This window comes from Duganella aceris, from assembly GCF_011090165.1.
In the GTDB taxonomy this organism is placed as follows: Bacteria; Pseudomonadota; Gammaproteobacteria; order Burkholderiales; family Burkholderiaceae_D; genus Rugamonas; species Rugamonas aceris.
Genome location: NZ_JAADJT010000010.1, coordinates 170,647 through 284,729, shown reverse-complemented (window position 1 = coordinate 284,729; position 114,083 = coordinate 170,647). Strand labels below are relative to the sequence as shown.

At 65.0% G+C, this 114,083-nt stretch carries 103 protein-coding genes and 2 tRNA genes (2 of these 105 only partly in view); 60 read left to right on the top strand and 45 right to left on the bottom strand.

Features of this window, described 5'->3' with window-relative positions:
* Positions 1–392 carry the 3' portion of a 16S rRNA (adenine(1518)-N(6)/adenine(1519)-N(6))-dimethyltransferase RsmA gene (rsmA, locus tag GW587_RS22260; RefSeq protein WP_166106789.1) on the top strand. Its footprint begins 376 nt before the window's first position, so 392 of the gene's 768 nt are visible here — the last part of the coding sequence; its start codon lies off the left edge, out of view; it ends in the stop codon at positions 390–392.
* Positions 393–647: 255 nt separating this feature from the next.
* On the opposite strand, the gene GW587_RS22255 is transcribed toward rsmA, so the two are convergent.
* Together GW587_RS22255 and GW587_RS22250 are read right to left on the bottom strand one after the other, a co-directional pair.
* Positions 648–1,271, bottom strand: coding sequence for a hypothetical protein (locus GW587_RS22255; RefSeq protein WP_166106788.1), 624 nt, complete (start codon positions 1,269–1,271; stop codon positions 648–650).
* Positions 1,272–1,329: 58 nt separating this feature from the next.
* Positions 1,330–1,941, bottom strand: coding sequence for a hypothetical protein (locus GW587_RS22250; RefSeq protein WP_166106787.1), 612 nt, complete (start codon positions 1,939–1,941; stop codon positions 1,330–1,332).
* A gap of 205 nt (positions 1,942–2,146) precedes the next feature.
* Between GW587_RS22250 and GW587_RS22245 the strand changes: the two genes are divergently transcribed.
* Complete coding sequence (locus GW587_RS22245; RefSeq protein ID WP_166106786.1) at positions 2,147–2,854, top strand: HAD family hydrolase; 708 nt, start codon at positions 2,147–2,149, stop codon at positions 2,852–2,854.
* A 77-nt stretch (positions 2,855–2,931) separates the two neighbouring features.
* Complete coding sequence (gene hrcA, locus GW587_RS22240) at positions 2,932–3,957, top strand: heat-inducible transcriptional repressor HrcA (RefSeq protein ID WP_166106785.1); 1,026 nt, start codon at positions 2,932–2,934, stop codon at positions 3,955–3,957.
* 70 nt (positions 3,958–4,027) lie between these two features.
* Here hrcA and fur read toward each other — a convergent pair whose 3' ends face one another.
* Positions 4,028–4,456 (bottom strand): ferric iron uptake transcriptional regulator, encoded by a 429-nt coding sequence (fur, locus tag GW587_RS22235; protein ID WP_008452832.1) that lies wholly within the window; start codon positions 4,454–4,456, stop codon positions 4,028–4,030.
* Positions 4,457–4,691: 235 nt separating this feature from the next.
* Between fur and GW587_RS22230 the strand changes: the two genes are divergently transcribed.
* From GW587_RS22230 to GW587_RS22210, 5 genes are read left to right on the top strand one after another with little or no spacing between them, the layout of a single operon-like run.
* Positions 4,692–5,330: an outer membrane protein assembly factor BamE gene (locus tag GW587_RS22230; RefSeq protein ID WP_166106784.1), complete on the top strand. Its 639-nt coding sequence runs from the start codon at positions 4,692–4,694 to the stop codon at positions 5,328–5,330.
* A 13-nt stretch (positions 5,331–5,343) separates the two neighbouring features.
* On the top strand, positions 5,344–6,147 hold the full coding sequence (dapB, locus tag GW587_RS22225; protein WP_166106783.1) for a 4-hydroxy-tetrahydrodipicolinate reductase: 804 nt from the start codon (positions 5,344–5,346) through the stop codon (positions 6,145–6,147).
* The gene (locus GW587_RS22220; RefSeq protein WP_166106782.1) at positions 6,147–6,818 is read left to right on the top strand and encodes a MotA/TolQ/ExbB proton channel family protein; all 672 of its coding nucleotides are present in this window, start codon (positions 6,147–6,149) and stop codon (positions 6,816–6,818) included. Before dapB ends, GW587_RS22220 begins: the two co-directional genes overlap by 1 nt.
* Before the next feature lie 19 nt (positions 6,819–6,837).
* The gene (locus tag GW587_RS22215) at positions 6,838–7,263 is read left to right on the top strand and encodes an ExbD/TolR family protein (protein ID WP_166106781.1); all 426 of its coding nucleotides are present in this window, start codon (positions 6,838–6,840) and stop codon (positions 7,261–7,263) included.
* Between the two features lies 1 nt (position 7,264).
* Entirely contained in the window at positions 7,265–7,591 is a 327-nt protein-coding gene (locus GW587_RS22210; protein WP_166106780.1) for a barstar family protein, read from the top strand.
* On the opposite strand, the gene map is transcribed toward GW587_RS22210, so the two are convergent.
* Genes map through GW587_RS31465 form a run of 3 tightly spaced genes read right to left on the bottom strand, consistent with a single transcriptional unit; the run spans position 7,578 to position 9,820 of the window.
* Positions 7,578–8,426 (bottom strand): type I methionyl aminopeptidase, encoded by an 849-nt coding sequence (gene map, locus GW587_RS22205; protein WP_166106779.1) that lies wholly within the window; start codon positions 8,424–8,426, stop codon positions 7,578–7,580. The two genes, GW587_RS22210 and map, sit on opposite strands and share 14 nt — an antisense overlap.
* Positions 8,427–8,471: 45 nt before the next feature.
* Positions 8,472–8,837 (bottom strand): VOC family protein, encoded by a 366-nt coding sequence (locus tag GW587_RS22200; RefSeq protein ID WP_166106778.1) that lies wholly within the window; start codon positions 8,835–8,837, stop codon positions 8,472–8,474.
* A 44-nt stretch (positions 8,838–8,881) separates the two neighbouring features.
* Positions 8,882–9,820, bottom strand: a complete 939-nt coding sequence (locus GW587_RS31465) for a DUF6597 domain-containing transcriptional factor (protein ID WP_229259589.1) — start codon at positions 9,818–9,820, stop codon at positions 8,882–8,884.
* Between the two features lie 262 nt (positions 9,821–10,082).
* Here GW587_RS31465 and GW587_RS22185 point away from each other — a divergent pair, with 262 nt between their 5' ends.
* From GW587_RS22185 to GW587_RS31785, 13 genes are all read left to right on the top strand, one after another.
* Positions 10,083–10,580, top strand: a complete 498-nt coding sequence (locus GW587_RS22185) for a hypothetical protein (RefSeq protein ID WP_166106777.1) — start codon at positions 10,083–10,085, stop codon at positions 10,578–10,580.
* 107 nt (positions 10,581–10,687) lie between these two features.
* Positions 10,688–13,318, top strand: coding sequence for a leucine--tRNA ligase (gene leuS, locus GW587_RS22180; protein WP_166106776.1), 2,631 nt, complete (start codon positions 10,688–10,690; stop codon positions 13,316–13,318).
* Positions 13,319–13,330: 12 nt separating this feature from the next.
* Positions 13,331–13,921, top strand: coding sequence for an LPS-assembly lipoprotein LptE (locus GW587_RS22175; RefSeq protein WP_166106775.1), 591 nt, complete (start codon positions 13,331–13,333; stop codon positions 13,919–13,921).
* A gap of 9 nt (positions 13,922–13,930) precedes the next feature.
* Positions 13,931–14,947, top strand: a complete 1,017-nt coding sequence (gene holA, locus GW587_RS22170) for a DNA polymerase III subunit delta (protein WP_166106774.1) — start codon at positions 13,931–13,933, stop codon at positions 14,945–14,947.
* Between the two features lie 11 nt (positions 14,948–14,958).
* Positions 14,959–16,230 carry a glutamate-5-semialdehyde dehydrogenase gene (locus GW587_RS22165; protein ID WP_166106773.1) on the top strand — a complete coding sequence of 424 codons (1,272 nt, stop codon included), beginning with the start codon at positions 14,959–14,961 and terminating at the stop codon, positions 16,228–16,230.
* A gap of 8 nt (positions 16,231–16,238) precedes the next feature.
* A complete protein-coding gene (locus GW587_RS22160; protein ID WP_166106772.1) occupies positions 16,239–16,655 on the top strand; it encodes a CopD family protein in 417 nt (138 codons plus the stop codon).
* A gap of 10 nt (positions 16,656–16,665) precedes the next feature.
* Positions 16,666–17,268, top strand: a complete 603-nt coding sequence (locus GW587_RS22155) for a 2-hydroxychromene-2-carboxylate isomerase (RefSeq protein ID WP_166106771.1) — start codon at positions 16,666–16,668, stop codon at positions 17,266–17,268.
* A gap of 46 nt (positions 17,269–17,314) precedes the next feature.
* Positions 17,315–18,517: a THUMP domain-containing class I SAM-dependent RNA methyltransferase gene (locus tag GW587_RS22150; protein WP_371875636.1), complete on the top strand. Its 1,203-nt coding sequence runs from the start codon at positions 17,315–17,317 to the stop codon at positions 18,515–18,517.
* A 117-nt stretch (positions 18,518–18,634) separates the two neighbouring features.
* The gene (locus tag GW587_RS22145) at positions 18,635–19,915 is read left to right on the top strand and encodes a multidrug effflux MFS transporter (RefSeq protein WP_166106770.1); all 1,281 of its coding nucleotides are present in this window, start codon (positions 18,635–18,637) and stop codon (positions 19,913–19,915) included.
* 266 nt (positions 19,916–20,181) lie between these two features.
* A complete protein-coding gene (locus GW587_RS22140; RefSeq protein ID WP_166106834.1) occupies positions 20,182–22,272 on the top strand; it encodes an HDOD domain-containing protein in 2,091 nt (696 codons plus the stop codon).
* Between the two features lie 4 nt (positions 22,273–22,276).
* On the top strand, positions 22,277–24,559 hold the full coding sequence (locus GW587_RS22135) for a putative bifunctional diguanylate cyclase/phosphodiesterase (protein ID WP_166106769.1): 2,283 nt from the start codon (positions 22,277–22,279) through the stop codon (positions 24,557–24,559).
* Between the two features lie 7 nt (positions 24,560–24,566).
* Complete coding sequence (locus GW587_RS22130; RefSeq protein ID WP_166106768.1) at positions 24,567–26,162, top strand: SEL1-like repeat protein; 1,596 nt, start codon at positions 24,567–24,569, stop codon at positions 26,160–26,162.
* 81 nt (positions 26,163–26,243) lie between these two features.
* A complete protein-coding gene (locus GW587_RS31785) occupies positions 26,244–27,704 on the top strand; it encodes a flagellin N-terminal helical domain-containing protein (RefSeq protein ID WP_166106767.1) in 1,461 nt (486 codons plus the stop codon).
* A gap of 77 nt (positions 27,705–27,781) precedes the next feature.
* Here the strand turns inward: GW587_RS31785 and GW587_RS22120 are convergent, their stop codons facing one another.
* Entirely contained in the window at positions 27,782–28,330 is a 549-nt protein-coding gene (locus GW587_RS22120) for a DUF4865 family protein (RefSeq protein ID WP_166106766.1), read from the bottom strand.
* A complete protein-coding gene (locus tag GW587_RS22115) occupies positions 28,327–28,728 on the bottom strand; it encodes a tautomerase family protein (RefSeq protein ID WP_166106765.1) in 402 nt (133 codons plus the stop codon). The genes GW587_RS22120 and GW587_RS22115 overlap by 4 nt, the downstream gene beginning before the upstream one ends.
* A gap of 103 nt (positions 28,729–28,831) precedes the next feature.
* Between GW587_RS22115 and GW587_RS22110 the strand changes: the two genes are divergently transcribed.
* The gene (locus tag GW587_RS22110) at positions 28,832–29,734 is read left to right on the top strand and encodes a LysR substrate-binding domain-containing protein (protein ID WP_166106833.1); all 903 of its coding nucleotides are present in this window, start codon (positions 28,832–28,834) and stop codon (positions 29,732–29,734) included.
* Here GW587_RS22110 and GW587_RS22105 read toward each other — a convergent pair whose 3' ends face one another.
* Positions 29,735–31,318 (bottom strand): tetratricopeptide repeat protein, encoded by a 1,584-nt coding sequence (locus GW587_RS22105; RefSeq protein WP_166106764.1) that lies wholly within the window; start codon positions 31,316–31,318, stop codon positions 29,735–29,737.
* On the bottom strand, positions 31,318–32,574 hold the full coding sequence (locus GW587_RS22100; protein ID WP_166106763.1) for a M28 family peptidase: 1,257 nt from the start codon (positions 32,572–32,574) through the stop codon (positions 31,318–31,320). Before GW587_RS22100 ends, GW587_RS22105 begins: the two co-directional genes overlap by 1 nt.
* Before the next feature lie 131 nt (positions 32,575–32,705).
* Between GW587_RS22100 and GW587_RS22095 the strand changes: the two genes are divergently transcribed.
* Positions 32,706–32,781, top strand: a tRNA-Arg gene (locus tag GW587_RS22095).
* A 20-nt stretch (positions 32,782–32,801) separates the two neighbouring features.
* Here the strand turns inward: GW587_RS22095 and GW587_RS22090 are convergent.
* Entirely contained in the window at positions 32,802–34,460 is a 1,659-nt protein-coding gene (locus GW587_RS22090) for a methyl-accepting chemotaxis protein (protein WP_166106762.1), read from the bottom strand.
* Between the two features lie 225 nt (positions 34,461–34,685).
* On the opposite strand from GW587_RS22090, the gene GW587_RS22085 reads away from it, so the two are divergent.
* The 4 genes from GW587_RS22085 (at position 34,686) to GW587_RS22070 (ending at position 38,039) form a co-directional block, all read left to right on the top strand.
* On the top strand, positions 34,686–36,137 hold the full coding sequence (locus tag GW587_RS22085) for a sulfatase-like hydrolase/transferase (RefSeq protein ID WP_166106761.1): 1,452 nt from the start codon (positions 34,686–34,688) through the stop codon (positions 36,135–36,137).
* Between the two features lie 49 nt (positions 36,138–36,186).
* Positions 36,187–36,260: transfer RNA gene (locus GW587_RS22080), tRNA-Gly, on the top strand.
* Positions 36,261–36,483: 223 nt separating this feature from the next.
* Positions 36,484–37,551 (top strand): helix-turn-helix domain-containing protein, encoded by a 1,068-nt coding sequence (locus GW587_RS22075; RefSeq protein ID WP_166106760.1) that lies wholly within the window; start codon positions 36,484–36,486, stop codon positions 37,549–37,551.
* A complete protein-coding gene (locus tag GW587_RS22070) occupies positions 37,548–38,039 on the top strand; it encodes a PIN domain-containing protein (RefSeq protein ID WP_166106759.1) in 492 nt (163 codons plus the stop codon). The genes GW587_RS22075 and GW587_RS22070 overlap by 4 nt, the downstream gene beginning before the upstream one ends.
* 24 nt (positions 38,040–38,063) lie before the next feature.
* Here the strand turns inward: GW587_RS22070 and GW587_RS22065 are convergent, their stop codons facing one another.
* Together GW587_RS22065 and GW587_RS22060 are read right to left on the bottom strand one after the other, a co-directional pair.
* The gene (locus GW587_RS22065; protein WP_166106758.1) at positions 38,064–38,348 is read right to left on the bottom strand and encodes a bacteriophage CI repressor; all 285 of its coding nucleotides are present in this window, start codon (positions 38,346–38,348) and stop codon (positions 38,064–38,066) included.
* 178 nt (positions 38,349–38,526) lie between these two features.
* Positions 38,527–39,333 carry an SDR family NAD(P)-dependent oxidoreductase gene (locus tag GW587_RS22060; protein ID WP_166106757.1) on the bottom strand — a complete coding sequence of 269 codons (807 nt, stop codon included), beginning with the start codon at positions 39,331–39,333 and terminating at the stop codon, positions 38,527–38,529.
* Between the two features lie 113 nt (positions 39,334–39,446).
* Here GW587_RS22060 and GW587_RS22055 point away from each other — a divergent pair, with 113 nt between their 5' ends.
* On the top strand, positions 39,447–39,968 hold the full coding sequence (locus GW587_RS22055) for a MarR family winged helix-turn-helix transcriptional regulator (protein WP_166106756.1): 522 nt from the start codon (positions 39,447–39,449) through the stop codon (positions 39,966–39,968).
* 20 nt (positions 39,969–39,988) lie between these two features.
* Here the strand turns inward: GW587_RS22055 and GW587_RS22050 are convergent, their stop codons facing one another.
* Positions 39,989–40,702: an SOS response-associated peptidase gene (locus GW587_RS22050; protein WP_166106755.1), complete on the bottom strand. Its 714-nt coding sequence runs from the start codon at positions 40,700–40,702 to the stop codon at positions 39,989–39,991.
* A 7-nt stretch (positions 40,703–40,709) separates the two neighbouring features.
* Positions 40,710–41,159 (bottom strand): MarR family winged helix-turn-helix transcriptional regulator, encoded by a 450-nt coding sequence (locus GW587_RS22045; RefSeq protein WP_166106754.1) that lies wholly within the window; start codon positions 41,157–41,159, stop codon positions 40,710–40,712.
* A gap of 145 nt (positions 41,160–41,304) precedes the next feature.
* Between GW587_RS22045 and GW587_RS22040 the strand changes: the two genes are divergently transcribed.
* Positions 41,305–41,706: a GFA family protein gene (locus tag GW587_RS22040; protein ID WP_166106753.1), complete on the top strand. Its 402-nt coding sequence runs from the start codon at positions 41,305–41,307 to the stop codon at positions 41,704–41,706.
* A complete protein-coding gene (locus GW587_RS22035) occupies positions 41,703–42,707 on the top strand; it encodes an alpha/beta fold hydrolase (RefSeq protein WP_166106752.1) in 1,005 nt (334 codons plus the stop codon). Before GW587_RS22040 ends, GW587_RS22035 begins: the two co-directional genes overlap by 4 nt.
* Positions 42,708–42,797: 90 nt before the next feature.
* On the opposite strand, the gene GW587_RS22030 is transcribed toward GW587_RS22035, so the two are convergent.
* Complete coding sequence (locus GW587_RS22030) at positions 42,798–43,691, bottom strand: hypothetical protein (RefSeq protein WP_166106751.1); 894 nt, start codon at positions 43,689–43,691, stop codon at positions 42,798–42,800.
* 142 nt (positions 43,692–43,833) lie between these two features.
* Between GW587_RS22030 and GW587_RS22025 the strand changes: the two genes are divergently transcribed.
* Positions 43,834–44,979 carry an MFS transporter gene (locus GW587_RS22025; protein WP_166106750.1) on the top strand — a complete coding sequence of 382 codons (1,146 nt, stop codon included), beginning with the start codon at positions 43,834–43,836 and terminating at the stop codon, positions 44,977–44,979.
* Here the strand turns inward: GW587_RS22025 and GW587_RS22020 are convergent.
* Entirely contained in the window at positions 44,976–46,550 is a 1,575-nt protein-coding gene (locus GW587_RS22020; protein ID WP_166106749.1) for a tryptophan halogenase family protein, read from the bottom strand. The two genes, GW587_RS22025 and GW587_RS22020, sit on opposite strands and share 4 nt — an antisense overlap.
* Before the next feature lie 280 nt (positions 46,551–46,830).
* On the opposite strand from GW587_RS22020, the gene GW587_RS22015 reads away from it, so the two are divergent.
* Positions 46,831–49,224, top strand: a complete 2,394-nt coding sequence (locus GW587_RS22015; protein ID WP_229259587.1) for a TonB-dependent receptor — start codon at positions 46,831–46,833, stop codon at positions 49,222–49,224.
* Between the two features lie 112 nt (positions 49,225–49,336).
* Positions 49,337–50,275, top strand: a complete 939-nt coding sequence (locus tag GW587_RS22010; RefSeq protein ID WP_166106747.1) for an alpha/beta hydrolase — start codon at positions 49,337–49,339, stop codon at positions 50,273–50,275.
* A gap of 54 nt (positions 50,276–50,329) precedes the next feature.
* Here the strand turns inward: GW587_RS22010 and GW587_RS22005 are convergent, their stop codons facing one another.
* Positions 50,330–51,736, bottom strand: a complete 1,407-nt coding sequence (locus GW587_RS22005) for an MFS transporter (RefSeq protein ID WP_371875635.1) — start codon at positions 51,734–51,736, stop codon at positions 50,330–50,332.
* 72 nt (positions 51,737–51,808) lie between these two features.
* Entirely contained in the window at positions 51,809–53,149 is a 1,341-nt protein-coding gene (locus GW587_RS22000) for a GH1 family beta-glucosidase (RefSeq protein ID WP_166106746.1), read from the bottom strand.
* Between the two features lie 241 nt (positions 53,150–53,390).
* Between GW587_RS22000 and trmB the strand changes: the two genes are divergently transcribed.
* Positions 53,391–54,071: a tRNA (guanosine(46)-N7)-methyltransferase TrmB gene (gene trmB / locus GW587_RS21995; RefSeq protein ID WP_166106831.1), complete on the top strand. Its 681-nt coding sequence runs from the start codon at positions 53,391–53,393 to the stop codon at positions 54,069–54,071.
* Here trmB and GW587_RS21990 read toward each other — a convergent pair whose 3' ends face one another.
* The 4 genes from GW587_RS21990 to GW587_RS21975 are packed head-to-tail and all read right to left on the bottom strand — an operon-like array spanning position 54,072 to position 58,027.
* Entirely contained in the window at positions 54,072–54,794 is a 723-nt protein-coding gene (locus GW587_RS21990) for a transporter substrate-binding domain-containing protein (protein ID WP_166106745.1), read from the bottom strand.
* Positions 54,794–55,303: a hypothetical protein gene (locus GW587_RS21985; protein ID WP_166106744.1), complete on the bottom strand. Its 510-nt coding sequence runs from the start codon at positions 55,301–55,303 to the stop codon at positions 54,794–54,796. Before GW587_RS21985 ends, GW587_RS21990 begins: the two co-directional genes overlap by 1 nt.
* Positions 55,304–55,333: 30 nt before the next feature.
* The gene (locus GW587_RS21980; RefSeq protein WP_166106743.1) at positions 55,334–57,118 is read right to left on the bottom strand and encodes an amidohydrolase; all 1,785 of its coding nucleotides are present in this window, start codon (positions 57,116–57,118) and stop codon (positions 55,334–55,336) included.
* Between the two features lie 12 nt (positions 57,119–57,130).
* Positions 57,131–58,027: a DMT family transporter gene (locus GW587_RS21975; protein ID WP_166106742.1), complete on the bottom strand. Its 897-nt coding sequence runs from the start codon at positions 58,025–58,027 to the stop codon at positions 57,131–57,133.
* Positions 58,028–58,130: 103 nt separating this feature from the next.
* Here GW587_RS21975 and GW587_RS21970 point away from each other — a divergent pair, with 103 nt between their 5' ends.
* A complete protein-coding gene (locus tag GW587_RS21970; RefSeq protein WP_166106741.1) occupies positions 58,131–59,054 on the top strand; it encodes a helix-turn-helix domain-containing protein in 924 nt (307 codons plus the stop codon).
* Here GW587_RS21970 and GW587_RS21965 read toward each other — a convergent pair.
* The 6 genes from GW587_RS21965 to GW587_RS21940 form a co-directional block, all read right to left on the bottom strand.
* Positions 59,051–59,551 carry a DUF1993 family protein gene (locus tag GW587_RS21965; protein ID WP_166106740.1) on the bottom strand — a complete coding sequence of 167 codons (501 nt, stop codon included), beginning with the start codon at positions 59,549–59,551 and terminating at the stop codon, positions 59,051–59,053. The two genes, GW587_RS21970 and GW587_RS21965, sit on opposite strands and share 4 nt — an antisense overlap.
* 3 nt (positions 59,552–59,554) lie before the next feature.
* The gene (recQ, locus tag GW587_RS21960; RefSeq protein ID WP_166106739.1) at positions 59,555–61,378 is read right to left on the bottom strand and encodes a DNA helicase RecQ; all 1,824 of its coding nucleotides are present in this window, start codon (positions 61,376–61,378) and stop codon (positions 59,555–59,557) included.
* Positions 61,379–61,402: 24 nt separating this feature from the next.
* Positions 61,403–62,242, bottom strand: coding sequence for an undecaprenyl-diphosphate phosphatase (locus GW587_RS21955; protein ID WP_166106738.1), 840 nt, complete (start codon positions 62,240–62,242; stop codon positions 61,403–61,405).
* A gap of 215 nt (positions 62,243–62,457) precedes the next feature.
* Positions 62,458–64,848: a TonB-dependent receptor gene (locus tag GW587_RS21950; protein ID WP_166106737.1), complete on the bottom strand. Its 2,391-nt coding sequence runs from the start codon at positions 64,846–64,848 to the stop codon at positions 62,458–62,460.
* A 125-nt stretch (positions 64,849–64,973) separates the two neighbouring features.
* On the bottom strand, positions 64,974–67,166 hold the full coding sequence (locus GW587_RS21945; RefSeq protein WP_166106736.1) for a glycoside hydrolase family 88 protein: 2,193 nt from the start codon (positions 67,164–67,166) through the stop codon (positions 64,974–64,976).
* A 19-nt stretch (positions 67,167–67,185) separates the two neighbouring features.
* Positions 67,186–68,007: an NAD-dependent epimerase/dehydratase family protein gene (locus GW587_RS21940; RefSeq protein ID WP_166106735.1), complete on the bottom strand. Its 822-nt coding sequence runs from the start codon at positions 68,005–68,007 to the stop codon at positions 67,186–67,188.
* 86 nt (positions 68,008–68,093) lie between these two features.
* On the opposite strand from GW587_RS21940, the gene GW587_RS21935 reads away from it, so the two are divergent.
* The 6 genes from GW587_RS21935 (at position 68,094) to gudD (ending at position 77,069) form a co-directional block, all read left to right on the top strand.
* A complete protein-coding gene (locus tag GW587_RS21935) occupies positions 68,094–69,092 on the top strand; it encodes a LacI family DNA-binding transcriptional regulator (RefSeq protein ID WP_166106734.1) in 999 nt (332 codons plus the stop codon).
* Positions 69,093–69,307: 215 nt separating this feature from the next.
* Positions 69,308–71,200 (top strand): hypothetical protein, encoded by a 1,893-nt coding sequence (locus GW587_RS21930; protein WP_166106733.1) that lies wholly within the window; start codon positions 69,308–69,310, stop codon positions 71,198–71,200.
* 10 nt (positions 71,201–71,210) lie between these two features.
* Positions 71,211–71,591 carry a 5-carboxymethyl-2-hydroxymuconate Delta-isomerase gene (locus GW587_RS21925; protein WP_166106732.1) on the top strand — a complete coding sequence of 127 codons (381 nt, stop codon included), beginning with the start codon at positions 71,211–71,213 and terminating at the stop codon, positions 71,589–71,591.
* A 24-nt stretch (positions 71,592–71,615) separates the two neighbouring features.
* The gene (locus GW587_RS21920; RefSeq protein ID WP_166106731.1) at positions 71,616–73,517 is read left to right on the top strand and encodes a glycoside hydrolase family 2 protein; all 1,902 of its coding nucleotides are present in this window, start codon (positions 71,616–71,618) and stop codon (positions 73,515–73,517) included.
* Between the two features lie 2 nt (positions 73,518–73,519).
* The gene (locus GW587_RS21915) at positions 73,520–75,724 is read left to right on the top strand and encodes a glycoside hydrolase family 3 N-terminal domain-containing protein (RefSeq protein WP_166106730.1); all 2,205 of its coding nucleotides are present in this window, start codon (positions 73,520–73,522) and stop codon (positions 75,722–75,724) included.
* A 7-nt stretch (positions 75,725–75,731) separates the two neighbouring features.
* Positions 75,732–77,069: a glucarate dehydratase gene (gudD, locus tag GW587_RS21910; protein ID WP_166106729.1), complete on the top strand. Its 1,338-nt coding sequence runs from the start codon at positions 75,732–75,734 to the stop codon at positions 77,067–77,069.
* 4 nt (positions 77,070–77,073) lie between these two features.
* Here gudD and GW587_RS21905 read toward each other — a convergent pair whose 3' ends face one another.
* Positions 77,074–77,976 carry a LysR substrate-binding domain-containing protein gene (locus GW587_RS21905; protein WP_166106728.1) on the bottom strand — a complete coding sequence of 301 codons (903 nt, stop codon included), beginning with the start codon at positions 77,974–77,976 and terminating at the stop codon, positions 77,074–77,076.
* Between the two features lie 122 nt (positions 77,977–78,098).
* On the opposite strand from GW587_RS21905, the gene GW587_RS31685 reads away from it, so the two are divergent.
* Entirely contained in the window at positions 78,099–78,233 is a 135-nt protein-coding gene (locus tag GW587_RS31685; RefSeq protein WP_267878125.1) for a hypothetical protein, read from the top strand.
* A gap of 16 nt (positions 78,234–78,249) precedes the next feature.
* On the opposite strand, the gene GW587_RS21900 is transcribed toward GW587_RS31685, so the two are convergent.
* From GW587_RS21900 to GW587_RS21880, 5 genes are read right to left on the bottom strand one after another with little or no spacing between them, the layout of a single operon-like run.
* Complete coding sequence (locus GW587_RS21900) at positions 78,250–78,528, bottom strand: YkgJ family cysteine cluster protein (protein WP_166106727.1); 279 nt, start codon at positions 78,526–78,528, stop codon at positions 78,250–78,252.
* A 12-nt stretch (positions 78,529–78,540) separates the two neighbouring features.
* The gene (locus GW587_RS21895; protein WP_166106726.1) at positions 78,541–79,305 is read right to left on the bottom strand and encodes an alpha/beta fold hydrolase; all 765 of its coding nucleotides are present in this window, start codon (positions 79,303–79,305) and stop codon (positions 78,541–78,543) included.
* Positions 79,302–80,318: a M14 family zinc carboxypeptidase gene (locus GW587_RS21890; protein ID WP_166106725.1), complete on the bottom strand. Its 1,017-nt coding sequence runs from the start codon at positions 80,316–80,318 to the stop codon at positions 79,302–79,304. The genes GW587_RS21895 and GW587_RS21890 overlap by 4 nt, the downstream gene beginning before the upstream one ends.
* Positions 80,319–80,359: 41 nt before the next feature.
* Complete coding sequence (locus tag GW587_RS21885; protein ID WP_166106724.1) at positions 80,360–80,965, bottom strand: hypothetical protein; 606 nt, start codon at positions 80,963–80,965, stop codon at positions 80,360–80,362.
* 42 nt (positions 80,966–81,007) lie between these two features.
* The gene (locus GW587_RS21880; protein ID WP_166106723.1) at positions 81,008–81,907 is read right to left on the bottom strand and encodes a LysR family transcriptional regulator; all 900 of its coding nucleotides are present in this window, start codon (positions 81,905–81,907) and stop codon (positions 81,008–81,010) included.
* A gap of 102 nt (positions 81,908–82,009) precedes the next feature.
* Between GW587_RS21880 and GW587_RS21875 the strand changes: the two genes are divergently transcribed.
* Together GW587_RS21875 and GW587_RS21870 are read left to right on the top strand one after the other, a co-directional pair.
* Positions 82,010–83,032 (top strand): aldo/keto reductase, encoded by a 1,023-nt coding sequence (locus tag GW587_RS21875; RefSeq protein ID WP_207393597.1) that lies wholly within the window; start codon positions 82,010–82,012, stop codon positions 83,030–83,032.
* A gap of 3 nt (positions 83,033–83,035) precedes the next feature.
* Positions 83,036–83,458: an SRPBCC family protein gene (locus GW587_RS21870; RefSeq protein WP_166106722.1), complete on the top strand. Its 423-nt coding sequence runs from the start codon at positions 83,036–83,038 to the stop codon at positions 83,456–83,458.
* Between the two features lie 7 nt (positions 83,459–83,465).
* Here GW587_RS21870 and GW587_RS21865 read toward each other — a convergent pair whose 3' ends face one another.
* Positions 83,466–84,383, bottom strand: coding sequence for a LysR family transcriptional regulator (locus GW587_RS21865; protein ID WP_166106721.1), 918 nt, complete (start codon positions 84,381–84,383; stop codon positions 83,466–83,468).
* 95 nt (positions 84,384–84,478) lie between these two features.
* Here GW587_RS21865 and GW587_RS21860 point away from each other — a divergent pair, with 95 nt between their 5' ends.
* Complete coding sequence (locus GW587_RS21860) at positions 84,479–84,910, top strand: ester cyclase (RefSeq protein WP_166106720.1); 432 nt, start codon at positions 84,479–84,481, stop codon at positions 84,908–84,910.
* 74 nt (positions 84,911–84,984) lie between these two features.
* On the opposite strand, the gene GW587_RS21855 is transcribed toward GW587_RS21860, so the two are convergent.
* Entirely contained in the window at positions 84,985–86,955 is a 1,971-nt protein-coding gene (locus GW587_RS21855; protein WP_166106719.1) for a glycoside hydrolase family 97 protein, read from the bottom strand.
* A gap of 221 nt (positions 86,956–87,176) precedes the next feature.
* On the opposite strand from GW587_RS21855, the gene GW587_RS21850 reads away from it, so the two are divergent.
* The 3 genes from GW587_RS21850 to GW587_RS21840 all read left to right on the top strand — a co-directional run bounded on the left by GW587_RS21850 (position 87,177) and on the right by GW587_RS21840 (position 91,116).
* A complete protein-coding gene (locus GW587_RS21850) occupies positions 87,177–87,632 on the top strand; it encodes an Ohr family peroxiredoxin (protein WP_166106718.1) in 456 nt (151 codons plus the stop codon).
* Positions 87,633–87,691: 59 nt separating this feature from the next.
* Positions 87,692–88,147 carry an Ohr family peroxiredoxin gene (locus tag GW587_RS21845; RefSeq protein WP_166106717.1) on the top strand — a complete coding sequence of 152 codons (456 nt, stop codon included), beginning with the start codon at positions 87,692–87,694 and terminating at the stop codon, positions 88,145–88,147.
* 89 nt (positions 88,148–88,236) lie between these two features.
* A complete protein-coding gene (locus GW587_RS21840; RefSeq protein ID WP_166106716.1) occupies positions 88,237–91,116 on the top strand; it encodes an ATP-binding protein in 2,880 nt (959 codons plus the stop codon).
* A 6-nt stretch (positions 91,117–91,122) separates the two neighbouring features.
* On the opposite strand, the gene GW587_RS21835 is transcribed toward GW587_RS21840, so the two are convergent.
* From GW587_RS21835 to GW587_RS21820, 4 genes are all read right to left on the bottom strand, one after another.
* Positions 91,123–92,043 carry an alpha/beta hydrolase gene (locus GW587_RS21835; RefSeq protein WP_166106715.1) on the bottom strand — a complete coding sequence of 307 codons (921 nt, stop codon included), beginning with the start codon at positions 92,041–92,043 and terminating at the stop codon, positions 91,123–91,125.
* Between the two features lie 110 nt (positions 92,044–92,153).
* The gene (locus GW587_RS21830) at positions 92,154–94,826 is read right to left on the bottom strand and encodes a right-handed parallel beta-helix repeat-containing protein (protein ID WP_166106714.1); all 2,673 of its coding nucleotides are present in this window, start codon (positions 94,824–94,826) and stop codon (positions 92,154–92,156) included.
* A 209-nt stretch (positions 94,827–95,035) separates the two neighbouring features.
* Positions 95,036–97,594, bottom strand: a complete 2,559-nt coding sequence (locus GW587_RS21825; RefSeq protein ID WP_166106713.1) for a glycosyl hydrolase 115 family protein — start codon at positions 97,592–97,594, stop codon at positions 95,036–95,038.
* Positions 97,595–97,617: 23 nt separating this feature from the next.
* The gene (locus GW587_RS21820) at positions 97,618–98,994 is read right to left on the bottom strand and encodes an enolase C-terminal domain-like protein (protein ID WP_166106712.1); all 1,377 of its coding nucleotides are present in this window, start codon (positions 98,992–98,994) and stop codon (positions 97,618–97,620) included.
* A 392-nt stretch (positions 98,995–99,386) separates the two neighbouring features.
* On the opposite strand from GW587_RS21820, the gene GW587_RS21815 reads away from it, so the two are divergent.
* From GW587_RS21815 to GW587_RS21775, 9 genes are all read left to right on the top strand, one after another.
* Positions 99,387–102,467, top strand: coding sequence for a TonB-dependent receptor (locus tag GW587_RS21815; RefSeq protein ID WP_166106711.1), 3,081 nt, complete (start codon positions 99,387–99,389; stop codon positions 102,465–102,467).
* Between the two features lie 144 nt (positions 102,468–102,611).
* The gene (locus GW587_RS21810; protein ID WP_166106710.1) at positions 102,612–103,349 is read left to right on the top strand and encodes a GntR family transcriptional regulator; all 738 of its coding nucleotides are present in this window, start codon (positions 102,612–102,614) and stop codon (positions 103,347–103,349) included.
* Positions 103,349–104,068, top strand: coding sequence for a GntR family transcriptional regulator (locus GW587_RS21805; RefSeq protein ID WP_229259586.1), 720 nt, complete (start codon positions 103,349–103,351; stop codon positions 104,066–104,068). The genes GW587_RS21810 and GW587_RS21805 overlap by 1 nt, the downstream gene beginning before the upstream one ends.
* An 80-nt stretch (positions 104,069–104,148) precedes the next feature.
* Positions 104,149–104,793: a TetR/AcrR family transcriptional regulator gene (locus GW587_RS21800; RefSeq protein ID WP_166106709.1), complete on the top strand. Its 645-nt coding sequence runs from the start codon at positions 104,149–104,151 to the stop codon at positions 104,791–104,793.
* Between the two features lie 172 nt (positions 104,794–104,965).
* Positions 104,966–105,619, top strand: a complete 654-nt coding sequence (locus GW587_RS21795) for a protein-L-isoaspartate O-methyltransferase family protein (protein ID WP_166106708.1) — start codon at positions 104,966–104,968, stop codon at positions 105,617–105,619.
* Positions 105,620–105,629: 10 nt separating this feature from the next.
* Positions 105,630–105,953, top strand: coding sequence for a rhodanese-like domain-containing protein (locus GW587_RS21790; RefSeq protein ID WP_166106707.1), 324 nt, complete (start codon positions 105,630–105,632; stop codon positions 105,951–105,953).
* Positions 105,954–106,030: 77 nt separating this feature from the next.
* Positions 106,031–107,386, top strand: coding sequence for a TolC family outer membrane protein (locus tag GW587_RS21785; protein WP_166106706.1), 1,356 nt, complete (start codon positions 106,031–106,033; stop codon positions 107,384–107,386).
* A gap of 210 nt (positions 107,387–107,596) precedes the next feature.
* Complete coding sequence (locus tag GW587_RS21780; RefSeq protein ID WP_166106705.1) at positions 107,597–108,331, top strand: SDR family oxidoreductase; 735 nt, start codon at positions 107,597–107,599, stop codon at positions 108,329–108,331.
* Positions 108,332–108,353: 22 nt separating this feature from the next.
* Positions 108,354–109,250, top strand: coding sequence for an SDR family oxidoreductase (locus GW587_RS21775; RefSeq protein WP_166106704.1), 897 nt, complete (start codon positions 108,354–108,356; stop codon positions 109,248–109,250).
* 3 nt (positions 109,251–109,253) lie between these two features.
* On the opposite strand, the gene gloA is transcribed toward GW587_RS21775, so the two are convergent.
* From gloA to GW587_RS21755, 4 genes are read right to left on the bottom strand one after another with little or no spacing between them, the layout of a single operon-like run.
* On the bottom strand, positions 109,254–109,661 hold the full coding sequence (gene gloA / locus GW587_RS21770) for a lactoylglutathione lyase (RefSeq protein WP_166106703.1): 408 nt from the start codon (positions 109,659–109,661) through the stop codon (positions 109,254–109,256).
* Positions 109,662–109,720: 59 nt separating this feature from the next.
* Positions 109,721–110,152, bottom strand: coding sequence for an OsmC family protein (locus tag GW587_RS21765; RefSeq protein ID WP_166106702.1), 432 nt, complete (start codon positions 110,150–110,152; stop codon positions 109,721–109,723).
* Between the two features lie 27 nt (positions 110,153–110,179).
* Positions 110,180–111,511, bottom strand: coding sequence for a PQQ-dependent sugar dehydrogenase (locus GW587_RS21760; protein WP_166106701.1), 1,332 nt, complete (start codon positions 111,509–111,511; stop codon positions 110,180–110,182).
* A 4-nt stretch (positions 111,512–111,515) separates the two neighbouring features.
* Positions 111,516–111,767 (bottom strand): hypothetical protein, encoded by a 252-nt coding sequence (locus tag GW587_RS21755; RefSeq protein ID WP_166106700.1) that lies wholly within the window; start codon positions 111,765–111,767, stop codon positions 111,516–111,518.
* Positions 111,768–111,895: 128 nt separating this feature from the next.
* Here GW587_RS21755 and GW587_RS21750 point away from each other — a divergent pair, with 128 nt between their 5' ends.
* The 3 genes from GW587_RS21750 to recN form a co-directional block, all read left to right on the top strand.
* Positions 111,896–112,945: a DUF3667 domain-containing protein gene (locus GW587_RS21750; RefSeq protein ID WP_166106699.1), complete on the top strand. Its 1,050-nt coding sequence runs from the start codon at positions 111,896–111,898 to the stop codon at positions 112,943–112,945.
* Positions 112,946–113,085: 140 nt separating this feature from the next.
* Complete coding sequence (locus GW587_RS21745; protein WP_166106698.1) at positions 113,086–113,994, top strand: NAD kinase; 909 nt, start codon at positions 113,086–113,088, stop codon at positions 113,992–113,994.
* A gap of 15 nt (positions 113,995–114,009) precedes the next feature.
* Positions 114,010–114,083 carry the 5' portion of a DNA repair protein RecN gene (recN, locus tag GW587_RS21740; protein WP_166106697.1) on the top strand. It continues 1,579 nt past the right edge of the window, so only the first 74 of its 1,653 coding nucleotides appear in the window; it begins with the start codon at positions 114,010–114,012; its stop codon lies off the right edge, out of view.

The following is a 114,083-nucleotide window of genomic DNA, read 5'->3' as shown; positions in this document are numbered from 1 at the left end:
TGCAGGACCAGCATTTCATGCTGCAGAAGGAAGTGGTCGAGCGGATGGTGGCGCCGCCGGGCAGCAAGACTTACGGCCGGCTGTCGGTGATGCTGCAATGGCGCTACGACATGACGCTGCTGTTCGTGGTGCCGCCGGAAGCGTTCGACCCGCCGCCGAAGGTGGAGTCGGCGATCGTGCGCATGATCCCGGTGGCCCAGCCGCTGGCGTGCGACGGCCCGACGCTGGAGGCGGTGGTGTTGAAGGCGTTCTCGCAGCGGCGCAAGGTGATCCGCAACTGCCTGGCCGGGATGTTCACCGAGGCGCAGATCGTCGCCGCCGGCATCGACCCGACCGACCGTCCCGAGATGGTCGGCCTGGCCCAGTACGTCGCGCTGGCCAACCTGCTCTAAAACAGCGGTGTCAGTGCCGACATTCGGACACGAGTTCAGCCGTAGCGTGCGCTACGGCTGAACTCGTGTCCGAATGTCGGCACTGACACCGGTTTTTTTTTAGGCAAAAAAAAGCCCGCTGGTGAAAGCGGGCTAAATCCAATTCTCTTGCAAGAAGTGGAGGAGACAAGTGCAGTATGCTGCGTCGCGGCATATAACGCTACTTTATTTTTCAAATATCAATTATTACGATATCGAATATCTCCCCGGCGCCGCTTACGGTGTCGGGACGCAGGTCAGGATCAGGTTGCTGACCGCCGCCTCGTGCATCACGCCGGTGCCGTTGGCGACGGTGCAGGTCAGGCCGTTCGCCACGTCCGGCTTGACCACGGTCACGCCGTAGGACTGGCCGTCCGCCACTTGCGTGCCGAACACGAAGTCGCCGGCGCCGAGGGTGCCGCTGGCGCTGCTGATCGTCACCGCGCCGCCGGTACTGCCGTTGAGCAGGGTCACGGTGCGCGCGGTACCGTCGGCCGCCGCCGTCAGGCCGGTGAACAGGCCGCCCAGCGTGTAGGTGTTCTGGTTGCACACCACCTGCGCCTGGATGGTGACGGTGTGGCCGGCCGAACCGCTGCCGCCGCCGATCTGGCAATTCATGTGCGCCGGATCGGTCTTGACGGTGATGTTGTAGGTGGTGCCGTAGTCGATCTGCTGCGGGAAGGTGAAGCTGGTGGCGCCGGCCGGCACGCTGACGGTGTCGTTGCCGTTGGCCAGCACCAGGCCGGAATTCCTCAGGTTGTCGACCGTGCCCTGCAGCGTGAACTGCGCCTTGCCGCCGCAAGCGGCCAGCGTGGCCGCCAGGATCAGCGCCACACCGGCGCCTGCATACGATAATTTCATGTATTTCTCCAAAAATTGAGCGCCGCGCCCTCCCGCTGGAGGCGCGCGGCGCCGGCGATTAGTTGTTTTTGCAGTTCACTACCAGGCCCAGCGCGTCCGAACCGGGCATCACGCCCGGATTGTTCTTGGGATCGATGGTGCAGGTCTGGCCTTGCGGCTGCACCAGCACCGTGGCGCCGAACTGCGAGCCGTCGGCCACCTTGGACGGGAAGGTGAACGAGACGTCGGCGTTGGCGACGGCCGGCGGCAGCACGGCGACGGTGTCGGAACCGTTGGCCAGCGCCAGGCCGGTGCCGCGCAGGCCGGTGATGTTGCCGCCCAGCGTCCACGGATTGGCGGTGCAGGTGATGGTGATGCGGTAGGAGGTGTAGACGTTGGCGGTGCCGCTGTTTTCGGTGGCTTCGCACTTGGCGCCGATCGGCTGGCTGGCGATGGTGATGTTGAATTTCTCGTCGACCGCCACCAGCTTGGTGAACACGAAGGCGGTGGTGCCGGCCGTGATCGGCAGCTTTTCGCCGTTCGACTCGTTCTGCAGCACCAGGCCGGACTTGCCCACGCCGTTGCCGGTGATGACGCCCTGCAGCGCCAGGTCGCCGCCGCCGCCGCCGCAGGCGCTCAGAATGACGGCACACAGCAGGGCGAGGCCCGAACGCAGATACAAACTTTTCATAAAAATCTCTCTCCAAATCGAATAGGGCCGGCGGCACGCACGGGTGCAGCATCTTACACGGTGTGGGCCGTATTTTAGTGCATTTAGTAACGCGGGGCCGCCAATGGATGTAACAGCTTGTGTCGCCGGGGCGGATACAGCGCGCGTCGCCGGCCGGGGCGATCGGTGCGACAATACGCCGACGCCCACTCTGAGACCGACCGCCATGACGCCACGCCGCCCGCTTGCCCTGCTGTTCGACCTCGACGACACCCTGTGGCCGATCGGCCCGGTGATCGCGGCGGCGGAGCTCAGCTGGCACGCCTGGCTGGCCGAACGCGCCCCGCGGGTGGCGGCCGCGTTCAGCATCGCCGAATTGCGCGCGCGCCGCCTGGCGCTGCTGGAACACCGGCCGGAGCTGGTGGCCGATCTGTACCAGCTGCGCCGCGTCGCGCTGCAGCACGTGTTCGCCGAGACCGGCGAGGATCCGGCCGCGATCGATGGCGCGATGGCGCATTTCAATGTGCTGCGCAACGCCGTCACGCCGTATCCCGACGTGCTGCCGGTGCTGCCGCTGCTGCAGGGGATGTTGCGGCTGGGCGTGATCACCAACGGCAACGCCGACCTGGAGGTGATCGGCCTGCACCACCATTTCGAGTATGCGCTGGCCTCGGCCCGGTTCGGCCGCGCCAAGCCGGACCCGGCGATCTTCCTGGCCGCCTGCGACGCGATGGGGGTGGCGCCGCGGGACGCGGTGTACGTCGGCGACGACCTGCGGCTGGACGTGCAGGGCGCCCAGGGCGCCGGCCTGCGCGCGGTGTGGATGAACCGCGCCGGCGGCGACGCCCACCTGGCGGCGGGGGTGACGCCGGACGCGATCTGCAGCGGTTTCGACCAGCTTCTGGCCTGGGTAAGGGAACAGATGCGGCATTGACGCCACGCGGCGGCCCCCGTCCGGCGCGGAGCGTGCATAATAAGCGGACCTTCACACCGGCCATCATAAAGACAGCAATGCAACTCGACACTCGCGCCCAAACCCTGCTCAAAGCCCTGGTGGAACGCTATATCGCGGACGGCCAGCCGGTAGGCTCGCGCGCGCTCTCCAAGATTTCCGGCCTCGACCTGTCGCCCGCCACCATCCGCAACATCATGGCCGACCTGGAGGAGCTGGGCTACGTCGCCAGCCCGCACACCTCGGCCGGACGGGTGCCGACGCCGCGCGGCTACCGCATCTTCGTCGACACCTTGCTGACGGTGCAGCACCTCGACGAGCACTCGGTCGAATCGCGCATGCGGCTGCAGGCGCCGCAGCCGCAGAAGATGATCGCCAACGCGGCGCAGATGCTGTCGTCGCTGTCGCAGTTCGCCGGCGTGGTGCTCAGTCCGCGGCGCGAATCGGTGTTCCAGCAGATCGAATTCCTGCGGCTGGGCGAAAAACGCATTTTGCTGGTGATCGTCGGCCCGACCGGCGACGTGCAAAACCGGCTGCTGCTGACCGACGTCGACTACAGCCCGACCCAGCTGATCCAGTCGGCCAACTACATCAACCAGAACTACGGCGGGCTGGCGTTCGACGAGGTGCACACGCGGTTGCAGAACGAAGTGCGGCAGTTGCGCGACGACATGGGCCGGCTGATGCAGGCGGCGGTGGAGGCGGGCAGCGAGGCGATGGCGGACAATTCGGAGGACATGGTGATCTCCGGCGAGCGCAACCTGCTGTCGGTCAGCGATTTGTCGTCCAACATGACGTCGCTGCGGCAGATGTTCGACATGTTCGAGCAGAAGACCGGGCTGATGCAGTTGCTCGACGTGTCGAGCAAGGCCAGCGGGGTGCAGATCTACATCGGCGGCGAATCGAGCCTGGTGCCGATGGACGAGATGAGCGTGGTCACCGCGCCGTACATGGCCAACGGCAAGATCGTCGGCACGCTGGGGGTGATCGGCCCGACGCGGATGGCGTATGAGCGGGTGATACCGATCGTCGATATCACCGCCAAACTGTTATCGAACGCGCTGAGCCATGGGGGTCAAGTCTGACATTCGTACACGGGCTCTTCCGTAGCGAACGTTACGGTAGAGCCCGTGTACGAATGTCAGACTTGACCCCCTACGGACGGTGCGGGCAGGCGGTCTTGGTGCAGTTGCCGTAGATCGCCAGCGCGTGCTCGGCGATCTTGAAGCCGCGCTCCTTGGCCACCAGCTGCTGGCGGCTCTCGATCTCCTCGTCGAAGAACTCTTCCACCCGGCCGCAATCCAGACACACCAGGTGGTCGTGGTGCGACCCCTCGTTCAGCTCGAAGATGGCCTTGCCGGTCTCGAAATGGTTGCGGTTCAGCAGGCCGGCCTGCTCGAACTGGGTCAGCACCCGGTAGACGGTGGCCAGGCCCACATCCATATTGTCGGCCAGCAGGATCTTGTAAACATCCTCGGCGGTCAGGTGGCGCACTTCGCTATTCTGGAAGATGTCCAGGATTTTGAGGCGTGGCAGCGTGGCTTTCAGGCCGCTGGCCTTCAGATCGGTCGGATTGTTACCCATGTTGGAGACTCTTTGTGTGGTTGGCGATAGCTAGCCCACAGTTTAACGCACTCCGGCAGGCGCCGCACCTCCTATTCGCCGCGCCCGGCCGCGTCCGGCTTTGCAATGTTTTACATTTGTGCTTTGTAAAACAAGGACATAAGCGCGGTTTTACGGGATAATGCCCTGCTTCGCACCGCGTGCTTTATGATATAGCGTTTTTCGGCATTTCCGCTCGACCAGATTGAGGACACTTATGCGCTTCACCCAGGCTTTATCGCAGTCTTTGCTGCACCGTCACACCTCCGCAGCGGCCGTCGCGTGCATCGCGCTGGCGCTGGGCGGCTGTGCCTCCAATACCACGCTGGGCGAGAAATCGAACCAGGTGAAGGAAACCGGTGTCACGCTGGACGCCAGCAAAGGCGCGCAAACCACCACCATCACCCCGCTGCAGAAGTTCATGTGGTTCTTCTCGCCGTATCGCCCGGACATCCAGCAAGGTAACTTCGTTTCCGAGGAAATGTTGTCCCAATTGAAAGTCGGCATGACGCGCGAGCAGGTGCGCTTCATCTTCGGCACCGCGCTGCTGGCCGATCCGTTCCACGGCAACCGCTGGGACTACGCGTTCCGCATGGCCAAGGGCAACGGCGAAATCACCACCAGCCGCGTGATCGTGTTCTTCGACGCCGACGGCAAAGTGGCGCGCTGGGAAGGCGGCAACCTGCCGACCGAAAAAGAATACATCGCCCGCATCGCCGGTCCGGCGCCCAAGCTGAAGAAAAACCCGGACGCGCCCGACGCCAAGCCGGTGGGCAACACCGCGCCGCTGCCGGCCGGTAACGACAACGCCGCCGCGTCCCCGGTGGGCGTCTCGGTGGGCACGGAAAAGAAATAACAAGGAACCACGCATGACCGAACTGAACATCGCCATCGCCGGCGCCGGCGGCCGCATGGGCCGCATCCTGATCGAAGCGGTGCGGGACGCCGCCGACGCGCGCCTGTCCGGCGCCCTCGACCGCGCCGGCAACGAGGCGGCCGACGCCGCCGCCTTCCTCGGCCAGCCGTCCGGCGTGGCGGTGGAGTCGGACCTGGCCACGGGCCTGGCCGGCGCGCACTACCTGATCGACTTCACCCGTCCGGAAGCGACGCTGCAACATCTCGCGTATTGCGCCGAACACGGCATCAAGCTGGTGATCGGCACCACCGGTTTCGACGACGCCGGCAAGGCCGCCATCGTCGCGGCGGCCGAGCGGACCGCGATCGTGTTCTCGCCCAACTTCAGCGTCGGCGTCAACGTCACGATGAAGCTGCTGGAGCAGGCGGCCAAGGCGCTGGCCACCGGCTACGACATCGAAGTGATCGAGGCGCACCACCGCTTCAAGGTCGACGCGCCGTCCGGCACCGCGCTGAAAATGGGCGAAGTGATCGCCGACGCGCTGGGCCGCGACCTGCAGCAATGCGGCGTGTTCGCGCGCGAAGGCGTGACCGGCGAGCGCGATCCGTCGTCGATCGGCTTCGCCACCATCCGCGGCGGCGACATCGTCGGCGACCACACCGTGCTGTTCGCCGGCATCGGCGAGCGCATCGAGATCAGCCACAAATCCAGCAGCCGCGTCACCTACGCCAACGGCGCGCTGCGCGCCTGCCGCTTCCTGGCCGACAAGCCGACCGGCCTGTTCGACATGTACGACGTCCTGGGACTGAACACCTGATGAACCCCATCGCCGCCGACAGCCAGTTCACCCTGTCCCGCTTCTGGGCGCAGGGCGACGGCATCAGCCACGCGGTGGCGTTCGTGCTGCTGGCGATGTCGCTGGTGAGCTGGTTCTTCATCCTGGCCAAGGCCTATGCCGCGTTCCGCATCCGCCGCAGCGCGCCGGCGGTGCAGGCGTTCTGGGAGGCGCCGACGATGCAGGACGGCGTCGCCGCGCTGTCGCTGGCCGACCCGGAACAGATCTATACGCCGCTGGCGCATTCCGGTGCGGCGCAGCTGAAAGCGGCCGAGCGGCCGTCGCTGGGCGGCGAAATGAACCACGCGGCGCAAGTGACGCGGGTGCTGCGGGTGGCGATCCAGGCGTCGACCAACCGCCTCGAAGGCGGCCTGACCCTGCTGGCGTCGATCGGCGCCACCGCGCCCTTCGTCGGCCTGCTGGGCACCGTCTGGGGCATCTACCACGCGCTGGCGAACGTGTCGTCGCACGGCACGGTGCAGATCGACAAAGTGGCCGGCCCGGTGGGCGAGGCGCTGATCATGACCGCCGTCGGGCTGGTGGTGGCGATACCGGCGGTGCTGGCGTATAACGGTTTCAACCGCGTCAACCGGCTCACGCTGGCCGAGCTGGACGCCTTCGCGCACGACCTGCACGCGTATTTAACCAAATAAGTCACTGCCGGGAGCAAGCATGAGCTTTGGCGCATTCAACCACCACCGCAATCCGGGTCCGATGGCCGACATCAACGTCACGCCGATGGTGGACGTGATGCTGGTGCTGCTGGTGATCTTCATCCTCAGCGCGCCGATGTTCACCAGCGCGGTCCAGCTGGAGCTGCCGAAGGCGCAGGCGCAAAGCGCGCCGGCCCAGCCGGCGGCCACGGTCACGCTGTCGATCGACGGCAAGGGCAAGATCTTCTGGAACAACGATCCGGTCGAGCAGAGCGCGCTGGAGGCGCGGCTGATCGACGCGGCCAAGCTGGAGCCGCAGCCGGAACTGCAACTGCGCGCCGACAAGGACACCCGCTACGAAGTGGTGGCGCAGGTGATGGCGGCGGCGCAGGCGAATGGATTAAGCAAATTGGGCTTCGTCACCGACCCCAAGGAGAAAAAATAATATGGCCACCGCAGAACTGAACGGCGCCGCGATCACCGACTTCACCAGCTTTCACGCCGCCTGCAAGGCCGCGCTGGGCTTTCCCGATACTTACGCCAACACGATGGACGCCTGGGTCGATTGCCTCAGCTATCTGCGCGACGAAGACGGCATGAGCAAATTCCGCCTGAAGCCGAACGAGGTGCTGGAGATCGTCATCCAGGACGCGGCGGCGATGCGGGCCGCCGCGCCGGATATCCTGGAAGAGGTGACGTACTGCGTGGCCGGCATCAACGAACGCTATGACGACTACGGCGAGAAGCCGGCCCTGAAGCTTACGCTGCGCTAGGCGCGGCCGGGGCTTCGGCGCCGGCCGGCACCGCGTTCGGGATCTGCGCCTTGGCGCCGGTCTCGCCGGGCGCCAGCGTCAGCACCTCGAAGCCGGTGTCGGTCACCAGCACCATGTGCTCCCATTGCGCCGACAGCGATTTGTCGCGCGTCTCGACGGTCCAGCCGTCGCTCAATTCCCTGGTCGCCGCCTTGCCGGCGTTGATCATCGGCTCGATCGTGAACAGCATGCCCGGCTTGAGCACGATGCCCTGGCCCGGACGGCCGTAGTGCGTCACCTGCGGCTCCTCGTGGTAGACCATGCCGATGCCGTGGCCGCAGTAGTCCAGCACCACGCTGTAGCCGGCCTTCTCGGCCACGGTCTGGATCGCGAAGCCGACATCGCCCAGCGTCGCGCGCGGCTTGACGGCGCGGATGCCGGCCCACATCGCCGCGTAGGTGGTCTCGACCAGCTTGCGCGCCGACTTCGACGGCTCGCCGACGTAGTACATGCGGCTGGTGTCGCCGTGCCAGCCGTCCTTGATGACGGCGACGTCGATGTTGATGATGTCGCCGTTCTTGAGGATCAGCTGTTCCGACGGGATGCCGTGGCAGACCACGTGGTTGACCGAGCTGCACACCGTGGCCGGGAAGCCGCCGTAGCCGACGTTGGCCGGTATCGCCTGCTGCACGTTGACGATGTAGTCGTTGCACAGCTGGTCGAGGTAGGCGGTGCTGACGCCGGGCTTGATGTGCGGGCCGATCATGGTCAGCACGTCGGCCGCCAGCTGGGCGGCGACGCGCGCCAGGACGATTTGCTCGGGCGATTTGATCGGATTGGCGTTACGGCGGGACATGGCGCTACCTCTTTATTTTGCAGAGGCAGTAGTGTGCCACATTCGTTAGCGCACCGCTGTCAAATCGAAGTGCGGGTTGTCGATCAGGCAAAGCAGGTTGCCGAACGGGTCGGCCAGTTCCACCGTCCGGATGCCGTCGCCGACGTCCTGGATGGCGCCCTGCGGCGTCGCGCCCAGCGCGGTGATGCGGGCCACTTCGGCGTCGATGCCGTCGACGCCCCAGTAGACCATGCTGCCGGCGGTGCCCGGCGTGCCGTCCGGGATCAGTCCCAGCTCGAAGCCGCCGATGTTGAAGCCGACGTAGAACGGCTGGTCGAAATACGGCGCGGTGTCGAACACCTGTGCGTACCACGCCTTGGCGGCGGCCAGGTCGGCCACCGGATATGCCACTGTACGTAATCCCTTGATCATGCTCTTCTCCGCAAAGATGTTGAAAACATCATCTTGGCACATCGTCAGCCGGGGCGATTGGAAAAATGGAATCGCTCGGGCGTGCTGGCGGCGAATTCCTGGAAGTCGTGGATCAGGTGGGATTGGTCGAAGTAGCCGCAGTCGAGCGCCAGTTGCGCCCAGTCCGGGGTGCCGGCCGCCCGCGCCGGGGCGGTCTTCAGCGCGGCCGTGGCGCGGCGGAAGCGGCAGATGCGCGCGTACAGCTTGGGCGACAGCCCGACCTGGTCGCGGAACTGCGCGGCGAGGTGCTGGCGCGAGACGCCCAACGTCGCCGCCAGGTCTTCGATGCGCAAGCCGCCGTTGCTGGCGTCCAGCGCCCGCAGCGCGCGCTGGACCAGCACACCGCCCGGCGGCGCGGCGGCGGTTCGGCCGACAGCGCCCGCCATGATCCCCGCGCTCGCCGCGCCGCCCGCCGCGCCCGTCGCGCCCGCCGAGCCTGCCGGGCGCGCTGCGGCCCGCGCCAGGCCGGGCGCAAAGCCCGTCGCGTCCGCGCGGCCCGTGGCCACTGCGACGCCGGCCGCGCCCAGCCGCCGCAGTAGCGCGCGCTCGATCAGCGCCAGGCGCGCGCGCTCGGGCAGCTCATCGGTCCACAGCGCGTCGGTCAGCTGGTCGGCGTCGCTGCGGCCCCACAGCAGGTCGATGTCGGCGCGCTGGTCGGTCAGCGCGTGCAGCGGCGCGGCTAGGAAAACGCGCGCCGCGCCGGGCTTGAAGCGCACCGCCAAGGTCAGCACCGGCCGCTCGCTGGCGACCAGGATCGCGCGGCTCATCATGCCGACCGCGAAACCGGGCTGGCCGCCGTCCTGCCACAGGATGTCGACGCAATTGTCCGGCAGGACCCGGTGCGTATGCACGTCCCCGGGCGCGACGGCCGGCGCGCGCGCCGCCCACAGGCAGTCGACGTGCGCCGCCAGCGCCGGATGGGGAGGATATTCGCGATAGTGCATACGCCAAGTATGCCACGCCGCCCGGCCGGCGGCGCCGCGCGCCCCAAGCAGCAGCGAGGCCTGCCCCTGCCGCAGCTACCCGCGCCGCCGCGCCGATGCCGCGCCCCGCCCGCCGTGGCGCCCGCGCCCCATCGGCGCCGCCACCACGGCGCTGCCGCCGCTGCCGCTCCTGCCGCTCCTGCCGCGTGCGGCGAACCGTGCGGAGCGGGCGGCGCGGCTCGGGTATGCTGGCCCAGGAGATCAATCTGGCGACGGAGGCGACATGAAACGCATCACCCAAGCGCTAGGCGTGGCCCTGCTGGCGCTGTGCGCCCAGGCGCAGGCGGCGGCGCTGAAGCAGGTCTACGTGGACGACGGCGGCAAGGTCCATCTGGTCACCTCGGCCGGCAAGGAACTGCTGGTCGAGCAGCCGGCGCGCGCCGCCAACGCCAAGCTGGCGCCGGACGGCGAGACGGCCGCCTGGCTGGTCATGGGCGCCGCCCCGGCCCAGGGAGAGTCCGAGCCCGGCGCCAGCGAGGTGCGCCTGTACCGCGACGGCAAGTCGCGCGCGATCAAGTGCGAGCCCTTCATCCGCGACTTCTGGTTCTGGAAAAAAGGCAGCCGCATCGTCATCGACTGCGGCGGCAGCCACTTCGCCGGCCGCGAAGTCCTGTACGACGCCAAGTCGCTGAAACTGCTGGACAGCTTCAACCAGGACGACGTGCCGGTCGAAAAACGCCCCGACTGGTCCTCGTCCAGCGACCGCTACAAGCCGGACTAGCGGCGGCGGGCGGCGAAACTTCGGCCCGCGCCGGGGCCGACGCGCTCAGCGGGGGCATGAACCGGTATAATGTCCGGTTCATATTCACTTTTGGCTGCTCACCAATCATGCAAGATAAATATAGTCCCGCCGACGTAGAAAAAGCCGCGCAATCCCACTGGAAGGCCATCGACGCCTACAAAGCCGTCGAACACGACCCGCGTTTCCCGAAAGGGAAGTACTACGCCTGCTCGATGCTGCCTTACCCATCGGGCAAGCTGCACATGGGCCACGTCCGCAACTATACGATCAACGACGTGATGTACCGCTACCTGCGCATGAACGGCTACAACGTGCTGATGCCGATGGGCTGGGACGCGTTCGGCATGCCGGCCGAAAACGCGGCGATGGCCAACAACGTGCCGCCGGCGCAATGGACCTATTCCAACATCGCCCACATGCGCGAGCAGATGGAGTCGATGGGCCTGGCGATCGACTGGTCGCGCGAAATGACCGCGTGCAAACCGGAATACTACAAGTGGAACCAGTGGATGTTCCTGAAGATGCTGGAAAAAGGCATCATCTACAAAAAGACCGGCACCGTGAACTGGGATCCGGTCGACCAGACCGTGCTGGCCAACGAGCAGGTGGTCGACGGCCGCGGCTGGCGTTCCGGCGCGCTGATCGAAAAGCGCGAGATCCCGATGTACTACGCCCGCATCACCGACTACGCCGACGAGCTGCTGGCCTATGTCGACGACAAGCTGCCGGGCTGGCCGGAGCGCGTGCGCACCATGCAGACCAACTGGATCGGCAAATCGACCGGCGTGCGCTTCGCCTTCCCGCACCAGATCAAGGACGCCGACGGCCAGCTGATCCAGGACGGCAAGATGTACGTCTTCACCACCCGTCCGGACACCATCATGGGCGTGACCTTCGCCGCCGTCGCGGCCGAGCACCCGCTGGCGATCCACGCCGCGCGCACCAATCCGGCGCTGGCCGCGTTCAACGCCGAGTGCAAGCTGGGCTCCGTGATCGAAGCCGACATGGCGACGATGGAGAAGAAGGGCATGCCGACCGGCCTGTTCGTCACCCATCCGCTGACCGGCGAGCAGGTCGAGGTCTGGGTCGGCAACTACGTGCTGATCACCTACGGCGACGGCGCCGTGATGGGCGTGCCGGCGCACGACGAGCGCGATTTCGCCTTCGCCAAGAAATATGACCTGCCGATCAAGCAGGTGATCACGGCCGAGGGCAAGGAGTTCTCGACCGACGGCTGGCAGGAATGGTACGGCGACAAGGACATCTCGATCGTCACCAACTCCGGCAAGTACGACGGCCTGCGCTACGCCGAAGCGGTCGACGCGGTGGCCGCCGACATGGAAGCCAAGGGCCTGGGCGAGAAGAAAATCACCTTCCGCCTGCGCGACTGGGGCATCTCGCGCCAGCGCTACTGGGGCACGCCGATCCCGATGATCCACTGCGGCGATTGCGGCGTGGTGCCGGTGCCGGAAAAAGACCTGCCGGTGGTGCTGCCGGAAGACTGCGTGCCCGATGGCACCGGCAACCCGCTGAACAAATACGAAGCCTTCCTCAAGTGCGACTGCCCGCAGTGCGGCAAGCCGGCGCGCCGCGAGACCGACACCATGGACACCTTCGTCGATTCGTCGTGGTACTACATGCGCTATACCTCGCCGGGCGCCGACAAGGCCATGGTCGATGAGCGCAACGACTACTGGATGCCGATGGACCAGTACATCGGCGGCATCGAACACGCGGTCATGCACCTGCTGTACGCGCGCTTCTGGACCAAGATCATGCGCGACTTCGGCCTGGTCAAGTTCGACGAGCCGTTCACCAACCTGCTGACTCAGGGCATGGTGCTGAACGAGACCTACTACCGCGAAGACGCGGCCGGCAAGAAGACCTGGTTCAACCCGGCCGACGTCGACCTGACGCTGGACGACAAGGGCCGTCCGCAGGGCGCGGTCTCCAAGGCCGACGGCCAGGCCGTCAACATCGGCGGCACCGAGAAGATGTCGAAGTCGAAGAACAACGGCATCGACCCGGCCGCGCAGATCGGCGAATACGGCGCCGACACCGCGCGCCTGTTCACCATGTTCGCCTCGCCGCCGGAGCAGACGCTGGAATGGTCGGGCAGCGGCGTCGAAGGCGCCAACCGCTTCCTGCGCCGCGTGTGGGCGTTCGGCTACGCGCAGCGCGAAGCCATCGCCGCCGCCGGTTCGCCGCTGACGGCCGCCGCCAGCAGCGACGCCGGCAAGACCCTGCGCCGCGAACTGCACAAGGTGCTGCAGCAGGCCGACTACGACATCAAGCGCATCCAGTACAACACCGTGGTATCGGCCTGCATGAAGATGCTCAACACGCTGGAATCGGCCAAGGACGCGGATGCCGCATCGCTGTCGGAAGGCTACGCCATCTTCCTGCGCCTGCTGAACCCCGTCGCGCCGCACATCACCCACGTGCTGTGGGAAGAACTGGGCTACGCAAAGGCGCACGGCGACATCCTCAACGCGCCGTGGCCGCAAGTCGACCCTGCGGCGCTGGAGCAGTCCGAGATCGAGATGATGATCCAGGTGAACGGCAAGCTGCGCGGCAGCGTGGTGGTGGCCAAGGGCGCCGACAAGGCGAGCATCGAAGCGGCGGCCTTGGCCAACGAAGCGGTGCAGAAGTTCATCGAGGGCACGCCGAAGAAGATCATCGTCGTGCCGGGCAAGTTGATCAACATCGTGGTTTAACGGGTTCATACAATGGCGACTAGTTCTTTGTTCCGGCGCGGCCGGATCCATGCAGCGGTGCTGGCGGTCGCGCTGACGGTGTCGGCGTGCGGCTTCCACCTGCGCGGCGACAGCGGCCACTACACGCTGCCGTTCCCGGCGATGTACATCGGGCTGCCGGAGTCGTCGCCATTGGCGATCGATTTGAAGCGCAACATCCGCGCCAACGGCGGCACGGTGGTGGTCAACACCGCGCGCGAGGCCGACGGCATCGTCGAGGTGCTGTCCAATCCCGAAAAGACCAAGACCAAGACTATCCTGTCGCTGAACAGCAATGGCCGCGTGCGTCAGTATCTGCTGACGTACAACATCGTGTTCCGCGTGTTGGACAAGCAGGGCGGCGAGCTGCTGGGGCCAACCCAGATCACCTTGACCCGGCCGATCGACTTCAACGAAACCCAGTTGCTGGCCAAGGAGCAGGAAGAGGCACTGCTGTACAAGGACATGCAGACCGACCTGGTACAGCAGATGATGCGCCGCATCGCCGCCGTGAAGACGGCGGGCGTATCGCTGCCGCCGCCGCCCGCGACCACGCCGGCCGCGCCGGCGGTGCCGATACTGTAAGGGCGGACGATGCAATTGCGCCTGGAAGCGCTGGACGGCCATTTAAGCAAATCGTTGTCGCAGCTGTACGTGATCACCAGCGACGAGCATTTGCTGGCGCTGGAGGCCGCCGACAAGATCCGCAAGGCGGCGCGCGCGCAGGGCTATTCCGAGCGTGACGTGCTGACCGTGGAGCGCAGCTTCAAGTGGGGCGAGCTGCTGGCGTCCAACCAGGCGCTGTCGCTGTTCGGCGACAAGAAGCTGATCGAGCTGCGCATCCCGACCGGCAAGCCGGGCAAGGACGGCGGCGCGGCGCTGCAACATTATGTGAAGGATCTGAGTCCGGACAACCTGACGCTGATCACGCTGCCGAAGCTGGACTGGCAGACGCAGAAGGCGGCCTGGGTCGCCAGTCTGCAGCAAGCCGCGGTGTATATCGACATCGCGCAGATCGAACGGGCGCAGTTGCCCAACTGGATAGGCCAGCGTCTTGCCGCACAAGGGCAGAGCGCGGACCGGCAGAGCATCGATTTCATCGCCGATCGCGTTGAAGGCAATCTGCTTGCGGCCCATCAGGAGATACAGAAACTCGCCCTGCTGCACGAGCCGGGCAAGCTGACCTACGAGCAGGTGCACGACGCGGTGCTGAATGTGGCGCGCTACGATGTGTTCAAGCTCAGCGAGGCGATGCTGTCGGGCGATCCGGCGCGGCTGGTGCGCATGCTGGAAGGCTTGAAGGGCGAGGGCGAGGCGCTGCCGCTGGTGCTGTGGGCGGTGTCGGAGGAAATCCGCACGCTGCTCAAGCTGAAGGCGGGCATGGCGCAGGGCCGGCCGCTCGGTGCGCTGCTCAAGGAGCATCGCATCTGGGGACCGAAGGAACGCATGATGGATCCTGCGCTGCGGCGCATTTCGCTTCCGACGCTGGAAGCGGCGATGCGGGACGCGGCGCAGGTCGACAAAATGATCAAGGGATTGCGCGCGAAAGCGCATTCCGGCGACGCGTGGGACGCGATGCTGCAGCTGGCGTTGAAGGTCGCACGCGGTTAAGAAAGCTATCGATGGACATCAAGCACTACATGCAGCAACTGGGCCAACAGGCGCGCAGCGCATCGCGCGCCATGGCCCGCGCCGACAGCGCGACGCGCAACCGCGCGCTGACCCTGATCGCCGACGCGATCGAGCGCGACGCCGCACAACTGCGCGCCGCCAACCAGCTGGACATGGACGCCGCCGCCGCCAACGGCCTGGCGCCGGCGATGCTGGACCGCCTGGCCCTGTCCGACAAGGCCATCGCCACGATGGTGGAGGGCCTGCGCCAGATCGTCGCGCTGCCCGATCCGATCGGCGAAATCTCCGGTCTGAAATTCCGCCCGTCGGGCATCCAGGTCGGCCAGATGCGCGTGCCGCTGGGCGTGATCGGCATCATCTACGAATCGCGTCCCAACGTCACGGTGGACGCGGCCGGCCTGTGCATCAAGAGCGGCAACGCCACCATCCTGCGCGGCGGTTCGGAAGCGATCCACTGCAACCGCGCGCTGGCCAGGCTGGTGAAGGAAGGCTTGGCCGGCGCCGGCCTGCCCGAGGACGGCGTGCAGGTGGTCGACACCACCGACCGCGCCGCCGTCGGCGCGCTGATCACCATGCCGCAATACGTCGACGTGATCGTCCCGCGCGGCGGCAAGGGCCTGATCGCGCGCCTGATGGAAGAGGCGACGGTGCCGATGATCAAACACCTGGACGGCATCTGCCACGTCTACATCGACGCCAAGGCGGACCTGAAGAAGGCGGTGGATATCGGCTTCAACGCCAAGTGCCACCGCTACGGCACCTGCAACACCATGGAAACGCTGCTGGTGGCGCGCGCGATCGCGCCGGCGGTGCTGCCGCAGCTGGCCAAGCTGTACGCGACCAAGCAGGTCGAACTGCGCGCCGACCCGGAAGCGCTGGCGATCCTGACCGCCGCCGGCTACCCGCACCTGGCCGCCGCCACCGAGGAAGACTGGTCGACCGAATACCTGGCCGCGATCCTGGCGGTGAAGATCGTCGCCGGCACCGACGAAGCGATCGAGCACATCAACCACTACTCGTCGAAGCACACCGAGTCCATCATCACCGAAGACCACACCGACGCCATGCGCTTCCTGCGCGAAGTCGATTCCGCCTCGGTGATGATCAACGCCTCGACCCGCTTCGCCGACGGTTTCGAATACGGCCTGGGCGCGGAGATTGGCATCTCCAACGACAAGCTGCACGCGCGCGGCCCGGTCGGGCTGGAAGGCTTGACCTCCCTGAAGTACGTGGTGTTCGGCCACGGTGAAGTAAGACAATAAGGATCACTATGCTCTGGATTAAAGCGCTGCACATTTTCTTCGTCATGGCCTGGATGGCCGGCGTGTTCTACCTGCCGCGCATCTTCGTCAACCTGGCGATGGAAAACAACGACGTCGCCACCCAGCGCCTGCTGACCATGGCGCGCAAGCTGTATCGCTTTTCCTTGTGGCTGTCGGTGTTCGCGGTGGTGTTCGGGGCGATCCTGGTCTACATGCAGTACGGCGCGCACATGCCGGGTTGGCTGCACGCGAAGATTTTCCTGGTGGTGCTGGTGATCGGCTATCACCACGCTTGCGGCTCGATACTCAAGAAGTTCGAAAAAGGCGTCAACCAGCGCAGCCACAAGTGGTTCCGCGTGTTTAACGAGGTACCGGTATTCATGCTGCTGGCGATCCTGGTGCTGGTGGTCGTCAAACCCTTCTGATTGGAATGTCATGAGCAAAGTTTGCCAGTATTTTTTCGCCTCGCATTCGCCGTGGACCTATCTGGGCCATGAGCGCTTCATCGAGATCGCGCGCGCCAACGGCGCCCAGATCGAGGTGCGGCCTTTCGACCTGGGCAAGGTGTTCGGCGTCTCCGGCGGCCTGCCGCTGGCCAAGCGCGCGCCGCAGCGCCAGGCGTATCGCCTGACGGAGCTGACGCGCTGGTCGGAGTTCCTCGGCATCCCCATGAATCCGCAGCCGAAGTTCTTCCCGGTCTCCGGCGAGCTGGCGAACAAGATGGTGGTGGCGGCGCGCCTGACGCATGGCGTCGACGCGGCGCTGCAACTGGCCGGCGCCATCATGCGCGGGCTGTGGGCCGAAGACCGGAATATCGGCGATGAAGACACCCTGGCGCTGATCGCCGGCGGCTGCGAGCTCGATGGCCGCGCGCTGATCAAGTCGGCGGAGACGGCCAGCGTGCAGGCCGAGTACGACCGCAATACGGAAGATGCGACGGCGGCCAGCGTGTTCGGCTCGCCGTGGTATGTGCTGGACGGCGAAAGCTTCTGGGGCCAGGACCGCCTGGACTTCCTGGAAAGAGCATTACAGAAGTAACGAGATGGTAAAGATTTGAGTTTTTTAACGGACAAAAGGTACACCTATGGCTTCCTATTTTTGCCCATGCCCGCGCGGCATGGAAGCGGCGCTGGCCGAGGAACTGGGCGAAATCGCCCAACTGAGCACCACCATGAAGGTGCACAACCAGGTCCCCGGCGGCGTGCACTGCTCCGGCGACCTGATTGATTCCTACCGCATCAATCTGCACTCGCGCATCGCGTCGCGGGTGCTGATGCGCATGGCCGTCACCGGCTACCAGAACGAGAACGACATCTACGACCTGGTGCTGGCGCAGGAATGGGAAAACTGGTTCACCTACGACCACACCATCCGCGTCGACGTCACCGCCGTCAAGTCCCCGCTGAAAAGCCTGGAGTTCACCACGCTGAAGATCAAGGATGCGATCTGCGACCGCTTCCGCGACCAGTTCGACAAGCGTCCGTCGGTCGACACCAAGGAACCGGACATGCGCATCGTCGGCTTCCTCGACGCGCGCCAGTTCATCATCTACCTGGACACCTCGGGCGAGGCGCTGTTCAAGCGCGGCTGGCGCGAAGAGACCGGCGACGCGCCGCTGCGCGAGAACCTGGCCGCCGGCCTGCTGCGCGTGGCCGGCTGGAAGCCGGGCATGCCGCTGTTCGATCCGATGTGCGGCTCCGGCACCATCCTGTGCGAAGCGGCGCAGATGGTGCAGGGCATTCCGCCCGGCGCGCGCCGCCGCTTCGCGTTCGAAGCCTTCAACGATTTCGATCCGGCGCCATGGAACGAGATGAAGAATTCGATCAAGGCCAATCCGCTGCCGGCGTCGCCGACCATCTTCGGTTCCGACATCTCGGGCGACATGGTGGCCATGACCCGTCACAACCTGAAGTGCGCCGGCATCATGTTCGAGGTGCCGCTGAAGCAGATCGAGGCGCAGGAAGTGAAGGCGCCGACCGAGCAGCCGGGCATCCTGCTGACCAACCCGCCGTACGGCGAACGGATCGGCGTGCGCGGCGATTCGACGATGCCGGAAGACGAACTGGCGAGCAGCTTCTACTCGGCGCTGAGCACCACGCTGAAGCAGCGCTTCGCCGGCTGGACGGTGTTCCTGTTCACCGCCGACCTGGGCCTGCCGAAGCTGCTGCGCCTGAAGGAATCGCGCAAGACGCCGTTCTTCAACGGCGCGCTGGAATGCCGTTTGTTCCGTTTCGATATGGTGGCGGGCTTCAACCGCCGCGAAGCCGCCAAGCCTAAAGAAGTCTAAGCAGTACGCGCCGCATAACCCCGCAGGGCCAGGCGGGGTCGGACCCCGTACGGGGTCCGACCCCAGCAGCGGCGCAGCGGTTGGGGGTGGAAGCGCGCTCTCGAAGGAAAACGTTTGATGTTCCCCACGCCTCCCGCCGATCTGCCCCCGGATCCCGTCGCCGAGATTCCGCCGCCGCCGCCGTCGCACATGAAGGTGCTGAGCGCCGCCGCGCTGGCGACCATGCTGGCCGCGCTGTCGATGCTCGGCCCGTTCTCGATCGACGCCTACCTGCCGGCCTTCCCCAACATCCAGGCCTCGCTGCACGCGACGCCGCTGGAAGTCCAGCAAAGCCTGACTTTTTACATGCTGGCCTTCGCCGGCATGGTGCTGTGGCACGGCGCGCTGTCGGACGCCTTCGGCCGCCGCAATGTGATCCTGGTCTCGCTGGTGATGTTCGCCATCGGCACGCTGGGCTGCGCCGCCGCGCACACGGTGCACTACCTGTGGGTGTTCCGCATCATGCAGGGGGTGTCGGCCGGCGCCGGCGTGGTGGTGGGCCGTGCCATCATCCGCGACCTGTACGAGGACGCCGCCGCCGCGCGCCTGCTGTCGCTGGTGACGATGATCTTCTCGATCGCGCCCGCCATCGCGCCGATCCTGGGCGGCTGGATCGTCACGCTGTTCGACTGGCGCGCCATCTTCCTGTCGCTGCTGGCCTACAGCGTGCTGCTGTTCCTGTACTGCTACCGCCGCCTGCCGGAGACGCTGCCGCCGCACAAACGCCAGCCGTTCAATCCGCGCTACCTGGCGCGCAACTACGGCGAGATCATGCGCTCGCCGCTGTTCCATCTGAAATCCGGGGTGGTGGCGCTGAACTTCGCCGGCCTGTTCGTCTACATCACGGCGGCGCCGGTGTTCCTGCCGCAGCACCTGGGCCTGGGCCCGTCGCAGTTCGGCTGGCTGTTCGTGCCGACCGTGGGCGGGATCTTCCTCGGCGCGCTGGCCGCCAACCGCATCGCCGGAAAAATGACATTTTCGCGACAGATCGGCATCGGTTTTTGTTTCCTGCTGTCGGCGTCGATATTTAACGTTCTCTACCACGCCTTCCTGCCGCCGTCCTTGCCCTGGTCGGTGCTGGCGATGCCGTTCTACACCTTCGGCATGTCGCTGGTCGCGCCCGGCGCCACCTTGCTGGCCATGGACTTGTTCCCGCACATTCGCGGCACCGTGGCCTCATGCCAGTCGTTCGCCGTCACCCTGCTCGGCGCGCTGGTGGCGGGGGTGATTTCACCCTTCCTATCACACTCGGTGCTGTGGCTAGCCGCGGGACAGTTGGCGTTTAGTGCCTCTGCTCTCGTTTTGTGGTTGACGTCGCGCTATTACCGGAGCATGCTTCTACGCCATCCAGGCCGGTAATTATTAACGGCAAGAAATTTGATTGGTTTAGAGAGAAATCTTCTGTGCTGTTAAGTTCTTATCAGACTTTATGATAAGATAATTTTTTAAGGCAATCGACTTTTGGCCCAAAACCCGCCGGAAGCCGCATGAAACCTAACTGTGGTGGTACTTCGCCGTTGAAAGCCACCCCCTAATCGACATCCCTAGCGGCAATGCTTGATACGATGCAACAACAATCTGACCATGATATTCGCAATCGCTTGCTGATTGCCCGTCTGCCGGCGATGCCGCAGATACTGATCAAGTTGATTGAACACTTGCAGGCCGACGACGCCGGCATGCCGGAGCTCGCCGCGCTGATCGCCAAGGACGCGGCGATGACCAGCAAAATCCTCACCGTCGCCAACAGCTCGGCCTATCACCGCAACCAGCGCACGGTCGGCCTGGAGCAGTCGCTGGTGTCGCTCGGCACCGACATGATCAAGACGCTGGTCATCAGCGAATCCGTGTTCCAGACCTTCAACAGCTTCCCGCATTCGAGCAGCACCGACCTGCGCGGCTTCTGGAAAGGCTCGCTGACCACCGCCGTCATCGCGCGCGACATCGCCAAGCAGATGGAATACCCGCACGTCGAGGAGGCCTACCTGGCCGGCCTGCTGCACAACGTCGGCCGGCTGGCGCTGCTGGCCACCGCGCCCAAGGAATACTCGTTCAACTTCATGGCGCGCGACGACGAGGACCTGTGCGCGGTCGAGCAGCGCACGCTGCAAATCACCCACACCGAAGCGGGCGCCTGGCTGATCGAGCGCTGGCACCTGGATTCCTTCCTGGCCGACAGCGTGCTGTATCACCACGAGCCGATCGCGCGGCTGGAATCGGCGCATCCGCTGATCCGCATCGTGCGCCTGGCGCACCTGCTGTGCTGCCACGAGGACCAGCAACAGGCGATCGCGGACGCCGGCCACCTGGTCGGCCTCGACGCCGACACGCTGGAACTGATCGTCAAGAACGCCGCGCGCCAGGTGGAGAAATCGGCCGCCTATCTGGGCATCGAGCTGGCCGGCGTCGACGACGTGCCGGTGCCGTCGGCCTACGCGCCGCCGCCGCCGGTCGACCCGGTGCAGCAGCGCCTGTCCGAGGAAGTGCGCAACATGGTGCTGGTGTCGGAGATGGGCCAGACCTTCGCCCGCCAGCAGGGCGAGACCGGGCTGCTGGAAGCGATGACGCGCTCGGCGCGCATCCTGTTCGACTTCGAAACCGCCGTGGTGCTGATGGAGAATCCGACCGGCCACGCGCTGCACGGCACGCCGACCGGCGAGCATCAGCAGCGCCTGGCCGAATTCGCGATCCCGCTGACCAAGGGCGGCGTGGTGGCGGCATCGGCGCTGGAGCGCAAGCTGGCCTACATCGGCCGCGACAGCCCGTTGAACGTGGCGGAGGAGCAGCTGTTCCGCATCATCGGCACCGAGAGCATGGTGTGCCTGCCGCTGGTGGCCAACCAGCGCTGCCTGGGGGTGTTGATCGGCGGCGCGCCGGCGTGGCAGATGCCCAGCTTCCAGAAGCGCGAGCGCTTCCTGCAGTCGTTCGGCACCCAGGCCGCCGCCGCGCTGGAGACGGCGATCAGCGAACGCGGTCACGCCAAGCGCCAGATCGCCCACGTCGCCGAGGAATACCGCGAAGCCTCGCGGCGCGTGGTGCACGAGGTGAACAACCCGCTGTCGATCATCAAGAACTATCTGTCGGTCCTGGACGGCAAGCTGGCCAAGCGCGAGCCGGTGGTCGGCGAGATGTCGATCCTGAACGAGGAGATCGACCGCGTCGGCCAACTGATCAACGGCCTGGCCGACCTGCAGCCGACCGAGAGCTCGCGCGTGACCAACGTCGGCCGCGTGGTCGACGACGTGCTGCGGCTGTTCCGCGCCACCGACTTCGTGCCGGCCTCGGTGCAGATCGTGGTGCGGATGCAGGAGGAGCCGGCCGAGATCGACGGCGACGCCGACCTGCTGAAGCAGATCCTGGTCAACCTGATCAAGAACGCGGTCGAGGCGCTGGCCGACGGCGGCAAGATCGAGATCGCCAATCGCGGCCACGTCAACCGCGAGCGCAAGCTATACCTGGAGCTGGTGGTCAGCGACAGCGGACCCGGACTGTCGGCCGAGGTGCTGGCCAATCTGTTCTCGCCGGTCCGCAGCGGCAAGGAAGGCCCGAACCATGGACTCGGCCTGTCCATCGTCCACGGCCTGGTCAAGAAAATGCAGGGCCTGATCACCTGCCGTTCCGGAAAAACGGGTACCACTTTTGAAATTCTGCTGCCCGCCCGTGGCAGCACCAGCCAAGTCGCCGGCGTATCCACGCGGGCGATGGATTCAGTTTAAGGCCATGATGAACCTGAACCTTGCCGGCCTGACGGCCGCCCTCGATCCAAGTTCCGACGACCACGCCCCCGTCGTCCTATCCACTGATAACTGCCCCCGCATCCTGCTCGTGGACGACGAACCGCGTTTGCTGTCGTCGCTCTACGAACTGCTGCGCGACCGCGATTACCACCTGGTGACGGCGACCTGCGGCAGTGAGGCGTTGGCCCAGCTGACCAAGCTCAAATTCGACCTGATCCTGCTCGATCTGCGCCTGCCCGACATGAGCGGCCACGAGATCATGGACTTCATCAACGCCAGGGAAATCGACGGCGACGTGATCGTGATGAGCGGCGACGTCGGCATCGAGGCGGCGATCGGCGCGCTGAAACGCGGCGCCTACGACTACCTGCGCAAGCCGTACAGCCGCGAAGAGCTGCTGAAGACGGTGGAGAACGCGCTGCAAAAGCGCCGCCTGGCCATCGACAACGAACGCATCGCCTCCAAGCTGGAAAACTCCGAGAAGATGTACCGCTATCTGGTGGACAGCTCGCCGGACATCATCTACACGCTGAACCACGAGGGCAAGTTCACCTTCGTCAACGACCGCGTCCAGCAGCTGCTCGGCTTCAGCCGCGAAGAGCTGATCGGCCGCCACTACTCGGTGCTGGTGCACGACGAGGACCAGGAGCGCGCGCGCTACGCCTTCAACGAGCGCCGGGTCGACGAACGCGCCTCGCGCAACGTCGAGCTGCGCCTGAAGTGCAACACCGGCGGCGGTGTCGAACGCACCTTCAACAATACGCTGATGACGATTTCGCTCAACGCGATCGGCATGCACGTCCCCGACCACGAAGTGAAGAAGCACGAGTTCTTCGGCACCTACGGCGTGGCGCGCGACATCACCGACCGCAAGCGCGCCGAGGAAGTGATCTCCTACCAGGCCTACCACGACATCCTGACCGACCTGCCGAACCGCATGCTGTTCAAGGACCGGCTGGGACTGGCCGTGATCCAGGCCAAGCGCAAGCTGACCGAGCTGGCGGTGATGTTCGTCGATCTCGATCGCTTCAAGCTGGTCAACGACACGCTGGGCCACGTCAAGGGCGACGAGCTGCTGCAACAGGTGGCGTCGCGGCTCAAGGATTGCCTGCGCCGCGGCGACACGCTGGCGCGCCAGGGCGGCGACGAATTCACCATCGTGCTGCCGGAGCTGCGCGACCGCCAGGACGCCAAGGCCATCGCCGATAAATTCCTCGAAAGCCTGCAAAAGCCGTTCGACCTCGATGGCCATGAGGTGCACATCTCGGCCTCGATCGGCATCGCGGTGTACCCGACCGACGGCGAAACCATCGACGAGCTGCTGCGGCATGCGGACATCGCCATGTACCAGGTCAAGGCGCTGGGCAAGAACGGCCACAGCTTCTATCACAACTCGATGCTGGACGTGTCGCACCAGAAGATCGCGCTGGAGCAGAGCCTGCGCAAGGCGCTGGAGCTGAACGAGCTGGAAATGTACTACCAGCCGCAGGTCGACGTCGCCACCGGCCGCATCATCGGCGCCGAAGGCCTGATGCGCTGGAACCATCCGCAGCGCGGCCTGCTGGCGGCCGGCGAGTTCCTGCCGTTCGCCGAGGACAACGGCCTGATGCTGCCGATCTCCGACTGGATGCTGGGCGCGTTGTGCCGCGACCTGCTGCAATGGAACGCCAACGGCGGCGAGGCGATCCGCCTGTCGCTGAACCTGTCGCCACAGTATCTGGACCGGGGCGACTTCTTCGAGAAGATGCGCGGCGCGCTGACGCGCTACGGCATTTCGCCGGCGCAGATCGAAGTCGAGATCACCGAGAACATCTGCATCCGCAATCCGCAGTACGCGATCGAACAGCTGAACAAGCTTTGCCAGCTGGGCGTGTCGGTGGCGATCGACGATTTCGGCACCGGCTACTCGTCGCTGTCGTATCTGCACCGCTTCCCGATCCACACCATCAAGATCGACCAGTCCTTCGTCAAGGAGATCCACGACGAGAACGGCCACTATCCGGTGATCCTGGCGATCATCTCGATCGCGCGCGGGCTCGGCCTGCACCTGGTGGCGGAAGGCGTCGAGACCGACGTGCAGGCGCGCTACCTGCAGGCCAACGGCTGCACCACCATGCAGGGCTACCTGTACCACCGCCCGATCTCCCTGGCCAGTTTCATCGACGTGCTGCAAGACCAGAACAACCAGTCGACGTCGTCCGGCGACCACCGGCACGCGATGCCGCTGGCCGATATCCAACCTGCGATGATCGCGATACAAGCTTGAAGTCAGCATGACGAAATACGGTCCCACCGAAGCCGATGCGAACAACGGCAGCACCTATACCGCCGAATTCTTGCGCGTCAAGGGACTGGCCGAACGCGGCGTCGCCAATGCCCAGCATAGCCTGGGCTTCATGTACTTCAACGGCCAGGGCGTGGCGCAGAGCTACGAGCTGGCGGTGGTGTGGTATCGCCAGGCCGCGCAATCCGGACTGGAACACGCGCAGTACAACCTGGGCGTGATGTACCAGAAGGGCCAGGGCGTCGAGCAGAATTACCAGGAAGCCGCCGCGTGGTATCAGCTGGCGGCCGAGCAGGGCTACGCCGCCGCGCAGTACAACCTGGGCTGGCTGTACGCCAAGGGCCAGGGCCTGGAGGCCGACACGCAGAAGGCCATGCTGTGGTTCAGCAAGGCCGCCGACCAGGGCGACGCCGGCGCGCAGAACAATCTCGGCATGATGTACGACACCGGCAAGGGCGTGCCGCAGGACTTCAAGCAGGCGATCGCCTGGTATCGCAAGGCGGCCGAACAGGGCTACCCGCGCGCGCAATTCAACCTCGGCCTACGCTACGACAACGGCCAGGGCGTGCCGCAGGACGTGGGCCAGGCGATGTCGTGGTACCGCAAGGCGGCCGACCAGGGCTACGCGCCGGCGCAGTTCAACCTGGCGCTGCGCTTCGACAAGGGCGACGGCATCGCACAGGACAGCCAGAAGGCCATCCTGTGGTATCGCCGCGCGGCGGAGCAGGACCACGCCAGCTCGCAGTTCAACCTGGGCCTGATCTACGACAACGGCCAGGGCGTGCCGCGCGACGAGCAGAAGGCGCTGGACTGGTACCGCAAGGCGGCCGAGCAGGGCCACGCGGGGGCGCAGAACAACCTGGGCCTGCGCTACGATCACGGCCAGGGCGTCGAGCAGGATTACGCGCAGGCGCAGTCGTGGTATCGCAAGGCGGCGGAGCAGGGCTTCCCCGGCGCGCAATACCATCTGGGCCTGCTGTACGACGCCGGCCACGGCGTGGCGAAGGATCCGCAGGAAGCGATCTTCTGGTACCGCAAGGCGGCCGACCAGGGGCATTTGCGCGCCCAGTTCGACCTCGGACTGCGCTACGAAACCGGCGGCGGCGTGCCGCAGGATTATCGCAAGGCGATGACCTGGTACCTCCGCGCCGCCGAGCAGGATTATGCGGCGGCCCAGTACAGCCTTGGCCTGCTGTTCGACCACGACGACGGGCCGCAGCCCGATTCGATCCAGGCCAACGGCTGGTACGCCAAGGCGGCGGAGCAGGGCCACACCCAGGCGCAGTTCGCGCTGGGCCTGCGTTACGATAACGGCCAGGGCCTGCCGCAGGATTACGCCCGGGCGCACCACTGGTATCTGCAGGCGGCGCGGCAGGGCCATGCGCGCGCGCAGTTCAACCTCGGCTTGATGTGCCTGTTCGGCCAGGGCGTGCGCGCGGACGCCGCGCAGGCCTGGATCTGGCTGGCGATGGCGGAGCGCGGCGGTTTCGCCGCCGCCGCGCGCTATCTGAAGAACGCCGCCGCGCGGCTGGACGTCGCCCAGCTGGCGCTGGCGCGCGAGCGCATCGAGACGCTGCCCGGCTGAGCGGCGCCAACTCAAGTTCGGTCCCGTTCCGCCGTTAATTAACGATCAACCGCATTCCGTGGTTGCGTCGCCGGCAGCCGCATGCAGATCAACACCAACCTGTCCTCATTGAACGCCCAGCGCAGCACCGCGCGCTCGGGCGAGGACATGGCCGTCAGTCTGCAACGGCTGGCCAGCGGCGCGCGCATCAATTCCGCCCGCGACGACGCGGCGGGGCAGGCCATCGGCGCGCGCATGACGGCCGGGATCAACGGCCTGCGGCGGGCGAACCAGAATATCAACGACGGCATCTCGCTGTTGCAGGTGGCCGACGGCGCGGCCGGGCAGCTGCACGCCAACTTCCAGCGCATGCGCGAGCTGGCGGTGCAGGCGGCCAACGACAGCAACAGCCAGATCGACCGCGCCGCGATCCAGCTGGAGGCCGACGCGCTGGTCAAGTCGAATACCAACATCGTCGACGGCGCGCGCTTCAACAACATCAAGCTGCTCGACGGCGGCTACGCGCAGCAGTTGCAGGTGGGCGCCGACGCCGGCCAGACGATACAGCTGAACATTCCGCGCGCGCTGATGCAGGAGGGTTATGCGCTGGCCATGGTCAACGTCGCGCCGCAGCAGTCCACCGCCGTCGGGACGGCGGTGCAGGGCGCGATCAAGTACGGCGATGTGGTGATCAACAACGCGGTGGTGGGAGCGTCGTCGGCCGGCGCGCTGCCGGGACAAAGCGCGGGCAGCGCGTTCGCGGTGGCGGCGGCGATCAACGCCGCCAATGTCACCGGCGTTTCCGCCAGCGCCGCGACCACGCTGGAGGGCGCGGTGGGCGCGTCCGGCGCGTTGCCCTCCGCCGCGTTCTCGGTCAATGGCGTCGATGTCGGGCCGATCACCGGCGTCACGGCGGCGCAGCGCGCCGCCAGCGCCGCCGCCGCGATCGGCGCCACGGTGGGCACCAGCGGCGTGAGCGCCAGCGCCGCCGGCGGCACGCTGACCTTGAGCACGGCGGACGGCCGCGACATCAACTTCAGCGAGGCGCTGGCCGGCTCGGTCGATTCGCTGGGATTTTCGCTGGGCGCGCACAAGGGGGCGGTGACGGTGAACGAAGCGGCGCGGCCGGGCGCGCACACGATGCGCATCGGCGGCGTCAATCCGGCGGCGGCGGGACTAAGCGCGGGCAAGGTGGCGTCGGTGGAGCTCGGGCCGGCGGAGCTGCGGCTGCAATCGGTGTACACGCCGGGCGAGCCCGCGCTGGATCTGTCGACCTTCAGCGGCGCCAGCGAGGCGCTGGACTACCTCGACGCCAAGATCGAGGAAGTGAGCAAGGTGCGCTCGCTGCTGGGCGCGACCGGCAACCGGCTGACGGCCGCCGCCGGCAACGCCGAGAACACGGCCAACAATCTGTCGGCGGCGCGCTCGCGCATCGTCGACACCGACTACGCCGTCGAGACCGCGCAGCTGACCCGCAGCCGCATCCTGCAACAGGCCGGCGTCTCCATCATCGCGCAGGCCAACGCCGCGCCGCGCCAAGCGCTGATGCTGCTGCGCGGCTAAACCGGGGTCAGTTCCGGCAACGTGCCATTTACGGAATTAATTCCGTAAATGGCACGTTGCCGGAACTGACCCCGGTTTCACGGCGCCGACACATGGCCGACGCGGTAGCGCTGTTCGCCGGGCCGCGGCGGATCGGCGGGCGCGTCGCGCCACAGGCACAGGCGGACGATCGACCACGTCACCGGCTCGAAGCCGACCACCACCGCCAGCGCGCCGCGCCTGAGCGCATCGGCCGCCCATTGCTCTTCGCGTGAACGCAGCAGCGCCAGATCGCTGTACGGCGCGATCGCCGCGACGCTGCGGCTGGCATGGCGCGCCTGCCGCACCTCGGCGCCGACGCTGGCGTGCCACGGCGTCCAGGTATGCACCGCCGGCCAGCCGAAGGCCTGCGCCACGCCGGCGAAGCCCGGGCCGTTGAGGAAGTCGTGCATGGCCTCGGCGTGGTGCCACAGGTAGAAGGGCGCGTACAGGTTTTCCGCCGCCTCGCCGCGCTCCGCGTGCAGGTAGGCCTTGAACGCCAGCCCGGGCAGCGCATCGAGCAGCTTGCCCTTGACCGCGATGCGCTCGCGGACGATGGCCATGTCGTAATCGGCCGGCAGCACGAAGCTGTACTGCATCGCGATCATGATGTCATCGCCTGCAACAGGCCGGGCACCGGTCTGCCGCCGCTCATCGACCACTCGTCGCCCAGCGCGGTGGTGACCACCACCATCAGGTCCTCCGGCCGCAGCCCCGGCGACGCGGCCAGGCGCTGCGCCAGCCGCGCATAGAAGGCCAGCTTGACCTCGGTGCTGCGCGGCTTGCCGGTGGTGATCGCGATCAGCACGAAGTCGTCCGAGCGCGGACCTCCTTCGTAGTCGCGGTCGAAGATCAGCTCATGCGGCTCGTGCTGGTGGATCAGCTGGAAGCGATCCTTTTCCGGCACGTGGAAGCTTTCGACCATGGTCTGGTGCAGGGTGTCGGCCAGCGCGCGCAGGTACTCGGGCGACTTGCCTTTCAAGAGAGAGATACGGCTGTAGGGCATGATGGGCTTCCTTTTTTTCGGTTGACAGGCCCACGATACGCGCCTATCTTGGTTCTGAAAATCAGGAATATTTTGATGAACCATTCGATAAAGCGGGACGATGATGCGGCGACTGACCTTTGACCTCGACGTGCTGCGCACCTTCGTCACCGGGGTCGACATGGGCAGCTTCGCCAAGGCGGCGGACCGGCTGGGGCGCTCCACCTCCGCCGTCAGCGCGCAGCTGAAGAAGCTGGAGGACCAGCTGGGCATGCCGGTGCTGCGCAAGGAGGGGCGCGGCATGGTGACCACGTCGGCGGGCGAGGCGCTGCTGGGTTACGCGCGCCGCCTGCTGGAGCTGAACGACGAGGCGGCGACGGCGGTGCGCGGCGCCGAGCTGGCCGGCAGCGTGCGGCTGGGGATGCAGGAGGATTTCGGCGAACGTATCCTGACCGAGGTGCTGGGCCGCTTCACGCGCGACCATCCCAGATTGCGCATCGAAGCGCAGGTGGTGCGCAACGCGGAATTGATGGCGCAGCTGGCCGGCGGCCGGCTGGACCTGGCGCTGGCCTGGGAATACTTCGACGCCGCGCCCCAAGCGCACCAAGCGCAGCATGGGCGGGCGGTGGCGCGCCTGCCGCTGCGCTGGATCGGCGCGGCGGACGGCCTGCCGCCGCTGCCGCCGGCCGCCGGCCACGCCGACGAGCCGCAGGCGCTGGTGATGATGGACGCGCCGTGCATGATGCGGGCCGCCGCCATCGCCGCGCTGGACCGCGCCGGCATCGCCTGGCGCATCGTGTTTTCCAGCCCGAGCCTGGGCGGCGTGTGGGCGGCGGTGGCGGCGGGGCTGGGCGTGACCGTGCGCACCGCGCTCGCGCTGCCGCCGTCGTTGCGGGTGCTGGACGCGCCCGGATTGCCGCCGCTGCCGGAGATCGGCCTGCGCCTGCATCGTGGCGCCGAAGAACCCAGCGCGCCGGCGCAGCGCCTGCACGACATCGTGCTGGAGGCGCTGGCGCCGCACCTGTGACTACACGCCGGTGAAATCGGGCAGCGCCGCCGCGACGCGCTCCAGCACCTCGTCCCAGTCGCCTTCGCGGCGCTGGCGGAACAGGCGCATCGACGGATACCACGGGCTGTCGTCGCGCTCCAGCATCCAGCGCCAGTCGGGCGCGAACGGCAGCAGCAGCCAGACCGGCTTGCCCATCGCGCCAGCCAGGTGGGCGATCGCCGTGTCGACGCAGATCACCAGATCCAGCTGCGCCACCAGCGCGGCCGTCTCGGCGAAATCCGTCTGTTGGCCGGCAAATCCGCGCAGCGCCGGCAGCTGTTGCAGCAGCAGGCCGTCGACCGCGCCCAGGTCGCGTTGCAGCGCGATGAATTCAAACTCCGGCGTCAGCAGGCGCTGGAAGCGCGTCAGCGGAATCGAGCGCGCCGCGTCGTTCTCGTGTTTGGGATTGCCGGCCCAGGCCAGGCCGACGCGCGGCCGCGACCCCGGCCCGAGTCTCTCCCGCCACGCCGCGCAACGCGCCGGGTCCGCCGCCAGATACGGGACTTCGGCCGGGATGGTGTCGAGCCGCGTGCCCAGCGCCAGCGGTAAACTCAACAGCGGGATGTGCAGGTCGAAGGCGGGCAACGCTTCGGTGTCGTCGATCACGCGGTGGACGCCGGCCACGCCGGACAACAGCGCCTTGAGCGGCGCTTGAACGCGCAGGATCACACGCGCGCCCTGCGCCGCCAGCAGCCGCGCATAGCGGCACATGTGCAGCGTGTCGCCCAGGCCCTGCTCGCGATGGACCAGCAGGGTCTTGCCGCGCAACGGCGTCTCGCCCAGCCACAAGGGCTGCGCCAGCGCCTCCTGCACGCCCTGGTAGCCGGGCTTGCGCCAGCGCCATTCGTATTGCGCGAAGCCGCGTTGCAGGTCGCCGGCCAGCAGGCGGCAGGCGGCCTGGCCGAACTGCGCGTCGACCATCTGCGGCGTCAGCGCCAGCGCGGCGTCGTAGCTGCGCATCGCTTCATCGGTACGGTTCAGCAGTTGCAGCGCGTTGCCCTGGTTGTACAGGGCCAGCGCGTGGACAGGCTTGAGCTGCAGCGCGCGCGCCAGGCAGGGCAGCGCTTCGTCGTAGCGCCGCAGGTCGATCAGCGCGTAGCCCATGTTGTTCCAGGCCTCGGCGTGGCCGGGGTCCAGCAGCAGCGCGCGCTCCAGCAAGGGCAGCGCCTGCGCGGAGCGCTTGAGCCGCGCCGACAGCAGCCCGGCGCAATTGCTCAGGGCCTGGACCGAATCGGGATCGAGCTCCAGCGCACGTTCGACGGCGGCCAGCGCCTCCTTGATCTGCCCGCGCTCCTGCAGGATCGCCGACAGGTGCACATGCGCCTGGACGTGGTGCGGGTCGATCTCCAGCGCGCGCGTGACGAAGTTGTGCGCGCTCGGCAGGTCGCCTACTTGCAGCGCATAGACGCCCAGCAGATGCAGCGCGTCGAAGTGCGCCGCATCGGCGCGGACGATCTCCATGTACAGCACGGCCGCTTGCGACAGTTCGCCGCGCTGGTGCAGCGCGACCGCCTGCGCCAGCTTGGCCGCGATCTGCTCCGCGCCGAGCGACGGTGACGCCATTACTTCACGATCTTGACGCCGGCCAGCTGCGCCACGCCGGCCAGGGTGGTCTGGGCCGCGTTCAGGCCCAGCAGGAAGTCCTTGTCGGAATAGTTGGCGTAGTTGTCGGTCGGCTGGTGCCAGTTCGGATTCCAGCCGGCGCCGATCTGCTGTCCGCGCTCGTTCTCGCGCAGCGAAATCGACGGCACCAGGTCCATGAACGGCGTCGAATCGGTGTTGGTCATGTGGAAGCCGACGGCGGCCGGATAGTTGGTCGCATACTTGTCGTTGGCGGCGCGGAAGGCCCACGCCAGCTTGGCCGCACCCTCGGCCTGTTTCGACGTCGACTGGTATTCGATGTTGACGTCGGCCTCAAGGCGCTGCTCCGGCGGCGCCACGAACACCGGCTGGCCCTTGTCGTCGACCACCGGCTTGCCGTAGCCGTCGATCTTCTGGAACGGCATGCCGTGGTCGAACATCATCATGTCGTGCTGGATCATGCCCAGCCACTTCGGTTCCGGATACTTGCCGGAGCCCTTGGGCGATTCGACGCCCTGCAAATCCTTGCGCTGGTTGACGTAGGCGGCGGCGCCGTTCAAGCCGGTCTCCTCGTTGTTCCACAGGACGAAGCGGATCGAGCGGCCTGTCTCCACGCCCGGCATGCTGAAGATGCGCGCCAGCTCCATCACCAGCGCGGTGCCGGAGCCGTCGTCGTTGGCGGCCTCGCCGAAGCCGATGCCGTCCATGTGGGCGCTGACGATGTACATTTCCTCCGGATGCGTGGTGCCGACCTTGGTGCAGTAGACGTTTTCGCGCAGCGAGGTGCCGACCGGGGTTTGCTCGGCGTTGAGAGCGCGCAGGCGTTCGTCGGGCTGGCGCAGCGGATCGGTGTTGACGCCGGTCGGGATGCGGTTGCCGAACAGCGTGCTGCCGCCCTGGCCCGCCGGACCGCCGGCGCCGCCGCTCGGGATGCCGGGCGCGCGCTTCGGCGCCGGATCGCCGGGCGCGGGCTGGGTGAACTGGTATTGCAGCCGTTCGGTGTTGCCGCAGCCGTAGGATTTGAGTTGCGCCTCGATCCAGTCGAGCGCCTGGCGGTTGCGTTCCGTGCCCTGGCGGCGGTCGCCGAAGCGGGTCAGGCTCTTGATGGTGGCCTTGTACTTTTCCAGATCGAGCTGGCCGACCAGCTTGGAAATGGGATCGGCCGGGGCTTGGGCCTGGGCTTGGACGGCTGGAACGGCGAACGCGAGCGCGACGCTCAACGCGATAACTGGCTTCATGGGGCATCCTTGGCGGGTGAAAAAGCCCGGTTATTCTGCATCAGATGCCGTGCTTTGGGAATTGCTTGATTGTAAATGGCGCGAAAACCCTTTCTAAGGACGGAGCGGGAGCTTATAATGCCTGCGACCGTGCGGCTGTAGCTCAATGGATAGAGTATTGGCCTCCGAAGCCAAGGGTTGTGGGTTCGATCCCCGCCAGCCGCACCATCTCCCCCCCGAACCTAGTTTTACGCCCTGCGCGCCAGCGGCGCCATGGCGCGTGACTGCCGTGCCTGACGCGGCGCCATCACCGCCACGCTGGCCTTGTCCTTCGCACCCGTCTGCGGCGGCAGCTTGAACACTTCCAACGCCTTGCTCACCGCCTGCGCCTGCAAATCCAGCACGCCGGTCGCGGCCGATGCTTCCTCGACCATCTGCGCGTTCTGGCGGGTCACCTCGTCCAGCTCCATGATCGCGTCCTTGACCTGGTTGACGCCGCTGCTTTGCTCGCGGGTCGAGTCGCTGATTTCACCCATGATGACGGCGACCCGGCCGATCGCCTCGATCACCGCATCCATATCCTGTCCGGCCGCGCTGGCCATGCCGGCGCCGACCTGGATCTTGCCGGCCGACGCGTCGATCAGGGTCTTGATGTCCTTGGCGGCGGCCGCGCTGCGCTGGGCCAGGTTGCGCACCTCGCTGGCGACCACGGCGAAGCCGCGTCCGCTCTCGCCGGCGCGCGCCGCCTCCACCGCCGCGTTGAGCGACAGGATGTTGGTCTGGAAGGCGATGCCGTCGATCAGGCTGATGATGTCGACGATCTGGCGCGACGAGCTGCTGATGTCGTTCATCGCCGCCACCACCTGCGCCACCGCCACGCCGGTGCGTTCGGCCAGGGCGGTCGCCTCGCTGGCGACGCCGCTGGCGGTGTTGGCGTTGTCGGCGGTCTGGCTGACGGTGCCGGTGATCAGGCCGATGTGCGCCGAGGTTTGTTCCAGGTTGGACGCCTGCGCCTCGGTGCGCGCCGACAGGTCGACGTTGGCCGCGCGCACCATGGTGGTGGTGCTGCGGCTCAGTGCGAAGTTGCCGCGGATGTCGACCAGGATCGACGCCAGGTTCAGGTTCAACTGGCGCACGAAGGCTTGCAGCTGACCCAGTTCGTCGTGGCGATCGACCGCCATGCGGGTGGTCAGGTCGCCGCCGGCGAGGATGCGGGCGGCCTGGATGCTGGCCTGGATCGGCGCCACCACCGCCTGGTGCAGATTGCGCCAGCCGTACAGGGCCAGCAGCACCATCAACAGCGCCTGCGCGTGCAGCGCGGTATCGGAGTAGGGCAGCACCGCGTGGCTGGCCATCGACAGCGCCAGCAGGGCGAGGCCGCCGAAGCACACGGTCAGGCGCTGCGCCAGCGTGACGTCGCGCAGCGCGTTGCTCAGGCGACGCCAGCCGCGCGCGGCCTCGGCGCCGCGCACGATGCGCACGCCGTCCGGATTGCCGCCCTTGATGGTGCGATAGAGTTGTTCGGCTTGCTGGATTTGTTCGCGCTTGGGCTTGGTGCATACCGACATGTAGCCGGTGGTCTGGCCGCGCTCGATCACCGGCGTGGCGTTGGCGATACACCAGAAGAATCCGCCGTCGTTGCGGCTGTACTTGACCAGGCCGCGCCACGGTTCGCCCGACAGCAGGGTGCGAAGCATGTCAGCGTCGACTTCGGCCGGCATGTCGGGATGGTACAGCGAAGTTTGCGCGCGTCCGCTCAATTCCTGGTCGGCGTAGCCGCTGGCTTCGATGAAGGTGGAATTGGCGTAGGTCAGGCGGCCCTTGAGGTCGGTGGTGGTGACGATGGGCTTGCCGTCTTCCAAGACGGTTTCGCGGCCGGCCGCTTGAGGGGTGCTGCTGCTGCGCATGTTCGATCCTGATTGGGCGTTGACGAAGATGTCAGCATCGTAACAGATTTAAGTATCAACTAATTTCCCAAGGATATGGTTTTTGCATGAATGCAACAATCGTGCAAAGTAAAACTGTGTAAGGACGGCAACACACTAGGATACAAAATTCAGGGATCCCGCAACGTTGCAGACACCAGCGGTGGCGAAGATGGAGAAATGAAAAAACCTCTCCATACCCAAAAAATGTCTGGACTTCGCCTGCTGCGCGGCAGCCTCTATCTGGTGGCCATTTACCTGCTTTGTTTCAGCTACTGGATACACCGGTCGTTCGGCCAGCCGGATCTCGACCAGATCGCCTACCACCTCAATTTCGGTGTCGAGATGATGGATAGCGTCGACCCTGCCGTGACGCGGCGTTTTCTCCGCTGGTGCGTGCTGGCGCCGATACTGTTGATGGCGCTGGCGTTGTATCTGGAATCGCGGATACGACGGATCATCGTCAGGGCGCCGCGCTGCTGTCACGCGGCGTTTTATCGCGTGCATCGCTGGTTCCCGCCACTGCTGGTGTTTGGCGCGACCATGTTCTGGGTCTGTGATGTCTCCGCCTTTAAATATGTAACCGCTGATTACGGACCGGATTATTTCGGCGCCAACTACATTCGACCGGAAGCGATTTCTGTGGTAGCGCGAAAACCCAAGAATCTGGTGCTGATCTATGTCGAAAGCCTGGAGCAGGGCTACAGCGCGCGCGCCACCTTCGGCCAAGATCTGCTGGCGCCGCTGACCGGCTTGAACGGAACGACGTTTCCCGATTATGAACAGGTGCCCGGCACCGGCTGGACCATCGCCGCCATCGTCGCGACGCAGTGCGGCGTGCCGCTGAAGCGCGTCACCATCTTCGACGGCAATACCCAAGGTCAGGTGCTTAACTCCTTCCTGAAGAACGCCATCTGCCTGACCGACATGCTGGCGGCGCGCGGCTATCGCAACGTGTTCATGGGCGGCGCCTCGACCAGCTTCGCCGGCAAGGACAAATTCCTCGGCCAGCATCATTATCACGAAGTGTACGGCCGCGAAGAGTGGCTCAAGAGCGGCGCCAAGGCCGGCGATATGAACGGCTGGGGCCTGTACGACGGGGATTTGTTCAGTCGCGCCAAAACCAAGTTGCGCCAGCTGTCGGCGACGCGGCAGAAATTCAACCTGACCTTGCTGACGGTGGATACGCACGAGCCGGAAGGCCACTTGTCGCAGGCTTGCGCGCGGCGCGGGTATGTCGGCTTCGAAGGCGTGTTGACCTGTACCGCGCTGGAGGTGGCCGACTTCGTGCAGTATGCGAAAGCCAACGGCTATCTGGAAGACACCAACATCGTCATCCTCGGCGACCACCTGTCGCGGCGCAATCCGCTGACGCCGAAATTGTCGCAACTGCGCGAGCGGACCATTTTCAACAGCTTCATCTCCAACGACGCGCCGGCGCCTAACCGTACACAGCTGCTGCACTTCGACCTGATGCCGACGATCATGGAGTTCGCCGGCTACTCGGTGGCGGGCGGCCGCCTGGGCCTCGGCTACAGCGGCTTCAACCAGCATGCGCTGCAGCCGTCGAAGGGACGGCTGGCGGACATGGACAAAGACCTGCTGAACCGCTCCGACCCGTACATGGCGCTGTGGTCGGACCCAGAAGGGGATCACTAGTCAGACAATATTGTCAGCGGGGCACAAACCCGCGTAAAATGCGATGCACGCGGGTGTAGCTCAATGGTAGAGCAGAAGCTTCCCAAGCTTACGACGAGGGTTCGATTCCCTTCACCCGCTCCATAGGGCAAGGCGGCTTTTTACCGGCGTTTCTTGCTCCACAAAATCGCCTTGGCTTTGTTGTCTTGCTGGCCGGACTGATCCTGCCAGATTGCCTCACCTTTCCCTCCTTTGCTGATTGCTGCCAGGCCCGTCAACTTGAACGTGTTTCTTCGGCTCGTCTTCGCATGCTGCGCATGGTTGACTTTGGTTGACAAAGAAGCGCAATTTGCGTAGTTTGTCAACTATGGAAAAAGCAAAACTTAACGAGAGAATTCGCCGGGCACGAGTGTCACGGGGCCTCAGTTTGGAAGAAGTCGCCGCCAAGATGGGCGACATTAGTAAGCAAGCGCTGAGCAAGTTTGAAAACGGACAGAGCGCTCCTAACTCCGCGAGGATCTTGAAACTGGCGAAGGCGCTTGAGGTCAAGCCGGAATACTTCTTCCGGCAAGAGTCGTTCGCTCTCGCGCCTTTAGAGTTTCGTAAGTTGGCAAAAATGCCCCAATATCGTCAGGACCAAGTGCGCGAGCAGATGCGCGACCACTTGGAGAGGTACATCTCCCTGGAGGACTGTTTCGCCGCTACGCTTAAGGTAGTTCTCACCGCCGCTCGATCTATTCAAGTCACTTCAGTAGGGGAGGCAGAAAGGGCTGCGGAAAGGTTGAGGCAGGATTGGAAGGTAGGCGGAGATGCGATAGCCAATCTTACTGATCTTCTGGAGAACAATGGATTTAAGGTTGTGCTACTGAACGTGTCCGATGATTTTGACGGGTCGTGCGCAGCTACCAATGACGAGCAGCATGTGCTTATATCGTTGAATGCAACTCGTCCAGGGGAGAGGATGCGTTTTACCGCCGCTCATGAACTGGGCCACTGGGTAATGGATTTGCCAGTGTCTATGGATGAAAAGACCAAAGAGCGCTGCTGCCACCGCTTTGCAGGGGCCTTCTTATTTCCCGCTGCGCGGGTTCGCGCAGAGTTCGGGGATGTCCAGCGTTCAAGAGTGCATCCGCAGGAACTGCTGAATGCAAAAGCGTTGTATGGCGTTTCAATGCAGGTGGCGATGTACCGCATGAAAGATCTTGGCTTGTTGAGTGAGGGAGGATATAGAACCCTCATGATGACCATCAATGCGAATGGATGGCGGAAGAGCGAACCAGGCGCTTTGGCGGCAGAACGTCCTATGCGATTTGAGTCGTTGGTTTTCAGGGGCCTGGCGGAAGAAGTCTTTACCATATCCAGAGCTGCTGAGTACTTGCAGTTACCTATCAGTGCGCTTGACGCGAAGGTCTATGGAGCGCTGGTACGCGGATGAATTCGATATACATCAGCGACACGAATATCTGGATCGATTTTCGACATGCTGGGTTACTTGACGTGATGTTTGCGTTGCCATTCTCATTGTGCTGTACAGACTTTGTTCTGAGCGAACTGAACGACTTTGATCACGAAGATTTGATCGCTCGGGGATTGCAGATTGTTGAATTGGACGAAGAGTCCATTGTAGGACTGACAGATCTAAAGGCCGAGCATAACAACAGCTCGTTAGCTGATGTCTCTTGTTATCATCTGGCGAAGCGAACCGGCTATCCGCTGTTGACCGGCGACGGCCAACTGCGAAAGCAGGCGGTGAAGGATGGCCTGCAGGTGCATGGAGCCCTGTGGTTACTCGATAAGCTTGTCGAGCTTGGACTGATTTCACCTCGACAAGCGCATGCCAGCCTCATCGCCATGTTGACCGCAAATGCCAGGTTGCCTAAGGCTGAATGTACAGCGCGCTTGCAGACTTGGGGATCGGTCTAAGAACGGATCCATAGCTTTTGTCGTTCAGACTTTCGGCTTGCCTTTGGACGAAGAGAAACGGTATTTGGCGCGACGATCTCCCATCATGCCCTGCAGGTCGCTGACGCTCAGGTCGCTGACTTCGTGGATGCGAATCAGCAGCGCGCCGCTGATTGGCAGGCGGCGGTGGCGAATCTTACTGATCATCGGCGGCGCCACTTCAAGCGCGCGGGATAATTCCGCGTCGTTCTTCAATCCCAGTATCGTTTTTAACGAGTCCAGAAGACCGTTCGGTTCATACGTCGTGTCGGAGGAAACTTGAGTATTCATGGCTCGTCCAATCTTGGGTTGAGGAACTATCAAAGAGTGTACTGAGTGTACTGAGTTTCGAAACGACATTCTGTCTACGCGGCATTTCCTTGATATTGGTCAAATTTCGACGTCGCTCCCGGTTGTTTGTGTTGACGCGACCGCACAGCGGCGCTCATTGAGCGCCGGTCGATGAGCGTTACGTCTTGCGATAGCGCGACGCTGGCGTGCCGGTCTGCGTTGCTGTGAACAGTGCTTCGCGTGCGGTGTCGTAGGCGCTCAGCAGCTTGTCATCTTCCACCGACGGCATCGTGACCAGTTCGCCTTTGTCCAGGCCGGCCAGCGCGGCGTCGACGCAATCCTCGGCGCTCATGATGGTGTCCTGACCCAAGGCCGACAGTGGGATGCCCGACACGCCTTCGGTCCAGATCTCTGTCGCGGTCGATGCCGGCAGCACCACTTGCAGGCGCACGCTGGATTTGGCGTTGGCCAGCTCGTCCTGGATGCCGCGACTGAACATCAGCACATAGGCTTTGGTGCCGCTGTACACAGAACTCATCGCCCACGATTTCACCGCCAGCACCGACGCGACGTTGATGATGGTGCCTTCGTTGCGCGCCACGAACGCAGGCAACACGGTTTCCGTCAGGCGGGTCAGGGCGGTGATGTTGAGGGCGATCTGCGCGCGTGTATCGTCGCGGCTGGAATCGGCCATCGTGCGCAGTCGCGCCAGGCCGGCGTTATTGACCAGGACCTTGATGCTGCCGTCGTTTGCCAGCACGTCCTCCACCTTCGCGACATCGTCGCTCTTCTCCAAATCGGCGACCAAAGTCTTGACGCCGACACCGTATTGCGTGGACAGCCTGTCGGCCAAGGCGGTCAACCGGTCGGCGCGACGAGCGATCAGGATAAGGTCATAGCCGCGCGCGGCCAGGCGGTCGGCATAAACGGCGCCGATGCCTGACGACGCCCCGGTTACCACGGCGGTTTTCATGAATGCAGCCATTATGTGCTCCTGTGGATTAGATTGAGTGCTCAACTTAATTAATTGAGGGCTCAAGTGTAACCTCATGGGCATAGGGCTTGTCAATAGTTCTGTACTCAACCATTATTACGGTTATGAAAAAGATTCAAAGCAAATCGAGACCGGACGGCGGCGACGCGGCGAACGTCCTGGACCTGCCCGCATGCACCAATACCTCCCTGCGGCGGGCGGCGCGGCGCATGGGAAATCTGTATGACGATGCGCTTGAGCCCGTCGGATTGAGGGCCACTCAGGTCAGTTTGTTGGCGGAGATACAACGGATAGCGGCGGCCAACGAGGGGCGGGCGCCGACGCTGCAGGACCTGGCGGCCCAGCTGGCGATCCAGATTTCCGCGATTACCCATGCGCTCAGGCCATTGGTTCGCGACGGCCTGATCGTGCTGCACGCGGATGACCAGGATAAGCGAACCAAGCGCGCGTCGTTGACTACCGTGGGTGTCGAGCGCTTGGGCGAGGCGATCGCCCATTGGTCCGCGGCCAATCAGCGCGTCGAGCAGGTGCTTGGGCAAGAGGCGGCGGCAGCCTTGCGGGCGATCGCGGATTACGTGGCGTCGGAGGAGTTTTTTTCAGCGTATCGCCTCGATGACAAGGCATGAGGACGTAGTCCGCCGCGTCGTCAAAAACCAAAATCCAGATTGACCGCTTGCGGCGGCGCCGGCGCGGTTTCCGGCTTCGGCTTTTTCGCGCGCGGGGTGCGGGGCGATGGCCATGACGTCATCAGCTCGGCGGGGTAGCGGCGCAGGAAGCCTCGGGCGTATTCCGGATCCTTGCAGTCCAGCCAGTCTTCCCATTCGTCCTGGGGCACGATCACCAAGGTGCGCTTCTCGTCGCCCGGCTTGTGGAAGCGGCCCATCAACGGATGGTCGTCGGCGTTGATCGTCAGCTGCGTGAACGACGCTTCGGGACCGTGCTCGCCGTCCCATTCGCGCCACAGGCCGGCCACCGCGAACATCGCCTTGTCCGCCATGGCGATGCGCCACCATTCGGCCTTGCCGGTTTCGTAGCAGGGCTCGTCGAAGCTGATCATCGGCACCAGGCACAGCTGCTGTTGTTGCCACGGCCGCGCATAGGAGCGTTTTTCCCCGACCGTTTCGCTGCGGGCGTTCATCGTGTCGAACTTCTTCACGCCGGGCGGGATGCGCTTCTGAGGCACGGCGCCATAGCTGGCCAGCAGGCCTTCACGCTGGCCGTCGGCGCCGCGCCGTACGATCGGCGCAAGGCGGTCCTTGAAGGTGTCATCCTCCCAGAAGCCGCCGTCGTTCAGGTCGATGATCACGCCCATCACGGCTTCAAGCATCGCGGGGTCAGGCGGGCGGAAGTTGATGCACATGGTTCCCTCAGCCCTTGCCCGCCGTCGCCTTGATCAGGTTGTTGCGCAGCTTGACCACGGCTTTTTGCACCACCGGGAATTCCTCCGGCGTCAGGCCGGTCGCGTCGCGCAGACTCATGTTGAAGGCGCTTTCGCGCAGCGCGCGGCCGGCCGGCGTCAGGCCGACCCGCACCTGGCGCTCGTCGGCGGCGTCGCGCGCGCGGTTGACGTAGCCCATCGCTTCCAGCTTTTTCAGGATCGGCGTCAGCGTGTTCGATTCCAGGAACAACTTCTCGCCCAGGCCGCTCACGGTCTGGTGGTCCTCTTCCCACAGTGCGATGATGGCGATGTACTGCGTGTATGTCAGGCCCAACTGGTCCAGGATGGGCTTGTACGCCTTGCCGAACGCCAGATTGGCGGAATAGACCGCGAAACACAGGAAGTCGGCCAGTTGCGGTACGGGGGGTTTGGTCGTCATAGGTCACCTCGGTTGTCGATGATCCGATTATACATCGGATCCGATTTAATCGTGATTTGCTTGACACCACAAAATTTTCAGGTAATATGCATCGTATGCGCTGAAAGCGTATGCGATAAATAATCAACCCGACAGGAGCATGACCATGAGCACAGTTCCCCACGCCGGCCCATCCGACGCCGATATCCTGAAGGGCGCCTGCCATTGCGGCGCGGTGCAATTCGAAGTGCGCACCGCGCTGACGCCGGCCGCGCGCTGCAACTGCAGCCTGTGCCGCCGCAAGGGCGCCCTGATGACGCCGGCCTTCGCGGCCGACCAGCTGACGATCGTGCAGGGCGAGGATGCGCTGACCCTGTATCAGTTCAACACCCGCGTGGCGAAGCATTACTTCTGCAAGCATTGCGGCATCTACCCGTTCCACCAGACGCGCAAGGATCCGCTGCTGTGGCGCGCCAACATCGGCTGCCTCGAAGGCGTCGATCCCTATTCGCTCGACGCCGGCGTCAACGACGGCGCCAGCCTTTCCACCATCCTGGAGGATGCATGAACATCACCCGACGCAATCTGCTGGCCGGCGCTTTCGCCGCCGCCGGCCTGGCCGCCACCGAACTGCCGTTCATGAAGCTGGCGCAAGCCGCTTCGGGAGCGCAGCCGCTGGCGCCGATCAAGCAAATCCGCGCCGGTGAACTGGACGTGGGTTATTACGAGGCCGGACCGGCGAACGGCAAGCCGGTGCTGCTGCTGCACGGCTGGCCGTACGACATCCACAGCTTCGCCGACGTTGCGCCGATCCTGGCGGCGCAGGGCTATCGCGTGATCGTGCCGCATCTGCGCGGCCACGGCACGACCCGCTTCCTGTCCGTCAGCACGCTGCGCAACGGCCAGCAGGCGGCGGTGGCGTTGGACATCATCGCGCTGATGGATGCGCTGAAAATAGAGAAGGCGATTTTGGCGGGATACGATTGGGGCGCGCGCACGGCGAATATCATCGCGGCCTTGTGGCCGGAGCGCTGCAAGGCGATGGTGTCGGTGAACGGCTATCTGATCAACAACCGCGAGCGCAACAAGCTGCCGCTGTCGCCGAAGCAGGAACACGGCTGGTGGTATCAATTCTACTTCGCGACCGAGCGTGGCCAGGCCGGCTACCAGGCCAACCGCCGCGAGTTCGGCAAGCTGATATGGACGGCGAATTCACCGCAGTGGAATTTCGACCAGGCGACCTTCGAGCGCAGCGCGGCGTCGTGGGACAACCCGGACTACATCGCCATCGTGATCCACAACTACCGCTGGCGCCTGAGCATCGTCGAAGGCGATGCCAAATACGATGCGCTGGAAAAGACACTGGCCGCCGGCCCGGTGATCGGCGTTCCGACGATCACGCTGGACGGCGACAGTGACGGCGTGGCGCCGGCGACCGACGGCAAGGCTTATGCCGCCAAGTTCTCCGGCAAGCGCACGCACCGCGTCATCAAGGGCGTGGGCCACAACCTGCCGCAGGAAGCGCCGCAGGCGTTCGCCCAAGCCGTCATCGATGTCGACGGCTTTTGATTAGTGCACGAACAGCGCGATCAGGATCACGATGGGAAGCGGAATGCCGATCAGCAGTAAGAGGATAGAGCGCATGGTGTTCTCCTTGGATTAGATGGTCGAACGCACGATGACGCGTGCGTGGTCGCGGTTACGGCCGCCGATGGTGGCGGTCACGGAGGCGACGAAGGCGCCCAGCAGCAGGGCGACGAACATCCACAGCGCCGAGTGGGCGGCGACCTTGCGTGCCTGCTCGGCGGCAGCCATCGCCTTGGCTTTGGCTTCGGTGGCCGCTTGCGTGGCTTGTGCGTAGATCAGGTCGACGCGCTGTTCGGCATCGGCTTGCACCAGGCCGGTACGCTTGGCGACCATCTGCGCCAGATAGGTGCGGTCGTCGGCGTTGATCTTGCCGGCGGCCAGATCGGTGATCAGCAGGCGATTGATTTCGCTGCGCTGCGCTTCGGTGGCGGCGTCGCCATTAGGGGAACGCAGCAGCATGTCGGCGAAGTAGCTATTGCCACGGCTCGCGCCGTTGGCCATGCCCGCAGCGCCGGCGGCGGCTACAGGAGCCACTGCGGCGCCGGTGTCGATGGCGCCGCTCAGCACAGCGCGCGCGCCGCCGGCCAGCACCGCGACGGTGATCAGCGTCGCGACCGCCCAGGCCAGCAGGCCGTGTGCGGTGTCGCGGAAGTGGACTTCGTCACCGTGCACCGACGACCATTTGACGCGCAGGCGGCCGGCCATATAGCCGCCGATGCCCGATGCGGCCAGCTGCACGAAGGCGATCCAGCCGATCGCGGCGCCGGTCAGCGGGGTGTCGTTGTATTGGTATGGCGAGACCGACGACAGGCCGAGGCCCATGCCGAGGATCAGCAGGATGAACGACAGCGCCGCGGCCGCCGCAGCGCCGGCGATGACTGCGCCCCACGAGACGCCGGATGCGTAGCCGTCGCCTGCCTCCAGACCGGCGTTGGTGACGCCGGCGTATAACGGTTGGTTTTGCATGATGATTCCTTATATTTGGTTTAGTAGCGCAGCCCATCATGCGCCGTGGGACGCCCACGGTATGTTAGGCCTCAAACATAGCCGCCGCTTTGCGCGGATTATTTGTCTATACTGTGGCCTCTTCCACAGAACGTTCTCTCCCATGAATATCGTCGGCCCCAAACAGCGCTTGTCCACGCGTCTCGCTTTTTTGGCCGCCGGCCTGGCCATGTCGGCCTGGGCGCCGCTGGTACCGTTCGCCAAGGCGCGGCTGGGCATGAGCGAGGCGGAGCTGGGCCTGCTGCTGTTGTGCCTCGGCGCCGGTTCGCTGATGGCGATGCCCGTCACCGGTCTGCTGACGTCGCGTTATGGCTGCCGGCTGGTGGTGCTGATCTCGGGCGCCTTTACTTGTTTGCTGCTGCCCGGACTGGCCTACGCGCCTACCCCTGCGCTGCTGGGCGCGACCTTGTTCGCGGTCGGCGCGGCGATCGGTACGCTGGACGTGTCGATGAACGTGCAGGCGGTGATCGTCGAGCGCGAGAGCGGCGGTTCGCTGATGTCGGGTTTCCACGGCTTGTTCAGCGTCGGCGGTTTTACCGGCGCCGGCCTGATGGCGCTGATGCTTTGGGGCGGCATGACGCCGACCGCGTCGGCCGCCGTGGTGTCGGTGCTGGTGGCGTTGTCGCTGGCGTTCTGCGCGCCGCATCTGCTGCGCGAGCCCGATGTGGCGGAACGCGACGCGCCGCTGTTCGTGGTGCCGCACGGCGCGGTGATCTTCATCGGCGTGCTGTGCTTCCTGAGCTTCCTGGCCGAAGGCGCGATCCTCGACTGGAGCGCCTTGCTGCTGACGGCGGAGCAGGGCCTGGACGCGAACCGCGCCGGCCTTGGTTACGCGGCGTTTGCGATCGCGATGACGGCGGGTCGCCTGACCGGCGACCGCGTGGTGCGCAAGCTTGGCGGCAAGCGCGTGCTGTTGTTGGGTGGTTTGTGCGGCGCCTGCGGCTTCTTCGGCGCGGTGCTGGCGCCTTCCGCGCCGCTGGCGCTGGTGGGCTTTGTGCTGATCGGACTGGGCGCGTCGAACATCGTGCCTATCCTGTTCACCGCCGCCGGCAACCAGAGCGCGATGCCGGCCAGCCTGGCCATCGGCGCCATCACCACGCTGGGTTACGCCGGCATCCTGGCCGGTCCGGCGGCGATCGGCTTCATCGCGCATGCGGCCAGCCTGAAGCTGGCTTTCGGCGGACTCGGTTGCGCCATGCTGCTGATCGCCGCCAGCGCCAAACTGGGCGCGGCGAGCAAAAAGGCTTAAGCGGTCTTGCGTTCGCCGCGTTGAAGGAAGTGCTCGATCATCGCACGGTGCGTCGGCAAATCCGCCAGCGCGCGCTGCGACATCTGCTCGATCATCTGGAACTCCTTGCGCGCCTCGTCGAATCGCGGCAGGGTGCGGCCGTTGGCGTACTGTTTGGTCGGATACTCCATCCCGTACAACACATACTGCCAGCTTGACGGCGGATACATCTCCAGGTCCACCACGAAGTCCATGCGGTGCGGCGCGCGCGTGCGCCACATCGCCAGCTTGTCGCGCAGCGACTCGGGAATGCTGGCGTCGAGCGTGTTATCGATCCAGAACTGGTTGTCGGTGCGTTGCGTGAGGCAGTAGTGCAGCTTGACGAAATCGACGATGCGCTCGTAGCGCGACTTCATCATCTGGTTGAACACCTTGGCCACCGGCTCCATGTCGCCGTCGTGCGGGAACAGGTAGCTGACCAGGTAGGCCGCCGTTTCGATCAGGCCGATGCCGGACGATTCCAGCGGTTCCAGGAAGCCGCCCGACAAGCCCACCGCCACGCAGTTGTTCACCCAGTGCAGATCGCGATAGCCGACGTTGAGCTTCAGCTGGCGCGGACTGAGGTCGTCGGCGGCCGGGCCGATGTACTGGCGCAGCACTTCCTCGGCGCGGTTGTCGTCGGTGTGGCGGCTGGAATAGACATAGCCGATGCCGCGCCGCTGGTGCAGGCCGATGTCCCAGGTCCATCCCGCTTCGTGCGCGGTCGAAATCGTGTACGACGGGATCGGCGCGTCCGGCCGGTCGTAGGGCACCTGCATCGCCAGCGCGCGGTCGACGAACAGCACATCGTTGATGTTGCGGAACGGCGTACCCAGCGCCTCGCCGATCAGCGCGGCGCGGAAGCCGGTGCAGTCGATGTACAGGTCGGCCGTCAGCACGCCTGCCTCCCTGGTGTGCACCGCGCCGATCGCGCCTTGCTGGTCCAGTTCCACCCGCTCCACCGTGGCCTGCACATGCTTCACGCCCAGCGATTGCGCGTGGGTCGAGAGCAGGGCGGCGAACTTGCCGGCGTCGAAGTGGTAGGCGTAGTTCAGCGGTCCCATGAAATCGGCGTCGGCGGGGCGCTTGGGCGCGTGCGAGGCGTCGGCGACGCGCTTCTGCATGGTCGCGGCGGCGGCGAAGCCCAGCCCCGGCGCGGCCGCGCCCTGCAGCCAATAGGGCAGCAGTTCCGGGCCGCCGGGGCGCTGGCTCGGCAGGCTGAAAGGATGGAAGTAGTGGTCGTTGCCCGGCGCGCCCGGTTCGCGCACCCAGTGGTTGAAGCGGATGCCCTGCTTGAAGGTGGCGTTGCATTCGCGGATGAAGCGCGCCTCGTCGATGCCGATCGCGGCCAGCGTGCCCCGGATCGACGGGAACGTGCCCTCGCCGACGCCGATGATGCCGATCTCCTTCGATTCGACCAGGGTGATGCGGACGCTGTCGGCGTCCGCGCCGACACCCATGGTTTTGGCCAGAAAAGCGGCGGTAAGCCAGCCGGCGGTGCCGCCGCCGACGATCAGCACATTCTTCACGGCTGTTTTTGGTAACGTTTTCATTGCGCGTTTCGTCTCTGTGAAGTAGCATGCGCGCCTCTGCGGCTCCTATCCGGAGCCGAGGTTGTAACGCCGCTACAATTTTTAAATTGACACCGGTGATATGAATTATGTACCATGAAATCGATTTCACAAATACAGAAAACGATTTCATCAGATTTGAAAACGTTTTCACATAAGATGAAATCGTTTTCCACGATAAATATAGCACCGCCCCACCCCCTCGGCGATCGCTATGCAAAGGAGACTTATGAACGTCCACGTACCGCAGTCCGGGAAGCGTATGCTATCCCCCATCCAAATCGCCATCCTCGCCCTGGTCGCCGGGACCAATGTCGCCTCCGCGCAGGTCGCGCCGGCCGCCGAGCAGGCAGCCGCCGCCGACAGCGGCAAGATCACCGAGGTGTACGTCACCGCCACCAAGCGCACCACGTCGTTGCAAAAGACCCCGGTCGCCGTGACCGCGCTGAACGCCGCCGCATTGGACGACAACCACGTCCAGACCATCCAGGACGTCGTCAATCTGGTGCCGGGCTTCTCGGCCACCGGCCAGGGCGACCACGGCGTGATCACCATGACCATGCGCGGCATCGGCAACGACAGCGCCAAGACCGAATACGCGGATCCTGAAGTGGCCACCTTCGTCGACGGCATCTACTCGCCGCGTCCGGAAGGCGCGACCGCGCTGCTGTTCGACCTGGAAGCGATCGAAGTCCTGCGCGGCCCGCAAGGCACGCTGTGGGGCCGCAATTCGACCGTGGGCGCGGTCAACATGCAGACCGTGAAGCCTGAAATCGGCAGCAGCGCCGGCAACTTCGAACTCGGCTACGGCAACTACGCCCGCCTCGGCGCGCGCGGCGCGGTCAACATCCCGATCAACGACACCATGGCGATGCGCGTCGCGGTGGTGCACGAACAGCACGACGGCTATGTCGACTACCAGGCGCCGAACATCCCGACGCTGGCGCAGCAGCACGCGGCGGCCGATCCGGTCATCGCCGCATGGAACGCCGCGCATCCGGGCAACCCGATCGGCTTCCAGGCCTTGAACCCGAACCTGTACGTGCGCAACGGCCAGAAGTACAGCGCCCAGGACCAGAGCGCGGCGCGCCTGAGCTTCCTGTGGAACGTGGTGCCGGGCCTGAAGTGGAACATCGCGTACGAGCACTACATGGATCGCGGCACGCCGAGCGCCAACCTGCTGCAGGTCGCGCGTCCGGGCCAGGACTTCTGGTCGGCGCTGATCGACACCGCGCCGAACGTCAACCGCGATGCGAACTCGGTGCGCAGCCGCGTCGACTACGAGATCAACAAAGACATCAGCCTGGCCTACATCGCCGGTTACTCGCGCTTCAACGGCTCGTCGACCTACGACCAGGACGGCGGCGCCAATCCGGCCACCAGTTTCACCACCAGCACCACCGGCGGTGGCGGCTTCCAGGCGAACAACACCGTCTGGTCCAAGTACAAGAACTACAGCCACGAACTGGAAATCCAGTCGACCGGCAAGCGCGATGTGGACTGGCTGCTCGGCCTGTACTACGCGAACGAAGACAACGGCATCCGCTTCGACATCCCGATCATGAACGGCACCGAGCAGGGCACCGTCAGCTGGCAGGGTTCTTTCATCCAGCCGAAGGAAACCGTCGATTCGAAAGCGGTCTTCGGCCAGACCACGTGGAACGCGTCGGACGCGCTGCACCTGACGCTGGGCGCGCGCTACACCTCGGACAAGCGCACCAACGAAGGCGGCACCAACAACAGCTTCAGCGACAGCAACGTGCCGCAGGTGCCGTTGAACCCATCGGTGAATCCGCTGGCGCCTTCGTCGGGCTTCACGACCTACCAGCGTAACGACGGCGAGTTCAAGGACCACAAGCTGACCGGTCTGGCGCGCGTCAGCTACGACATCGACAAGAGCAATATGGTGTTCGCCAGCGTATCGACCGGCTACAAGTCGGGCGGTCTGCAGGACGGCGGCCGTCCATACGGTTCCGAGTCGCTGACCAACTTCGAAGTCGGTTCGAAGAGCACCTTCCTGGGCGGCGCGCTGCGTGTAAACAACGCGGCTTACTACGAGAAGTTCAAGGGCTTCCAGTTCAGCGCACCGGTGACCAATCCCGACGGCAGCCGTGGCCTGGCCACCAACAATGCGGAAGGCGCCAAGGTCTGGGGTCTGGAAACCGAGATCGCCGCCAAGATCACGCCGATCGACCGCGTGCAGTTCACCGCCGCGTACACCAACGCCACGCTGAAGAAACTGATCGGCGGCAGCAACGACTATCAGCTGCCTGTCTGCCCGATCAAGGAAATCGCGACCTGCCTCGACGTGACCGGCAACGACATGCCGCACTCGCCGAAATTCAGCGCGCAAGTGATGTACCAGCACAGCTTCGCGCTGGAGAGCGGCACGCTGATCCCGCGCATCAGCGCCCACTATGAAACCGCCAGCTGGCTGAGCGTGTTCAACCTGGGCGACGGCGACCGTCAGAAGGCTTACACCCGCACCGACCTGGGTCTGCGCTTCGACTCGAACTCGAAGTGGTACTTCGACGCCTTCGTCCGCAATGCGGAAGACGCGAAGATCAAGACCAGCGCGTTGAACGCCAACGGCCCGTGGCAGGCGCAGTACCTGCCGCCGCGAACCTTCGGCATCAACGTCGGCAAGACGTTCTAAGCAAAGAGTTTTATGTAGTACCAGTGTTGTCTGTGGTCTTCCAACCCCTCGCGCCCTCACGGGCCGAGGGGTTTTTTTTATGCGATACTCGGATTTTGATGACGAGGTTTCGATGCGACTATTCTTTGCGGCGGTGATGCTGGTCCTGCACGGCGCGGCGCAAGCCGCCGATTGCGTCGACCCGCCGGCCGACCCAACCAACACTTACGACGCGCAGCACACCTACGACAAGCTGGCGCGCGACTATCCGTTCATCCGCATCGCCGGCGCCGAACTGCCGGAGGGCGTGCGCAAGGTCGCCGACCAGACGTATGTTCAGTATGGATCGCGTTGTCTGAAGCTGGACATGTACTTGCCGGCGGGGCTGCGGATGCCGGTGGTGGTGCTGGTGCACGGCGGCGGCTGGCGTTCGGGATTCCGTTCCGAGTTCGCGCCGATGGCGGTGCGGCTGGCGCGGCGCGGCTATGCGGCGGTGACGGTGAGCTATCGATTATCGGGCGAAGCGCCATACCCGGCCGCGATCCAGGACGTGCAGGCGGCGGTGCGCTGGGTGCGCGAGCACGCCGACCGGTACCAGCTCGATCCCGCGCGCATCGCCTTGGCGGGCGGCTCGGCCGGAGGCCAGATCGCCAGCCTGGCCGGCGTGACCGGAGACGTACAGGCGATCATCAACATCGATGGCCTGTCCGACTTCACCTCCGAACTGGCGCTGAAATACGAAGACGATCCGAAGAAAAATCCCTCCGCCGCCGGCGCCTGGTTCGGCGGCCGCTACGCCGAAAAGAGTGCACTGTGGCGCGAAGCCTCGCCGATCAACTACGTCAAGGCCGGCATGCCACCGATCCTGTTCATCGGCAGCGCCCAACCCCGCTTCAGCGCCGGCCGCGACGAGATGATGGCCAAGATGTCGCAAGCAGGCGTAAAGACCGACAAACTGATCCTCCCCGACACTCCCCACTCGTTCTGGCTATTCGACCCATGGCTCCAACCCACCGTCGACGCCACCATCAACTTCTTGGTGTCAGTGCCGACATTCGGACACGAGCTCTAGCGCTTCGCCGCTGAGGTCGTGTCCGAATGTCGGCACTGACACCGGGGGGCGGGGTTAGTCCTTGTGGTGGAACGGGGCGAACCAGGTGACGAGGAAGGAGGGGATGGTTGCGGCCATCACCAGCCAGAAGTAGTGGACGTAGCCCAGGGCTTGCTGCAGGTGGCCGCTGACCACGCCCGTCACCATCATGCATAAGCCCATCAGGCCGGTGCCGAAGGCGTAGTGGGTGGTGGTGTATTTGCCCGGCGCCAGTTGCTGCATCAGGTAGATCATGAAACCCACCGAGCCGAAGCCGAAGAAGAACTTTTCGACCGCGACACCGGCGCTGATGACCAGCAGGCTGTCCGGTTGGTAGATGCTCATCAGCAGGAAGGTGACGTTGGGGATGTTGACCGCGCAGCACAGCACGAACAGGGTCGCCGGCAACCCGCGCCGCGCGACGAAGATCCCGCCCAGCAGCGATCCAAGCAGCACCGCGATCAGGCCGTAGGTGCCGTAGATCAGGCCCAGCATCTCGTTCGACAATCCCAGCCCGCCTTGCGCCACCGGGTCGACCATGAAGAACGGTCCGATCTTTTCCAGCAGCCCGATACTCAGGCGGAACACGAACGCGAACGCCACCATCAGCCACACGTCGCGCTTCTGGAAGAAGGTGGCGAAGGAGTCCTTGAGGATGAAGGCCGCTTCGGCCACCGAGGTCGGGGCGTTTTCGGCCTTGGCGCCGTCCGGCATCACGCGCATATGCCACAGCGCGGCGACGATGGTGATCGCGGCGACGATGAAGAAGATGATGCGCCACGATTCGATCCATTCCGGTCCGAACACGCCGGCCTGGTGGTGGAAGTAGTGCGTGTGCAGCCAGCCGCTCAGGTACACCATGCCGCCCGAGGCGACGATGGGACCGATGTTCCAGCTCAGGCTCTGGATGCCGCAGAACAGCGATTGCGTCTTCGAGTCCAGCGAGGTGACATAGACCCCGTCCGAGGCGATGTCCTGCGTGGCACCGACCAGCGACAGGATCCCGAACAGGAACACCATGATCACCATGTAGTCCGGCAGCGACATCGCCAGCGCGACCCCGGCGAAGCCGACGCCGATGATCAGCTGCGCGCACAGCACGAAGAACTTCTTGGTGCGGTACATTTCAACGAAGGGCGCGAACAGCGGCTTGATGGTGTAGGCGAGGATCAGGTAGCTGGCGTATTGCGCCGCCTGGCCGTTGTCCATGCCGAGGTTCTTGAACATGATCGACGTGACGCTGGTCAGCATCATGTAGGTCAGCGCCATCGCGAAGTAGCCGCTCGGGACCCACAGCATCGGTGTGCCGCGCGCGAACATGGCGCGGAACAGCGACGGCGACTGCGAGGAAGCGGATGGAGATGGTGCGGCCTGCTGCTCTTGCGGCATGGCGGATGGTGCGGTCATGGTGTCGTCCTCGTTGTTCTCTGTGGAGTGTAGCATTTGGCTCTGCGGCCAATATTCAAATGGCAGCCGCCGGCGCAAGGGCCGGCGGTCGCACTACAGTTGCGTGGTTCAGGCGGCGTGCGCGGTGCGCTGCGGACGCTGTTGAACCAGATAGTCCTTGTACCACAGCGCGCTGTGCTTCAGCGTGCGCTTCTGCGTTGCATAGTCGACGTGGACGATGCCGAAGCGCTTGGCGTAGCCCGAGTTCCATTCGAAGTTGTCCAGCAGGCTCCAGAGGAAGTAGCCCTGGATGTTCACGCCCTGCAGGCGCGCGTCGTTCAGCGCCTTCAGGTGACGCTGCACGAAGTCGATGCGCGCTTCGTCCGGGATCTCGCCGTTGACGATGGTGTCCGGATTGGCCATGCCGTTTTCGGTGATGTAGATCGGCGGCAGTTCGTAGGCGGCGTGCAGTTTCAGCAGCAGTTCGGTCAGGCCGTCCGGGAAGATCTCCCAGCCCATGTCGGTCTTGCCCAGTTTGCACTCGGGCTGGCGCGGCGGGGTCTCGGTGCTGCAGAAGGCGCGGAAGTAGTAGTTCACGCCCAGGAAGTCGATCTTCTGGTGCGCGATCGCCAGGTCGCCGTCCTGTACCTCCGGCGCGTTGTCGCCGTGGACCTTGAGCGCCAGTTCCGGATATTTGCCCTTGAAGATGGGATCCATGAACCACTCGACCGAGCGCGAATATTCGAATTCGGCGGCGGCGATGTCGGCCGCGCTGTCGGTGGCCGGATCAGCGGTCCATTGATTCAACACGATGCCCAGTTGCGCCGAGCTGCCGACCTTGCGCATCGCGCTCATCGCCAGGCCGTGCGACAGCACCAGATGGTGCGATACCTGGATCGATTGCTTCAGGTCCGCGACGCCGGGCGCGAACTGCGCGTTGCCGTAGCCGAGGTTGGCCGTGCACCACGGCTCGTTGTGCGTCGCAATCGTTTTCAGGCGATTGCCGAAGCGGCGCGCCACTTCGGCCGCGTATTCGGCGAAGTGGTAGGCGGTGTCGCGATTCAGCCAGCCGCCTTCGTCCTGCAAGCCTTGCGGCAGGTCCCAGTGGTACAGCGTGACGTGGGCGGCGATGCCCTTGCTTTCTAGTTCGGTCAACAGACGGTCGTAGAAGGCGAAGCCGGCTTCGTTCCACGCGCCTTTGCCCTGCGGCTGCACACGCGCCCACGCCATCGAGAAGCGGTAGGCGTCCACGCCCAGGCCGGACATGATGGACACGTCTTCCGGATAGCGGTGGTAGTGGTCGCAGGCGATGTCGCCGTTGCTGCCGTCGATGACCTTGCCCGGGGTGTGGCTGAAAGTGTCCCAGATCGACGGGCCTTTGCCGTCGGCGCTGGCGCCGCCTTCAATCTGGAAGGCGCTGGTGGCGACGCCCCAGGTGAAAGAGGAGGGGAATTGCGTGAAATCGGTCATTGTTTTATCGTTTTGATAGGGATTAACAGGTGCGGAGGAGGACGCCGTGACGTTTGAAAACGATTTCACGCCTCATGGTACGATTAGACCTCAACTCAATGTGAGTGTCAATGAATTTGGCGGCGCCAGGGTTTTTGCGCCCCGGGAGGCGATTCGAGGACTGATATAATGCTGCCTCATTGTTTACCGACTCTTCTTCCCCATGTCTTCCGATACCCCAAAAGACAGCCCGGCGCGGCCGATGCTGTACGACCCGACCGAACACCGCATCCGCAGCTTCGTCACGCGCGCCGGCCGCCTGTCCACCGCGCAGGCGCGCGCGCTGGAGGAACTGAGCCCGAAGTTCATGATCGGCTACGCCAAGGCGCCGCTGAATTATGAAGAGACCTTCGGCCGCAAGGCGCCGGTGGTGCTGGAGATCGGCTTCGGCATGGGCGGCACCACCGCGCACATCGCCGGCGTGATGCCGGAGAAGGACTTCATCGGCGTCGAAGTGCACACGCCGGGCGTGGGCAGCCTGCTCAAGCTGATCGAGGAACAGGGCCTGACCAATCTGAAGGCGATCCAGCACGACGCGGTCGAAGTGCTGAACCAGATGATCCCAGACGGCTCGCTGCACGGCGTGCATATCTACTTCCCGGACCCGTGGCACAAGGCGCGCCACAACAAGCGCCGCCTGATCCAGGCGCCGTTCGTCAAGCTGCTGGTGCAAAAGCTGGCCGTGGGCGGCTACCTGCATTGCGCCACCGATTGGGAGGACTACGCGGTGCAGATGCTGGAAGTGTTGGGCGCGGAAGAGGGCTTGCAGAACACCGCCGACGGCTACGCGCCGCAGCCTGCCTATCGTCCGCTGACCAAGTTTGAAAACCGCGGCCTGAAGCTGGGGCACGGCGTGTGGGACCTGGTATTCACCAGGAAGTAATTATTTACGCTGTTTGGCGAGGGCGCTGTTGAAGCGCTTGATCACATCGTCCGGCACCGACATCGTGCACCACAGGTGGCGGTCGTAGCCCTTGGACACGTCGGAAAAGTAGATGCGCTTGAAGGCGCTGGCCGGGTAGCCGGACGACTTGAGCACCGTGTCCATTTCCTCTTCGGTGATGAAGAAGTAGTCCGCGCGGCGGCGATACAGCATCTCCAACATCTGCCCCGCCTCGCCGGTGGTGGTGCTGGGCTGGGCCTTGTAGCGCGCCAGCGCGCGGTCGATCTGCGGGCCGTAGGAAAATCCGTCTTTCACCAGCAGCCGCAGGCGCGGATTGGAGACCGAGTCCTTCAGCGGCTCTTCGTTCTCCATGCTCTTGTTGCCGGCCCAGGTCAGCGCGAACGGCCGCTTGTCCTGATACACCACGTCGGTGAACTTACCGGTGCGCTCGCGGCCGGGCGCCTTCAACCAGCTCAACATGCAGCCCGCTTCCAGGTTCGCCTTCAGCAGCGCCAACTGGCGCTTGGCCGGCGTGGTCCGGATCACATACGGAATGCCGGCGGCGCTCAGCGCCGCCATCGCCGGCCTGGCGACAAAGCCGGTCAATTCGCCTTGCGGCGTGAGGTAGTGCAGCGGCGGGCGGTCGTTGAAGTGCAGGACCAGCGGCGGTTCGGCGGCGAACGCGCTTCCAGCCGCGAAGATCAGGGCGCCCAGGGCTTTCATTATTTTTCCAGTACTTCCATGTCCAGCGCGACGATGTAGGCCAGACGTTTGCCTTGCCACAGGCCGCCGCCGCGCACCTGCGCGTCGCAGGTGGTGACGTGGCCTTCGAGCTCGTCGCGCTTCAGGTTCTCGCGGAACTTGATCGCGGCCTTTTGCGACAGGTAGCCGGCCATGCGGCCGTCGAGGAACACCGCGACGGCGGCGCTTTCATAGGGATTCAGATCGTCCGGCACCAGCGTCGCCAGGTAGGGCGCGGCGGCGGCCTGGTCGCCGTGCGCGCCGGCCAGTTCCCTCAGCGTGCCCTGGTAGCGCGACTCGTTAACCACTTCGACCAGGAAGCGGCCGCCGTCCGACAAGTGCCGCGCCGGCGCGCCTTGCGGCAGCTTGGGCTCGTACGGCGTGGCCGGCATCGGCGGCAGCTGCATCGGCTTGGCCGGATTGGTCTTGATGATCGCGTAGATCACCAGGCCGGTGACGGCGATAATCAGCAGGGTGAGGAGGATTTGCATTGTTCGGGTATTCGGATAAAGGCCGCCATCTTAACGCATGCCCTCGGCCTGATAGACAATTTTGCCACCCACGACGGTTTGCAGCACCTTGATGTTGGCGATGTCCTCGTCCGGGATGGTGAAGAAGTTCCGGTCCAGGACGATCATGTCGGCCAGCTTGCCCACCTCCAGCGATCCTGTCGACGCTTCCTGGCGCAGTGTGTAGGCGGCGTTGAGGGTGATGGCGCGCAGCGCGGCGGCGCGCGGCATGCCGGGCTGGCTGCCCAGGCGGCCGGCGTATTCCTTGCCGGCGTCCGGCGCGGCGGTGCGGGTCACGCCGACCTTGAGCGCGAACCATTCGTCCAGCGGATCGACCGGCCAATCGCTGCCGTAGGCGATGCGCGCGCCGGCGTCCAGCAGCTGCACGTGCGGCTCGACCAGCGCGTAGCGCGCGGGGCCCATGTAGTCCTTCAGCGCGCCGACCGTGTCGGGCGCCGGCTTCCCCCACTGGAACGACAGCACCGGCGTCACATCCAGTTTGGCGAAGCGCGGGTAGTCGGCCGGGTCAACGATTTCATCATGCGCCAGCGCCGGCCGCATGGCCTTGCCGGCCGGCGTGGCGCGCAGCTGCTCGATCACGTCCAGCGACTCGCGCACCGCGCGGTCGCCGTCGACGTGGATGTGCGGATCGATGCGGGCCTTGGCCAGTTCGGTCAGCGTGGTTTTCAGCGAGGCCTGGGTGAAATAGCTGGCCGGGCCGGTGCTGTCGCCATGACGCCAGTCCGGCTTCTCGGCCGTGCCCTTGTTGACCAGGTAGGGCTCCAGCATGGCGCCGGTGAAGGCCGGCGCGGAGATCACGCCGTCCATGAACAATTTGGCGTGGCGCACCTGCATCGACGGCGCGACCCTGGTCGGACCCTGGTCGAACTGCTTCTGCTGCTTCAGCAGCTCGGCCACCGCGCTTTGCGGCGTGGCGCCTTTATCCAGGTCGATCAGCACCGCGAAGTGCGCGCGCGCGGTCAGCTTGCCCTGTTTTTGCAGGTCGGTGAAGGCGGTCATGGTTTCGGGATCGGTGTAGGCGTCGAGGAAGCTGGTGATGCCTTGCTTGCGCATCGCCGCCAGCGCCGCCTTGGACGCGGCCAGGTTCTCCGCCACCGTCAGCGGCGGCAGCAGGTTCATCGCCATGTCCTGCGCGGCGTCCTCCAGCAGGCCGGTGGCATCGCCCTTGGTGTCGCGGACGATCTTGCCGCCGGCCGGATCGGGCGTGTCGCGCATGATTTTCGCGGTGTGGATGCCTTTGCTGTTGAGCAGCGCGGAGTGGCCGAAGGACGAGCGCACGATGATCGGACGATCGGTCTTCAGCGCGTCGAGCGTGGCGGCGGTGGTTTCCACGCCGTCCGGCAGCATCCCTTGCTGGAACCAGTTAACCACCACCAGCCAGCGCTCGGCGCCGGATCTGGTGTCCTTGTCGATACAGGCCTGGATACGCGCCTGGAACTGCGGCACGGTGAGGTTCTGGTAATCGAGGCTGCAATTGAGCAGGCGGCTGCCGCCGGATTGCGGATGCATATGGCCGTCGACCAGGCCGGGCATCAGCATGCGGCCTTGCAGGTCGATGACTTTGGTGGCCTTGCCGGCCAGCCTGGCGGCACCGGCGTTGTCGCCGACGTAGACGATGCGGCCCTTGCGCACCGCCAGCGCCTGCTGCACGCTGTCCGTGGCGTCCACCGTGTAGACGTAGCCGTTGCGGTAGATGGTGTCGGCCGGCGCCGGCGCGCCGTGGGCCGATGCCGCCGCCATCATGATCAGTGCTGCGATACAGGCCTTGCCGCTCATGCGTTCCCCTGGTTAGGTGGCTCCCACCGCCTTGGCGCGCGGCGCCGGCTGCAGGAACGCCAGCAGGTTCCCCGCCAGCACCAGCGCCAGCCCGCCCAGCGCCAGCGGCGTCCAATGGTAGCCTTCGTAAATGGTCGATATGGTCAATGCCACGATGGGGAATAATACCGTGGAATAGGCCGCGCGGTCCGGTCCGATGCGGCCGACCAGCAGCAAATAGGCGGTGAAGCCGATCACCGAGCCGGGAATCGCCAGGTAGAGCAGGGCGCCGAGGTAGCGCGGCGACGGATCGAGCGCGAACGGCATGCCCATCGCCAGCGCCGCCACGCCCAGCGTGGTGGAGCCGATCAGCATGGCCCAGGTGTTGGTCAACCACGGCGTCAGGCCCATGCCCTGCATGCGGCTGGAGAGCAGGTTCCCGCACGAGAAGCACAGCGTGCCGCCCAGTGTCAGCGCGAGGCCCATCAGCACTTTGCTGTCGTGCCAGTGGCCGGCCATTTGCGGCGCGAACAGCAGCACGATGCCGCCCAGGCCGAGCAGGGCGCCCATCATCACCTGGCGGCGGATCGGGCGGCCGAGGAAGATGCGGCCGTTGATGGCGTTCCACAGTGGCGCGGTGGAGAACACCACCGCCTCCAGCCCGCTGGTGACCCATTGGCTGGCGTAGTAGAAGCACAGGAAGTTCAGGCAGAACAGCGCGATCCCCTGCGCGAACAGATAGGGCCAGGCCTGGCGCGGCGGCCACCACGGCTTGCGGGTGATGAGCAGGAAGGCCATCAGTACGGCGGCGGCCAGCCAGAAGCGGTAGGCGATCGACACCGGCGCCGGCACGGTGCCGAGTTGGAAGGTGATCGCGATCCAGGTGGTGCCCCAGATCAGGACCGTCAGGAGGTAGAGGAAAATATTCATGTGCCCAGCATGCCGCGCCGGCGCCACTGCCGCTTGTCTGGGATTGCGCATTTGCGGCCGGCGCCGGCGGGGCCGGGCCGCTCCGTGCTAGACTTTATCCATCATGCCAGCCCGTCCTCCCGCCGACCCGATCTACCCTTCGCCCGCATCGGCAGGCGGGATTTCGCATTCGGTGTTCAAGACGATGTCGGAGACCGAAGCGAAACTGGAGCGTTTCGCCTGGCTGGGCGACGACCTGGCGGTGGCGATCTGGTGCCGCGACACGCCGATCGCCGAGACCAGCTACGACAAGCCGGGCCACCACACGCTGTCCTATTACATGGACGGCGGCTACCGCACCGAGCGCAGCGATCTCCCCGGCCTGTACGGCGCGCCGAAGCGGCTTTGCACGCTGCCCGACTGGCACGAGTCCAGCTGGACGGTGCGCGGGCATATGCACTTCATGCACATCTACTTCCTGCCGGAGCACTTCACGCGCCGCGCCGTGGTGGAGCTGGACCGCGAGCCGCGCGAGCTGACGCTGGCCGACCGCACCTACTTCGAGCATGAGCGCATCGGCCAGCTATGCGCGTCGCTGGCGGCGATGTCGTGGGAAGGCCCGGACGCGCTGCTGCGCGCCAACGAGGCGACGCACGAGGCGCTGAGTCATCTGCTGCATGCGCAATCGATGCCGCAGCATCAGCCGCGCGTGCGCGGCGGCCTGGCGCCGGCGGTGCGGCGCCGGCTGGCCGACTACATCGAAGCCAACCTGGCGCTGAATATCTCGCTGGGCATGCTGGCGCAGCTGGCGAATATGTCGGAGTTCCATCTGGCGCGGATGTTCCGGATTTCGTTCGGCATGCCGCCGTCGGCGTGGATCGCGGCGCGCCGGATCGAGCATGCGCGCCTGCTGCTGAAGACCAGCGACCAGCCCTTGCAGCAGATCGCCGATGCCTGCGGCTACGCGGACCTGAGCCACTTCAGCCACCGCTTCCGCGACAGCGTCGGCGCGCCGCCGAGCCGCTACCGCAGCATCGTCACCGCTTAGTTTTTTTCGAACGAGAAGCCCGGCGTGTACAGGTGATAGCCATCGAAGTCGCCCTTGCCGATGCGCGCGCCGTGGCTGCGCGCGATCGCGTAGGCCATGCTGAAGTGGAAGTAGAAGTTGGGCAGAATGTAGAGGTTCAGGTATTCGTCGGCCGGCAGCGCGATGTCGGCGAAGCCGGCGCGGTCGTGGCAGATGCGGGCGGCGTCGCCGTCGAACTGCGACGGCGGGATCGCGGCGAGATAGCGGATGGTATCGTCGATCTGTGCCGTCAGCGCGGCGTATGACACCTCGTCGCGTTCGAAGCTGATCGGCGGCAGGCCGGCCAGCGGGCAGCAGCCGCGCAGCGCGAAGTTGGCGGTGGCGCGTACCTGCGACGCCAACGGCAGCATGTCCTCATGCAGGCGGGCGCCCAGCGCCGCCGGGCCGTCGGCCGCGATCTTCTCCAGCATGCCGCGCAACTGCGCCAGCGAGCGGTTGAAGATGGCGGCCGGCTGCATCGCTTAATCCATCTCGCTGATCATGGCGACGATCTCGTCGCCGTACGACGCCAGCTTTTTCTCGCCGACACCGGAGATGCCGCGCAGGTCGGCCAGCGTGGTCGGACGCGCCTTGGCGATCTCGCGCAGCGTGGCGTCGTTGAAGATGATGTAGGCCGCGACATCGTGCGCCCGCGCCGTCTCCACGCGCCACCAGCGCAGCTTGTCGAAGATGGCTTGCTCGCGCGACGACAGGTCGCTCTCGACATAGCCTTTCGAGGCCTTGCTCGGCGCCTTCTGCTTGACCGGCTTCTGGTACTGGCGCAGTTGCACCTTCTGCCCGCCCTTGAGCACCGGGCGCGCCGCGTCGGTCAGCTTCAGCGAGCTGTATTGTTCATGATCGACCGTTACCAGGCCAAGCGCGATCACCTGGCGCAGGATGGCGCGCCATTCCTGCTCGCTGCGGTCGGCGCCGATGCCGAACACCGACAGCGAATCGTGGTGCCAGGTCTTGATGCGCTCCGTCTCGACGCCGCGCAGCACTTCGATCACATGACCGGCGGCGAAGCGCTGGTCGACGCGGTACACCGCCGACAGCAGCTTCTGCACCGGCACCGTGCCGTCGAAGGACACCGGCGGAATCAGGCAGGTGTCGCAATTGCCGCAAGGGCCGGAGGCTTCACCGAAGTAGTCGAGAAGGCGCACGCGCCGGCAGCTGAGCGTCTCGCACAAGCCCAGCATCGCATCGAGCTTGTTGCCCAGCACCCGCTTGAAGGTCTCGTCGGCTTCGGACTCGTCGATCATGCGCCGTTGCAGCACCACGTCCTGCAGGCCGTAGGCCATCCAGGCGCTGGAAGGATCGCCGTCGCGGCCGGCGCGGCCGGTCTCCTGGTAGTAGCCCTCGATGCTCTTCGGCAGATCCAGGTGACAGACGAAGCGCACATTCGGCTTGTCGATGCCCATGCCGAAGGCGATGGTGGCGCACATGACGATGTTCTCTTCGCGCAGGAAGCGCGCCTGGTTGGCCGCGCGCTTGGCGTGGTCCATGCCGGCGTGGTAGGCCATGGCGCGGATGCCGTTCTCGTTCAGGAACTCGGCGGTCTCCTCGACCTTCTTGCGCGACAGGCAGTAGACGATGCCGCAGTCGCCGCCATGCTCGGTGGTGATGAAGTCCAGCAGCTGCTTGCGGCCGTTGGCCTTCTCGACGATCTGGTAGCGGATGTTCGGACGGTCGAACGAGGACACGAATTGCGCCGCGTCTTCCAGCTTCAGGCGGTGGACGATTTCGGCGCGCGTCTGCGGATCGGCGGTCGCGGTCAGCGCGATGCGCGGCACGTTCGGGAACTGCTCGTGCAGCACCGACAGCTTGATGTACTCCGGACGGAAATCGTGGCCCCATTGCGACACGCAATGTGCCTCGTCGATGGCGAACAGCGCGATCTTCGACGCCTGGAACAAATTCAGGCAGCGCTCCGTCATCAGCCGCTCGGGCGCGACGTAGACCAGGTCGATCTCGCCGGTGCGCACCAGACGCTCGATGCGCTGGGCTTCCTCGTAGGTCTGAGTGGAGTTGAGGAAGGCGGCGCGCACGCCGACTTCGGCCAGCGCATCCACCTGGTCCTGCATCAGCGCGATCAGCGGCGAAACCACCACGCCGACGCCGTCGCGCACCAGCGCGGGAATCTGATAGCACAGCGACTTGCCGCCGCCGGTAGGCATCAGGACCAGCGCGTCGCCGCCATTGCTCACATGGCCGACGATCTCCGCCTGTTGGCCGCGAAAGACTGGGTAGCCGAACACGGTTTGCAGCAGATGAAGGGCGCGTTCCTGATTTTCCTGATGATCCATTTTTCTACTTCTACAACAAAGGTGTTAGTCCACCCAGACGATCAAGTCCAGGTAGCCGGTGATCAGCACCAGCAGACCGAAGGCGATACGGTACCACGCGAACACGGTGAACGTGTGCGAACTGATATAACGCAGCAGCCAGCGCACGCACAGGAAGGCGGAGATGAAGGCGGCCACGGTGCCGATGCCGAACATCGGCAGGTCGGAAACCGACAACACGTCGCGCGCCTTGAACAGCGAGTACGCGGTGGCGCCCAGCAGCGTCGGGATCGCCAGGAAGAAGGAAAACTCGGTCGCCACCTTGCGCGACAGGCCGAACATCATGCCGCCGATGATGGTGGAGCCGGAGCGGCTGGTGCCGGGGATCAGCGCGAAGGCCTGGGCGATGCCCATCTTCAGCGCATCCATCGGCGTCATGTCCTCGATCGCGTGCACCCGCACCGTGACCGGATTGGCGGCGGCGCGGCGTTCGACGATCAGGATGATGATGCCGCCGATGATGAAGGCTAGCGCCACCGGCACCGGTTTGAACAGGTATTCCTTCAGCACCTTGCCGAACAACATGCCCAGCACCGCCAGCGGCAGGAAGGCGATCACGACGTTGAGCGCGAAGCGTTGTTGCCGGCTGTCGCTGAACAGGCCGTTCAACACGATGGCGATGCGGGCGCGGAATTCCCAGCAGACGGCGAGGATGGCGCCGGCCTGGATCACGATCTCGAATACATTGATTTGTTCTTCCATGCCCTGGAAACCCAGCAGATGCTCGGTCAGGATCAGGTGGCCGGTGGAGGAAATCGGCAGAAATTCCGTGAAACCTTCTACCAGCCCCATGATGAGGGCCTTCAGTGCGAGAACAATATCCATAAATTAAGTATTTACGCGAGGAAGTTTGTGGGAATGACAAGACTTAGTGCCCGCCGGGGTCGAAGCTTACCACGCCGGGGACGCCGATTCCTGAATCTAACTCAAGCGTAACGGGGTTTTCGGTGTCAGTGCCGACATTCGGACATCGGCGGAACTTCCCGGCGTCCGGAAGTTCGTGAATGTCCGAATGTCGGCACTGACACCGAAGGGGAGGTTTAGAACGTCATGTCGAGGCGGGCGCCGAAGTAGCGCTGGAAGTCGCGCGGCGGCAGCCATTCGGTGGTGTTGACCACCAGCGGCGTGTTCGGCGCCTTGCTGCTCCAGTTGCTGTTGGCGTAGCCGTTGTTCAGGCCGGACGCGTAGCGCTTGTCGAACAGGTTGTTCACCAGCAGCGTCACCTTGTAGCGGTCCTGCTTGTCCTTGACGCCGAAGCTCAGGTTGGTGATGCTATAGGCGCCCTGGATCGTCATCGGATCCTGGCTCAGCGAGAACTGGGTGCGGCTCTGGTAGCGCGTCGAGCCGGCGATGAAGCCGTTGAAGCTTTGCGACGGCAACACCAGGTCATACTGCCCGCCCAGGTTGACCTTGACCTTGGGCGCGTTCGGCAGCGTCTTGCCGGCCAGGTTCTGCACGTTGGTGTTGTTGTACTTCGGACTGATGGCGCAGCCCGGTCCCGGGATGGTGCCGGTGCCGGTCGCGTTCAGCACGTTGTAGCACGGACCGTTCTCGAACGATTGGATGGTCGCCTCGGTGTAGGCGAAGCTGCCGTTCAGCTGCAATTCGCGGCTGACGCGGATGCTGCCCTCGGCTTCGAAGCCCTGCGTGCGCAGGCCGCCGATACTGTTCAGGCCGGTGCGGTAGGTGCCGTCGTCGTCGAAGAAGCTGGCCGATTGCTGGAAGTTGCGGAAGTTGGTGCGGAACAGCGCCAGGCTGAACATCGCGCGGTTGTCCAGCAGGCTTTGCTTCAGGCCGATCTCGTAGCTGCGCGCCGTTTCCGGCTTGACCGCCGGCAGCTTGGCGGTGGCGGCGGTGAAGCCCGACGTCAGGTCGTAGGCCACGCCCTTGTGGCCGGTCGAGGCCATCGCGTACACCATCGCATCCTTGTTGAGGCGGTGCTCCAGGCCCAGCTTGCCGGTGACGCTCTTGTCGTTGTCGTCCTTCTTGTAGAACTCGGTCGTGGCGTGCGCCTGCGGCGGGACGGTGTAGCGACGGAAGTTGTAGCCGGTGTCCTCGTCGTTGTAGCGGGCGCCGACGATCAGGCTGGTGGTCGGCAGGAAGTCCCACGAACCCTGGCCGTAGATGGCCTTGCTGGTGTTGTAGGCGTCGGCGCCGTAGGCGGTGCCGTAGTTGGCGATCAGCGGCGCCTTGGTCAGCTCGCGGGTCAGCGCGTTCTTGCCGTACCACAGGCCGGCGACGTAGCGCACCGCGCCCTTGTCCGGCGAGGTCAGGCGGAATTCCTGCGTGGTCGAGGCGACGTCGAAGAAGCCGTACTGGAACAGGCCGCCGTGCATGCCGGTCGGCTGGCCGTTCGGCAAGGTCAGGAAGGGCAGGATGTCGATGTCGGTGTTGTCGTTGTCCTGGTAGTCGTCCATGTGGTACTTGCTGTAGGACGAGATCGAGGTCAGCGTGTGGCCGGCCAGCGGACTGGTCTCGTCGAAGGCCCAGTCCAGCTTGATGCCGGTGCCGGCGTCGTGGAACTTGCCGCCGGTCGGGTAATCGTTGCGCACGCTGCGGTTGTCGGGGCCGATGTTGATGCCGGCCAGGACCAGCGAGGCCGGCAGTTGCGGCGCGTTGCGGTAGATGCCGCCCGGCGACATGTAGCTATACGCGGTCGAGCAGCAGAACTTCTCTGTGCGGTTGTAGTGCGGGGTCAGGGTCAGCGTCAGCTGGTCCAGCGGTTGCCACTCCAGCTTGCCGCTGATGTTATCGCCCTTGCTGCCGTTGAGCTTGCCGCCAGTGCTCAAATCGTTCAAGGTGCCGTCGTAGTTGGTCTTGCTGGCGGCCACGCGCAGGCGCAGCGTGTCCGACACCGCGCCGCCGACGCTGACACCGGCGCGCCATTCGTTGTCGTTGGTGATGTAGCTGGTGACGTTGGTCTTGATCGGGCCGCCGATCGGCTTGGTGGTGATGTTGATCGCGCCGGCGATCGAGCTCTTGCCGAACAGCGTCGACTGCGGGCCCTTCAGCACCTCGATGCGGCCGACGTCGGCCAGATCCTTGAAGGCGCCGGCCTGCATGCCTTGCGGGATGTCGTCGACGATCACCGACACATCGGCTTCGACGCCGATACCCAGCGAGAAGGTGCCGATGCCGCGCATATTGATGCTGAAGTTGCCCGGCTGGGTGCCGTAGGACAGCGTCAGCGCCGGCGACAGCGACGGGATGTCTTCCAGGTCGCGCACGTTGGCGCGTTGCAGCACGGCGTCGTTCAGCACGGTGATCGAGGCTGGAACATCCTGCAGGTTCTGCGCGCGCTTGTTGGCGGTGACGATGACGGATTCGAGCTTGCCGTTGTCGGCGGGCGCGGCTTGCTGCGCTTGGGCAGTGCCGAGGCACAGCAGGGCGATGGCGGCCGTGATGGGCCGCAGCGTGGTACGTGGTTGCATGGTTGTCTCCGATTATATTTGTGTGTTTTCGGTAGTGCGTGATGCAGTTAAACTAGTTGATGGGAACGCTTCCATTCGAGGGTGAAAAAATCGCCGGCGTCGTCGCGACCACCGGCGCTCCGGACTTACTTGCTGCTGACTTTCAGTGGTGCTTTCAACTTTTGCGCGTAGTCGCGGACGTAGGCTTCCCATGCCGCGCCGTCGGCGAAGTCGCCGCTCTTGCTCCAACCGGCGCCGAAGTAGTAGACGAAGGGCTTGCCCGGCTGCGCCGTGCCGAGCGTCAGTTGCTGCTTGTCGGCGACCGTGAAGCCGCTGGCGCCGGCCGGCAGGATCACGCCGCAGCCGATGTTGCCGTCGTCGCCGTGCGTCGGTTCCCAGTAGGCGGACCAGCCGCCGGCGGCGTCGGTGGCGTACTTGCCGTCGCCGTCGCGCTGCACGATGCCCACGCCCACATTCAACGGACCCTTGCCGCTGCTGGTGTACTTCGATTCGACGCGGGTCATGTTGGAGCCGGCGTCGATCGAGTAGCGCTTCACTTCGGAGACCGTGCGGCCGCTGCCGGCGTCCCATTTGCCGAAGCTGAGTTCAAACACGGAGCGCAGCGGGCCGTCGGCCAGCACCTTCCAGCTCTGGAAGTTGGACGAGTTGTGCAAGGCGTTGTCGGCGTAGATCGTGCTGCCGCCGCAGCCGCGGCTGCGGCCTACATCGTAGTAGTCCAGGCCTTCGCCGATATCGTGGTGATACTCGCCGCGCTTGTACCAGATGTCGACCACCGGCGTGCGCACCTTCTTGACCCAGACGTCGACGCCGCTGCTGATCAGGTGTTCCTTTGGATCCTTGATGATGGCCGGGCCGTAAACGCGGTGCGCGGTGCGGTCGCTCTCCCACGCGAAATCGTCCAGGCGCTCCGGCACGAAGCGTGCGTGGGTCTTGACGTCGGCCGGTGGAACTGCGGCCAGGCGTTCGGCCGGCAGCACCAGGTAGCGGTGCGTTTCGCCGGCGGCCAGGTTGACCGGAAACAGCAGCTGCGTGCCGATCACCTGAGAGTTGATGATGGCCGAGGTGTTCGCATCCATCACCACCGGCTTGTTGATGCCGGCGCCGAGTTTGACCTCGGCCAGCTCGTCGCCGCGCACGCCGTTGGTCTCGTTGCCGACGCTGACCACCTGCGGCTTCGCCTTCTCCAGCACCGCCATGCGATACACCTCGCTGCCGGCCAGCAGGAAGCCGCCGACGCCATACACCTCGGTCAGATTGTCGTCGAAGACCTTGGGCGCAAGGCCGATCGGCTGCACGTGGGTCAGCTTGCCGTCCGCCTGCACGTTGCCGACCAGCGCGGTCCACGCCTTGGTGACGGCCGGCTTGTAGGTCTTGGCGTCCAGCAGGCCCTGGTTCACGCCCCAGGCGAAGGCGTAGGCGTACAACGCCGAGCCGCTCGATTCCTTCATCGGATAGCTGGCCGGATCCAGCAGGCTGGCGCGCCACAGACCGTCCGTCTGCTGCAGCGTCAGCACCTTGGCCGCCATCTCCTTGTAGTGCTGCTCGAAGCGCGGCCGCGCCGGATGGTTCGCCGGCAGGTATTGCAGCATGCGCACCAGGCCGCCCATCACCCAGCCGTTGCCGCGTCCCCAGAACAGCTTCTTGCCGTTGGCTTCGCGCTTATTGAAGGCGTTGGAATCACGGTAGTACAGGTGTTCTTCCTTGTCGTACAGGTAGTCCGAGGTGACCCACCATTCGCTGACCGCGAAGTCGATGTAGCGCTGGTCGCCGGTGATGGCCCACAGCCGCAGCCAGGTCGGAGGACCCATGTACAGCGCGTCGCACCACGACCAGCGGTCCTGGTTGCCCTTGACCGTGAACTCCAGCGTGCCGCTGCGGCGGTTGGCCAGGATGTCGTCGAAGCTGGCGCGCAGCGGCGCGATCATCTTGTTCTCGCGCAGTTGCAGATACAGCTCGGCGTAGGTCTGGCCGACGATGTGGTCGTCGGCGTGGTAGTGGTTGGGGCCCAGCTTCCAATCGTTCTTCTCGCCCATCGTGATCATCGCATCGCGGTACTTGCGGTCGCCGGAGATGTTCGCCAGCGCCATGATGCCGTTGTAGCCCACCGCCTGGGTCCAGTCGTCCGGGCGGTGCTTGCTCGGATTGGCCAACTGCCAGTCGGCCACGCGCTGCATGGCATCGAGGACCGCTTTCGGATTGACGGCGGCGGACGGCGCGGCGGCTTCAGCGGCGGGTGCTTCGGCCGCCTGCGTGGGCATGGCCTGGAACATGGCCGCGACGGCGGCAAGGACGGCGATACGTAGATGCGATTGATTCATGTGGGCGTCTCTTTATAGTTTATTTGTACATCGGTCCTGCGGTGACGAACGGGCCTCCCTGGTAGATGGTCGGCGCGTCGTCCTTGGCCGGGTAGTCGGCGCTGTTCGGGAAGTTGGCGGCGAAGTCGCTGGAGCTGTGCTTCGGCACATAGCCCAGGTGCGAGGCGTGCTTGTTGTCCCACCACTTGGTGGCGTTGTCCGAGGTGCCGAAGGTGATGGTGTGGCCGACGCGCGGCGTGAACAGCGAGCAGCGGATCAATTCCACCAGGTCGTCGTAGGCCAGGTAGGTGACCATCATGCGCGGGTTCTTCGGCTCCGGGAACGAGGAGCCGATGCGCAGGCACACGGTCTCGGTGCCGAAGCGGTCGTAGTAGTAGCGCGACAGCGCTTCGCCGAAGGCTTTCGAGACGCCGTAGAAGCCGTCCGGGCGCAGCGGCATTTTCGCGTCCACCAGTTCGGTGGTCTCGTAAAAGCCGACCACGTGGCTGGAGCTGGCGTAAATCACGCGCTTGACGCCGTGCTTCTGGATCGCCTCGTACAGGTGGTGCAGGCCGAGGATGTTGGCGTTCATGATGGTCTCGAACTGGTCCTCGACCGAGATGCCGCCGAAGTGCAGCACCGCGTCCACGCCTTCCATCATCTGCATGACCTTGTCGCGGTCGCCCAGGTCGCCGATAACGATTTCCTCGCCTTCGCCCGCCGGACCCAGATCCTTGACGTCGTTCAGTCGCACCACGTCGGCCCATGCCTTGGCGCGCTCGCGCAGGATGGTGCCAAGGCCGCCGCCGGCTCCGGTCAACAGGATGCGTTTGAAGGGTTTGGCGCTGGTGATAGTGGTCATGGGTTGCTTTTATAGGGTTGAGAAGGTATTGTGGTTAAACGTTTAATCGCAAGTATAGCGAAAATATTTCCAAGGTCAATCGCTTCATGAAAAAACCCATCCCCACCATCCGCGACGTGGCCGCCGCCGCAGGCGTGTCCACCGCGACGGTATCCAAATTCGTCAACGGCGCGCAACGCTTTTCGCCGGCGGTGGAGGCGGCCATCGGCAGGGTGATCGCGGAACTGGGCTACCGCACCAATCCGCTGGCGCAGTCGATGATCACCGGCCGCACGCAGAGCATCGGGGTCTCGGTGCTGGACGTCAGCAACCCGCATTTCGCCAGCGTGGTCAAGGGCGCCAACCGCGCGGCGCAGGCGCACGGCTACACGCTGCTGCTGGTCGACACCGAGGAAAACCCGGACCGCGAACGTCCGCTGCTGGAGGCGTTGAGCCGGCGCGTCGACGGTTTGATCGTCAATTCGCGGATTCCGGAGTCGGAGATGGGCTGGATGACGGAGCTCGGCAAGCCGCTGGTGTTCTTCGGCCGGCTGGCGCAGCAGGACATTCCTTGCGTGGCGGGCGACGACCATCGCGGGGCCTATATGCTGACGCGACACCTGGTGACGCTGGGCCACCGCAAGATCGCCTATCTCGGTTTTTCCAAGTCGCGCCGCGACGAGGAGCGGCTGGCCGGGATCCGCGAGTGCCTGGCGGCGCACGATATTCCGCTGAGCGTGTACGACGGCGGCGCGCCGTCGGCGCAGGAAGGGGAGCGGGTGTGTTCGTCGGTGATGCTGGGCGTGGACCATCCCGATGCGCTGATCTGCTACAACGACTTGATGGCGCTCGGCTTCATGAAGGCGGCGCAGATACTGGGCTTCCGCGTGCCGGCCGATATCTCGGTGGCGGGCTTCGACAACATCGCCTTCACCAACTATGCCTCGCCGCCGTTGACCACCGTCGACCTGCAAAGCGAGCGCCTGGGCGCCGCCGCCGTCGAACAGCTGATCGCGCAGATCGAAGGCAAGCCGGCGGCGGCGTTCAGCATGGTCGAACCGCAGCTGGTGCTGCGCAGCTCCACCGCCAACCGCAACCAGGGGTAGTGCGGCCAGGAGGATGCCGGCGCTTGCTTCGGGGGGGCAGTCGAGTCGCTCGCTTTGCCCCGCACGGCCAACCGGGGTCAGACCCCTGCGGGGTCTGACCCCAACGTCTTGGGGGCGAACCCATTTTTTTCGCGGCGGGCTTTACTCGCCATAAAAAATCACATACCATCGGTTAAACGTTTTCCAAAATAATTCAATATAGAGACCCACGACCCATGATTTCCTCCCGTCTTACTCCCGTCGCGCTGGCCGTGCTGCTGGCCGTCGCTTCCGCTTCCGCCGTCTTCGCTCAAACCGCCGAACTGCCATCGCCGGCCAGCTATGTGCCGCCGCTGGCCACCACGCCGATGAACCGCATCGTGCAGGACAACGCGTACAAGCAGCTGGACTACTTCTTCAAGAAGCTGGTCGCGGAAAAGGAGGCCATCGTCATGGACGGCCAGGCGCCGTTCAAAAGCAACGACAAATTCCTGCCCGGTAAAGTGGCGGCGGGCCTGGGCCACGTGCTGCTCAACACCGACAAGAACGATCCGGCTTTGGCGCAGAAGCTCAAGGACTACCGCGACATCGCCGACATGACGGTCGCCATGGACAACCACACCTGGGGCATCTATTACTACATCGGCACCCTGGTCAAGCTGAAGGAAGCCGGCCTGCTGGAGCGCGCGGTCAGCCCGGCCACGCTGGAGAAGCTGCGCAAGCAGCTGGACTGGCGCAGCTTCGTCACGGTGCCGGCCTATGATCTGATCAACTTGCCGACTAATTACTACGGCGTCGCCTTCAGCATCGCGCGTCTGCGTATGATGATGGGTTGGGAAGACGACAGCGCAGGCAAGATCCTGCTCGATAAAATGCTCACGCATTACAACAAATACTCCGGCAAGTTCGGCTTCTCCGACGAGACCGACGGCGAGGGTCGCTTCGACCGTTACAGCATCCTGCTGATCGCCGAGATCTGCGAGCGCTTCCTGGAAACCGGCCTGCAACCGACGCCGGAGCTGAAAACCCTGCTGCGCAAGGCTGCCGACATCGCGCTGAACGTCGCCAACACCGCCGGCGACGGCTTCAGCTTCGGCCGCAGCCTCGGACCTTACGGCGAAACCGCGCTGGTCGAGATCCTGTCGGTCTCCGCCTACCTGAACGTGCTGACACCGGAAGAGAAGCAGTATGCCTATGCCTTCTCCTCGCGCGTCGCGGCCCGCTACATGGACTTCTGGTACGACCCGGCGATGCACTCGGTCGACATGTGGAGCAAGGGACGCCGCACCGACACCTATCGCGGCAAGCACCGCATCCTGGGTGAGAACTTCTCGCTGCTGCACCAGCTGATCTCCACCAACGACATGTGGAACCAGGCCGGCATGAAGGATGCGCAGCCGAAGGCGGACCTGCAGGCGTGGCTGGACAAGAATCGTCCGCAATTCAGCAGCACCACCTTCGCGCAGGGCGAGTACGACCGCGCGCTGTCGATTTTCCGCGACGGCAAGCACGTGGTCAGCCTGAACATGATCAACGGCGGCGGCAGCCAGCATAACAACAGTCCTTACTACCCGCTGCCTTTCGCGCCGGGCATCATCGCCGGCATCGCCGACGACGGCGGCGCGCATCCGCAACTGCTGCCGAAGTTCACCATGGCCGATGGCGCGCAGCTCATCGGCGCGGCCTGGATCAAGGACATCAAGACCGTCAAGGACGGCCAGCGCTATACCGTCACCTATCGCCAGGATGAACTGGACCGCCTGGGCAAGCGCGGACCGGTCAAGGACGCGCGCATCAAGCTGGAAACCACCTACACGCTTGAACACGGCCAGCTGACCCGCACCGATGTCTACAAGCCGGTGGGCGCGCAGGAAGTGGAAAAGATCACGCTGGAATTCGCATCCTTCTCGGAACAGGCTACTATAAGCGGCAACACGGTCACCTTCGCCAAGGGCGATGTGAACGAATACGGCGTCAGCGGCCTGCAGCAGTGCCAGGTCACGCCGACCAACGGTTCCAAGGATTTCATGGCTACCTACGGCGCCATGAAGTCGCTGGTCACCTGCAGCACCGGCAAGCTGACGATGAAAGACCCACTGACGATCAAATGGACCGTCAAGTATCACTAAGGATTTTGGTATGCCGCACTTGAAGATCGAATACACCGCCAACCTGGACGCCCACGCCGACATCGGCGAGTTTTGCAAGGTACTGTCGCACACGCTGGTGACTATGAAGGACGGCAACGGCACGCTGGTGTTCCCGTTGTACGGCACCCGCGTGCTGGCCTATCCGGCCGCGCAGTACGCGGTGGCCGACGGCGAACAGGGAAGGCCATTCGTCTACATGAACATGCGCGTCACGCCTGGCCGCAGCGATGAATTGATCAAGGCGGTCGGCGACGAGTTGCTGGCTGCGGCGAAGGCGTATCTGGCGCCAGTGCTGGAACGGCTGCCGCTGCGCCTGACGCTGCACATCGATGCGACGCCGCCCGGTTACGAAGGTAAATTCAGCAGTTAAACAAGAAGAACCGTAGGAGACACAATGCGTAATGTATGGAAGATGCTGTTGTTATCAGGCTGCCTGTCGGCGGCCGTTGCGGCGTGGGCGCAGGACGACCAGGCGCCCGGCCAGGCCAACACCGTGAAGGGCGGCGGCACGCGCGCCGAACTGGCCAAGCAACCGCCGACGCTGCAGAACATCTACGGCCGCCAGCACCTGCTGCTGGACGGCCGCTGGAACTACATCACCGATCCGTACGAGACAGGCTTCTACAACTACCGCCGCCAGGCCTTCGACCAGACCGGCAACGGCACCGGCGGCTTCTTCGACGACCGAAAGCAGAAGGACAAGGATGAACTGATCGAGTACAGCTTCGACGGTTCGCCGACGCTGGCCATTCCGGGCGACTGGAATTCGCAGAACGCCAAGCTGGAAAACTATGAAGGCACGCTGTGGATGCGCCAGCAGTTCAACTCCGCGCCCAAGGAGGGCAAGCGCTACTTCCTGTACTTCGGCGCGGTCAATTACGAAGCGCACGTCTACCTGAACGGCAAGAAGCTCGGCAGCCACAAGGGCGGCTTCACGCCGTTCCAGTTCGAGGTCACCGGCCGTCTGCTGAATGGACAGAACAGCGTCGTGGTCAAGGCCGACAACACGCGCCACCAGGACGACATCCCGACGGTGAACACCGACTGGTGGAACTACGGCGGCATCACCCGCGACGTGCTGCTGGCCGAAACGCCGGACACCTACATCGCCGACTATCAGGTGCAACTGGCCAAGGGCGACATGGGCCGCATCGAGGGCTATGTGCAGATGACCGGCGCCCAGCGCGCGCAGGACGTGACGATCTCGATCGCGGAACTGGGCGTCAAGACCGTGGTGCGCACCAACGCCGAAGGCCGCGCCGCGATCAGCATCGCGCTGCCGAAGAATAAGGTCCGCTACTGGTCGCCGGAAGATCCGAAGCTGTACAACGTCGCCATCGCCGGTGCGACCGACAAGCTGAATGACCGCATCGGCCTGCGCACCATCGAAACGCGCGGCCACGACATCCTGTTGAACGGGAAGTCGATCTTCCTGCGCGGGATCTCGCTGCATGACGAGAACCCGCTGATCCCGGGCCGCCTGCGCGGCGAGGGCGACATGCGCATGATGCTGCAATGGGCCAAGGAGATGAACTGCAACTACGTCCGTCTGGCGCACTATCCGCACAGCGAGGAGATGATCAAGCTGGCCGATGAAATGGGCATCCTGGTCTGGGCCGAGGTGCCGGTGTACTGGACCATCTCGTGGGAGAAGCCGGAAGTCTACGCCAACGCCAGCCAGCAGCTGACGGACCTGGTGGTGCGCGACAAGAACCGCGCCAGCGTCATCATCTGGTCGATCGGGAACGAAACGCCGGTCAGCGGCCCGCGCAACGTCTTCATGGGCAAGCTGGCCGACACCGTGCGCACGCTGGACAAGACCCGCCTGGTCGGCGCCGCGCTGGAAGTGCATCGCAGCGGCAGCGTGATCACGGTCGAGGATCCTTTGGCCGACAAGATCGACCTGGCCAGTTTCAACCAATACGCCGGCTGGTACTGGACCAACAACCGCGAGATGAACAATTACTCGTTCAAGGTCGATTACAATAAGCCGGTCATCGTCACCGAGTTCGGCGCCGATGCGCTGGGCGGCTTCCACGCCGACAGCGATACCCGCTGGAGCGAGGAGTATCAGGATCAGCTGTACAAGAATACCTTCAAGATGCTGGAGGCGATTCCCGGCCTGCGCGGCCTGACGCCGTGGGTGTTGGCCGACTTCCGTTCGCCGCGCCGTCCGCATCCGGTCTACCAGGATTACTGGAACCGCAAGGGGCTGATCAGCGAGACCGGCAAGAAGAAACAGGCCTTCTATACGCTGAAGTCCTATTACGATCAAAAACAGCAGCAATATAAATAACCATGACCAGACAATTCAAACTTCGCGCCCTGGCGGCCGCAATTGGTACCGCTACCGTCATGATCGGGCATGCGCAGGACGCGCAGATCGAACGCAAGGTCGCCGCGCTGATGAAGCAGATGACGGTGACCGAGAAGGTCGGCCAGCTGCATCAACTGTCCGGCCGCCAGTTCACCGGCCCGACCAGCAGCAACTACGCCGACAAGCTGGCCGATATCCGCAGCGGCAAGGTCGGCTCGATGCTGAACGTGACCGGCGTCGCCGACACGCGCGAGATCCAGGCGCTGGCGCTGCAATCGCGCCTGAAGATCCCGCTGCTGTTCAGCCTTGACGTGATCCACGGCTTCCGCACCGTGTTCCCGGTGCCGCTGGGCGAATCGGCGTCATGGGACATGGAGGCGATCGAGCTGTCGGCGCACATCGCCGCGCGCGAGGCCGCCGCCGCCGGCATTCACTGGACCTTCGCACCGATGGTCGACGTGGCGCGCGATCCGCGCTGGGGCCGCGTGATGGAGGGCGCCGGCGAGGACACCTACCTCGGTTCGAAGATCGCCACCGCGCGCGTGCACGGCTTCCAGGGCAAGCAGCTGGGCGCCACCGATTCCGTGATGGCCACCGCCAAGCACTTCGCCGCCTACGGCGCGGCGGTGGCGGGCCGCGACTACAACGCGGTCGACATGAGCGAGCAGCAGCTGTTCGAAGTCTACCTGCCGCCGTTCAAGGCCGCCGCCGACGCCGGCGCCGCGACCTTCATGAACTCCTTCAATACGCTGAACGGCATCCCGGCCACCGGCAACGCCTTCCTGCAACGCGATATCCTGAAGGGCGCCTGGAAGTACAAGGGCTTCGTCGTCAGCGACTGGGGTTCGGTGCGCGAGATGGTGCCGCATGGTTATGCCGCCGACCTGGCCGACGCCGCCGTCAAGGCGATCAACGCCGGCAGCGATATGGACATGGAGGGCTACGCCTATAGCAAGCACCTGGAGGAAGCGGTCAAATCCGGCAAGGTGAAGATGGCGACGCTGGACGACGCCGTGCGCCGCATCCTGTACAAGAAATTCGAGCTCGGCCTGTTCGACGATCCCTACCGCTACGCCGACGCCGCGCGCGAGAAGGCGGTGCTGAACGATCCGTCGCACCGCGCCGCCGCGCTGGATGTGGCGCAGAAGTCGATGGTGCTGCTGAAGAACGAGAACAAGCTGCTGCCGTTGTCGCGCGAAGCGAAGCGCATCGCCGTCATCGGCCCGCTGGCCGACGCGCAGCGCGATCTGGAAGGCGGCTGGGTGGTGCAGGGCGACCGCGCCAAGGTGGTCAGCATCCTGGAAGGCATCCGCAGCCACGCCGGCAAGGCGGAGGTCAGCTACGCGCAGGCCTGCGCCAGTCCATGCGCGAGCAGCGAAGGCTTCGCCGACGCGGTGGCCGCTGCGGCGAAAGCGGACGTCATCGTGCTGGCTGTCGGCGAGACCTGGGACTTGAGCGGCGAAGCCAAGTCGCGCACCGATATCTCGCTGCCGGGCAGGCAGGAGGAATTGTTCGCCGCGCTGAAGGCGACCGGCAAGCCGGTGGCGGTGGTGATGCTGGCCGGCCGTCCGCTGGTGTTCAACACCATCGCCGACCGCGCCGACGCGATCCTGTACGCGTGGTTCCCAGGCAGCGAAGGCGGCAACGCCGTCGCCAATGTGCTGTTCGGCGAATACAATCCGTCGGGCAAACTGCCGATCACCTTCCCGCGCAGCGTCGGCCAGATTCCGATCTCGTACGCGCAGTACAACACCGGCCGTCCGGTCACCGACGAGAAGAACGTCGTCTACAAATCGGCCTACATCGATTCGGTCAACACGCCGCGCTATGCCTTCGGCCACGGCTTGAGCTATACCGACTTCAAATACTCCGGCATCACCCTCAACGGCGACCAGCTGTCCTTCGACATCGCCAACACCGGCAAGGTCGCGGGCACCGAGATCGTCCAGCTCTACCTGCGCGACATGGTGTCGTCGGTGGTGCGGCCGCTGAAGGAGCTGAAGGGCTTCCAGAAGATCGCGCTGAAACCGGGCGAACAGCGCCGCGTCAGCTTCACCGTGGACCGCGAGCTGCTGTCGTTCTTCAACAGCAAATTGAAGTGGGGCGCGGAGGCCGGCGAATTCAAGCTGATGGTCGGCAGCGCTTCGGATGACATCCGCCTTGAAACCACGTACACACTCAAATAAGCACATCATGAACCAAGCCACTACAACGCCACTCGTCACCGCCATGCGCGTCATTCCCGTCGCGGGACGGGACAGCATGCTGCTCAACCTGAGCGGCGCGCACGCGCCTTACTTCACCCGTAACCTGCTGATCCTGACCGACAGCGCCGGCAACCAGGGCGTGGGCGAAGTGCCCGGCGGCGAAGCGATCCGCAAGACACTGGAGGATGCCGAATCGCTGATCGTCGGCCAGCCGGTCGGCCAGTACAACGCGGTGCTGAACAAGGTGCGCGCCGCCTTCGCCGACCGCGATAGCGGCGGGCGTGGCCTGCAAACCTTCGACCTGCGCATCGCGATCCACGCTGTTACCGCTATCGAGTGCGCGCTGCTGGATTTGCTGGGCCAGTATCTCGGCGTGCCGCTGGCGGCACTGCTGGGCGACGGCCAGCAACGCGCGCAGGTGCCGATGCTGGGCTACCTGTTCTTCATCGGCGACCGCAACGTCACCGACCTGCCTTACGACAGCGATCCGGAAGGCGCCGATGCGTGGGCGCGCCTGCGTCACGAAAAGGCGATGGACGCCAAGGGCGTGGTCGCGCTGGCCGAGGCGGCGTATGAGCGCTACGGCTTCAAGGACTTCAAGCTGAAGGGCGGCGTGCTGCGCGGCGAAGAGGAAATCGAAGCCGTCACCGCGCTGGCCGAACGCTTCCCGGACGCGCGCGTGACGCTCGATCCGAACGGCGGCTGGCTGCTGAAGGATGCGATTCGTCTGTGCCGCGACAAGGGCGACGTGCTGGCGTATGCCGAAGATCCATGCGGCGCGGAGAACGGCTACTCGGGCCGCGAGGTGATGGCGGAGTTCCGCCGTGCCACCGGCCTGCCGACCGCCACCAATATGGTCGCCACCGACTGGCGCGAACTGGGTCACGCGATCCAGCTGCAATCGGTGGATATTCCGCTGGCCGATCCGCACTTCTGGACCATGCAGGGATCGGTGCGCGTGGCGCAGTTGTGCCATGAGTGGGGACTGACCTGGGGCTCGCATTCGAACAACCACTTCGACGTATCGCTGGCGATGTTCACCCACGTCGCCGCCGCCGCGCCGGGCAAGATCACCGCGATCGATACGCACTGGATCTGGCAGGACGGTCAGCGTCTGACCAAGGAGCCGTTGCAGATCGTCGGCGGTTTGGTGGACGTGCCGACCCGTCCGGGCCTGGGCGTGGAGCTGGACATGGTCGAAGTCGAGGCGGCGCACCAGCGCTACCTGGGCATGGGCCTCGGCGCGCGCAATGACGCGATGGCGATGCAGTTCCTGATCCCGGGCTGGAGCTTCGACGCCAAGCGTCCTTGCCTCGTGCGTTAAGAAGTCAGGCCTGGTCGAGCGCGCGCTGCATCTCGGCGGTTTCCTCGACCAGCCAGGCGCGGAAGCGCTTCACCTTGCTCATTTCCTCCTTGCCGCGCGCGACCATCAGCCGGTAGCCGCGCGGGTAGGGCGCGCTGCGGCACTTCAGCTGCAGCAGCGCGCCGCTGCGTATATCCTCGTAGGCGACCGCATACGAGATCAGGCTCACGCCCTGTCCCGCGATCGCCGCCTGCGCCAGCACCGCGAAGTTGGTGTAGCTGCGCGACAGGTCGTAATTCCCCTTCAATACACCGTTCTCCTTCAGCAGCTTGATCCAGTCGTCGCTGGCGTTGTCGAACAGCAGAGGAAAGCGTTGCAGGTCCGCCAGCGTCAACTCGGTCTGGCCGGGCGCCAGCAACGCCGGGCTGTAGACCGCGACCAGCCGGTCGCGAAACAGCACGCCGCCCTCGCCGTTGTCGACGTTATAGAAGCGCAGCGCCACATCGACGCTGCCATCCTCCATGCTCATGATCTTGTCGCTGGAATCGATGCGGATATCGAGTTCCGGATACAGCTTGGTGAAGCGGCTGATGCGCGGCACCAGCCACTTGATCGCCAGCGAATGCGTGGTCGAGATGCGCAGGGTTTTTTCCTCGTCGCCGCCTTGCAGCGCCGCGACCTTGGTGCGCAGGTCGAGCAGCATGCGGTTGACGGTCACCGCCAGTTCCTGGCCCTTGTCGGTCAGCGCGATATGGCGCGGATGGCGCACGAACAGCTCGAAGCCGAGCGCCTCCTCCAGCTGCTTGACCTGAAGGCTGACCGCCGCCGGCGTCTTGTGCAGCTCCTGCGCGGCCTGTTTGAAACTGCCCCAGCGCGCCGCGCAATCGAAGTCGACCAGGCCGGAAAGGGAACGTAGCGGTTTGTCCATGGCTAAGATTTTCTTATTCATCGAGCGAAAATAACTCGTTTGATAACAATTCGAGTCAGGCGGAGAATATACCCCATGCACTGGTAAAACGCCATGCGCAAGCTTTTTTGACGGAGGTCGCCATGTCCCACCCCACCATACCTGTACCTAAAGAAACTTGCCCTCGCGACAGCGCGGCGCAAGCGAAGGCGCCGCTGGCGCCGAAATTTTCAGCGGAGTTGATGAAGATGCTGGCGCATCTGGTGATGCTGCGCTGAGGGGCGCTGAGGGCGCTTAGTGCGGCGCGGTCGCGCGTTCGAGGTCGGCGAGCCAGATCATCGCGGCTTCGCGCGAGTTGCCGCACATGTCGGCGGCCGGTTGCAGGCCGCCGCAGAAGGCCGGCCGTTCGGGGCGGCCGAACACCTTGCAGCGGTTGTCGTCCGCCAGCTGGACGCAGCGTACCCCGGCCGGCTTACCGTTCGGCATACCGGGAATGGGGCTGGTGATGGAGGGGGCCGTGCAGCAGGCGCCGCAGCCCGGGCGGCACTGTATCGCGGCAGTGTTGGTATTCATAGGGCCGATATTTTACCCGGCTTTGCCGGCGGCCATCCATTTCGCGACTTCCTGCGCGACCCAGGCGCCGTCGTCCAGCGGCAGGTCGTGGCCCGCCGTCGGATGGATCCGGTGCGCGGCCTGCCATGCGCGGGCGAGGTTGGCGGAGCAGCGCTGGTCGACCAGTTGGTCGCCGGCGCTCGACAACACCAGCATCGGCACGGCCGGCCGCGCCGGCGGCGCGCGGAAGCGGGCGGCGGACAGCAGCTGGCGCAGCGCGTTCTGACGCGTGACCGGATATTCGCGCTGGTAGCCGATCCAGCGCTGCAGCAGCCCGGCGCGTTCGGTGGCGTCGCTTTCGCGGCTGGTCAGGCGCAGAATCAGGCGTTCCTGGTGTTCCAGGCCGCCTTTGAGCAGCAACTTCAGTATGGACGGATAGTTCTGCCAGCGCAGCCGCTGGTGGAAACGGCTGTACGGCCGCATGCTGGTGTTGATCAGCACACAGCGCGCCACTTCATCCGGATAGCGGCTGGCCCATTCCACCGCGACCATGCCGCCCAGCGACAGCGCCAGCAGCGAATAGGGCGCCGCCACGCCGCGCGCTTGCAGATCGCGGCGGCAGAACTCCACCATCTCCGCGACGCTGGTCGGACTGTGCATGGCGTGGCGCTCGCCGTTGCCGGGCAGGTCGGGCGTGACGATGTCGGCATCCGGCAGTGCGCGCGACAGCTCGCCGGGGAAGCGTCCCCAATGGCGCTGTTCGCGCATCAAGCCGCGCAGCAGGATCCAGGTGCTCATGCGTCGTACCACTGACGCAGCGCGCGGCGATGCTGCACCTTGCGCGCCAGCCCTTCGGGCATCCAGCGCCCGTGGCTATTCGCCGCGCGCATCAGGAAGTCGAACAGGATCAGGTGCCGCCGCAGCACCCGTTGCAGGCGGTGCTTGGCGGTCGGGTTGAACATCGCGATGCGGTCGAAGATCTGGCGCGGGTTCTTCTTCACCCACAGCCACGAGCCCATCTCCAGCGTCAACGGCAGGAACACGCGGTCGTTGTAGCTGGTGCCGTTCAAGTACAGGTAGTCCCACAGGTCGCCGTGCGTGCGGTATTGGCGGCTCTGCGGTTCGAAGACGTAATTGTGGTTCGGGTAGCTCTGGCTGAACAGCTCTTCCAGCGCGCCGATGTCGGCCAGGTGCGGGATCGGCGCGGCGGTGTGCGCATGCGGGAACCAGACGCGGTCGCGCAGGCCGAAGCCGGAGTGGCAGTCGAGCGCCATGCTGAATTGGCGCGTCAGCAGTTCGCGTTCGACCAGGCCGCAGACGGCGCGGCTTTCCGGTTCCATCGGCGCGCCCTCGGCGCCGCGATACCACGGCAGGTGATGGCTGTAGCGCTGGCCGCCCAGCATGAAGGGCACTTTCTCGACGGCGCTCAGCGGCGCGTTGCGCATCAGGTCCACGCCTTGCGGATTGCAGCGCGTGGCTTGCCACATGCCGCCCGGGTTCACCAGCGGCATGAACACCAGCCGCATCGATTCCAGTTGCTGGTGCAGCGTGCTGTCCCAGCGCAGCCGCGCCATCAGGCTTTCCAGGAACGACAGCACCACCTGGGTGCCGATGCGTTCCAGTCCGTGGATGCCGCCGAAGAAGCCGAGCGCCGGCACGTCGGGACTTGGATTGCCGAGCGCGATGGAGTAGACCGGGAACTGGCGGCCGTCCATGGCCACCGTGCAGGAAGTCTCGACTTCCAGATGCCGCCCGCCTTCGTCGATCAGACGTTTCAGGGTGATCAGTTCGGGCAGGTTCTTTTCGGGCATAGGGTGCGGGACGAAAGATATGACCGACAGTGTAGCCGAATCTACAGGCAAACCTCCACGTAGTTGACGGATGGTTCCAGGCCGGCGCGGATTTTGGTGACGGCCTTGCCGTCTTCCTCGATCACGAAGGCGGCGTTGGGCTGCGCGCCGCGCACGCTGAGGTAGTGGCCTTCGGGCAGATACTTGTGCGGCGAGACTTGCAGCGACGGCGCTTTCTGCCGCGCCTGGGCCAGCGTGTCGCCGACGGCGATGCCGGTGTCGTTGGGCGTGCCGGTGTCGGCGTCGGCGCGGGTGATCACGCCTTTCTCGACCATGAAGCGGGCGCCGGGCAGCGACTTGAATCGCACCGAGCTGCAGGCGGGATCGTTCTCGCCGAGTTGCTGGGCTTTTTCGCCCAGCGCGGTCTCGGTCGCGGCCAGCGTGTCGCCGAAGTGCAGCTTGCCGTAGCCTTGGGTCGACAGCGTCGGCGCGGTGCTGGCCGGTGCGGCGGCGGCCGGCGTCTCGGCGGACGCCGCAACCGGGGTCGCCGGCGTTTTGCCGGCGCCGGACGGCGTCTCGGACGGTGCGCGCGAGCACGCGGCGAGCGCCGCCGCGATCATGAGCGCGCAGGCGATGCGGCGCGGGCTGGATGTCAGGTGATCGGTCATCGATGCTCCATGCGGTTGAAAAGCCGCACCGTAGCACAGGCGCTATTGCGGTGTCGCCAGCTCCAGCAGGGTCTCGCGGAAGGTGGACACCAGCGGCCGCAGGTTGATGCGATGCCAGGCCGCCCACAACGGCGTGCGATAGGTGAACCACGGCAGCTCGCGCAGCACCACGCCCGGCGGCGCCTGATGCCGCAAGCCTTGCTGCACCATCGCCACGCCGAGGCCCGCCGCCACCAGGCCGAGCGCGGTGATCGGCTCGCTGGCCTCCATCTGGATCTTCGGCGTGAAGCCGGCGCGCGCGCAGGCGGCCATGAAATTATCGTGCGCAAGACCAGTCTCCTGGTGGCGCACCGCGATCCAGTCCTGCCCCGACAGATCGGCGGGCGTGATCTCTTCCAGCGCGCACAGCGGATGCGCCTCCGGCAGCGCCAGTATCAATGGATCGCTGAGCACCCGCGCCGCCTCCAGATCGGGATCGTCGGCCGGCGGCGGTTCGCACACCAGCGCGATATCCAGGCTGCGCTGGCGCAGGCCCTCCAGCTGCTCCGACGTGTGCAGGCTGTAAAGCGCCACATGCACCGCCGGCCGCGCGGCGCGCAGCGTGCGCAGGCCGGCCGGCAGCACCCCGGCGTGCATCGCATGTTCGACGTAGCCGACGCACAGGCCGCCGTCGTCGCCGCGTCCCAAGCGCTTGGCCATCGCCTCCAGCCGCTTGGCGTGCATCAGGAAGGCCTGGGTCTCGGCGAGGAAGGTACGGCCGTCGCGCGTCAGGCGGATGCGCTGCTGGCTGCGTTCAAACAGCGTGAGTCCCAGCTTTTCCTCCAGCTGGGCGATCTGCCGGCTCAGTGGCGATTGCGAGATGTGCAGCCGCTCGGCGGCGCGCCCCACGTGCTCCTCCTCGGCCACGGCGACGAAGTATTGAAGTTGGCGGATATCCAGCATGTCAGACTCAAAAGGACTTAAGATGTGCAAATTATGTCTTGGACAGTCTTATCGCGTCAATCTAAACTTGCTTCACTTTCTTCATCACTTAAAGGAATCAAGATGAGTATCCGTCAAAAACTGCAAGGCAAACTGGGTTTCGGCACCGCGCCGCTGGGTAATATGTTCCGCGACATTCCGGAGGCCGAAGCGCTGGCCACCGTGGATGCGGCGTGGGACCAAGGCATCCGCTTCTTCGACACCGCCCCGTTCTACGGCGCCGGCCTGGCCGAGATCCGCCTCGGCGAAGCGCTGGCCCGCCGCAAGCGCGACGAGTATGTGTTGGCCACCAAGGTCGGCCGCGTGATTCTCGACGAGCTGGAAGACCCGTCGGCGCGCGATCTGGGCGAAAAAGGCGGCGTGTTCGAATTCGGCCGCAAGAACAAGATCGTCAACGACTACAGCGCCGACGCCACGCTGCGTTCGATCGAGGACAGCCTGAAACGCCTGAAGACCGATCGCCTGGACATCGTCTGGGTGCACGACGTGGCGCAGGATTTCTACGGCGATGAATGGCTGGCGCGTTTCGAATCCGCCCGCACCGGCGCCTTCCGCGTGCTGGACCGCCTGCGCGACGAAGGCGTGATCCTCGGCTGGGGCCTGGGCGTGAACCGCGTCGAGCCGGTGGAACTGCTGCTGGAGCTGGACGCGCCTAAGCCCGACGCCATGCTGCTGGCCGGCCGCTATACGTTGCTCGACCACGAACGCGCCTTGCAACGCCTGATGCCGACCGCCGCCAGGCAGAATGTCGACATCGTCGTCGGTGGCCCATATAGCTCGGGCATCCTGGCCGGCGGCGCGCACTTCGAATATCAGAAGGCATCGCCGGAGATCGTCGCCAAGGTGGAGCGCATCAAGGCCATCGCCCAGCGTCACAACATCAGCGTCAAGGCGGCCGCGTTGCAGTTCTCGCTGGCCAATCCGGCGGTGGCGTCGGTGATTCCAGGCGCCAGCCGTCCGGAACGCATCCTGGAAGATCACGCCGCGCTGAACGAGACCATTCCCGCCGCCTTCTGGCAGGAGATGCGCGAACAGAAACTGGTGGCGCCCGATGCGCCGCTGCCTATCGACGCCAAAAAGGAGTAAGTCATGGCCAGCACCATTGCAAGCATCACGATTCCCGTTTCGGCGGCGCGGGTGTGGCAACTGATCGGCGGCTTCAATTCGCTGCCGGACTGGCTGCCCTACATTCCCTCCAGCGAATTGAGCGAGGGTGGACGCATCCGCACCCTGGCCAATCCCGCCGGCGAGGCGATCGTCGAACGGCTGGAAGCCTTCAACGACAAGGAGCGCTTCTACAGCTACTCGATCCTGAAGGCGCCGTTCCCGGCCAAGGATTACCTGGCGACGCTGCGCGTCAAGCCGGACGGCGAGGACGCTGCCGTGGTTGAATGGTCCGGCAGCTTCACGCCGGTCGGCGTCGGCGACGCGGAAGTGGTCCAGCTGTTCCATGGTATTTACGCCGATGGTTTGCAGGCGCTGAAGGAGACGGCGATGGCGGAGTCTGCGTGAGGCTAGCCTAAGCCAGTCCCTGTCCCACCAGCGCTATCTGCTCCCGCAGCCAGCGCTGGGCCGGATGACCGTCATTGCGCCGGTGCCAATGCAGTACGAACAGCACCGGCGCAAGGTCGATCTCCGGCGGCAGCGGCATCACCGCCAGCGCGCCGCGCATGCCGCTGGCGCGCACCGCTCCCTGCATCATCGTCGCCAGCAGCTCGCTGTGCGCGACCACGCCCGGCGCGGCATACATCTGCGGCAAAGCGATGGCGATCTCGCGCTTGCGGCCCAGGTGCGCAAGCTTGATGTCGACCAGTCCGACGCCGTCGCCCTCGGGCGACACCAGCAAATGCTGGCACGATAAAAATCGCTCCAGCGTCATTTTCTTTTGCGCCAGCGGATGCGCCTTGCGCGCCACGCAGACAAAGTGTTCCTCGAACAGCGGCATGGTCGGGATACGCGGCGTGACGCCGCCGGGAACGCCCACCGCCACATCGACCTCTCCGGCATCGAGCAGCGACACCGCATCCTCGCGGGCGATGAACGATCTGACCTTCAGCGTCACGCCCGGCGCCTGTTTCGCCAATCGTGCCAGTAACTGCGGCAGCAGGACGAAGGCCGGATGTTCCGACAGCCCGAGCGTGAAGCGCACCGTCGAGCGGGCCGGATCGAAATCCTGCGTGAAGTCCAGCGTGCGCTGGATGCTGGCCAGGGCCTTGGCCAGCGGCGCCGCCAGTTCCAGCGCGCGCGGGGTCGGCTGCAGGCCGGCGGCGCTGCGCACGAACAACTCGTCCTTCAGCAGCAGGCGCAGACGCGCCAGCGCCGCGCTCATCGCGGGCTGGGTGCGGCCGATGCGCACCCCGGCGCGCGTCACGTTGCGCTCGCAGATCAAGGCGTCGAAGGCGACCAGCAGGTTGAGGTCTATGCCATGTAAATCCATGGCATGGATAATACTGCATATCCATTATCGATTGGACTTGCGTAGGTGGCGGCCGCTAAAGTGGCTGGGTCATTCACTTACGCAGAAAGCCCTTTATGAACAACGGACTCACCGCCGCCCAGCAACTGGCCATCGAAACCTTGTACCGCGCGTTCAATGAACAGAATCCGGATTTGCTGGACCAGGCACTGGTCGAGGATTGGCAGGACATCCCGCTCGGACCGGGCCAACAGCCCGGCCGGGCTGGCATGAAGCCCATCATCGCCATGTTCGGCGCCGCCTTCCCGGACGTGAAGATCACGGTCCAGGACATTTTCGGCCGCGACGGCAAGGCGGCGGTGCGGGCGCAGATCACCGGCACGCACTTGGGCGAATTCTTCGGCATCGCGCCGACCGGCAAGCCGATCGCGATCGCCATCCACGAATTCCACACGCTGACGGCGGACCGCGTCAGCCATACCTGGCACCTGGAGGACTGGTTCGGCATGCTGAACCAGATCGGCGCCTGGCCACGGGGTCAAGTCTGACATTCGTACACGAGCCCAGCCGTAGCTTTCGCTACGGCTGGGCTCGTGTACGAATGTCAGACTTGACCCCAATTTTATTTGATCACCGCCACCGCGCCGCCGGACGGCGCCAGCTTCAGGGTCAGGCTTTGCGTCGCCGAGACCTTGCTGTCGCCGGCGACCAGGCGGGTGGCGTCGGCGCCGTCCTGCAGCGTGCGCGCGGTGTAGGCGCCCTTGCCGAGGAAGGACAGCGGCACCGTCAGCGTGCGGCCTTCCTCATTGGTCATCGCGCCGATATACCAGGTGTCGCCCTTGCGGCGCGCGGAGACGATGTACTGGCCGATGTCGCCGGCCAGGATCCGGGTCTCGTCCCACGACGTCGGCACGGCCTGCACGAACTCCGCGCCGTCGGCGTTCTTGTACGCCGCCGGCGCGTCGGACACCATCTGGAACGGGCTGTCGTAGACCACGTACATGGCGACCGCCTGGCCGCGCGTGGTCATCACCATCGGCTCGTGGTTGCGCGATTTGAAGCTGGCCGGGCTGACGTTGCGGAACCCGCCCGGCGTGTAGTCCATCGGCCCGAGGATCATGCGGGTGAACGGCAGCGTCACGTTGTGCGTGGCGGTGATGCGCGCGCTCCACTTGTTGTTCTCCGCCCCGAGCACGCCTTCCTGCGTGATGTAGTTCGGCCAGGTGCGGTTCAGGCCATTCGGCGGATAGGCGCCGTGCAGGTCGACCATCAGGTGGTGCGCGGCCGCCTTCTCCAGCACCTTGTGGTACCAGTCGACCATCTCCTGGTCGTTGCGGTTCATGAAGTCGACCTTGACGCCTTTGACGCCCCAGGCTTCGTACTGCGCGAAGGCCGCGTCCATCTGCCGGTCCAGCTGCTGCCACTGTAGCCAGAGCCACACGCCCACGCCTTGCGACTTGGCGTACTGCAGCAGCGCCGGCATGTCCATCTCCGGCTTGCCCTTGGTGACGTCGGCCTGCGCGTTCGGTTCGACATCGCTGCCGACCGACCAGCCTTCGTCGATCAGGATGTCGTCCAGCTTCATCTGCTTCGAGAAGTCGATGAAGGCCTTGTAGGTGGCGGTGTTGACGCCGGCATTCGGCACCTCGACGGCCCAGTCGTTCCACCAGTCCCACGACGTCTTGGACGGCTTGATCCAGCTGGTGTCCTTGATGCGCGACGGCGCGGCCAGGGTCGGGATCAGCGAGGACGCGGTCAGGTCGCCCGGCGCGTCGCCCAGCATCACCACCCGCCACGGCGTCTGGAACCCCTGGCCCTTCATCGGCACGCTGGCGGAGATCGATTTGCGGAAGCGGAAATCGCGGTCGTTGTCGAAGCGCGGCGGCAGCGTCACCATCACGCCCAGGCCGGCGTCGCCGCGTCCGGACAGGAAGAAGCCCGGGTAGTCCTTGACGTCCGACTCGGCGATGGCGAAGGTGGTTTGCCCGCTGCCGGTCTTGCACACCAGCGGCGCCATGTAGTTGTGGAAGTTGCGGATCCTGGACGCCTTGGTCGGGTCGTACTCGGCCTCGAAGCTGGTGTCGAAGCGGCCCATGTTGGCGCCCCAGCAGTCGTAGTCGGCGGCGAAGTTGAACTGGGTGAGTTCGCTCTTGACCTTGATGACGTCGACCCCGGCCTGCTCCGGCACCGTGTAGCGGAAGGCAACGCCGTTGTCGTAGGCGCGCACCAGCAGGTGGAAGTTCAGCGGCTTGCCGGCGGCGGCGAAGGCGAGGTCCGACTGGCGGTAATGATCGGGCGCGCTGCGGGCCTTGCCGACCACGATGTCGTAGCGGTCCTTGACCACGCTCTCGGCGTGGCCGGTCAGCCTGGCGCCGGCGCCGATGCTGGCGCCGTCCAGCTTCAGGCCAAGCGGCGACGCTTCGATGATGGTCGTGCCGTCGCGGCTGACGGCATAGGTCAGCTGTTCGCTGTCGATGCTGACCACGTTGCGGCCGTCGGGCGATGTGACGGCGATGCTGTCGGCCCAGGCGCCGGATGCGGCCAGGGTGGTGGTCAGGGCGAGCAGGGCGGCGGCGCGGACGGGATCGGTCATGGGGGTCTCCATTTTTATAGTGGCCCATTTTCGGATCATCGCGCCGGCTCTGCAATTGCGAAAATCACCAAGGTAAGCATGTAATTCACTACTGAAATATATATCGCATACGATGCAATCGAATGCGCTTGACATCCTCAGCGAGGTCGCTATACTAGACACATCGGATGCGAACAAGTCGCATGAGATGTAAATAAACCGCAATCTAAGGAAGCGAAATCATGAGCAACATCACCCAAGTCCTCCTCACCGGCAAAACCCGCACCACCGGCGCCGACTCGGCCATCTTCTCCGGCAACCACGAGGGCAAGCTGAATATCGCGCTGAGCGCGCCGGGCAACGCCAGCGCCCGTTCGTATGTGTTCGAAGCGGTCGAGGCCCATCCCACCGCCGAGCAGCTGTTCGCCGGCGCCTGGTCGGCCTGCTACAGCGGCGCCGTCGGCATCGTCGCCAAGCAGATGAACGTCACGCTGCCGGCCGACACCGCCGTCGAAATCGAAGTAGACTTGGGAGTGGGTGGCGGCGCGTACTTCATTCAAGCCCGTCTGAATCTGATCGTGCCCGGAATCGCCCCTGACGTCGCCACCGCGATCGCCCACGGTGCCGATGCGATGTGCCCTTACTCCAAGGCCACCAAAGGCAATATCGACGTGGTGTTGAGCGTCGTAACCAACTAATTAAACTCGCATGCGATGAAAGCGCATGCGAATTCAAACTCTATTCAAAGGAAACCATCATGAGCAAAATCCAACAAGTACTCGCCACCGGCAAAACCCGCACCACCGGTGCCGACTCGGCCATCTTCTCCGGCAACCACGAAGGCCTGCTGAACCTGAAGCTGAGCACGCCGGGCAACAGCGCCGGCCGCGACTATGCGTTCGAATCCGTCGACGCCCACCCGACCGCCGAGCAGCTGTTCGCCGGCGCCTGGTCGGCCTGCTACAGCGCCGCCGTCGGCATCGTCGCCAAGCAGATGAAGGTGACGCTGCCGGCCGACACCGCCGTCGAAATCGAAGTCGACCTGGGTATGGGCGGCAACGCCTACTTCATCCAGGCGCGGCTGAACCTGATCGTGCCCGGCGTCGACCGTGAAGTCGCCACCGCGATCGCCCATGGCGCCGATGCGATGTGCCCTTACTCCAAGGCCACCAAAGGCAATATCGACGTGGCGCTGAACGTCGTCACCGCCTGATGTTGGCTGCGGCCGGTTGTTCAACGCCGGCCGCTTTCCCTCCTTTGCATTTGTTCTATACTTGGTAGACTATTACCAGGTACGAGTCGATGAGCGATTCCATGGGCAAGCGTGGGGAAGCACCGGTCATCGCCGAAGACCGGGAATATTCCTTTGACGGTTTTCACTTCATTCCCGGTCAACAGCTGCTGCTGCGCGAAGGCAAACCGCTGCGGCTGGGCGGGCGCACGCTGGACATCCTTGCCATGCTGCTGGAGCGCAGCGGCGAGGTGGTCACCAAGCAGGAACTGATCGCCGGCGTCTGGCCCGCGCTCGTGGTCGAGGAAAGCAATCTCAAGGTCCACGTCGCGGCGCTGCGCCGCGCGCTGGGCGAGGGCGGGCGCGAAGCGCGCTACATCGCCACCTTCAGCGGTCGCGGCTACCGCTTCGTCGCGCCGGTCAGCGTCACCCGCATCGCGGCGCCGTCGGAGGGACCGGCGCCGCCGCCGTCGCCGCGCATGAGCAACCTGCCCGCGCCCGCGACCCGCGCCATCGGCCGTGGCGAGGCGATCGAGATCCTGCTGCGCGCGATAAACCAGCACCGGCTGGTCAGCATCGTCGGTCCCGGCGGCATCGGCAAGTCCACCGTGATGCTGCCGGTGGCCGAAGCTTACATCAGCCGCAACGGCATCGAAGCCTGCTTCGTGGATCTGAGCACGCTGTCCGATGGGCAGTTCGTGATCGGCGCCATCACCTCGGCCCTTGGGCTGGAAATCAATTCCCACGACGGACTGCAATCATTGATCGCCAAACTGCAGCCGCGGCACCTGTTGCTGGTGCTGGACAGCTGCGAGCATGTGATCGACGAGGTGGCCGTCCTGATCGGCCGCATCATCGAAGGCGCGGCGGGCGTGCAGGTGCTGGTCACCAGCCGCGAGCCGCTGCGCTCGGCGGGCGAGTATGTGCATCGGCTGGTGTCGCTGGCGTTTCCCATCGGTGCCCACATCAGCGCGGCCAACGCGCTGCAATACCCGGCGGTGCAGTTGTTCGTGCAGCGCGCGTCGGAGGCGCAGGACAGCTATCAGCTCACCGACGCCGATGCGCCGGCCGTGGTGGAGATCTGCTGCCGCCTGGATGGCATTCCGCTCGCGATCGAATTGGCCGCGACCCGCGTCGACGCCTTTGGCGCGCGCGAACTGGCGGCGCAGCTGGACGAGCGTTTCCGTTTGCTGAAGCGCGGCCTGCGCACGGCGTCCGCGCGGCATCGCACGCTGGAACAGGCGCTGGACTGGAGCTATGACTATTTGCCGCCGGTGGAGCAGAAGTTGTTGTGCTCCTTTTCCGTCTTCGCCGGCGCGTTCACGCTGGACGCGGCGGTGGGCGTTGTCGCCGAAGCGGGCACCGATGCGGCGGCCGTGGTCGAAGGCATCGCCAACCTAGTGGACAAGTCGCTGCTGTCGGCGGACGTCAGCGGCCCTTACGTCAGTTACCGCCTGCTCGACACGACCAAGGCCTACGCCCAGGAGAAACTGGAAGCACGCGGCGAGATGGATGCCATGCGCCGCCGCCATCTCGAACATCACCGCACGGTATTGGAGCTTGGGACCGCCGAATGGAAAGCCCGCTCGGGCATTGATTGGCTGTCCTGCGACGGCAGTTGTCTGGACGATGTCCGCTCGGCGCTGGCGTGGGCGTTCTCGCCCGCCGGCGACGCCACGCTGGGCATCGCGCTGACGGTCGCCGCGATTCCGCTGTGGATGGAGCAATCGCTGTTGGAGGAGGCACGCCAGTGCATCGAGCGCGCTTTGAGCGGCGCCGGCCCTGGCGAAGGCCCCACGCCCCGTGAGGAAATGAAGCTGCGCGCCGCGCTGGGTGCCGCCACGCTCTACGCCAGCGGTCCGCTGCCCGCGACCAACGCCGCCTGGACGCGCGTGCTGGAACTGGCGGAGCAGCAGCAGGACAGCGAATACCAGCTGATGGCGCTGTGGGGCCTGGCCACTTATCGCAGCTACCTGGGCGAGTTCCAGACGGTGCACGAACTGTCCGAGCGCTTCGGCGCGCTGGCCACGCAAACCAGCGACCACATGGCGGTGATCGGCATGGAGCGCCTGATCGGCACCGCGCTGCATTTCTCGGGACACCAAAGCTCGGCGCGGCAATGTCTGGAGGACATGCTGAGCCACTATGTGTCGGATGCCCGTCGTTCCAGCATGGCGCGCTTCCAGCTCGACCAACGCTCCGCCGCGCTGGGCATGCTGGCGAACGCGCTGTGGCTGGAAGGCTATGCGGACCAGGCGATACAGACCGTGCGCACCGCATTGCAGGAAGCGCGCGAGGTCGGGCATACGGCGTCGCTGATGAACGCCATCGCCACCGCCGGCTTCCCCATCATGATCTTCGTCGGCGACGACGCCGGCGCGCAAAGCCTGACCGACGAGCTGTCGCAGCTGCTGACGACCCACACGCTGCCGCTGTGGGCGACCCTGGCGCGCTGCATGCACGGGACGCTCAAAGTGCGGCGCGGCGACGTCGAAGCCATCCCGCAGTTGCACGAGGCGGTCGATAAATTACAGGCCGGCGGCTATCGTCTGCGCCTGACCTGCCACAGCGGCGGGCTGGCGGCCGCGCTGGGCACCCAGGGCCGGCGGCGCGAAGGCTTGCGGCTGATACGCGGCGCGCTGGCCTTGTGCGCGTCCGGCGAGGAGCGCTGGTGCGTGCCGGAGCTGTTGCGCATCAAGGGCGAGCTGCTGGAAGCGGACAACACCGACGCCGCGATCGAAGCCTATCATCAGGCGCTGCAAGTGGCGCAGCAACAGAACGCGTTGGCGTGGGAACTGCGCATCGCGATCAACCTGGCGGAGTTGAAGATACGCCGGGGCGAGGAGGAGGAAGGCCTGCGCTTCCTGGCCTCCGTGCATGACCGGTTCAGCGAAGGCTTCGGCACCGCCGATCTGCTGAAGGCCAGAACGCTGCTGGCCCGGGCCCTGTAGCGCAAATCAGCTATTGCGCCACTCGCGCTCCAGGAAGTACGCGGCATCCTTCAAGGCCTGCATCCCTTCTGGCGGCACGGCGGCGAACATGTGCCACACATGAGACATGTCCGGCCACACGTCCAGCGACACGCGCACGCGGTTTTCGGCAAGATGCACCGCCAGCCGCATCGCATCGCTCAGCATCACTTCGCGTTCGCCGATGTGGATCAGGATCGGCGGCAGGCCGCGCACGTCGGCGAACACCGGCGAGGCGTCCGGGTCGTTTTTCAACGCCTCGTTGAGGAAGGCCTTGGCCAGCAGGTTCAGGCCTTCCAGCGTCACGGTGGGATCGACGCCGTCGCGGGTCAGCATCGAGGAGCCGGTGTGTTCCAGGTTGGTCCATGGCGACAGCGCGACGCCAGCCACCGGCAGCGGCAGGCCGGCGTCGCGCGCCGCCACCATCACCGTCACCACCATCGCGCCGCCGGCGGAATCGCCGGAGAAGGCGATGCGCTCGGCCGGATAGCCCTGGTCCAGCAGCCATTGGTAGGACGCCAGGCTATCGTCGATGGCGGCGGGGAAGGGGTGTTCGGGCGCCAGGCGGTAATCCGGCATGTAGACCTTGGCGCGCAGTAGCTTCGCATAATGCCCGGCCAGGCCGTGATAGCCGGCCGGGCTGCCGACGACGTAGCCGCCGCCGTGCAGATACAACAGGATGCGGCCGTCCTGCACCACCTCCGGCGCCACCACCGTGGCGGGGATGCCGCCCATGTCGATTTCCTCGATGGTCACGCCGTCGGGCGTTGGATGGACGGCGAGCGCCTTCAGATAATTTTGCCGCGCCTCGGGCCACGACCCGGGCTCGCCGCGCACCAGCGGACCGAAGGCGATCGGCGCGTTATTCCAGCCTTCGATATGTTGTTGCACTATTGGGGAGTAAGACATGATGGGTTCCTTTAACTGACGACGATTGATCACTTCAGGTTAGCAGCGGGAAGCCGCCACCCGAAGTTAAGCGTAGTTAAATGAAGTTGGAACCGGTTTGCCCGCCCAGGCTATTTGACCAGAACCGCATAGTTGTTATAGCTCGTCGATCCGGTGTTCCCCAGCGTCACCTGGGAGTTCGCCGCGTACGACTTCTGGTAAATGCTGAATGGCCGTGTCGTTCCCGCTTCGTTGTCGATCAACTTGTCCGGGGTCGCGGTCCAGGTGGAGAGCCACGAAGGGACGGTGGTGATCCGGTCGTCGATCGCGACATAGACGGTGCTGTTGCGGGTGACGGTGAAGCCAAGCAGCGTGGCGCCGGTGTAGTTCTTGGACCCATTCGCGGTGCGGATCCAGTCCGCGCCGGCATAAGCCGTCGGGAGCGCATTGACGCTGACCGTCCGATCCCCGTAAAGGGTATCTCCGGGCTGGATATTGCTCAGGACCGACCAGCTGGCGGCGTTGGCGGTATCGCCGACGACCATGTTGGCGACGACCGGCTTCACCATCACCGCATAGTTGTTGTAGCTGGTCGAGCCGCTGGCGCCCAGGCTGACCAGCGCGTTGGCGGCGAATTCCTTCTTGTAGATCGTGTAGTTGCGGGCCACGCTGCCCTCGGTTTCGACCAGCTTGTCGGTGGTGGCGGTCCAAGCCGCGAGCCAGCCCGGCTTGGTAACGATGCGGTCGTCGGAGGCGACATACACCGTCGCATTCCGCGTCACGGTGAAGCTCACCAGCGTGGCGCCGGTGTACGCCTTCGAATCGTTGGCGGCGCGGATCCAGTCGGCGCCGAGATACAGCGCCGGCAGGGTGGTGATGGTCAAGGTCCGGTCGCCATACAACGTATTGCCGACTTGCAGATTGCGCCTGATCGACCAATCGGCGGCGTTGGCGGTATCGCCGACCGTCATGTTGATGAGGTCCGGCTGGGCCACGTAGACGCCGATGTCGGTGCTGGCGCCCAGCACGCTTTTTCCTTCCAGATCCGTCATCGGCGCGACCGCGATATTGGTGGACGGATGGGAGGAGATCACCTTGCCGGCGCCGATCAGCGGAGAGCTGGTCTTCAACTTCAGCCCATTCAGATTGACGCCGTTGCCGGCGCCGCCGAGGACCGCCAGCACATTCATGAATTGCGGGTCGCCGACGATGGCATGGATGTCTTCGGCGGGGACGGCGGCGACACCGAAATAGCTGTTGCTGTCGTAGGTGACGCTGGTGCCGTCGGCCACCGTGGAGGTCGCGTTCGGGCTGTAGAAAATATTATTGTAGAAGTACTCGAAGTTGTTCGAGTCGGCCAGGTAGGCGCTGCCGCCGGACGAGTTGACGAAGGTCGCGGCCTGCGATCCCGAGTTGTAGAACACATTGTTGTAGATGTAGTTGTTGCCCTTGTCGCCGTGGATATTCATATAGCGTTTGCCGGGCGCGCTGTCCTTGATCACGTTGTAGCGATACACCGAGCTGCCGTAGATGAAACCGCACAGCAGTATCCCGTCGCCGTTATCGTGCAGGTAGTTGTACTGCACCAGCGCGTTGGTGGTCGCCTTGTCGGTATCGATCGCGTTCGAGTCCGATCCGGTCGGCTTTTGCTTGGCGCCATACACTTCGTTCCATTCGACGGTGATGTTGTCGGTGAAGTACAGCTCAATGCCGCTGGTGCCGGCGCCGCTCGACACATTGTGCCGCACCACCGAGTCCTTGCTGCAGGTGAGGTAGATGGTGTCGGCGGCCCAGTCGCTGCCGTTGTGATCGAGGTAGTTGTTCTGGATGGTGATGTTGGTGTTCGGGTACCAGCCGGTGACGTCGTAATCCGGACTGCTGGCGTCCTGCCGCGCGCCCCATGCCGCCAGCTGCTTGATGATGATGCCGCCGAAGGAGTTGTTGAGCAGGATGTTGTTCTCGATGCTGACGTTGGAGAACCAGGTCGGTTGATATCCCGTCACGCTGACCGGATTGGCCACCACCGGCAAGCCGTTCGCCCCCTTGACGATGATTTCGAACAGGATGCCGGCGGTGCGCTTGGATGGATCCCATCCGGCCGCGCTGACCGACTGCCATTCACCGGCGACATCATGGATGTACAGGTCGTGCAGCTTGAACCCCTGCAGCACCGTCTGCGTGGTGTTGTTGCCGCCGACGATGTGTATGCCGCGCCGGTCGAACAGCTTCGCGCTTTCGGCCGCCGTGCCGGTGTAGCCGTCCGGCTTGCTGCTGATGTCCAGGTCGCGGATCTCGACGTATTGCTGGTTTTCCAGATACAGCGCGTCGGAGGCGTAATGGGTGGTGCCGTCCGTGGCGGTCCAGGGCAGTGCGATATTCTTCGCCGAGAACCTCGGCTTGGCTCCGCTGCCATAGGCGCCGATGACGATCGGCGCGCTGGCGCTGCCGGAGCCGAGCGGATGCAGCGCCACGCTCAGCTCCCAGAATCCGCCGGCTTTGAACAGGATCATGTCGCCTGGGGCGAAGGTGATGGTGTTGACCTTCTGAATGGTCTGCCACGGCGTGGACTGGCTGGTGCCGTTGTTGCTGTCGTTGCCGCTCGGGTCGACGTAATAAATCGTTCCGCTGGTCGCGGCCGGTGTCGACGTGACCACCTTGGCGTTGCTGGCGTCGCTGCGGATGCTTTCGCCAAGTTTCTTCATGACCTCGTCGCCTGGCAGCGCCAGAATATTCGAGGTGCCGGCCAGGCTGGCCGCCAGCGTTGTGGCGCCCATGGTGACCGCCGCCGCTTTGCTCTGGGCCACCGGAGCGTCGGACGAGAGTCCGCTCCCCCCGCAGCCGGCCAGACCCAGACATAACAGCGTCCCAAGCAGGCTTGCACGCCTTAGTCGCGATGCCCGGTTCAAGCCAATTCGATATATATTATTTAAACTATTCACGATGTCTCCTCCGTTGATGGGATTAAAACCTATGGTTCCACTGCTCCTCCTTTTTCCACTTCGCCTGCATTGAATCAGAGCGGCTTGCCGTAATAGGCCGGCGCGCCGTCGAACTTGATCTCGATCCGGTCCAGCACCACGCCGGGGTCGAGCGCGAAAACGCGCAGCGCGTGGGCGCCGGGCTTCAGCGCCGGCAGAGCGACACGTCGTACCGCCGTGTTGGACAGGACATTGGTCTTCCATTCGTCGCTGCGGCCGTGCGTCGCGAAATCGAGCAGCTGCGGCGCGCCGCCATCGAGGCTGTAGGCCATGCGCACCTTGTTGGCGGAGGTCAGCGCGTGGACCGGCAGGCCGACGAAGATGAGTTGCGCGGCGCCGCTGGTGGCGGTCGAGAAGGCATACGACAGCACCGGCGCGGCATCGGCTTGTTCCAGCCCGCGCGACGGCAGATCCAGGTCCGCGCGCATGCTGGCGCCGTAGCTGCCCAGCCCCGGCAACAGGCTCCAGCCTTTGGCCGCGATGCCTTTGGCCGCCGGCAGCGCGACGATGTGCTGCTGCTCGTCGACGCGCTGGTCCGCCGCGCCGCGCGCGAGGGGGATCGATTCTCCCTGGCGCGACATCGGCGCCGGATCCACCAGCGGGGACGCGGTGCGCGCGGTCTGCTCGTAGCCGGGCATCAGCGGCGCCGCGAACACCGGCAGCCGGCGCGGCGCGGCGTCCATCATGCCGGTCCATTTGCCCCGGCCCATGGCGTTGTATTGCGCGGTGTCGCGGTCGATCGCCCGTTGCGCCTCGGCGGCCTGGCTGGCGTACAGCGAGGCGATCGGACGGCCTTCGCGCGCATACTGCGCCGCCAGGTCGAGCTTGAGGATGCGGAGGTTCAGGTTGGCGCTCGATTGCACCGGATAAAGCACCAGCTGGAAGTAAGCCTCCCGCAGATGCGACGGCAGCGCGGCGCCCAGGTCGCGCGCGCGCCGCGCCAGCGCCTCGTAACGCCGCAGGCGGCGTTCCGCCTCTTCGCCGCCGCCGGCGAGATAGGCGCTCTGGCGCACCGGCGTGATCGGTTCCACCTGGCTGAAGCCCATGAACTCAGGACGGCGCTCCCATGCCAGGTCGTAGTAATCGCGCATCACCTCCGCGATCGGCGCCGCATGCGCGGCGCCGAATTGCGTCGCCAGCCAATGCGCCAGATGGTCCTGCGCCGGCCGCCGCAGCTGGGTCGCGTCGAACGCGGCGTCGAGGAAGTATTGGGTCAGGTATTCGATCGGCTTGATGTCGCCGACGTTGACCACCCAGACCTTGCGCGTTCCGGTCGCCACCGCACGTTGCAGCTGGTCGCGCACCAGCTCCGGATGGGTGGTGCCCAACCATAGGTAATCGTGCGGCCGGCCCCAATAGGAGAGGTGGTAGTACAGACCTGTGCCGCCGCCGCGGCGCGCTTCCGCCGGCGTGCTGAGTTGGTGCAGGTAGCCGTAGTTATCATCCGGCCACACCAAGGTGATATCGTCCGGCACCTTCAGGCCGGCCTGGTAAATATCCAGCACTTCCTTGTACAGCGTCAGCGCCTGAGGTATCCGCTCGGCCGGTTTGCCCAGCGCCTTGGACAGCAGGCGGCGCTCGGTGTCGATGACCTCCTGCACCGCGTCGCGCGCCTCGGCGATCGAGCCGGCGCCCTCCATCGCGCTGTCATGCACGCCGCGGATGCCGACCGAGTACAGGTTCTCGTACTGCTTCACTTGTTCGACCCGTTCGGCCCAGTAGTCGACCAGGGCGGCGCGATTGGTGAAGAAATTGAAGTCGCCGCGCCGCTGGTGGTCCCATTCGCGCACGTTGTTGCGCATCATCGGTTCGGCGTGCGAGGTCCCGACCACGATCCCGTACTGTCGGGCGACGGCGGCGTTGCCGGCCATCTGGTAGAACGGCGTGGTGGAGTCGTGCATCGCCGGCCAGATCAGATTGGCTTTCAGGCGCAGCATCAACTCGAAGATGCGCGCATAGGTCGCGGGGCCGATGTCGCCGCTCGGATCATGCCGCGCGGCCCACGGTTGCAGTCCCCAATCCTCATCGTTGAGAAAGATGCCACGGTACTGCACCGTGGGTGCGGCCGAGCGGATGCGCGCGCCGTCGATGGCGACGCCGGGCTGGATCGGCGGTGGGGCATCGGCCCACCACTCCCAGGCCGAGACGCCGATCTCGCGCGTGACATCGATCGCGCCGTAGGCGGTGCCGCGCGCATCCGAGCCGGCGATCAGCACCAGTGTTTTGCCGGCTTTGCCGGGCAGCGCGACGCCGACCCGTTCGTAGCGCTCCCATTGGTCCTGGAGCCAGGCCAGGTCCACGCCCGCTGCTTTGGCGATGCCGGCCATCAGCGCGGAATCATGCCGGCCGAGGACGAAGCAGACCTGGGCGCAGTCGTCGACCTTGTCGACGGCGCTGGAAGGGAGGCCGGTCACGGCGGCGAGGTCGCGGCGTAACAGCGCGGCGGCGATCTGGATCGTCTCCTGCTGTTCGGCCAGCACGGAGGGCGCGCCGTCGCGCGCTAGCAGCGGCAGCGGCGCCGCGAGGGAAGCGCCGCAGGCGGCCAGCAGCGCTGCGGCCAGGGTGGTCTGGATCAGGGGTTTGAGTTTTTTCATGGCGATGGGTCGGTGGTCTCGGTTCAGCGGGCGAGGCTGGGGCGCTTGGGATCATAGCGCCAGCCGGGAACCAGGAAGCGCATCGCCACCGCGTCGTCGCGCGCGCCCTGGCCGACTTGCCGGTACAGCTCATGGGCGCGCTCGATCCGGTCCATGTCGGGTTCGATGCCCAGTCCCGGCCTGTCCGGCACCGCCACCGCGCCGTCGACGATCTGCAACGGCTCGCGCGTCAGGCGTTCGGTCCCCTCCTGCCAGATCCAGTGGGTGTCGATCGCCGTGATGGCGCCGGGAGCGGCGGCGGCGGCGTGGGTGAACATCGCCAACGAGATATCGAAGTGGTTGTTGGAATGCGAGCCCCAGGTCAAGCCCCATTCGTCGCACAACTGGGCCAGCCGCACCGAGCCCTGCATGGTCCAGAAATGCGGATCGGCGAGCGGGATGTCGATCGCGCCCAGGTGATGCGCGTGGCCCATCTGGCGCCAGTCGGTGGCGACCATATTGGTGGCGGTGCGCACTCCGGTGGCGCGGCGGAATTCGGCCATGATTTCCCGTCCGGAGTAGCCTTGCTCCGGTCCGCACGGATCTTCGGCATAGGCGAGCAGGTGGCGGTGTTCGCGACATACCGCCACCGCGTCCTGCAGCGACCAGGCGCCGTTCGGGTCGACCGTCACATGGGCCGCCGGACGGCGCTGTTTGATCGCCGCCAGCGCCTGCATTTCGTGCTCCGGCGACATGACGCCGCCCTTGAGTTTGAAATCGCGGAAACCGTAGCGGTCGGCCGCAGCATCGGCCAGCTCCGCGATCGCGCCCGGGGTCAGCGCTTCGCGGTGGCGCATGCCGTACCAGTCGTCGCCGCCGGCGCCGGCCGCGTAGGACAACGCGGTGCGCTTGCTGTCGCCGATATAGAACAGGTAGGCGAGCATCGGTACGCTGTCGCGATGCTTGCCGCTGCCCAGCAGTTCGCACACCGGGACGCCAAGGTGCTGCCCGAGCAGATCCAGCAGCGCCGCTTCGATCGCGGTGATGACGTTGTCGAGGCGCAGGTTGATCTCGTGGGGCTGGCGCAGCAACGCCGCTTCCGCCGCCGAGCTGACCTGGTGCCGCGTGTCGCCGTCGCGCGCGCCATGGCGGGTGCGAATCTGGTTGAGCGTGCGCTGGAATCGTCCGACTTCGGTGCCGACGACGAGTGGCTCCGATGCCTGCAGGGCTTGCAAGATGCCGTCGCCGCCCGGCACTTCGCCGACGCCGACGCTGCCATCGTTGGTGGTGAGCAAGACCAGATTGCGGATGAAGTAGGGGCCATGGGCGCCGCACAGGTTCAGCAGCATGCTGTCCTTGCCGGCGACGGGGATCACCCGCATGGCGGTGATGAGGGGCGTTTTGGAGACTGGGCTGTTCATTGATTGACCATGTTGGACGACGGATGGGTACTAATATATTACGTTCTCGCCAGACTATGCAAATTCAAAATATCGCGGCACGACCTGCCGATCTCCCTTTGATTTATTATAAGTATATGAATTTAAATAAAAAAACTGCTGGTGATGCAGCGCTGTTCGCGCCATGTTCAGGTGCTGAAAACGCATCTATGCCATTTTGATATACGGATAATTGAAATAATCATTGCAACTATGTGGTCAATTCGCGACGCACTAAAACATTACGACCGGAGAGTCCGGTAGTATCTGGACGTCGGTGCTCACAACGCGAACCGAAGCGGTCAGGATCACTCAGATGACCGGCCGCAGCGGACATTCAATACCTCTGGCTATGCCAAAAAAAGGGAGACAACATGTATCACTCGAAAAAATCCACCGCGCACCGCGTGCAGCGGCCGATGCTTGGCCTGTCGCTGCTGGCCGGCCTGATCGGCCAGGCCTACGCGCAGCAGGAGCCGGTGGCCGCCGCGACGCCGGACGCCGCCGAACCGGTGGTGTCGATCGTGGTCAGCGGCTATCGCGCCGCGCTGCAAACCTCGGCGCGCGAGAAGCAGCGCGCGACCGGTTTCCAGGACGCGGTGTTTGCGGAAGATATAGGCAAATTCCCGGACAGTAATATCGCCGAATCGTTGAACCGCATCCCCGGCGTACAGATCGGCCGCAACATCGCCGGCGAAGGGACCACCGTGCAGATTCGCGGCTTGGGGCCGTCGTTCACCAAGGTGACGCTGAACGGGGCGCCGTTTTCGCCGGTCAGCTCGTCGTGGTCGTCGGTCGGCGTGGCGACCGGCGGCGGACGCGACCTCGACCTGAATATCCTCCCCACCGACCTGTTCACCAAGCTGACCGTCAGCAAGAGCCCGAACGCCTCGCAATCCGAAGGCGGCGCGGCCGGTACCGTGGACCTGCGCAGCGCGCGTCCGTTCGACAAGCAGGGCCAGTATGTCGCCGTGAGCCTGGACGGCGCGTATTCGCAGGAGGCGGGCCGGGGCTATCCGAAGGGATCGATCGTGGCCAGCAAGACCTGGGGCGACAGCTTCGGCGTCCTGATGGGTGTGTCGTACGCCAACACCCAGCGTTACAGCAAGTCGTGGGAAGCCGTGGGCTGGACCAATCCGAATCTGACCGCCGCGCAAAGCTCGTCGCCCGGCCGCAACAGCACCGGCGGCGGCAACTGGACCATTCCGGCGCTGGTGCCGGCCAACGCGGGCGGTGGGCTGGTGGCCGGCACGCCGATCGATCAAGCCTTCCTGCTGGCGCACAATCCCGGGGTCGGCATCGACGCGATCGACAACGGTTATGTCGCCCGCCTGGCCCGGCCGATGACCGACCACGGCAATAACGAGCGCACCACCGGCATCATCAGCGCCGAGTACCGGCCTACGACGGATCTGCATTTTTATCTCGACACGCTGTATTCGTCCAACAATGCGCAGTACGAACGGACCGACATGAACTTCGTGGCGCGCAGCAGCGGCATCATCCCCACCAATTACCAGGTCGATCGCTCCGACTGTGCCAGGGGGTGCGTGGTCACCTCGGCCGACTACGCGAACGCCTACAATTTCCTGGAGTACCGCCTGTTCCGCGAGGACGGATATACCTACAACCTCAATCCGGGCATGGAGTGGAAGCTCAGCGACAAGCTGAAGTTGAACGCGCAAGCGAACTACGGCCAGAGCCTGTTCCATCGCGAGATGCCGACCATCATTCTGGCGACCCAGCCCGGGCTGGTCCATTACAGCAACACCAGCGGCACGCCGGCGATCCAGAGCGCGGCCAACCTGAATGATCCCAACAGCTTCGGCTGGGTCGATGGCGTGACCCGGGTGCAGATCCAGGATGAACGGCGCGTCTCCCGCACCAAGGGCGCCCGCAGCGACGTGAGCTATGGCGACAAGGCTTTCACCATCAAGCTCGGCGTGTCGTATGACGATTGGATGCGTCGCATCCGCAACTACGATAATTCGATCGGCTATCAAGCCGCCACCTGCGGCAACAATCCTTCGCTGGTGCTGCCGGCGCCCAATACCATGGCCAGCTGCGCCGGCGCCAACACCCCGGGCGCCAGCGCCGCCGCGCTGTTCCCGGGTTACGGCAGCGCCTACACCGCCGGCCAGACCGGGGTGCCGAGGTTCAACGGCTCGCTGGTGCCCGCCGCCGCCTTGCCGGGATACCTGATGCCCGGTCCCGACGGTTATGTGACGATGGACTGGTCGCGCTTCGCGACCGCGAGCAACTACCAACAATTCCACGACGCGACGGTGGAAACGGCGGCCACCGCGCTGACCACGCCGGCCGCGTACATCCAGGAGGGGATCGCCGGCGCCTTCATCGACGCCAGCGGCGATCTCGACCTGGCCGGCGCCAGCCTGCGCTACGACGCCGGGGTGCGCTATGCGCGCACCCGGCAGAGCGTCGGCGCCTACTCGGCGCAGCCGGACCCGCGCAACACCAGCGCGATACTCAACGGCGGCCGCTATCCGGACGTGGCGAGCTGGGTCTATCGCGACCGCAGCTACAGCAATGTGCTGCCCTCGGCGAGTGTCGCGTACAACCTGCGCAAGGATATCGTGTTGCGGGCCGCGGCCTCGAAGTCGATGACGCGGGCCGATCCGACGCTGCTGCGGCCGGGCATCACGTTTACCTCGACCTCGGCGGATATCGGCTCGATCGGCAACCCCGACCTGGACCCGTTTACCTCGAACAACCTGGACGTCGGCGTCGAGTGGTACACCGGGCGCGAAGGCTATCTGTCCGCGACCGTGTTCGGCAAGCGGATCAAGGGCTTGACCGTGGCCGAAAACGTCACCCTGCCGTTCGGCGAGCTGGCCGCCTACGGCGTGACCTACAACAGCCTGACGCCGATCCAGAAGGTCGCCCTGGACGCGCGCGGCGGTCCCGGCGCCGCCACCGTGGTGATGACCCGGACCCGCAACGCCGCCGGCTACCTCGACGTCAAAGGTGTCGAACTGGGCTGGGTGCAGCCGCTCGACAACTGGTTGCCGCTCAAGGGATTCGGTTTCAACGAGAACTTCACCTACGTCAACCAGCAGGCCAGCGGCGAAGCGGCCGGCGCCTTCGTCGCGCTGGGCGTGCCGAAGAAATCGAACAACTTGACGCTGTACTACGAACGCGACGGCTACATGGCGCGGCTGTCGCACACTTATTCCGACGGCTTCCAGGTCACCGGGGCCAACCAGAATGGCGTGACCCAGGCGGCGATCTTCCGCGAATCGTTCAAGCAGCTCGATTTTTCCTCCAGCGTCGACCTGGAGCGCGTGCTGGACCGTGACGGGCTGCCGACGCTGACCTTCAACATCGCCAACGCCAACAATGCCCGTCTGCGTTATTTCAACCAGTACAGCAACGCGACCGAGGCGATCAACAGCGGCGGCCGCACCTACTCGGTGGGGCTGCGCATGAAGTTTTAAGCGTGACGCCCGGGATGCCTGCTCCAGTGGGGCCCGGGATTGACTGGCGGCGCCCGACCGCGTCGCCGGTTTTTTTTGAAGTACACTGATCGATGAGGTAAAATATTAGTGCAATATTGAGCGGCGTCTTCAAGGCAGATACGGATGGAATCGGAACAGTCGTCTTTACAATTTGAGCTCGACAAGTCGCAAAACGCCGCCAACCAAGTCTATGCGCACCTGCGCGAGCAAATCCTGAAAATGTCGCTGAAGCCGGGCGCCGTGCTGTCGCGCTCGGACCTGTCGCGCTACTACGGCGTTTCCGCCACCCCCATCCGCGACGCCACCTTGCGTCTGGCCGAAGAAGGGCTGGTCGATATATTTCCCCAGCACGGTACCCGGGTCAGCGACATCGACCTGGACGCGGCCAAGCATGCGCATTTCCTGCGCCTGTCGCTCGAGCTCGAGATCGCGCGCAAGCTGTCGGGCGAGTATCCCCAGGATCTGCCGCAACAGTTGCAGACGCTGATCGCCCGGCAACGCGCCTGCCTGGCGGCGCAGGACTTCGACGCCTTCGTGCACGCCGACCTGGAATTCCACCATCGCCTGTTCGTGGCGGCGAACATGGAGGGGCTATGGGTCCTGATGCGCTCGAAAAGCGGCAATATGGACCGGCTGCGGCGGCTGCACGTGCCGTTGAACGGCAAGGCCGACGCGGTGTTGCAGGAGCATGCCGATCTGGTCGACGCGATCGCCAACCGCAATGCCTACTCCGCCGAGTCGGTGGTGCGCCGGCATCTGTCCGGCACCCTGTCCAAGCTGCGCGCGCTGCGCGAACGTTACCCCGGCGTGCTGATGTCCGAAGACGCCATCGTTCCGGCGCGCGTCGCGCCCGGCGCCTGATGCCCGCTCCCAGCGCCCTGCCGATGTCGACCGACCCATTTCAGCTGCCGTTTCGCCTCGACCGCAGCCGCAATGCGGCGACCCAGGTGTTCGACCATTTGCGCGAGCTGATCACCACGCTGGCGTTGAAGCCGCTGGCATCGCTGCAGCGCAATGACTTGTCGGCGTATTACGGCCTGTCGTCGACGCCGGTGCGCGATGCGTTGACCAAACTCAGCGAGGAAGGCCTGGTGGACATCTACCCGCAGCAGGCGACGGTGGTGCGGGCGATCGACGTGCAATCGGCGATGCAGGCCCAATTCCTGCGCCTCGCGCTGGAGGTGGAAATCGCCGATCAGTTGGCGCAGCAGGTCACGCCGCAGCTGATCGGCACGCTCGGGAATCTGATCTCGCAGCAGCAGCTGGCGCTGTCGCTCGGCGATTTCGATACCTTCGTCAAGGTGGACATGGCCTTCCATCGCCAGATGTTCGCTTCCGCCAACGTCGAGCAACTCTGGCATTGGGTGCGCCAGCAAAGCGGCAACCTGGACCGCCTGCGCCGTTTGCATGTCCCGATCGAAGGCAAGGCGGCCCGGGTCGTGGCCGACCACCGCGGCATCGTGGCGGCCATCGAGGTCGGCGACAGCGCGCAGGCGATGGCCAATGTCCGCAGTCACCTGACGGGCACGCTGACGCAGATCGAGGCGATCCGCGAAAAACACCCGGGCTACCTGATCTGATGGGCGGCGGAAGCTTGACGCTCCCGGGTCTTGCGACTATATTAATGACTCATAAGTAAGTTACTCTCACACATACACCCATGCAAGCCACCCAAGACACCAAGCCACGCTGGGAGCGGCGCAAGGACGCGCGGCCGCAGGAATTGCTGGCGGCGGCGCTGGAGCAATTCGTCGAACGCGGTTACGCCGCCACCCGCCTGGAGGACGTCGCCAAGCGCGCCGGCGTGTCCAAGGGCACGCTGTACCTGTATTTCGCCAATAAGGAAGAGCTGTTCAAGGCGGTGGTGCGCGAAAACATCGTCGCCACCATCGGCGAGGCCGAACAGGACGCCGCCGCCTTCGACGGCCCCAGCGGCGAACTGCTGGGCGCGCTGTTGATGAAGTGGTGGAACGAGATCTGCTCCACGCCGCTGGGCGGCATCGCCAAGCTGATGCTCGCCGAAGGCAATAACTTCCCCGAACTGGCCGAGTTTTACAACGAAGAGGTGGTCGCGCGCGGCAGCAACCTGTTCACCCGGGCGCTGGAGCGCGGCGTCGCGCGCGGCGATTTCCGACCGGTCGATCCGGTGGTGATGACCCAGGTGCTGATCGCGCCCGTCATGATGCTGCTGATGTGGACCCACTCGTATATCCCGACCTGCGACATGCCGCCGGTCGAGCCGGGTCCGTTCATGGCCACCTTCCTCGAGACCACGCTGCGCGGCCTCAAAGCCGATACCCCGTGAGCCGCCCAGCCCCGAGATTTCCCATCCAGCTTGCGTTTTTTGCAGGTTCACCCCCCAAAATCTGCAGACTGTCGCAATTTCCCTCCAAGCAGCCGTCTAATCGTTAATATGTGCCTCCATGCCAGTTCAACGATAAAATGACGGATTATTTAATCCCGACAAGAGTCTTAAGATGAATATCGAACAAGCCCGCTTCAACATGATCGAACAGCAAATCCGCCCTTGGGACGTCCTGGACGCCGAGGTACTGGAGTTGCTGCTGGTAGTGAAACGCGAGAATTACGTGCCCGCCGCGCACAAGGCGCTGGCCTTCGTCGATGCGGAAATCCCGCTGCCGGGCGGCCAGTCCATGCTGAATCCGAAGATCGAAGCGCGCCTGCTGCAGGACGTCAATCTGAAGAAGCATGAGAGCGTGCTGGAAATCGGCACCGGCTCCGGTTACATGGCCGCGCTGCTGGCGCATAAGGGTCGTCACGTGACGACGGTGGAAGTGTCGCCGGAGCTGAAGGCGCTGGCGGAAAAGAATTTGGCCGACAACGGCGTCACCAACGTCAGCGTGGAACTGGGCAATGGCGCCCAGGGCTGGGCCAACGGTGCGCCGTTCGATGTGATCGTGGTGACCGGCTCGCTGCCGGTGCTGCCGGAAGCGCTGTTGCAGCAGTTGAAGGTGGGTGGCCGCCTGGCCGCCATCATCGGCCAGGCCCCGGCGATGAAGGCGCAGCTGATCACCCGTACCGGCGAAGCCGGCTACGACACGCGCACGCTGTTCGAAACCGATGTGAAGCCGCTGTCGTCGGCGACCACGCCGTCGACCTTCACGTTCTGAGGCAGCGGTCATGCAGCAGATGACTGCCCTGGAACTGGCCGCCTGGCTGGCGGACGATACACGGCCCAGCCCGGTGTTGCTGGACGTGCGTGAAAACTGGGAGTTCGAGACCTGCCGTATCGACGGCTCGGTCCAGATCCCGATGAATACCATACCGGCGCGCATCGACGACCTGGATGAGGATGCGGAGATCGTCTGCATCTGTCACCACGGCGCGCGCAGTATGCAGGTGGCCGCCTTCCTGGAGCGTAACGGCTTCGGCAAGATGGTCAACCTGACGGGTGGCATCCACGCCTGGGCGCTGCAAGTCGACGGCACGATGGCCAGGTATTAAGCGGCCCGGCGCGGCGCGAAGGTAGCAAGTGTTTTTGATTTGATCAACTTTTTTTGATGACTCCAACGGAGAATGCAATGCAGAGACCCCTTATCGCCGTGCTGATCACCAGCGCCTTTTTGACGCTCAACGCACAGGCGGCCGACCTGATCCAGGTGTACCAGCAGGCACTGGCCAACGACGCCACGTATGCCAGCGCTCGTTCGTCCCTGGAAGCCGGTCGCGAGCGGATCACCCAGGGCCGCGCGGGTCTGCTGCCCACCATCAGCGCCAGCGGTTCGTACACCCGCAACAACGGCGAGTTCATTCCGGTCAACGAAGGCGTGCTGGACGTGGTCAACGGCGAGCTGACGATCCCGACCCGCTCCAACCAGGACAATCGCAACAAGACCTATACCGTGTCGCTGAGCCAGCCGGTGTTCAACCTGAGCCTGTGGCAGACCTACCAGCAGAGCAAGCTGTCGCAGGCGATCGCCGAGGCGACCTTTTCGCAAGCCCGGCTGGACCTGATCACCCGCGTCTCGCAAGCCTACTTCGACGTGCTGACGGCGCAGGACAACCTGACCTCGACCCAGGCGCAGAAAGTGGCGACCACCGAGCAGCTGGCGTCGGCCAAGCGCAACTTCGAAGTCGGCACCCAGACCATCACCGATACGCATGAAGCGCAAGCGGCCTACGATCTGGTGGTGGCGCAGGAATTCGCCGCGATCAACGATCTGGACAACAAGCGCACCGCGCTGCAGGTGATCGTCGGCAAGGCGCCGGGCGAACTGGCGCCGCTGCGCACCGGCGTCACCATCAATCCGCCGGAACCGGCGGTGGTCGATTCGTGGGTCGCTTCGGCCGAAGGCCAGAACTATTCGGTGATCTCGGCCGAGCTGTCGCTGGAAATCGCCAAGCGTGAAATCTCGCGCAACCGCGCCAACCACCTGCCGACCGCCAACCTGACGGCGGTCGCCCAGCGCGTTGAAATCAGCGGCGCCACGGCCGGCGTCGGCACCACCAACAACAAAGGCATCGGCCTGACCTTGAATGTGCCGATCTTCAACGGCTTCGCCGTCACCAGCAAGGTGCGCGAGAGCATCGCGCTGGAAGACAAGGCCCGCAACGACCTGGAGGCGATCAAGCGCGCCGCGTCGCAGAACGCCCGCCAGGCCTACCTCGGCATGAACAGCGGCCTGGCGCAGGTCAAGGCGCTGGAAGCGGCCGAAGTATCGAGCAAATCATCGCTGGATTCGAACAAGCTGGGCTACCAGGTCGGCGTGCGGATCAACATCGACGTGCTGAATGCCCAGAAACTGCTGTATTCGACCCAGAAAGACCTGTCGAAAGCCCGCTACGACACCATCATGAACGGCCTGCGCCTGAAATCGGCCGCCGGCACGCTGAAGGAAGAAGACCTGGCGCCGATCAACGCGCTGCTGGTCCACTAAGTTTTCCCCGTTTTTCCCGCTGTACCCGCAGTACCTGTCTTACCTGTTTTACCTACCAACTCACGTTTTTTTTCACGCCGGCCCACAAAGCCGGCGTTTTTTTTGATTGTTGGTTGAAATTGCATAGTCTAAGCAATTTCAGTGGCTTTATTCATTGTGCGCGCAGGGTGATACTTCTCTCACCCTAATCCACTTTGAAGGAGCCACACCATGAAACAAGTTGCTATCGTCACTGGCGCGTCGCGCGGCATCGGCGCCGCCATCGCCCAACGCCTGGCCAAGGACGGCTTTGCCGTGGTAGTCAACTATGCTGGCAACGTCGCCGAGGCCGACAAGATCGTGGCCGCCATCGGCGCCGACGGCGGCACCGCCGTCGCCATCCAGGCCGACGTCGCCGATCCGGCCGCCGTGCGCGCGCTGTTCGAGCAGGCCATCGCCAGGCTGGGCCGGGTCGACGTGCTGGTCAACAATGCCGGCATCATGCCGCCGGCGCTGCCGCACCTGGCCGACACCGACGACCAGACCTTCGACCGGCTGTTCTCGGTCAATGTCAAGGGCAGCTTCAACACCATGCGCGAAGCCGCGGCCAAGCTGCAGCACGGCGGCCGCATCATCAACTTCTCGACCAGCGTGATCGGGCTGGCGCTGCCGGGCTATGCGGTGTACGCCGCCACCAAGGGCGCGATCGAGGTGATGACCAACATCCTGGCCAAGGAGCTGCGCGGCAAGCACATCACCGTCAACGCGGTGGCGCCCGGTCCGACCGCGACCGCGCTGTTCCTCGACGGGAAGACGCCGGAAATGATCGAGCGCATGTCGAAGATGCCGCCGCTGGAGCGCCTGGGCCAGCCGGAGGACATCGCGGCGGCGGTATCGATGCTGGCCGGCGCCGACGGCGGCTGGATCAACGGCCAGACCTTGCGCGCCAACGGCGGCCTGGTGTAATCGCGCGGACCGGGAGAACAGCATGAGCAAATCCATTGTCCTCGTCACCGGCGCCGGCACCGGCATCGGTCATCTGTCGGTCAAGGCGCTGGCGCTGGCCGGCCACGCCGTCTACGCCTCGATGCGCGACATCGGCGGCCGCAACGCCGCCAAGGTGCGCGAGCTGCGCGACTGGGCCTTCGCCAACGGCGCCGACGTGCGCGCCGTCGAACTCGACGTGTTGTCGCAGGCCTCGGCCGACGCGGCGGTCGCCACCATCGTCGCCGAGCGTGGCCGGCTGGACGCGGTGGTGCACAACGCCGGCCATCTGGTGATCGGTCCGACCGAAGCCTTCACGCCGGAGGAGATCGCGCGCGTGTTCGACACCAACTTCCTCGGCGCCCAGCGCGTCAACAAGGCGGTGCTGCCGCTGATGCGCGGGCAGGAAAAGGGACTGGTGTTGTGGGTCAGCAGCACCACCGCGCGCGGCGGCTTCCCGCCGTTCCTCGGGCCGTACGCGGCGGCCAAGGCGGCGCTGGATTCGATGGCGGTGACGCTGGCGTTTGAACTGGCGCGCTTCAATATCGAAACCTCGATCGTGGTGCCGGGCGCGTTCACTGCGGGCACCGACCACTTCGCCAACGCCGGCAAGCCGGCCGACGCGGCGACCGGCGGGGCCTATGCCCGCTACGACGGCCTGATGGACCAGGTCGGCGCGCGCTTGACCGAGCTGATGCCGCCGGAGGCCGATCCGGCGGCGGTGGCGGCCGACATCGCCCGCATCGTCGGCCTGCCGCACGGCACGCGGCCGTTCCGCTCGATCACCGATTTCATCGATGACGGCGCCACGGCGGTGACCGAGGTGGCGGAGCGGGTGCGGGTGGAGTTCGCTGAACGCATCGGCATCGCCGACTTGCTCAAGCCCGGTGTGCCCGCCTGATGGTTACAGACCGGCGCCCTGGCCGTCGAAGCTGCGTTCGATCAGTTCGATCTTGTAGCCGTCCGGGTCGGTGACGAAGGCGATCACCGTCGAGCCGCCCTTGACCGGGCCCGGCTCGCGGGTCACGGCGCCGCCGTTGGCCTTGACCGCGACGCAGGCCGAGTAGATGTCGTCGGCCGAAATCGCGATGTGACCGTAGGCGGTGCCGAGATCGTAGCTGGTCTGGCCGTAGTTGTAGGTCAGCTCCAGCTCGGCATGGTCCGGGTTCGAACCATAGCCGAGGAAGGCCAGCGTGTACTGGTACTCCGGATTGTCGCTGGTGCGCAGCAGTTTCATGCCGAGCACCTTGGTGTAGAAGTCGATCGAACGCGGCAGGTCGCCGACTCGCAGCATGGTGTGCAAAATACGCATCGTGGTCTTTCGTTGGAATCAGATAAACCGGAATTCTATGCGTTTTGCCGCAACCTTGCTCAGGCTTCGAGCCGCGCGTCCAGCGTGATCTCGGCGTTGAGCAGCTTGGAGACCGGGCAATTCAGCTTCGCCTTCTGCGCCGCCTCGTCGAACTTGGCCTGGTCCGCGCCCGGGATGGTCGCCACCAGCTCCAGGTGTACCGCCGAGATCGAGAAGCCGCCGTCGACCTTGTCCAGCGTGACGGTGGCCTTGGTCGCCAGGTTCTTGGCGGTCAGGCCCGCCTCGGCCAGCACGCCGGACAGCGCCATCGTGAAGCAGCCCGCGTGCGCCGCGCCGATCAGTTCCTCCGGATTGGTGCCGGGGCCGTCCTCGAAACGCGTCTTGAAGCCGTACTGGACTTTGTCCATCGCGCCGCTCTGGGTGGAAACACTGCCGATGCCGTCCTTCAGGCCGCCGCTCCATACCGCCGATCCGCTACGTTTGATGCTCATGGTGATCTCCTTGAATGTGACTACGATTTATCGGCTGGCGCTCTTGGCCGCCGCAGGCGCGACGCGCCAGATGATATTGCCCACGTCGTCCGCGACCAGCAGCGCGCCCTGGCCGTCGACCGCGACGCCGACCGGCCGGCCCTGCGCCTTGCCGTCCTTGTCGAGGAAGCCGTTGAGGAAGTCTTGCGGCGGGCCGGACGGCTTGCCGCCGCTGAACGGCACGAACACCACCTTGTAGCCGCTGTGCGGCTTGCGGTTCCACGAGCCGTGCTGACCGATGAACACGCCGCCCTGGTAGCTCGCCGGGAAGGCCTTGCCTTCGTAGAAGGTCAGGCCCAGCGAGGCGGTGTGGCCGCCCAGCGCGTAGTCGGGCGCGATCGCCTTGGCCACCAGCTCCGGTTTCTGCGGCGAGACGCGGGTATCGACGTTCTGACCGTAATAGCTGTACGGCCAGCCGTAGAAGCCGCCTTCCTTCACCGAGGTCATGTAGTCGGGCACGAGGTCGTTGCCCAGTTCGTCGCGTTCGTTGACGGTGGTCCAGAGCGCCTTAGTACTCGGCTCCCAGCCCATGCCGTTGGCGTTGCGCAGGCCGGTCGCGTACAGGCGCGATTTATTGGTGGCGATCTCCAGCTGCCAGATCGCGGCACGGCCGGTTTCCGCTTCCATGCCGTTCTCGCCGACGTTGCTGTTGGAGCCGACCGTCACGTACAGGAACTTGCCGTCCGGGCTGGCGATGATGTTCTTGGTCCAGTGGTGGTTGCGGGTGCCGGCCGGCAGGTCCATCACCTTGACGCCGGGCGCGCTGATGCTGGTGTCGCCGTCCTTGTACGGGAAGCGCAGCACGGCGTCGGTGGCGGCGACGTACAGGTTGCCGCCGGCCAGCGTCATGCCGAACGGCGAGTTCAGGCCCTGCAGGAACACGGTCTTGCTCTGCGCCGCGCCGTTGGCGTCCAGCCCGCGCAGCAGCGTGATGCGGTTGGCCGACGGCGTGACCGCGCCGGCTTTCTTCATCTGCGACTTCATGATCTTGCCCTTGATGCCTTTTTCGTCATCCGGCTTGGGCGGGGCGTTGGTTTCCGCCACCAGCACGTCGCCGTTCGGCAGCGTGTAGACCCAGCGCGGATGGTCGAGGCCGCGCGCGTACGCGGTGACGCCGAAGCCGGCCGGCGCGCGCGGCTGTTGCTGCGCCGACCACGGCTCGGTCGGCGCCACGTTGACGGTCGGGATCAGCGAGTGTTCCGGCTTGGGCAGCACCGGGTTGGGGCCGAAGCCGGTGGGATAGCTCTGCGCCTGCGCCGTCAACGGGGCGAGCGCGGCGCACATCAGGGTCAGGGCGGCGGCGATGCTGGTCTGGTTCATGGGTTCAATCCTGCTTGGTGTTGGGTTGCGGCTTGGCGGTCGCTTCGCGCGGCGCCGGGGTCTTGACCTTCTCGACGCCCGGCTGGTTGTGCAGGTCGGTGTCGACCATGCCGCTGTCGACGTCGGCGGCGGCCTGCTTCATGATGCTGCGCGGTGTGTTGTCCTGTGCGTCGGGCGATTCGTCGCGTTCGTGCGGCATGCGCTTGACGCCGTCGTTCTCGACCTTGGCGTCCGTATTGACGTGTTCTTGTTTCATATCGATTCTCCTTGGTGTTGCTCTGCATCTTATACAGTTGGTTTTGTGTCAGTCGCCACATTGAATTCTGACAACTATGATGGAAGTCGTTTATTATTTAGCTATCTTTCCGCCACCAGGATGTTTGCATGAGCACTGCCGTGAATTGCCCGAACTGCGAAGCGCCGATCGGCGGCCATTTCTGCGCCAACTGCGGTCAGGAAGCGATCCTGCACCACGCCAGCACGCGCGAGTTCCTGCACGAGTTCATCGGCCACTACGTGGCGCTGGAGGGCAAGCTGTGGGGCAGCCTGACGCGGCTGCTGTTCCGTCCCGGCCTGCTGACCAATGAATACATCCGTGGCCGGCGCGTGCGCTTCGTGCAGCCGCTGCGGCTGTACCTGAGTTTGAGCATCCTGTTCTTCGCGCTGCTGAAGTTCACCGGCAGCTTCGATCCGCACACCGGCGACGTCGACGCCGATAAAATCACCGCCGAGACGACCGGCGCGACGCGCCAGATCGCCAAGGCGCAGGCACGGCTGTCCGGCAAGCCGCTGACGCCGGACGAGGCGCGCGGCAAGGCCGCCGCCGAGGCGGCGATCGCGGAGATGAAGAAGGATATCGACGCCGAGGATGCCGCCGTCAAGCGCGCCGCCCCGAAGGAGGCCCCCGCGCCGGCGCCGGAAGCGGTCAAGAAATGGACCAATAAAGACGGCGACGTCAATCTGAGCAACGACGATGTGGACAGCTGGCTGGCCGACTGGCCCACGCTGCGTCACCAGTGGCACGCGTTCCAGGCCCTGCCCAACGATCAGCAGATGAAGGTGTTCAAGGACGGCTTCTATCACTACGCGCCGTATGCCATCTTCTGCATGATGCCGGTGTTCGCGATGTTCCTGAAGGTGCTGTACCTGGGTTCCGGCCGGCGCTTCGGCGAGCATGTGCTGTTCGCGCTGCACACCAACGCCTTCGCCTTCTTCATGTTCGGCGTGATGGTGCTGGTGCCGTTCACCTTCGTGCGGCTGCTGCTGTGGTGCTGGGTGCTGGGCTACCTGCCGTGGGCGATGCGGCGCGTGTATCACAGCGGCCGCTTCACCACCTTCCTGCGCTGGTCGGCGCTGATGCTGGCCTACGTGATGGCGCTGGGGCTGGCGGTGCTGGTCTCGATGGGCATGGGGCTGATGACCATCGGCCATTAGGAGCGCGTGCGACGAGTGCGTACGCTTGCGCAATGCACTGTTTAAATGTACAGTGATGGCGCTAGCGGGTGATAGCAGAAGCCGGCGTTATGGGTTACCCTGCTGCGTGTCGCCGACCTCACCCTTTTGCCGAGATTTTTATGACCGCCACGCACGCCGTTTTCCACACCATCGCCCTGGTTGTCCGCCAGAATACCGACGGCATCGCCGAGTCGGTCGGCAGCGTGGTCGAGTTCCTGCAGCAGGGCGGCTACACGGTGGTGTTTGAAGAACAGACCGCCGCCCACCTGGAACTCATGCCGGCCAGCGTGCGGGTCATGAACGCGGCCGGCATCGGCGCCCACTGCGACGCCGCCATCGTCATGGGCGGCGACGGCACCATGCTCGGTATCGCGCGCCAGCTGGCGCCGTTCAATGTGCCGCTGATCGGCATCAACCAGGGCCGCCTCGGCTTCATGACCGACATTCCGCTCGAAGGCATGCTGCCGGTGCTGGCCAAGATCCTGGCCGGCAGCTACAAGGCCGAACGGCGCACCCTGCTCGAAGGCCGCGTGCGCCGCAACGGCGACACCATCCACGTCGGCCTGGCGGTCAACGATGTGGTGGTGGCGCGCGGCGCCGGCGCCGGCATGGCCGAGCTGCGGGTCGACGTCGACGGCCACTTCATGTACAACCAGCGCTCCGACGGCTTGATCATCTCCACCCCGACCGGCTCCACCGCGTACGCGCTGTCGGCCGGCGGACCGCTGCTGCATCCTAGCCTGGGCGGCATCGTGCTGGTGCCGATCGCGCCGCACGCGCTGTCGAACCGGCCGATCGTGCTGCCCGAGTCGAGCGAGATCGTGATCGAGATCGTGCGCGGACGCGACGCCAGCGTCAACTTCGACATGCAAACCTTCGCCAGCCTGCAGGCGCAGGACCAGATCGTGATCCAGCGCTCGCCGCACGCGATCACCTTCCTGCATCCGGAAGGCTGGAGCTACTACAACACCTTGCGCGAAAAACTGCACTGGAACGAGTATCCGTCCGGTGAAGGCAAACTCAATTAAATTTATCAGGCATCCATGCTCCGCACCCTGTCCATCCGTGATTTCGTCATCGTCGACACCATCGAACTGGAATTCTCCGCCGGCTTCAC

Coding starts and splice junctions, on each gene's coding strand:
- GW587_RS22145 (WP_166106770.1), top strand. CDS start 18,635: ATGTTCCCCACGCCTCCCGCCGATCTGCCCCCGGATCCCGTCGCCGAG.
- GW587_RS22115 (WP_166106765.1), bottom strand. CDS start 28,728: ATGCCCTACAGCCGTATCTCTCTCTTGAAAGGCAAGTCGCCCGAGTAC.
- GW587_RS21900 (WP_166106727.1), bottom strand. CDS start 78,528: ATGAATACCAACACTGCCGCGATACAGTGCCGCCCGGGCTGCGGCGCC.
- GW587_RS21905 (WP_166106728.1), bottom strand. CDS start 77,976: ATGGACAAACCGCTACGTTCCCTTTCCGGCCTGGTCGACTTCGATTGC.
- gloA (WP_166106703.1), bottom strand. CDS start 109,661: ATGCGTATTTTGCACACCATGCTGCGAGTCGGCGACCTGCCGCGTTCG.
- GW587_RS22120 (WP_166106766.1), bottom strand. CDS start 28,330: ATGATCGCGATGCAGTACAGCTTCGTGCTGCCGGCCGATTACGACATG.
- GW587_RS21835 (WP_166106715.1), bottom strand. CDS start 92,043: ATGTCTTACTCCCCAATAGTGCAACAACATATCGAAGGCTGGAATAAC.
- GW587_RS22085 (WP_166106761.1), top strand. CDS start 34,686: ATGTCTGGACTTCGCCTGCTGCGCGGCAGCCTCTATCTGGTGGCCATT.
- GW587_RS21870 (WP_166106722.1), top strand. CDS start 83,036: ATGGCCAGCACCATTGCAAGCATCACGATTCCCGTTTCGGCGGCGCGG.
- GW587_RS22250 (WP_166106787.1), bottom strand. CDS start 1,941: ATGAAAAGTTTGTATCTGCGTTCGGGCCTCGCCCTGCTGTGTGCCGTC.
- GW587_RS22055 (WP_166106756.1), top strand. CDS start 39,447: ATGAAAAAGATTCAAAGCAAATCGAGACCGGACGGCGGCGACGCGGCG.
- GW587_RS21785 (WP_166106706.1), top strand. CDS start 106,031: ATGCAGAGACCCCTTATCGCCGTGCTGATCACCAGCGCCTTTTTGACG.
- gudD (WP_166106729.1), top strand. CDS start 75,732: ATGAACCAAGCCACTACAACGCCACTCGTCACCGCCATGCGCGTCATT.
- GW587_RS21915 (WP_166106730.1), top strand. CDS start 73,520: ATGACCAGACAATTCAAACTTCGCGCCCTGGCGGCCGCAATTGGTACC.
- GW587_RS21845 (WP_166106717.1), top strand. CDS start 87,692: ATGAGCAAAATCCAACAAGTACTCGCCACCGGCAAAACCCGCACCACC.
- GW587_RS22140 (WP_166106834.1), top strand. CDS start 20,182: ATGCCGCAGATACTGATCAAGTTGATTGAACACTTGCAGGCCGACGAC.
- GW587_RS21865 (WP_166106721.1), bottom strand. CDS start 84,383: ATGGATTTACATGGCATAGACCTCAACCTGCTGGTCGCCTTCGACGCC.
- GW587_RS21855 (WP_166106719.1), bottom strand. CDS start 86,955: ATGACCGATCCCGTCCGCGCCGCCGCCCTGCTCGCCCTGACCACCACC.
- GW587_RS21975 (WP_166106742.1), bottom strand. CDS start 58,027: ATGAATATTTTCCTCTACCTCCTGACGGTCCTGATCTGGGGCACCACC.
- GW587_RS21950 (WP_166106737.1), bottom strand. CDS start 64,848: ATGCAACCACGTACCACGCTGCGGCCCATCACGGCCGCCATCGCCCTG.
- GW587_RS21825 (WP_166106713.1), bottom strand. CDS start 97,594: ATGAAAAAACTCAAACCCCTGATCCAGACCACCCTGGCCGCAGCGCTG.
- GW587_RS21780 (WP_166106705.1), top strand. CDS start 107,597: ATGAAACAAGTTGCTATCGTCACTGGCGCGTCGCGCGGCATCGGCGCC.
- GW587_RS21980 (WP_166106743.1), bottom strand. CDS start 57,118: ATGAGCGGCAAGGCCTGTATCGCAGCACTGATCATGATGGCGGCGGCA.
- holA (WP_166106774.1), top strand. CDS start 13,931: ATGCAATTGCGCCTGGAAGCGCTGGACGGCCATTTAAGCAAATCGTTG.
- GW587_RS21970 (WP_166106741.1), top strand. CDS start 58,131: ATGCCAGCCCGTCCTCCCGCCGACCCGATCTACCCTTCGCCCGCATCG.
- GW587_RS21755 (WP_166106700.1), bottom strand. CDS start 111,767: ATGAAACAAGAACACGTCAATACGGACGCCAAGGTCGAGAACGACGGC.
- GW587_RS21880 (WP_166106723.1), bottom strand. CDS start 81,907: ATGCTGGATATCCGCCAACTTCAATACTTCGTCGCCGTGGCCGAGGAG.
- GW587_RS22045 (WP_166106754.1), bottom strand. CDS start 41,159: ATGACGACCAAACCCCCCGTACCGCAACTGGCCGACTTCCTGTGTTTC.
- GW587_RS22075 (WP_166106760.1), top strand. CDS start 36,484: ATGGAAAAAGCAAAACTTAACGAGAGAATTCGCCGGGCACGAGTGTCA.
- GW587_RS22175 (WP_166106775.1), top strand. CDS start 13,331: ATGGCGACTAGTTCTTTGTTCCGGCGCGGCCGGATCCATGCAGCGGTG.
- hrcA (WP_166106785.1), top strand. CDS start 2,932: ATGCAACTCGACACTCGCGCCCAAACCCTGCTCAAAGCCCTGGTGGAA.
- GW587_RS21760 (WP_166106701.1), bottom strand. CDS start 111,511: ATGAACCAGACCAGCATCGCCGCCGCCCTGACCCTGATGTGCGCCGCG.
- trmB (WP_166106831.1), top strand. CDS start 53,391: ATGCTGTACGACCCGACCGAACACCGCATCCGCAGCTTCGTCACGCGC.
- GW587_RS21990 (WP_166106745.1), bottom strand. CDS start 54,794: ATGAAAGCCCTGGGCGCCCTGATCTTCGCGGCTGGAAGCGCGTTCGCC.
- GW587_RS22165 (WP_166106773.1), top strand. CDS start 14,959: ATGGACATCAAGCACTACATGCAGCAACTGGGCCAACAGGCGCGCAGC.
- GW587_RS21795 (WP_166106708.1), top strand. CDS start 104,966: ATGAATATCGAACAAGCCCGCTTCAACATGATCGAACAGCAAATCCGC.
- GW587_RS21955 (WP_166106738.1), bottom strand. CDS start 62,242: ATGGATATTGTTCTCGCACTGAAGGCCCTCATCATGGGGCTGGTAGAA.
- GW587_RS22255 (WP_166106788.1), bottom strand. CDS start 1,271: ATGAAATTATCGTATGCAGGCGCCGGTGTGGCGCTGATCCTGGCGGCC.
- map (WP_166106779.1), bottom strand. CDS start 8,426: ATGTCCCGCCGTAACGCCAATCCGATCAAATCGCCCGAGCAAATCGTC.
- GW587_RS21860 (WP_166106720.1), top strand. CDS start 84,479: ATGAACAACGGACTCACCGCCGCCCAGCAACTGGCCATCGAAACCTTG.
- GW587_RS21850 (WP_166106718.1), top strand. CDS start 87,177: ATGAGCAACATCACCCAAGTCCTCCTCACCGGCAAAACCCGCACCACC.
- GW587_RS22210 (WP_166106780.1), top strand. CDS start 7,265: ATGGCCACCGCAGAACTGAACGGCGCCGCGATCACCGACTTCACCAGC.
- GW587_RS21985 (WP_166106744.1), bottom strand. CDS start 55,303: ATGCAAATCCTCCTCACCCTGCTGATTATCGCCGTCACCGGCCTGGTG.
- GW587_RS31785 (WP_166106767.1), top strand. CDS start 26,244: ATGCAGATCAACACCAACCTGTCCTCATTGAACGCCCAGCGCAGCACC.
- GW587_RS21765 (WP_166106702.1), bottom strand. CDS start 110,152: ATGAGCATCAAACGTAGCGGATCGGCGGTATGGAGCGGCGGCCTGAAG.
- GW587_RS21945 (WP_166106736.1), bottom strand. CDS start 67,166: ATGAATCAATCGCATCTACGTATCGCCGTCCTTGCCGCCGTCGCGGCC.
- GW587_RS21935 (WP_166106734.1), top strand. CDS start 68,094: ATGAAAAAACCCATCCCCACCATCCGCGACGTGGCCGCCGCCGCAGGC.
- dapB (WP_166106783.1), top strand. CDS start 5,344: ATGACCGAACTGAACATCGCCATCGCCGGCGCCGGCGGCCGCATGGGC.
- GW587_RS22100 (WP_166106763.1), bottom strand. CDS start 32,574: ATGAAGCCAGTTATCGCGTTGAGCGTCGCGCTCGCGTTCGCCGTTCCA.
- GW587_RS22215 (WP_166106781.1), top strand. CDS start 6,838: ATGAGCTTTGGCGCATTCAACCACCACCGCAATCCGGGTCCGATGGCC.
- GW587_RS22050 (WP_166106755.1), bottom strand. CDS start 40,702: ATGTGCATCAACTTCCGCCCGCCTGACCCCGCGATGCTTGAAGCCGTG.
- GW587_RS21815 (WP_166106711.1), top strand. CDS start 99,387: ATGTATCACTCGAAAAAATCCACCGCGCACCGCGTGCAGCGGCCGATG.
- GW587_RS21840 (WP_166106716.1), top strand. CDS start 88,237: ATGAGCGATTCCATGGGCAAGCGTGGGGAAGCACCGGTCATCGCCGAA.
- GW587_RS21800 (WP_166106709.1), top strand. CDS start 104,149: ATGCAAGCCACCCAAGACACCAAGCCACGCTGGGAGCGGCGCAAGGAC.
- GW587_RS22065 (WP_166106758.1), bottom strand. CDS start 38,348: ATGAATACTCAAGTTTCCTCCGACACGACGTATGAACCGAACGGTCTT.
- GW587_RS22025 (WP_166106750.1), top strand. CDS start 43,834: ATGAATATCGTCGGCCCCAAACAGCGCTTGTCCACGCGTCTCGCTTTT.
- GW587_RS22060 (WP_166106757.1), bottom strand. CDS start 39,333: ATGGCTGCATTCATGAAAACCGCCGTGGTAACCGGGGCGTCGTCAGGC.
- GW587_RS22110 (WP_166106833.1), top strand. CDS start 28,832: ATGCGGCGACTGACCTTTGACCTCGACGTGCTGCGCACCTTCGTCACC.
- GW587_RS21875 (WP_207393597.1), top strand. CDS start 82,010: ATGAGTATCCGTCAAAAACTGCAAGGCAAACTGGGTTTCGGCACCGCG.
- GW587_RS21805 (WP_229259586.1), top strand. CDS start 103,349: ATGCCCGCTCCCAGCGCCCTGCCGATGTCGACCGACCCATTTCAGCTG.
- GW587_RS22040 (WP_166106753.1), top strand. CDS start 41,305: ATGAGCACAGTTCCCCACGCCGGCCCATCCGACGCCGATATCCTGAAG.
- GW587_RS22220 (WP_166106782.1), top strand. CDS start 6,147: ATGAACCCCATCGCCGCCGACAGCCAGTTCACCCTGTCCCGCTTCTGG.
- GW587_RS31685 (WP_267878125.1), top strand. CDS start 78,099: ATGTCCCACCCCACCATACCTGTACCTAAAGAAACTTGCCCTCGCGAC.
- GW587_RS21745 (WP_166106698.1), top strand. CDS start 113,086: ATGACCGCCACGCACGCCGTTTTCCACACCATCGCCCTGGTTGTCCGC.
- GW587_RS22105 (WP_166106764.1), bottom strand. CDS start 31,318: ATGGCGTCACCGTCGCTCGGCGCGGAGCAGATCGCGGCCAAGCTGGCG.
- GW587_RS22030 (WP_166106751.1), bottom strand. CDS start 43,691: ATGCAAAACCAACCGTTATACGCCGGCGTCACCAACGCCGGTCTGGAG.
- fur (WP_008452832.1), bottom strand. CDS start 4,456: ATGGGTAACAATCCGACCGATCTGAAGGCCAGCGGCCTGAAAGCCACG.
- GW587_RS22015 (WP_229259587.1), top strand. CDS start 46,831: ATGCTATCCCCCATCCAAATCGCCATCCTCGCCCTGGTCGCCGGGACC.
- GW587_RS21885 (WP_166106724.1), bottom strand. CDS start 80,965: ATGACCGATCACCTGACATCCAGCCCGCGCCGCATCGCCTGCGCGCTC.
- GW587_RS21820 (WP_166106712.1), bottom strand. CDS start 98,994: ATGAACAGCCCAGTCTCCAAAACGCCCCTCATCACCGCCATGCGGGTG.
- GW587_RS21750 (WP_166106699.1), top strand. CDS start 111,896: ATGAGCACTGCCGTGAATTGCCCGAACTGCGAAGCGCCGATCGGCGGC.
- GW587_RS22230 (WP_166106784.1), top strand. CDS start 4,692: ATGCGCTTCACCCAGGCTTTATCGCAGTCTTTGCTGCACCGTCACACC.
- GW587_RS22070 (WP_166106759.1), top strand. CDS start 37,548: ATGAATTCGATATACATCAGCGACACGAATATCTGGATCGATTTTCGA.
- GW587_RS22035 (WP_166106752.1), top strand. CDS start 41,703: ATGAACATCACCCGACGCAATCTGCTGGCCGGCGCTTTCGCCGCCGCC.
- GW587_RS22200 (WP_166106778.1), bottom strand. CDS start 8,837: ATGATCAAGGGATTACGTACAGTGGCATATCCGGTGGCCGACCTGGCC.
- GW587_RS22005 (WP_371875635.1), bottom strand. CDS start 51,736: ATGCTACACTCCACAGAGAACAACGAGGACGACACCATGACCGCACCA.
- GW587_RS22130 (WP_166106768.1), top strand. CDS start 24,567: ATGACGAAATACGGTCCCACCGAAGCCGATGCGAACAACGGCAGCACC.
- GW587_RS22245 (WP_166106786.1), top strand. CDS start 2,147: ATGACGCCACGCCGCCCGCTTGCCCTGCTGTTCGACCTCGACGACACC.
- GW587_RS21920 (WP_166106731.1), top strand. CDS start 71,616: ATGCGTAATGTATGGAAGATGCTGTTGTTATCAGGCTGCCTGTCGGCG.
- GW587_RS21930 (WP_166106733.1), top strand. CDS start 69,308: ATGATTTCCTCCCGTCTTACTCCCGTCGCGCTGGCCGTGCTGCTGGCC.
- GW587_RS22185 (WP_166106777.1), top strand. CDS start 10,083: ATGAAACGCATCACCCAAGCGCTAGGCGTGGCCCTGCTGGCGCTGTGC.
- GW587_RS21790 (WP_166106707.1), top strand. CDS start 105,630: ATGCAGCAGATGACTGCCCTGGAACTGGCCGCCTGGCTGGCGGACGAT.
- leuS (WP_166106776.1), top strand. CDS start 10,688: ATGCAAGATAAATATAGTCCCGCCGACGTAGAAAAAGCCGCGCAATCC.
- GW587_RS22160 (WP_166106772.1), top strand. CDS start 16,239: ATGCTCTGGATTAAAGCGCTGCACATTTTCTTCGTCATGGCCTGGATG.
- GW587_RS22090 (WP_166106762.1), bottom strand. CDS start 34,460: ATGCGCAGCAGCAGCACCCCTCAAGCGGCCGGCCGCGAAACCGTCTTG.
- GW587_RS22155 (WP_166106771.1), top strand. CDS start 16,666: ATGAGCAAAGTTTGCCAGTATTTTTTCGCCTCGCATTCGCCGTGGACC.
- GW587_RS21925 (WP_166106732.1), top strand. CDS start 71,211: ATGCCGCACTTGAAGATCGAATACACCGCCAACCTGGACGCCCACGCC.
- GW587_RS21775 (WP_166106704.1), top strand. CDS start 108,354: ATGAGCAAATCCATTGTCCTCGTCACCGGCGCCGGCACCGGCATCGGT.
- GW587_RS22150 (WP_371875636.1), top strand. CDS start 17,315: ATGGCTTCCTATTTTTGCCCATGCCCGCGCGGCATGGAAGCGGCGCTG.
- GW587_RS22135 (WP_166106769.1), top strand. CDS start 22,277: ATGATGAACCTGAACCTTGCCGGCCTGACGGCCGCCCTCGATCCAAGT.
- GW587_RS22010 (WP_166106747.1), top strand. CDS start 49,337: ATGCGACTATTCTTTGCGGCGGTGATGCTGGTCCTGCACGGCGCGGCG.
- GW587_RS21890 (WP_166106725.1), bottom strand. CDS start 80,318: ATGCCCGAAAAGAACCTGCCCGAACTGATCACCCTGAAACGTCTGATC.
- GW587_RS22000 (WP_166106746.1), bottom strand. CDS start 53,149: ATGACCGATTTCACGCAATTCCCCTCCTCTTTCACCTGGGGCGTCGCC.
- GW587_RS21940 (WP_166106735.1), bottom strand. CDS start 68,007: ATGACCACTATCACCAGCGCCAAACCCTTCAAACGCATCCTGTTGACC.
- GW587_RS22020 (WP_166106749.1), bottom strand. CDS start 46,550: ATGAAAACGTTACCAAAAACAGCCGTGAAGAATGTGCTGATCGTCGGC.
- GW587_RS21810 (WP_166106710.1), top strand. CDS start 102,612: ATGGAATCGGAACAGTCGTCTTTACAATTTGAGCTCGACAAGTCGCAA.
- GW587_RS21965 (WP_166106740.1), bottom strand. CDS start 59,551: ATGCAGCCGGCCGCCATCTTCAACCGCTCGCTGGCGCAGTTGCGCGGC.
- GW587_RS21895 (WP_166106726.1), bottom strand. CDS start 79,305: ATGAGCACCTGGATCCTGCTGCGCGGCTTGATGCGCGAACAGCGCCAT.
- GW587_RS31465 (WP_229259589.1), bottom strand. CDS start 9,820: ATGCACTATCGCGAATATCCTCCCCATCCGGCGCTGGCGGCGCACGTC.
- recQ (WP_166106739.1), bottom strand. CDS start 61,378: ATGGATCATCAGGAAAATCAGGAACGCGCCCTTCATCTGCTGCAAACC.